The organism is Olivibacter domesticus, from assembly GCF_900109575.1.
GTDB lineage: Bacteria > Bacteroidota > Bacteroidia > Sphingobacteriales > Sphingobacteriaceae > Olivibacter > Olivibacter domesticus.
Map to the genome: position 1 here is coordinate 115,343 of NZ_FOAF01000007.1, position 115,343 is coordinate 230,685.

The 115,343-nt window shown below is 37.9% G+C and carries 107 protein-coding genes (2 of these 107 running past the window's edge); 24 read left to right on the forward strand and 83 right to left on the reverse strand.

The genetic code is table 11. The features are described 5' to 3' along the window. Together BMY50_RS20685 and BMY50_RS20690 are read right to left on the reverse strand one after the other, a co-directional pair. Positions 1–742, reverse strand: the 5' portion of a protein-coding gene (locus BMY50_RS20685; RefSeq protein ID WP_093328484.1) for a lactonase family protein. 392 nt of this gene lie to the left of the window's left edge; 742 of the gene's 1,134 nt are visible here — the first part of the coding sequence; it begins with the start codon at positions 740–742; its stop codon lies beyond the left edge, outside the window. A 50-nt stretch (positions 743–792) separates the two neighbouring features. Continuing rightward, positions 793–1,143 (reverse strand): phage holin family protein, encoded by a 351-nt coding sequence (locus BMY50_RS20690; RefSeq protein ID WP_093328486.1) that lies wholly within the window; start codon positions 1,141–1,143, stop codon positions 793–795. A gap of 304 nt (positions 1,144–1,447) precedes the next feature. Here BMY50_RS20690 and rimP point away from each other — a divergent pair, with 304 nt between their 5' ends. The 3 genes from rimP to infB all read left to right on the forward strand — a co-directional run bounded on the left by rimP (position 1,448) and on the right by infB (position 6,348). Continuing rightward, positions 1,448–1,912, forward strand: coding sequence for a ribosome assembly cofactor RimP (rimP, locus tag BMY50_RS20695; RefSeq protein ID WP_093328489.1), 465 nt, complete (start codon positions 1,448–1,450; stop codon positions 1,910–1,912). Positions 1,913–1,914: 2 nt separating this feature from the next. Next, positions 1,915–3,150 (forward strand): transcription termination factor NusA, encoded by a 1,236-nt coding sequence (gene nusA, locus BMY50_RS20700; protein ID WP_093328491.1) that lies wholly within the window; start codon positions 1,915–1,917, stop codon positions 3,148–3,150. Between the two features lie 114 nt (positions 3,151–3,264). Continuing rightward, positions 3,265–6,348, forward strand: coding sequence for a translation initiation factor IF-2 (infB, locus tag BMY50_RS20705; RefSeq protein ID WP_093328494.1), 3,084 nt, complete (start codon positions 3,265–3,267; stop codon positions 6,346–6,348). A 76-nt stretch (positions 6,349–6,424) separates the two neighbouring features. Here infB and BMY50_RS20710 read toward each other — a convergent pair whose 3' ends face one another. Beyond that, positions 6,425–8,248 carry an ABC transporter ATP-binding protein gene (locus BMY50_RS20710; protein WP_093328497.1) on the reverse strand — a complete coding sequence of 608 codons (1,824 nt, stop codon included), beginning with the start codon at positions 8,246–8,248 and terminating at the stop codon, positions 6,425–6,427. Positions 8,249–8,405: 157 nt separating this feature from the next. Here BMY50_RS20710 and BMY50_RS20715 point away from each other — a divergent pair, with 157 nt between their 5' ends. Then, positions 8,406–9,563 (forward strand): pyridoxal phosphate-dependent aminotransferase, encoded by a 1,158-nt coding sequence (locus tag BMY50_RS20715; RefSeq protein ID WP_093328500.1) that lies wholly within the window; start codon positions 8,406–8,408, stop codon positions 9,561–9,563. A gap of 21 nt (positions 9,564–9,584) precedes the next feature. Then, positions 9,585–10,427 (forward strand): prephenate dehydrogenase, encoded by an 843-nt coding sequence (locus BMY50_RS20720; protein ID WP_093328503.1) that lies wholly within the window; start codon positions 9,585–9,587, stop codon positions 10,425–10,427. Between the two features lie 75 nt (positions 10,428–10,502). On the opposite strand, the gene BMY50_RS20725 is transcribed toward BMY50_RS20720, so the two are convergent. The 26 genes from BMY50_RS20725 to BMY50_RS20855 form a co-directional block, all read right to left on the reverse strand. Next, the gene (locus BMY50_RS20725; RefSeq protein WP_093328506.1) at positions 10,503–11,213 is read right to left on the reverse strand and encodes a 16S rRNA (uracil(1498)-N(3))-methyltransferase; all 711 of its coding nucleotides are present in this window, start codon (positions 11,211–11,213) and stop codon (positions 10,503–10,505) included. A 12-nt stretch (positions 11,214–11,225) separates the two neighbouring features. Then, entirely contained in the window at positions 11,226–12,545 is a 1,320-nt protein-coding gene (locus BMY50_RS20730; RefSeq protein ID WP_093328509.1) for a hemolysin family protein, read from the reverse strand. A gap of 5 nt (positions 12,546–12,550) precedes the next feature. Continuing rightward, positions 12,551–13,093: an inorganic diphosphatase gene (locus BMY50_RS20735; RefSeq protein WP_093328512.1), complete on the reverse strand. Its 543-nt coding sequence runs from the start codon at positions 13,091–13,093 to the stop codon at positions 12,551–12,553. 30 nt (positions 13,094–13,123) lie between these two features. Then, a complete protein-coding gene (locus tag BMY50_RS20740) occupies positions 13,124–13,768 on the reverse strand; it encodes a DedA family protein (protein WP_093328515.1) in 645 nt (214 codons plus the stop codon). Between the two features lie 82 nt (positions 13,769–13,850). Next, positions 13,851–15,233 (reverse strand): NADH-quinone oxidoreductase subunit N, encoded by a 1,383-nt coding sequence (locus BMY50_RS20745; protein ID WP_093328518.1) that lies wholly within the window; start codon positions 15,231–15,233, stop codon positions 13,851–13,853. 45 nt (positions 15,234–15,278) lie between these two features. Further along, entirely contained in the window at positions 15,279–16,730 is a 1,452-nt protein-coding gene (locus BMY50_RS20750) for a complex I subunit 4 family protein (RefSeq protein ID WP_093328521.1), read from the reverse strand. Between the two features lie 24 nt (positions 16,731–16,754). Continuing rightward, a complete protein-coding gene (nuoL, locus tag BMY50_RS20755) occupies positions 16,755–18,671 on the reverse strand; it encodes an NADH-quinone oxidoreductase subunit L (protein ID WP_093328523.1) in 1,917 nt (638 codons plus the stop codon). A gap of 160 nt (positions 18,672–18,831) precedes the next feature. After that, the gene (gene nuoK, locus BMY50_RS20760) at positions 18,832–19,161 is read right to left on the reverse strand and encodes an NADH-quinone oxidoreductase subunit NuoK (RefSeq protein WP_093328526.1); all 330 of its coding nucleotides are present in this window, start codon (positions 19,159–19,161) and stop codon (positions 18,832–18,834) included. Further along, entirely contained in the window at positions 19,162–19,659 is a 498-nt protein-coding gene (locus BMY50_RS20765) for an NADH-quinone oxidoreductase subunit J family protein (protein WP_093328529.1), read from the reverse strand. A gap of 24 nt (positions 19,660–19,683) precedes the next feature. After that, positions 19,684–20,220: a NuoI/complex I 23 kDa subunit family protein gene (locus BMY50_RS20770; RefSeq protein ID WP_093328532.1), complete on the reverse strand. Its 537-nt coding sequence runs from the start codon at positions 20,218–20,220 to the stop codon at positions 19,684–19,686. Between the two features lie 67 nt (positions 20,221–20,287). Beyond that, on the reverse strand, positions 20,288–21,325 hold the full coding sequence (nuoH, locus tag BMY50_RS20775) for an NADH-quinone oxidoreductase subunit NuoH (protein WP_093328539.1): 1,038 nt from the start codon (positions 21,323–21,325) through the stop codon (positions 20,288–20,290). Positions 21,326–21,369: 44 nt separating this feature from the next. Beyond that, a complete protein-coding gene (locus BMY50_RS20780; protein ID WP_093328541.1) occupies positions 21,370–22,380 on the reverse strand; it encodes a 2Fe-2S iron-sulfur cluster-binding protein in 1,011 nt (336 codons plus the stop codon). A gap of 64 nt (positions 22,381–22,444) precedes the next feature. Beyond that, positions 22,445–23,797 carry an NADH-quinone oxidoreductase subunit NuoF gene (gene nuoF / locus BMY50_RS20785; protein WP_093328544.1) on the reverse strand — a complete coding sequence of 451 codons (1,353 nt, stop codon included), beginning with the start codon at positions 23,795–23,797 and terminating at the stop codon, positions 22,445–22,447. A 31-nt stretch (positions 23,798–23,828) separates the two neighbouring features. Beyond that, positions 23,829–24,344, reverse strand: coding sequence for an NADH-quinone oxidoreductase subunit NuoE family protein (locus BMY50_RS20790; protein ID WP_093328549.1), 516 nt, complete (start codon positions 24,342–24,344; stop codon positions 23,829–23,831). Continuing rightward, positions 24,337–25,572 (reverse strand): NADH-quinone oxidoreductase subunit D, encoded by a 1,236-nt coding sequence (locus tag BMY50_RS20795; RefSeq protein WP_093328553.1) that lies wholly within the window; start codon positions 25,570–25,572, stop codon positions 24,337–24,339. Before BMY50_RS20795 ends, BMY50_RS20790 begins: the two co-directional genes overlap by 8 nt. Before the next feature lie 9 nt (positions 25,573–25,581). Further along, positions 25,582–26,085, reverse strand: coding sequence for an NADH-quinone oxidoreductase subunit C (locus BMY50_RS20800; RefSeq protein ID WP_093328556.1), 504 nt, complete (start codon positions 26,083–26,085; stop codon positions 25,582–25,584). Next, the gene (locus tag BMY50_RS20805; RefSeq protein WP_093328559.1) at positions 26,078–26,626 is read right to left on the reverse strand and encodes an NADH-quinone oxidoreductase subunit B; all 549 of its coding nucleotides are present in this window, start codon (positions 26,624–26,626) and stop codon (positions 26,078–26,080) included. Before BMY50_RS20805 ends, BMY50_RS20800 begins: the two co-directional genes overlap by 8 nt. A gap of 155 nt (positions 26,627–26,781) precedes the next feature. Next, positions 26,782–27,159, reverse strand: a complete 378-nt coding sequence (locus BMY50_RS20810) for an NADH-quinone oxidoreductase subunit A (protein ID WP_093328561.1) — start codon at positions 27,157–27,159, stop codon at positions 26,782–26,784. A 141-nt stretch (positions 27,160–27,300) separates the two neighbouring features. After that, positions 27,301–29,061: a tetratricopeptide repeat protein gene (locus BMY50_RS20815; protein ID WP_093328564.1), complete on the reverse strand. Its 1,761-nt coding sequence runs from the start codon at positions 29,059–29,061 to the stop codon at positions 27,301–27,303. 30 nt (positions 29,062–29,091) lie between these two features. Beyond that, positions 29,092–29,949 carry a PstS family phosphate ABC transporter substrate-binding protein gene (locus BMY50_RS20820; RefSeq protein ID WP_162276646.1) on the reverse strand — a complete coding sequence of 286 codons (858 nt, stop codon included), beginning with the start codon at positions 29,947–29,949 and terminating at the stop codon, positions 29,092–29,094. Between the two features lie 411 nt (positions 29,950–30,360). Then, positions 30,361–31,188, reverse strand: a complete 828-nt coding sequence (locus tag BMY50_RS20830) for an energy transducer TonB (RefSeq protein WP_093328571.1) — start codon at positions 31,186–31,188, stop codon at positions 30,361–30,363. Positions 31,189–31,219: 31 nt separating this feature from the next. Then, the gene (locus tag BMY50_RS20835) at positions 31,220–31,726 is read right to left on the reverse strand and encodes an ExbD/TolR family protein (protein ID WP_093328574.1); all 507 of its coding nucleotides are present in this window, start codon (positions 31,724–31,726) and stop codon (positions 31,220–31,222) included. A gap of 33 nt (positions 31,727–31,759) precedes the next feature. Then, complete coding sequence (locus tag BMY50_RS20840) at positions 31,760–32,389, reverse strand: ExbD/TolR family protein (RefSeq protein ID WP_093328576.1); 630 nt, start codon at positions 32,387–32,389, stop codon at positions 31,760–31,762. A 98-nt stretch (positions 32,390–32,487) separates the two neighbouring features. Then, a complete protein-coding gene (locus tag BMY50_RS20845) occupies positions 32,488–33,318 on the reverse strand; it encodes a MotA/TolQ/ExbB proton channel family protein (RefSeq protein ID WP_093328578.1) in 831 nt (276 codons plus the stop codon). A 555-nt stretch (positions 33,319–33,873) separates the two neighbouring features. Then, positions 33,874–34,221 carry a translation initiation factor gene (locus tag BMY50_RS20850; protein WP_093328581.1) on the reverse strand — a complete coding sequence of 116 codons (348 nt, stop codon included), beginning with the start codon at positions 34,219–34,221 and terminating at the stop codon, positions 33,874–33,876. A gap of 38 nt (positions 34,222–34,259) precedes the next feature. After that, positions 34,260–35,135, reverse strand: coding sequence for a diacylglycerol/lipid kinase family protein (locus tag BMY50_RS20855; RefSeq protein ID WP_093328583.1), 876 nt, complete (start codon positions 35,133–35,135; stop codon positions 34,260–34,262). Between the two features lie 318 nt (positions 35,136–35,453). On the opposite strand from BMY50_RS20855, the gene metK reads away from it, so the two are divergent. Then, positions 35,454–36,707, forward strand: coding sequence for a methionine adenosyltransferase (gene metK / locus BMY50_RS20860; RefSeq protein WP_093328586.1), 1,254 nt, complete (start codon positions 35,454–35,456; stop codon positions 36,705–36,707). Positions 36,708–36,820: 113 nt separating this feature from the next. Further along, on the forward strand, positions 36,821–37,555 hold the full coding sequence (locus tag BMY50_RS20865; RefSeq protein ID WP_093328588.1) for a lysophospholipid acyltransferase family protein: 735 nt from the start codon (positions 36,821–36,823) through the stop codon (positions 37,553–37,555). An 8-nt stretch (positions 37,556–37,563) separates the two neighbouring features. Here BMY50_RS20865 and BMY50_RS20870 read toward each other — a convergent pair whose 3' ends face one another. Next, positions 37,564–38,700: a glycosyltransferase family 2 protein gene (locus BMY50_RS20870; RefSeq protein WP_238383838.1), complete on the reverse strand. Its 1,137-nt coding sequence runs from the start codon at positions 38,698–38,700 to the stop codon at positions 37,564–37,566. Then, on the reverse strand, positions 38,681–39,655 hold the full coding sequence (locus BMY50_RS20875; RefSeq protein WP_238383839.1) for a lysylphosphatidylglycerol synthase domain-containing protein: 975 nt from the start codon (positions 39,653–39,655) through the stop codon (positions 38,681–38,683). Before BMY50_RS20875 ends, BMY50_RS20870 begins: the two co-directional genes overlap by 20 nt. A 154-nt stretch (positions 39,656–39,809) precedes the next feature. Here BMY50_RS20875 and ruvC point away from each other — a divergent pair, with 154 nt between their 5' ends. Continuing rightward, entirely contained in the window at positions 39,810–40,373 is a 564-nt protein-coding gene (gene ruvC / locus BMY50_RS20880) for a crossover junction endodeoxyribonuclease RuvC (RefSeq protein WP_093328593.1), read from the forward strand. A 25-nt stretch (positions 40,374–40,398) separates the two neighbouring features. On the opposite strand, the gene BMY50_RS20885 is transcribed toward ruvC, so the two are convergent. The 5 genes from BMY50_RS20885 to BMY50_RS20905 all read right to left on the reverse strand — a co-directional run bounded on the left by BMY50_RS20885 (position 40,399) and on the right by BMY50_RS20905 (position 45,774). After that, on the reverse strand, positions 40,399–40,812 hold the full coding sequence (locus BMY50_RS20885; RefSeq protein ID WP_093328596.1) for an HIT family protein: 414 nt from the start codon (positions 40,810–40,812) through the stop codon (positions 40,399–40,401). A gap of 60 nt (positions 40,813–40,872) precedes the next feature. Beyond that, on the reverse strand, positions 40,873–41,346 hold the full coding sequence (greA, locus tag BMY50_RS20890; protein WP_093328599.1) for a transcription elongation factor GreA: 474 nt from the start codon (positions 41,344–41,346) through the stop codon (positions 40,873–40,875). A 156-nt stretch (positions 41,347–41,502) separates the two neighbouring features. Beyond that, positions 41,503–42,192, reverse strand: a complete 690-nt coding sequence (locus tag BMY50_RS20895) for a response regulator transcription factor (RefSeq protein WP_093328601.1) — start codon at positions 42,190–42,192, stop codon at positions 41,503–41,505. A 30-nt stretch (positions 42,193–42,222) separates the two neighbouring features. Beyond that, positions 42,223–43,761, reverse strand: a complete 1,539-nt coding sequence (locus tag BMY50_RS20900) for a sensor histidine kinase (RefSeq protein ID WP_238383840.1) — start codon at positions 43,759–43,761, stop codon at positions 42,223–42,225. Between the two features lie 123 nt (positions 43,762–43,884). After that, on the reverse strand, positions 43,885–45,774 hold the full coding sequence (locus tag BMY50_RS20905; RefSeq protein WP_093328607.1) for a S9 family peptidase: 1,890 nt from the start codon (positions 45,772–45,774) through the stop codon (positions 43,885–43,887). A 183-nt stretch (positions 45,775–45,957) separates the two neighbouring features. Between BMY50_RS20905 and BMY50_RS28745 the strand changes: the two genes are divergently transcribed. Continuing rightward, a complete protein-coding gene (locus BMY50_RS28745; protein WP_093328610.1) occupies positions 45,958–46,263 on the forward strand; it encodes a DUF4286 family protein in 306 nt (101 codons plus the stop codon). A gap of 3 nt (positions 46,264–46,266) precedes the next feature. After that, a complete protein-coding gene (rfbC, locus tag BMY50_RS20915; RefSeq protein WP_093328613.1) occupies positions 46,267–46,815 on the forward strand; it encodes a dTDP-4-dehydrorhamnose 3,5-epimerase in 549 nt (182 codons plus the stop codon). 46 nt (positions 46,816–46,861) lie between these two features. Here rfbC and BMY50_RS20920 read toward each other — a convergent pair whose 3' ends face one another. The 19 genes from BMY50_RS20920 to BMY50_RS21010 all read right to left on the reverse strand — a co-directional run bounded on the left by BMY50_RS20920 (position 46,862) and on the right by BMY50_RS21010 (position 66,357). Then, entirely contained in the window at positions 46,862–47,602 is a 741-nt protein-coding gene (locus tag BMY50_RS20920) for an OmpA/MotB family protein (RefSeq protein ID WP_238383841.1), read from the reverse strand. 90 nt (positions 47,603–47,692) lie between these two features. Further along, positions 47,693–48,088 (reverse strand): DUF983 domain-containing protein, encoded by a 396-nt coding sequence (locus tag BMY50_RS20925; RefSeq protein ID WP_093328619.1) that lies wholly within the window; start codon positions 48,086–48,088, stop codon positions 47,693–47,695. 15 nt (positions 48,089–48,103) lie between these two features. Continuing rightward, the gene (locus BMY50_RS20930; RefSeq protein WP_202907896.1) at positions 48,104–48,388 is read right to left on the reverse strand and encodes a hypothetical protein; all 285 of its coding nucleotides are present in this window, start codon (positions 48,386–48,388) and stop codon (positions 48,104–48,106) included. 101 nt (positions 48,389–48,489) lie between these two features. Continuing rightward, positions 48,490–49,011 carry a DUF420 domain-containing protein gene (locus BMY50_RS20935; RefSeq protein WP_093328622.1) on the reverse strand — a complete coding sequence of 174 codons (522 nt, stop codon included), beginning with the start codon at positions 49,009–49,011 and terminating at the stop codon, positions 48,490–48,492. After that, positions 49,004–49,723: an SCO family protein gene (locus BMY50_RS20940; RefSeq protein ID WP_093328624.1), complete on the reverse strand. Its 720-nt coding sequence runs from the start codon at positions 49,721–49,723 to the stop codon at positions 49,004–49,006. Before BMY50_RS20940 ends, BMY50_RS20935 begins: the two co-directional genes overlap by 8 nt. A 48-nt stretch (positions 49,724–49,771) precedes the next feature. Continuing rightward, positions 49,772–50,134: a cytochrome C oxidase subunit IV family protein gene (locus tag BMY50_RS20945; protein ID WP_093328627.1), complete on the reverse strand. Its 363-nt coding sequence runs from the start codon at positions 50,132–50,134 to the stop codon at positions 49,772–49,774. A gap of 25 nt (positions 50,135–50,159) precedes the next feature. Then, on the reverse strand, positions 50,160–50,849 hold the full coding sequence (locus BMY50_RS20950; protein WP_093328629.1) for a cytochrome c oxidase subunit 3: 690 nt from the start codon (positions 50,847–50,849) through the stop codon (positions 50,160–50,162). Positions 50,850–50,859: 10 nt separating this feature from the next. Then, entirely contained in the window at positions 50,860–51,441 is a 582-nt protein-coding gene (locus tag BMY50_RS20955; RefSeq protein WP_093328883.1) for a cytochrome c oxidase subunit 3, read from the reverse strand. 2 nt (positions 51,442–51,443) lie between these two features. Continuing rightward, a complete protein-coding gene (cyoE, locus tag BMY50_RS20960; RefSeq protein WP_093328885.1) occupies positions 51,444–52,313 on the reverse strand; it encodes a heme o synthase in 870 nt (289 codons plus the stop codon). Positions 52,314–52,323: 10 nt separating this feature from the next. After that, positions 52,324–53,385 (reverse strand): COX15/CtaA family protein, encoded by a 1,062-nt coding sequence (locus tag BMY50_RS20965; RefSeq protein WP_093328632.1) that lies wholly within the window; start codon positions 53,383–53,385, stop codon positions 52,324–52,326. Positions 53,386–53,463: 78 nt separating this feature from the next. After that, complete coding sequence (locus BMY50_RS20970; protein ID WP_202907897.1) at positions 53,464–55,353, reverse strand: cytochrome c oxidase subunit I; 1,890 nt, start codon at positions 55,351–55,353, stop codon at positions 53,464–53,466. A 20-nt stretch (positions 55,354–55,373) separates the two neighbouring features. Beyond that, a complete protein-coding gene (locus tag BMY50_RS20975) occupies positions 55,374–56,729 on the reverse strand; it encodes a cytochrome c oxidase subunit II (protein WP_093328635.1) in 1,356 nt (451 codons plus the stop codon). A gap of 57 nt (positions 56,730–56,786) precedes the next feature. Then, positions 56,787–58,010 (reverse strand): quinol:cytochrome C oxidoreductase, encoded by a 1,224-nt coding sequence (locus tag BMY50_RS20980; RefSeq protein WP_093328639.1) that lies wholly within the window; start codon positions 58,008–58,010, stop codon positions 56,787–56,789. A 23-nt stretch (positions 58,011–58,033) separates the two neighbouring features. Then, complete coding sequence (locus BMY50_RS20985; protein WP_093328641.1) at positions 58,034–58,642, reverse strand: c-type cytochrome; 609 nt, start codon at positions 58,640–58,642, stop codon at positions 58,034–58,036. After that, positions 58,614–59,150 (reverse strand): DUF3341 domain-containing protein, encoded by a 537-nt coding sequence (locus BMY50_RS20990; protein WP_093328643.1) that lies wholly within the window; start codon positions 59,148–59,150, stop codon positions 58,614–58,616. The genes BMY50_RS20985 and BMY50_RS20990 overlap by 29 nt, the downstream gene beginning before the upstream one ends. Positions 59,151–59,154: 4 nt before the next feature. Next, positions 59,155–60,633, reverse strand: coding sequence for an NrfD/PsrC family molybdoenzyme membrane anchor subunit (nrfD, locus tag BMY50_RS20995; RefSeq protein ID WP_093328645.1), 1,479 nt, complete (start codon positions 60,631–60,633; stop codon positions 59,155–59,157). A 30-nt stretch (positions 60,634–60,663) separates the two neighbouring features. Beyond that, on the reverse strand, positions 60,664–63,687 hold the full coding sequence (locus BMY50_RS21000) for a TAT-variant-translocated molybdopterin oxidoreductase (RefSeq protein ID WP_093328647.1): 3,024 nt from the start codon (positions 63,685–63,687) through the stop codon (positions 60,664–60,666). Positions 63,688–63,728: 41 nt separating this feature from the next. Next, a complete protein-coding gene (locus tag BMY50_RS21005) occupies positions 63,729–65,003 on the reverse strand; it encodes a cytochrome c3 family protein (protein WP_093328649.1) in 1,275 nt (424 codons plus the stop codon). Between the two features lie 373 nt (positions 65,004–65,376). Further along, positions 65,377–66,357: a deoxyhypusine synthase family protein gene (locus tag BMY50_RS21010; protein ID WP_093328651.1), complete on the reverse strand. Its 981-nt coding sequence runs from the start codon at positions 66,355–66,357 to the stop codon at positions 65,377–65,379. Positions 66,358–66,460: 103 nt separating this feature from the next. Here BMY50_RS21010 and BMY50_RS21015 point away from each other — a divergent pair, with 103 nt between their 5' ends. After that, on the forward strand, positions 66,461–67,258 hold the full coding sequence (locus BMY50_RS21015) for a S1/P1 nuclease (protein ID WP_093328653.1): 798 nt from the start codon (positions 66,461–66,463) through the stop codon (positions 67,256–67,258). A 26-nt stretch (positions 67,259–67,284) separates the two neighbouring features. On the opposite strand, the gene BMY50_RS21020 is transcribed toward BMY50_RS21015, so the two are convergent. The 7 genes from BMY50_RS21020 to BMY50_RS21050 all read right to left on the reverse strand — a co-directional run bounded on the left by BMY50_RS21020 (position 67,285) and on the right by BMY50_RS21050 (position 73,908). Next, positions 67,285–67,875: a 5-formyltetrahydrofolate cyclo-ligase gene (locus BMY50_RS21020; protein WP_093328655.1), complete on the reverse strand. Its 591-nt coding sequence runs from the start codon at positions 67,873–67,875 to the stop codon at positions 67,285–67,287. An 88-nt stretch (positions 67,876–67,963) separates the two neighbouring features. Further along, positions 67,964–68,524, reverse strand: a complete 561-nt coding sequence (efp, locus tag BMY50_RS21025) for an elongation factor P (RefSeq protein ID WP_093328658.1) — start codon at positions 68,522–68,524, stop codon at positions 67,964–67,966. A 102-nt stretch (positions 68,525–68,626) separates the two neighbouring features. Beyond that, on the reverse strand, positions 68,627–69,244 hold the full coding sequence (locus tag BMY50_RS21030; RefSeq protein WP_093328662.1) for an ABC transporter ATP-binding protein: 618 nt from the start codon (positions 69,242–69,244) through the stop codon (positions 68,627–68,629). Between the two features lie 55 nt (positions 69,245–69,299). Then, a complete protein-coding gene (gene lpxA, locus BMY50_RS21035; RefSeq protein ID WP_093328665.1) occupies positions 69,300–70,094 on the reverse strand; it encodes an acyl-ACP--UDP-N-acetylglucosamine O-acyltransferase in 795 nt (264 codons plus the stop codon). Between the two features lie 5 nt (positions 70,095–70,099). Continuing rightward, a complete protein-coding gene (locus BMY50_RS21040; RefSeq protein ID WP_093328667.1) occupies positions 70,100–71,521 on the reverse strand; it encodes a bifunctional UDP-3-O-[3-hydroxymyristoyl] N-acetylglucosamine deacetylase/3-hydroxyacyl-ACP dehydratase in 1,422 nt (473 codons plus the stop codon). A 51-nt stretch (positions 71,522–71,572) separates the two neighbouring features. Beyond that, positions 71,573–72,619, reverse strand: coding sequence for a UDP-3-O-(3-hydroxymyristoyl)glucosamine N-acyltransferase (lpxD, locus tag BMY50_RS21045; protein ID WP_093328670.1), 1,047 nt, complete (start codon positions 72,617–72,619; stop codon positions 71,573–71,575). Between the two features lie 62 nt (positions 72,620–72,681). After that, positions 72,682–73,908 carry an HD domain-containing protein gene (locus tag BMY50_RS21050; RefSeq protein WP_093328673.1) on the reverse strand — a complete coding sequence of 409 codons (1,227 nt, stop codon included), beginning with the start codon at positions 73,906–73,908 and terminating at the stop codon, positions 72,682–72,684. 261 nt (positions 73,909–74,169) lie between these two features. Here BMY50_RS21050 and porX point away from each other — a divergent pair, with 261 nt between their 5' ends. The 4 genes from porX to BMY50_RS21070 all read left to right on the forward strand — a co-directional run bounded on the left by porX (position 74,170) and on the right by BMY50_RS21070 (position 78,598). After that, positions 74,170–75,723: a T9SS response regulator signal transducer PorX gene (porX, locus tag BMY50_RS21055; protein WP_093328675.1), complete on the forward strand. Its 1,554-nt coding sequence runs from the start codon at positions 74,170–74,172 to the stop codon at positions 75,721–75,723. A 67-nt stretch (positions 75,724–75,790) separates the two neighbouring features. Beyond that, the gene (gene tsaE, locus BMY50_RS21060; protein WP_093328677.1) at positions 75,791–76,213 is read left to right on the forward strand and encodes a tRNA (adenosine(37)-N6)-threonylcarbamoyltransferase complex ATPase subunit type 1 TsaE; all 423 of its coding nucleotides are present in this window, start codon (positions 75,791–75,793) and stop codon (positions 76,211–76,213) included. Positions 76,214–76,386: 173 nt separating this feature from the next. After that, a complete protein-coding gene (locus BMY50_RS21065; RefSeq protein ID WP_093328680.1) occupies positions 76,387–77,598 on the forward strand; it encodes an alanine dehydrogenase in 1,212 nt (403 codons plus the stop codon). Between the two features lie 31 nt (positions 77,599–77,629). Then, positions 77,630–78,598 (forward strand): YihY/virulence factor BrkB family protein, encoded by a 969-nt coding sequence (locus BMY50_RS21070; RefSeq protein ID WP_093328682.1) that lies wholly within the window; start codon positions 77,630–77,632, stop codon positions 78,596–78,598. Positions 78,599–78,605: 7 nt separating this feature from the next. On the opposite strand, the gene BMY50_RS21075 is transcribed toward BMY50_RS21070, so the two are convergent. Further along, positions 78,606–79,544 carry a hydrogen peroxide-inducible genes activator gene (locus BMY50_RS21075; RefSeq protein ID WP_093328890.1) on the reverse strand — a complete coding sequence of 313 codons (939 nt, stop codon included), beginning with the start codon at positions 79,542–79,544 and terminating at the stop codon, positions 78,606–78,608. Positions 79,545–79,808: 264 nt separating this feature from the next. Between BMY50_RS21075 and BMY50_RS21080 the strand changes: the two genes are divergently transcribed. After that, the gene (locus BMY50_RS21080) at positions 79,809–80,912 is read left to right on the forward strand and encodes an NHL repeat-containing protein (protein ID WP_093328685.1); all 1,104 of its coding nucleotides are present in this window, start codon (positions 79,809–79,811) and stop codon (positions 80,910–80,912) included. Here the strand turns inward: BMY50_RS21080 and BMY50_RS21085 are convergent. Next, the gene (locus tag BMY50_RS21085) at positions 80,892–81,746 is read right to left on the reverse strand and encodes a transglutaminase-like domain-containing protein (protein WP_093328689.1); all 855 of its coding nucleotides are present in this window, start codon (positions 81,744–81,746) and stop codon (positions 80,892–80,894) included. The genes BMY50_RS21080 and BMY50_RS21085 overlap by 21 nt on opposite strands. 144 nt (positions 81,747–81,890) lie before the next feature. Between BMY50_RS21085 and BMY50_RS21090 the strand changes: the two genes are divergently transcribed. After that, entirely contained in the window at positions 81,891–82,676 is a 786-nt protein-coding gene (locus BMY50_RS21090; protein WP_093328692.1) for an O-methyltransferase, read from the forward strand. A gap of 158 nt (positions 82,677–82,834) precedes the next feature. Here the strand turns inward: BMY50_RS21090 and BMY50_RS21095 are convergent, their stop codons facing one another. The 3 genes from BMY50_RS21095 to fumC all read right to left on the reverse strand — a co-directional run bounded on the left by BMY50_RS21095 (position 82,835) and on the right by fumC (position 85,989). Next, entirely contained in the window at positions 82,835–83,917 is a 1,083-nt protein-coding gene (locus tag BMY50_RS21095) for a BamA/TamA family outer membrane protein (RefSeq protein ID WP_238383843.1), read from the reverse strand. Between the two features lie 133 nt (positions 83,918–84,050). Continuing rightward, positions 84,051–84,575, reverse strand: a complete 525-nt coding sequence (locus BMY50_RS21100) for a fumarate hydratase (RefSeq protein ID WP_093328698.1) — start codon at positions 84,573–84,575, stop codon at positions 84,051–84,053. A 16-nt stretch (positions 84,576–84,591) separates the two neighbouring features. Beyond that, positions 84,592–85,989 carry a class II fumarate hydratase gene (gene fumC, locus BMY50_RS21105; RefSeq protein ID WP_093328701.1) on the reverse strand — a complete coding sequence of 466 codons (1,398 nt, stop codon included), beginning with the start codon at positions 85,987–85,989 and terminating at the stop codon, positions 84,592–84,594. 184 nt (positions 85,990–86,173) lie between these two features. Here fumC and BMY50_RS21110 point away from each other — a divergent pair, with 184 nt between their 5' ends. The 3 genes from BMY50_RS21110 (at position 86,174) to BMY50_RS21120 (ending at position 88,629) form a co-directional block, all read left to right on the forward strand. Then, positions 86,174–87,358 carry a serine hydrolase domain-containing protein gene (locus BMY50_RS21110; protein ID WP_093328703.1) on the forward strand — a complete coding sequence of 395 codons (1,185 nt, stop codon included), beginning with the start codon at positions 86,174–86,176 and terminating at the stop codon, positions 87,356–87,358. A 137-nt stretch (positions 87,359–87,495) separates the two neighbouring features. Beyond that, entirely contained in the window at positions 87,496–87,801 is a 306-nt protein-coding gene (locus tag BMY50_RS21115; RefSeq protein WP_093328706.1) for a YbaB/EbfC family nucleoid-associated protein, read from the forward strand. Positions 87,802–87,945: 144 nt separating this feature from the next. Beyond that, positions 87,946–88,629 (forward strand): metal-dependent hydrolase, encoded by a 684-nt coding sequence (locus BMY50_RS21120; protein WP_093328708.1) that lies wholly within the window; start codon positions 87,946–87,948, stop codon positions 88,627–88,629. Positions 88,630–88,668: 39 nt separating this feature from the next. On the opposite strand, the gene BMY50_RS21125 is transcribed toward BMY50_RS21120, so the two are convergent. Together BMY50_RS21125 and polA are read right to left on the reverse strand one after the other, a co-directional pair. Then, positions 88,669–89,802 carry a toxin-antitoxin system YwqK family antitoxin gene (locus BMY50_RS21125; RefSeq protein WP_093328711.1) on the reverse strand — a complete coding sequence of 378 codons (1,134 nt, stop codon included), beginning with the start codon at positions 89,800–89,802 and terminating at the stop codon, positions 88,669–88,671. A gap of 1 nt (position 89,803) precedes the next feature. Then, entirely contained in the window at positions 89,804–92,590 is a 2,787-nt protein-coding gene (gene polA, locus BMY50_RS21130) for a DNA polymerase I (RefSeq protein WP_093328714.1), read from the reverse strand. Positions 92,591–92,824: 234 nt separating this feature from the next. Here polA and BMY50_RS21135 point away from each other — a divergent pair, with 234 nt between their 5' ends. Then, entirely contained in the window at positions 92,825–93,172 is a 348-nt protein-coding gene (locus tag BMY50_RS21135) for a hypothetical protein (protein ID WP_093328893.1), read from the forward strand. Between the two features lie 139 nt (positions 93,173–93,311). Here the strand turns inward: BMY50_RS21135 and nadD are convergent, their stop codons facing one another. Genes nadD through BMY50_RS21150 form a run of 3 tightly spaced genes read right to left on the reverse strand, consistent with a single transcriptional unit; the run spans position 93,312 to position 95,361 of the window. Next, positions 93,312–93,887 carry a nicotinate (nicotinamide) nucleotide adenylyltransferase gene (gene nadD, locus BMY50_RS21140; protein ID WP_093328716.1) on the reverse strand — a complete coding sequence of 192 codons (576 nt, stop codon included), beginning with the start codon at positions 93,885–93,887 and terminating at the stop codon, positions 93,312–93,314. Positions 93,888–93,891: 4 nt separating this feature from the next. Then, positions 93,892–94,458, reverse strand: coding sequence for a guanylate kinase (gene gmk / locus BMY50_RS21145; RefSeq protein WP_093328719.1), 567 nt, complete (start codon positions 94,456–94,458; stop codon positions 93,892–93,894). Positions 94,459–94,485: 27 nt separating this feature from the next. Beyond that, complete coding sequence (locus BMY50_RS21150; protein WP_093328721.1) at positions 94,486–95,361, reverse strand: YicC/YloC family endoribonuclease; 876 nt, start codon at positions 95,359–95,361, stop codon at positions 94,486–94,488. A gap of 233 nt (positions 95,362–95,594) precedes the next feature. On the opposite strand from BMY50_RS21150, the gene BMY50_RS21155 reads away from it, so the two are divergent. Then, a complete protein-coding gene (locus BMY50_RS21155) occupies positions 95,595–96,368 on the forward strand; it encodes a hypothetical protein (protein WP_093328724.1) in 774 nt (257 codons plus the stop codon). Between the two features lie 23 nt (positions 96,369–96,391). Here the strand turns inward: BMY50_RS21155 and BMY50_RS21160 are convergent, their stop codons facing one another. Continuing rightward, positions 96,392–99,322, reverse strand: a complete 2,931-nt coding sequence (locus BMY50_RS21160; protein WP_093328895.1) for a M16 family metallopeptidase — start codon at positions 99,320–99,322, stop codon at positions 96,392–96,394. A 98-nt stretch (positions 99,323–99,420) separates the two neighbouring features. On the opposite strand from BMY50_RS21160, the gene BMY50_RS21165 reads away from it, so the two are divergent. Next, entirely contained in the window at positions 99,421–100,110 is a 690-nt protein-coding gene (locus tag BMY50_RS21165; RefSeq protein ID WP_202907898.1) for an OmpA family protein, read from the forward strand. 153 nt (positions 100,111–100,263) lie between these two features. Then, positions 100,264–101,565: an FAD-dependent oxidoreductase gene (locus BMY50_RS21170; protein ID WP_093328729.1), complete on the forward strand. Its 1,302-nt coding sequence runs from the start codon at positions 100,264–100,266 to the stop codon at positions 101,563–101,565. Positions 101,566–101,645: 80 nt separating this feature from the next. On the opposite strand, the gene nagB is transcribed toward BMY50_RS21170, so the two are convergent. From nagB to BMY50_RS21220, 10 genes are all read right to left on the reverse strand, one after another. Then, positions 101,646–103,565, reverse strand: coding sequence for a glucosamine-6-phosphate deaminase (gene nagB / locus BMY50_RS21175; RefSeq protein WP_093328898.1), 1,920 nt, complete (start codon positions 103,563–103,565; stop codon positions 101,646–101,648). Positions 103,566–104,532: 967 nt separating this feature from the next. Beyond that, positions 104,533–105,333, reverse strand: a complete 801-nt coding sequence (gene trpC, locus BMY50_RS21180; RefSeq protein ID WP_093328734.1) for an indole-3-glycerol phosphate synthase TrpC — start codon at positions 105,331–105,333, stop codon at positions 104,533–104,535. A gap of 34 nt (positions 105,334–105,367) precedes the next feature. Beyond that, on the reverse strand, positions 105,368–105,961 hold the full coding sequence (locus tag BMY50_RS21185) for an anthranilate synthase component II (RefSeq protein ID WP_093328738.1): 594 nt from the start codon (positions 105,959–105,961) through the stop codon (positions 105,368–105,370). Positions 105,962–106,018: 57 nt separating this feature from the next. Next, positions 106,019–107,428 carry an anthranilate synthase component I family protein gene (locus BMY50_RS21190; RefSeq protein WP_093328742.1) on the reverse strand — a complete coding sequence of 470 codons (1,410 nt, stop codon included), beginning with the start codon at positions 107,426–107,428 and terminating at the stop codon, positions 106,019–106,021. 234 nt (positions 107,429–107,662) lie between these two features. Next, entirely contained in the window at positions 107,663–108,115 is a 453-nt protein-coding gene (locus BMY50_RS21195; RefSeq protein WP_093328744.1) for a cytochrome B, read from the reverse strand. 38 nt (positions 108,116–108,153) lie between these two features. After that, complete coding sequence (locus tag BMY50_RS21200) at positions 108,154–110,634, reverse strand: TonB-dependent receptor (RefSeq protein WP_093328747.1); 2,481 nt, start codon at positions 110,632–110,634, stop codon at positions 108,154–108,156. 563 nt (positions 110,635–111,197) lie between these two features. Beyond that, positions 111,198–111,488, reverse strand: coding sequence for an ATP-dependent Clp protease adaptor ClpS (locus BMY50_RS21205; RefSeq protein WP_093328752.1), 291 nt, complete (start codon positions 111,486–111,488; stop codon positions 111,198–111,200). 169 nt (positions 111,489–111,657) lie between these two features. Then, positions 111,658–112,530 carry an SDR family oxidoreductase gene (locus tag BMY50_RS21210; RefSeq protein ID WP_093328755.1) on the reverse strand — a complete coding sequence of 291 codons (873 nt, stop codon included), beginning with the start codon at positions 112,528–112,530 and terminating at the stop codon, positions 111,658–111,660. Then, complete coding sequence (locus BMY50_RS21215) at positions 112,523–113,302, reverse strand: enoyl-CoA hydratase/isomerase family protein (RefSeq protein WP_093328758.1); 780 nt, start codon at positions 113,300–113,302, stop codon at positions 112,523–112,525. The genes BMY50_RS21210 and BMY50_RS21215 overlap by 8 nt, the downstream gene beginning before the upstream one ends. An 18-nt stretch (positions 113,303–113,320) precedes the next feature. After that, a protein-coding gene (locus tag BMY50_RS21220) for a TonB-dependent receptor plug domain-containing protein (protein ID WP_093328761.1) crosses the window boundary here: on the reverse strand, positions 113,321–115,343 show its 3' portion. The gene runs 695 nt beyond the window's last position; only the last 2,023 of its 2,718 coding nucleotides appear in the window; the start codon falls outside the window, past its right edge; the stop codon is at positions 113,321–113,323.

The window sequence follows — 115,343 nt, forward strand, 5'->3', positions numbered from 1 at the left end:
TTACCGCGGCCTTCATTTCTTGTACTAAATAAACAAACCGCCCGTCTTTTGAAAAAGTAACATGCCGCGGACCACTACCTGGGGAAGCTTTAGCTATCTTAACTTCCGATACATTTACCGGATTGGTTAGTTTTTTAGGCTCGTACGGATAGCTGCTTATGCAATCGGTCCCTAAATCTTGCACTAATATAAATTTTTGATCTGGGGAAAAAGTAGCTGAGTGAACATGCGGTTTTTCCTGTCTACTTTTATCCGGACCCTTACCTGTATGCACATTGAGTTGCAATTTATCTGTTAGCTGTCCATTCTTTTCCGTTCCAAACACCGTAAAGCTTCCGCCTGAATAGTTTGAAACAACTACATGTCGATCGCTTTTATCTATAACCACATGACAAGGATCGTCTCCTGATGTTAACTGTTTATTAATAAGATATAAATTTCCATCCCTTCGATTATAAGAAAAGGCACTTATTGACCCTTTCCCGTCATGAAGTTCATTTACGGCATATACATATTTTTTGTTTGCACTTAACGCTAAATAAGAGGGATTCTCAGCGGTCACCTTATTTTTATAAGTTAAATTTCCCGACGCAGCATCAAAGGAATATACATATATACCGTCACTCTTACCAGTGTTTGTATAGGTACCGATTAACAGATTTATGGTATTATTTTGTGCGCTCAATAGCATAGGCAGATTCAACATACATAAGATTAAACGGAATGCTAATTTCAGTCTCATAAATTTTCCATTAGAAGACCAATATTACACAAAATATTACCCCCTTCAAATTATTCTTCGCGCTTGGTGCCGAATATCCCACCCAAAATCATCTGTATGACAGCTGTTAAAATAGCAAAGAACATAGCGGAAAAGAAACCGCTAACAGAAAAACCACTCATAATATTACTAACTAACATGACCATGAGCACTGTAATAACAAAAGATACAAGGCCTAAAGTCAGAATATTGAGCGGCAGGGTAAACAATCTTAAGATGGTCCCCACAGTGGCGTTGGCCAGTGCAATCAAAATCCCCGCTAATACGGCACTCCAAAAACCGGAAACTTCTACTCCCGGGATAATATAAGCGGCGAGCATAATAGCAATCCCCGTAACAACTAGTTCAATGATGAATCTCATATAATTTATTTTTTAATTACTCAAACGCAGTATTGGTAAAATTGTTTAGTAGCGACTGTTATTTCTTTAAGATAAACGAAGAAGGCTTCTAGCGAATAAACCATCAGGCCTTTTCACATCTTTTACTACCAAGTGAGGTCATCATATCTGCTTGCGAAAAGAGCTATCAGTATGATAATAAACTGTTTCTTAGCGAATGTCTTCTCTTTGAATAATAAATATTTTATTGTATATTTGCATCATCTTGAGAGAGAGGGGACAGAATGGTCCCCTCTTTTTATTACAAGTAATTTGTAAATTTACTATGAGTGTTGAGAATAGGGTTATTGAATTAGTTGAAGAGAAAATCTCGGATAGGCCAGATTTATTTCTGGTTGAGGTAAAAATGCACAGCAATGGTAAGCTCATTATATTGATGGATGGAGACCAAGGCATTAACATTCAAGATTGTGCTGCCATTAGTAGACATGTAGGCTATCATTTGGAAGAAGAAAATGTAGTAGAACATGCTTACAATCTAGAGGTTTCTTCTCCCGGGATAGACACGCCACTTACCTTACTAAGGCAATACCTCAAAAACATTGGTCGATCTATTTCTATTAAGACGATTGATGGAAGTAAAAGGGAGGGTCAACTATTAGCAGCTTCCGATACCAGTATACAGTTGGAAGAAATAAAAAAAGAAAAAGGAAAAAAAGCGGTTAAGATTGAAAACACGATCTCTCTTGACCAGATAAAGGAAACAAAGGTGTTAATTTCATTTAAATAAAAATGAGCAATATCAATTTAATAGACTCATTTCAGGAGTTTAAGGACTTCAAAAATATTGACCGTCCTACGGTTATTAGTGTACTTGAAGAAGTTTTCAGAAGTATGATCCGTAAACGTTTTGGGACGGATGAAAACTGCGACGTCATCGTTAACCCGGATAATGGTGACTTAGAGATATGGCGCACACGTGCGGTTGTTGAAGATGAATTTTCTGAGGACGACGATTTAGAGATAGAGCTTGCCGAAGCACGTAAGGTGGATCCCGATCTTGAAATTGGCGATGATTTTATTGAAGAAATCACCTTAGAGAGTTTTGGAAGAAGGGCTATCTTAGCTGCACGTCAAACATTAGTTTCTAAAGTACTTGAGCTTGAAAAAGATGAGATTTTCAAGAAGTATAAGGATCGTGTAGGAGAAATTGTTACGGGCGAGGTTTATCAGATATGGAAGAAGGAAACCTTAGTGTTAGACGATGAAGGTAACGAACTGATTTTACCGAAAACGGAACAAATTCCAGCTGATTATTTTAAGAAGGGTGACACTATCCGTGCAGTAGTTTATAAGGTAGACATGATGAATGCCACGCCTAAAATTATCATCTCTCGTACCGCTCCTGAGTTTTTACAACGTTTGTTTGAACTGGAAGTCCCTGAAATTTTTGATGGGCTCATAACCATTAAAAAAATTGTTCGTGAACCCGGTGAGCGCGCAAAAGTTGCTGTGGAATCTTATGATGATCGTATTGATCCTGTTGGCGCTTGCGTTGGTATGAAAGGATCTCGTATACATGGAATTGTACGCGAATTACGCAACGAAAATATTGATGTAATAAATTTCACCAATAATATTTCACTTTATATTCAGCGTGCTTTGAGTCCTGCAAGAATCAGTTCAATCAAATTGGATGATGAAGAAAAGAGAGCAGCGGTATACCTGCAATCAGACCAGGTATCTTTAGCGATTGGCCGTGGTGGACACAATATAAAGCTAGCGGGAAAACTGACAGGCTTTGAAATAGACGTATACCGTGAAAGTAGTGAAAATGATGAAGACGTTGATTTGGAAGAATTTGCAGATGAGATTGACGGTTGGATTTTGGATGAATTTAAACGTGTTGGGCTTGATACAGCAAGGTCTGTACTAGCACTATCAACAGATGAATTGATGCGTCGTACCGATTTAGAGGAGACAACCGTTTTAGAGGTTGTTCAGGTATTACGTGCTGAATTTGATTAAAATTAACGGGCTATAAGCCGAACAAAATAATGCTTTCTTGATTATTTTAGTAATAAACAACTAAAAAGCATACTTTTGTAAATAACACAATAAATTAAGAGGTAATTAGATTAAATGACAGAAGGTAAAAGTATAAACTTACTGAAAGCTGCGAAAGAACTGAATATCGGTATTGGTACTGCTGTGGAGTGTTTAGCCAAAAAAGGCTATGATATTGACGCAAAGCCAAACACGAAGTTAGACCGTGATATGTATGATGTTCTTTTAAGAGAGTTTCAAGGTGATAAAATTGTGAAGGAAGAAGCCAATCAGATTGTTATTGGAAAAATCCGTCGTGATGAAACACCGATAGAAACTACTGCATCAAAACCTACACAGGAGGTCGAAAATGATGAAATTTTAATTAAAAACAACAGCGCTTTCAACCCTTCTGTTGAGGAGACTAAAGCCCCTACAAACCAAGTACAACAAAAGGCTCCTTCTAATGACGAGAATGATTTGAAAGAGGAGGCCAGGGATGAAACGCCGGACAATCACGTTGGGGTCAAGGTTGTTGGCAAAATTGATCTTTCTAGCATCAATCAGCGTAGCCGTCCTGAAAAACGACCTTATGTAAAGGAAGAGCCAAAGCTGGAAAAACCAGTTGAGAAACCAGCTCCACCGACTGCTGAACCGGAAGAAAAAATAGAAGCTCCCCAGGTAACAACGCCACAGCCAGAAATACCGGCAGAAACAGTAACACCTGTTTCGAACGAGCAAGTGACTTCTGAAGAGTCATCAATCGAAAAGCAAATTCCTGAGAAAAAGGAAGAACCGAAAGCGGAGGCTAAACAAGAGGTTATACCCGAAGTGAAAAAAGAAGAAGAAAAGAAATCTTCTGTTGCTCCTTTAGATGAAGTTATCAGAGCAAAAGCAGAGCATTTAAGCGGACCAAAGGTAATTGGTAAAATAGAATTGCCAACACCGCATCAGAAACGTAAAGATCAGCCTATTGCTTCATCCTCTGGATCGAACGCAGCTGATCATAAACGTAAGCGTAAACGTAATAATAATGTGGGTGGTGGTAACCAACCCTATCAGAATCGCAACCAACAAGGAGGCGGAGACAATGCTCAAAAAGCACCTCAGACAGCGGGTGGGCAGAACAAGCCTCATCAGGGAGGGGCTGGAGGTCAGCAACGTCCCGACAATCCTAATAGAGGAGCAGGAGGCAATCATCCCAACAGAGGAAGAAATGACTTCAAAGGACGCGGCCGTCATCAAGAAACACCAAAGGAAGAACCTTCTGAAAAAGAAATACAAGATCAAATTAAGGCAACGCTTGCCCGTTTAAGCGGAGCAGGTAAATCTGGAAAATTTGCTCAAAGGGCTAAATTGCGTCGTCAAAAAAGGGACGATGTTGCCTTATCAGCTGAAGAAGCAGCTTTGGAACGCGAAATGCAATCTAAAGTACTTCGTGTGACTGAATTTGTAACTGCAAACGATTTAGCTAATATGATGGACGTATCTGTTACCCAGATTATATCCACCTGTATGAGTTTAGGGATATTCGCCTCTATTAATCAACGTTTAGATGCAGAAACCTTAACGATCGTTGCTGACGAATTCGGTTTTGAAGTAGAGTTTATTAAACCTGAAGATGAAGAAACGCATTCATTAGAAGAAGAGGATAATCCCGCAAATATGGTCCCAAGAGCGCCTATCGTTACTGTTATGGGGCATGTTGACCATGGTAAAACATCCTTGCTGGATTATGTTAGAAAAACAAACGTCATTGGTGGAGAGGCGGGAGGTATTACCCAACATATTGGGGCCTACGCCGTAAAACTAGATGATGGCAGAAGAATTACCTTTTTAGATACACCCGGCCACGAAGCCTTTACAGCGATGCGTGCACGTGGAGCTAAGATTACCGATATTGCTATTATCGTAATTGCTGCAGATGATAGTGTAATGCCTCAAACGAAAGAAGCTATTAACCATGCCCAAGCTGCTGGGGTTCCGATCGTATTTGCTTTCACTAAAATAGATAAACCGGGTGCCAATGCCGACAAGATTAAGGAACAACTTTCAGCCATGAATATTTTGGTTGAAGATTGGGGAGGTAAATATCAGGCACAAGAAATTTCCGGTAAAACAGGGCTAAATGTAGATGCCTTACTGGATAAAGTATTATTAGAAGCTGAATTGTTAGAGCTCAAAGCTGATCCAAAAAAACGAGCTGTAGGTTCAGTTGTTGAGGCAGCCTTGGATAAAGGTAGAGGAATTGTGACAACTGTATTGATACAAGGTGGTACACTTCGAGTTGGAGATGCAATACTGGCGGGTTCTCATAGTGGAAAAGTAAAAGCGTTGACTAATGAACGAGGACAAAAGGTAACAGAAGCGGGTCCAGCGACACCAGTCCAGATACTTGGTATGAACGGTGCCCCAACAGCGGGAGATAAATTTTATGTATTAGATAATGAGTCTGAAGCCCGTCAAATTGCCAATAAGCGTTTACAACTGCAACGTGAGCAAGGGCTTCGCACACAAAAACATATTACGCTGGATGAAATCGGACGCCGTCTTGCTATTGGCAACTTCAAAGAGTTGAATGTAATTGTGAAGGGAGATGTGGACGGTTCTATTGAAGCATTATCCGACTCATTATTAAAATTATCAACGGAGGAAATCCAGGTAAACATCATCCATAAGTCAGTAGGACAAATATCAGAATCAGACGTTTTATTAGCTTCTGCTTCAGACGCAATTATCATCGGTTTCCAAGTACGTCCTTCACAGAATGCTCGAAAACTAGCCGAACAGGAACAAATAGATATACGTCTTTACTCTATTATCTATGATGCTATTGAAGAGCTGAAAGCGGCAATGGAAGGTATGCTTGCTCCTAAGTTTGAAGAAAAAATTGTTTGTAATGTAGAAATTCGTGAAGTATTCAAGATTAGCAAAGTCGGTACTATTGCAGGTTGTATGGTATTAGACGGGAAAATTAACAGAAATCACGATGTCCGCTTAATTCGGGATGGTGTAGTGGTATACAGCGGTAAGTTAGCCTCTTTGAAACGTTATAAAGACGATGTTAAAGAAGTATCACAAGGATATGAATGTGGTTTGAGTATACACAACTTTAACGACATGAAAGTTGGAGACATTGTTGAAGCTTACGAACAAGTAGAAGTAAAACGGAAATTATAATATCAATAATAAAAAGAGAAGGGCCGGTTTCTATTAAGAAACCGGCCCTTCTCTTTTTATTATTCTCTTTTTTATTTTAGGCCTCTTCAAATTGCTGCATATCTACCAACCTTTTATAAAGTCCATTTTTACTTAGTAAATCCACATGGCTGCCTTGTTCTACAATCGTTCCATTATCTAATACAACAATAATATCTGCGGATTGTATAGTGCTTAATCGGTGCGCAATAACTAACGTGGTACGGCTCCTCATTAGTTTATTTAAAGCATCTTGTACAAGTTTTTCTGACTCGGTATCTAATGCTGAAGTTGCCTCATCCAAAAGCAATATGGGTGGGTTTTTCAAGACTGCGCGCGCAATACAAATACGTTGCCGCTGCCCACCGGATAATTTCACACCACGATCACCAATATTCGTGTAATAACCATTTTCCGTATCATCAATAAATTGATGCGCGTTGGCTATTTTTGCCGCAGCAACTACGTCCTCTAAAGTTGCGTTCTGCACGCCGAAAGCGATATTATTGAAAATGGTATCATTGAATAAAATAGACTCCTGATTAACCGTACCCATTAAAGCTCTCAATGAATCAGCCTTTATCTTTCGGATATCTGCACCATCGAAAGTAATACTCCCGGATTGTACCTCTAAAAATCGAGGTACCAGGTCCATAAGTGTTGACTTCCCTCCACCTGATGGCCCCACAAGTGCCACAGTTCTCCCTTTCGGAATATCGAAACTAATATCATTTAAAACCTTTTTATCTTGATAAGAAAAGCCTACTTCGTTAAAACAGATAGCTTTTTCGAATTTGTCAATAGAAATCGCGTCAATAGCATCTTTAATGGCAGGTTTCTCATCTATTAGTTCTAACACACGCTCTCCCGCAGCTATTCCCGAATGAATGTTACTAAACGAATCAGTAATTGCTTTTGCCGGGCGCATTACCTGAGAAAACATTGCTATATATGCAATAAATGAAGCTGCATCTAGCTCTTCACTACCGCTAAGCACTAAGTTTCCGCCATATAGAACTAATGCAGCAACCATTAAAATCCCTAATAATTCAGATACGGGAGAACCAAGTTGTTGTCGCCTAGCCATTCTTTTACCCAATTTAGAATAATAGGTGTTCTCCTCGTGAAATCGATCTTTCACATAACTTGTGGCATTAAATGCTTTAATAATTTTCACACCAGACAATGCTTCATCCAAATAGCTAATCATCTTACCATAAACTTGTTGGGCCTCGGTGGCCTGTTCCTTAAGCTTACGAACAATAAGAGAAATGATGAATGCTGAGATTGGGATAACCAATATAGCAAAAAATGTCAGCTTGTAACTAATTGCAAAAAGCCAAATAATGTAGAATATAAGCTGCAAAGGCTCCTTGAAAACGACCTGGAGTGTTGATGTTACAGAAAACTGCACCACTTGGACATCAGAAGCAATTTTAGAGATTATATCGCCCTTCCGTTGATTATTAAAATACCCAACATGCAGATCCATCACGTTGTTGAACACTGTTTTTCGAAGGTTAAGCAAGGTATGTATCCGCAAATTTTCCATTATCCTTTGTGCAAGATAGCGGAAGAGATTGCTTAAAAACACGGAACAGACAATTACGATTAATACACGTTGCAATGTACCGTAAGGTCCAAATTGATGACTTAGCTGTTGCGCATAATAATTAAACTGATCAATAAGGTTGTACCAACTTTCCGGTTTCGGAATAAGCTCCCCTTTACCTCCGTCAAGAAATAAAGTATTAAGCAATGGTATAAGTAGTGCAAGATTGAGCGTTCCAAAAAAAACGGTGATAAGCGTGCAAATGATATAGGGTATAGCGTATTTTTCTATCGGTTTTGCGAAAGATAATAATCTTAGATAGGTCTTCATTTAATATTTTTAACCAAAGTTACAAAGTTAACAAAAAGCTGGTACACTGGACGAACTGTTTGTAAAAACATGGTTATCACTCAATTTAAACTTAAGCCTATCAAAAATACTAAAATCGCAAGTTATTTAGTAAATTAGGCCGCTTAATTGGAACACCATGCGTATAGAAGTCGCTAAAAGATTACAACATACTGAAGAATATTATTTTTCTAAAAAATTAAGGGAAATTGATGAACTTAACAAACAGGGCTTCAATGTCATTAATTTAGGTATTGGGAGCCCTGATCTTCCTCCTCATCCTTCGGTTATTGAAGCGCTGAATTATTATGCTTCGCTCCCTAACACACATGCGTATCAAAACTACAAGGGTATTCCTGCATTGAGAAATGCAATCGCTGCCTGGTACAAAAAGTTTTATGATGCTGATATAAACCCTGAAACAGAGGTGCTCCCGTTAATCGGGTCTAAAGAGGGTATCATGCACGTATGTATGACTTACTTACAAGAAGGAGACGAAGTGCTTATTCCCAACCCAGGATATCCAACCTATAGCGCTGCTGTAAGGCTTACAGGTGCTGAAGGCGTATATTATAACTTAAAGGAAGAGAATAAATGGCTTCCAGATTTTGAGGAATTGGGGAAACAAGACCTAAGTAATGTTAAAATTATGTGGATAAACTATCCGCATATGCCCACTGGCGCACAAGCGAGTCAAACATTTTTCCAAGAATTGGTTTCTTTTGCCAGGAAGCATAACATTTTAATCTGTCATGATAATCCATACAGTTTTATACTGACTGATCAACCTAGTAGCCTTATGTCTGTTGATGGAGCGAAAGATGTCGCTATTGAATTAAATTCTTTCAGCAAATCCAGCAATATGGCCGGATGGCGGGTAGGCATGCTCATCGGTAATCAAGAGCGCGTTAATGAGATTTTAAGGTTTAAGAGCAACATGGACTCGGGCATGTTTTTACCACTTCAGATGGCCGCTGTAAAAGCACTAGCACTTGATAAAGACTGGTATGCTGATCTGAACAACATATACAGGGCCCGAAGAGCTAAAGTTTATGTTTTACTTGATCTGCTCAATTGTACTTATGACATCAACCACGTGGGCATGTTCGTTTGGGCTAAAATACCGCAACAATATGAGGACGGCTATCAACTCAGTGATAAAATACTAAGTGAATCGACCGTATTCATAACTCCTGGCGGAATCTTCGGAAGTGCTGGTAATTCTTACATACGTGTAAGCTTATGTACCTCTGAGGAAAAGCTTCAGGAAGCTATTGATAGAATAAAATTGATATAATTTATTTAAATCCAATAAAAAATGAATATTGCTATAGTAGGTGTTGGGCTTATAGGAGGTTCAATTGCGCTTGCTTTAAAAAATAAGGATTTCGTAACAAAGGTTATTGGCGTTGATAAGGACGAAACCAATCTTACAAAAGCGTTAAATATAGGTTTTATAGATGAGGTACAATCATTAAATGAAGCGATAAAACATACAGATGTACTCATCCTGTCTACTCCCGTTGATGTGATTTGTAATATACTTCCAGATATACTAGATAAGATTAATGATCAACAAGTGGTGATGGACATGGGATCTACTAAAGAGAAGTTGTTGGCAATTATTGATAAGCATCCTAAACGAGGACGGTTTGTGGCATGCCACCCCATGGCCGGTACAGAATATTCAGGGCCTGAGGCTGCCTTACCTAATCTATTTTCAGGAAAGACAATGATTTACTGCGACGCGACAAACAGTGACGAAGATGCATTCGATATTGCAGAAAGTATCATAGATCAGTTGGAAATGAATACAGTTTTTATGAATGCTAAAGAGCATGATATCCATACTGCCTATGTTTCTCACATATCGCACATCACCTCATTTGCTTTAGCACTGACAGTGTTGGAAAAAGAAAAATCACAAGGACGGATTTTCGAGCTGGCAAGCTCAGGTTTTGAGTCTACCGTACGTTTAGCAAAAAGCTCGGCAGACATGTGGATTCCTATTTTTAAGCAAAATCGTAAAAACGTTATGGATGTACTGGCGGAGCACATTAGACAACTCCAGAATATGCAAAATCTATTGGAAAAAGAAGACTATCAGTCCTTTTATAAACTTATAAAGAAATCAAATAAAATCAAGAGAATACTTAAATAAGAGAATTTAAATAACTGGCGGGTAAAATAGAGTGGCTAGCTATGAGCTAACCATTTATCATGAGCAAATGAAAAACTAATTTCTGTTTAAAACATTAATTTCAAAACAAGCATAAAGCGCTGCAGTTTCTGTTCGAAGGCGAGTATTTCCTAAACTTATGGGCCTAAACCCTTGGGCTAAAGACAGGTCGACTTCATTTAGACTGAAGTCACCTTCGGGACCTATGAGTATGCATACATTGCTATTTGGAACGACGACATCTGTGAGGTACTCTTTTTCCTGATCTAAACAATGTGCTATAAAGCCTTGGCCTAAATCCGTTCTTTTCAAAAACTCATTTAACTTTGTTGCTTCGTTAAGTTTCGGATGATAAGCTGTTAGTGATTGCTTTACCGCCGCGGTGATCACCTTCTGTAAACGTTCTGTTTTAACTTCTCTTCGTTCGGAGTGCTCACAAATTAAGAGAGAGATTTCGTCTATACCTATTTCTGTTGCCTTTTCAAGGAACCACTCTAAACGATCAATATTTTTTGTAGGTGCAATTGCTATATGCAAATAATGATTTCGTTTCCCAAATTCGGGTAAGATAGACAAAATCTTAATTCTTGCGCGTTTTGGATGAGCTTCTTGCAGCAGGCCCTTATATAAATGTCCTTTCCCGTCGATTAAGGAGACCTCATCGCCTTCTTTCAGTCGTAGGACTCGTGTACAATGTTTACTTTCCTCTTCGCTGAGCGTATATTCAGCTTTATTAGGTACGATATCTGGTGTGTAAAAAAAATGCACTGCAATGTATTATCAAGATTCTTCCTCTTCACTTCCATCCACACGAGGTAGTGATTCCAACTTGACATATTCAATGTTTTGTTGAGTCTTTTTTAGAATGGTAAAGACATATCCATGATATTCTTTCCGTTCTCCAACATCAGGGATTTTATCAAAAACTGTTATCACTAAACCGGAAATAGTATCATACTCAGGGCTCACAGGAAGCTCATATGGCAAGAACTCGTTCACATCATGTACACTAGCGGCCGCTTCAACTATGTATTCCGTATCTGAGGCTTTCTCAACGATTGGCTTTTCCTCATCATATTCATCTTGAATCTCTCCAACGAGTTCTTCCACAATATCTTCTAGTGTAACCATGCCGGCTGTTCCACCAAACTCATCCAATACGATTGCTATTTGAATGCGTTTCAACTGAAACTCACTCATTAAATCGTTTATTTTTTTATTCTCGGCAATGAAATATGGCTTGCGAATAATTGTTTTTAGCACAAACTCCTTCTTATTCACCATAAGTGGCAAAATATCCTTCGCATGAACAATACCTACAATTTTATCTATTGTTTCATCATAAACAGGAATCCTAGAGTACCCTTCGCTAATGATTGTCTCCAATAACTCTTCTCGAGGGCTGCTTAATTCAATCCCAACAATTTTAGTTCTCGGCACCATTATGTTCTTAACGACCCGTTCATTGAAATCAAAAACATTTTTTATAAGTTCATGTTCCACCATATTTAGCGCTCCGCTTTCTTTCCCCTGATCGAGTAAATACTGCAATTCCTCCGTAGAATGATGTGCTTCATGAACGGGCGAACCGAAACCTAATACTCTTAAAATAAAATTCGCAAAGCCGTTTAATATCCAGATAAAAGGACGGAAAATAATATAAAAAAACCGTAGGGGAACAGAGAGTGCCATCGTTGTTCCGATTGGACGTTGAATAGCTATTGACTTAGGTGCCAACTCTCCAAAAACAATGTGTAATACTGTGATGATGGAAAATGCCAGAACGTGGCCTAAATTAGTGGCAATAGAACCAGAAAGTTCCACATTGAAGAGCGCAAAAACCTTGTGGACGATTTCTGTCATTACCGACTCTCCCACCCAACCTAAACCCAAGGAAGCAAGCGTTATACCTAATTGAGTTGCGGCAAGATATCCATCTAAGTGTTGCGTTATATGCTTGGCTATTTTTGCCACGCTATTACCTGATTTAGCCTTTACTTCTATTTGTGAAATTCTAACTTTCACAATAGCAAATTCTGCTGCAACAAAGAAACCATTGAGCAGTACCAGAAATAACGTAACAAAAATTTGGAAGCCCATGGACCTTATTTGTTAATAAACGTATTCTGATAGAGTTCTAAACTCTCCTGTATACAGGTATAAGCAAACGATTTCCCCATCCATTTTTCAATTGTAACATTTTTCCCTTCCAGCGCTTTGTAATCCTGGAAAAACCTAACAATTTCTTTCATAGTGTGAGGAGGCAACTCCGATAAGTCATTTATATAATTTGCCGACATGTCATTTTTTGCCACCGCAATAATTTTATCATCCTGCTCACCTCCATCAACCATATGCATAACGCCAATCACCTTTGCTTCTATAATAGACATTGGAATTACATCTACAGAACAAATCACCAATATATCAAGCGGATCCTTATCATCACAATAGGTTTGCGGTATAAATCCATAATTTGCCGGATACATTACAGACGAAAACAGTACACGATCCAGCTTAAGCAGGCCGCTTTCTTTGTCTATTTCGTATTTCGCTTTTGATCCTTTAGGTATTTCAATAATTGCATTTACAGAAGAAGGGACGTCATCGCCAGGAGAAACGTCATGCCACGGATGTGCGTTGTTCATATAATTTATTCTTTCTAAATTTTACTGTGTTTAATCCTCTTTATTAGAAGTTTTACTTAATTTTCTTTTTATGATGGTAATAATAATCGGGGCTGTTGCTAATACAACAAAACCGATCACAATGTACTCTATGTACTCAACTATTTGAGGAAACTTCTTTCCTAAATAATATCCTGCCAATGTTAACACAAGGACCCATAAAAAACTTCCTATTATATTAAATAAAACGAATTTTTTGAAATCCAGACGCACTACACCAGCAAATATTGGAGCAAAGGTACGTATTATTGGCATAAATCTTCCCAAAATAAGGGCAGTACCTCCATATTTATTATAAAACTCCTCAGCCATTACAATATATTTTTGTTTAAACAGCCAGGTATCTTTTCTTTTAAAAAGCATTGGCCCCGTACGCCAGCCAAACCAGTACCCCACAAAATTACCTAAGATGCCAGCAATTATCATTCCTAAACATAAAGAAAAAATAGACACTTCTAGAAGGCCCGAAGCAGTAAACAATCCTGCCAGGAATAACAAATAATCTCCCGGTAAAAAGAAACCAAAAAAGAGACCAGTTTCAGCAAAAATAACGAACAATATGAGGTAGAAGCCTCCTGACCTGATCATGGTCTCAGCATCTAAATATTGAAAAATGGATAACCAGAATTCTTGCATATATAGCTACAAAGCTACTAATTATAAATCCAAACCAACGATAAATTTACTTCCTACCTACTTCGTTGGGTTTTTGATGTACTTAGATAAGATGAGTGAGAAAATCGGGGTATATTCCTAATATGAGCGTTAAAGCTGCCGCAATGAAGAGCACAGTTTTATAATTCATGTCTATGGAAATTTGATCATTAATTTCGGCTTCTCTAAAGTACATATTAATAATAACATGGAAATAATAGAAGATGCCAATCGCCGCATTTATTGCCGCTAAAACAACCAAAGCTATATGAAGATTACTCAAGGCTTCTGAAAACATCATAAATTTACCTATGAATCCGGCCGTCAGGGGAATACCGGCTAATGAAAGCATAGATAGTGTTAGTACAAGCGCCATCAGCGGATTGGATTTTCCTAATCCATTGAAAGCTTCAAAATGCTCGCTTCCTCTATTTCTCTTTACCACAATCAATACGGCGAATGCAAGAACGGAAGCGACAGAATAAGCGGCAGCATAAACTAACATTGCTCCACTTGCTTGAACACCCATGTTAAGTATTGCAAACAGCATATAGCCTGCATGTGAAATACTCGAATACGCTAACATTCTTTTAAAGCTAAGTTGTACCAATGCGCTAATATTTCCTATAAATAAGGTAATGATAATCATCACTAGTAGTATAGGTACCCAAAAACTTTGCAGCTGATCAAAGCAAGTTATAAAGAGGCGTAGGAACCCAGCGAATGCCGCTGTTTTTACTACTGTACTCATGAAAGTAGTAACTAAAATTGGCGATCCGTCGTAAACATCAGGTGTCCAAAAATGAAACGGCGCCGCCCCCACCTTAAATGCAAGTCCAACAATTAGAAACAATATTCCGGCATAAAACATAGCTGGTAATTGTCCGGAATTGGTAGTAACGTAATTCTTGATTTCCGTAAGGTCAAAAGAGGCACTTGCGCCATAAAGCAACGCAATACCAAATAGTAAGAAGCCAGTAGAGAAAGCTCCCATCAAGAAATATTTTAAAGATGCTTCGTTAGACGCCAAATCTTTTTTCCTTATACCAGCTAATATATATAAAGCAACAGACATGATTTCTATACCAATAAAAAGCATGGAAAGGTTATGAAAAGACACGACCAACAACGCACCCGTTAACGAAAAAATAATCAACGCGTAATATTCGGCAATATTAGCGCTAATTTTATCAAAGTATCCTTTAGATAGTAGGAGAATAAGGCCTGTTATGAAAATAATTAATATTGAAAAAGCCAAAGAAAACTTATCAAACAGCACCATACCGTTGAATATCGGTTCGGCCTCTTCGTTCCATAATCTCAATTCAAACACTAGGGCAGCCATCAATCCAATTAATGATACAGAAAGCAAGGCATTACGAAGTTTGAAAATCCCTAAGTATAAAACCAATATTGCTAATAAAGACAATGTAATAATTGCACTCATTTGTTTTCTTTTATTTCTTTACCAGATTAACAACCCAGTATTTAATTAATAACCAATTTTTACTTGTTCTACCAAATTTGACACGGCGGCCTCTGATAAATGCAATAGCGGTTTAGGATAAACGCCTATTCCTACTATCAAAGCGACAAGAATTGCAAACACCAACAGTTCACTTCCTGCTATATCTCGGAATATACCTGCTTTCTGATTCGTATCTCCCAACATTACACCTTGGTACATACGTAACATATATACAGCTCCAAGTATAATGGTTAAACCAGCAAATATGGCTGTCCAGATACCCGCCTGATAAACGCCCATTAACAATAAGAATTCTCCAATGAAACCATTTGTTAAAGGGAGTCCTATTGCGCCAAGTATAATGATCAGAAAGACAATTGCCAATCGAGGAGCCACTTTTGCAATTCCTCCCATATGCTGCATCTCCCTGCTTCCAAACTGCCGTGACACAATTTCTACTACAAAGAATAATCCTATCACACTAATACCGTGATTAACCATTTGAATCATAGCCCCTTGGAGCCCTTGAACATTCCAAACGAATACACCAGCAGCGATTAAACCAACGTGTGCGATAGAAGAGTAAGCAATTAATCGTTTTAAGTCTTGTTGCTGAAAAGCTATGATAGAAGCATAGACAATACCAATGATCGCCAATATCATTGCTAGATGTCCATACTGGCTTACACCTAGAGGAGCGATTGGTATTAACCAACGTATTAAGCCATAAACACCCATCTTTAACATGATTCCCGAGAGCAACATAGTACCGGCCATTGGCGCTTCAACATAAGTATCAGGTTGCCAGGTATGAAAAGGAAATAATGGCATTTTAATTGCAAAAGCCACAAAAAATGCCCAGAAGATATATCGCTGGGTTTTTTCATCTAAATCCAATTCGTAAAATGAAGTTAATTCATAATTAGCTGTTGGCACCTGTGTATATAGATAAATAATAGCTATTAACATGAGTAAACTGCCAGAAAAGGTATAAATGAAAAATTTCAATGTTACACGAATCCTATTCACTCCTCCCCAAAGACCGCATATAAAATAGATAGGAATAAGCGCTATTTCCCAGCCTACATAGAACAAAAAAGCATCTAGGGCTGTAAATACCAGCAGCAAACCCGTCTGCATAAACAGCATTAGTGCATAAAATCCACCTTTTTGTTGTTGACCGAATGTGCTTAAAATAATTAATGGGACAAGACCATTCGTTAAGATAACTAAAGGTAAACTAATACCATCCAAACCTATGTGAAAATGAATACCGAGACTTGGAATCCATGGTATATTCTGCTCAAATTGTTTACTTGCATCAGGTATAAAGGCGACCAGAAAAGGAACTGTCAAAGCAAGCGTAAGTACTGAGAAGATAAGAGCGATTGACTTTGCTGTGCCCGATTTTTTTACAAAGGCAAGCAAAAGGGCTCCAAAGACTGGTAATAAAAGAAGTAAAGCTAAGTTATTCATGAAAATTCAGTTACCTTAATCTAATTAAATTATAAATAGTCCGTAAGCGAGCAGCACTATAACACCTATAACCATAAAAAAAATGTAATAGCCAACATTCCCTTGCTGCAAAAGCCTTATTAACTTACCAGATTGAGAAGCTCCTTGCCCCAGCGCATTCACAAATCCGTCTATTGTCTTTTTGTCTATAATTTTGAAGAAAAAGCTCGATAAAATGTTCAATGGCTTTACAATGATCGCATCATAAAGCTCATCAATATACAATTTATGATAAGACAGCCTAGTCAAACCACCCCTATTTTCATGATCAGCAGCTGGAACTACACCTTTCGACACATAGGTTATATAGGCATATATAGCCATTCCTATTGCAGCAATAGCAGAAGCTCCCATTAAAATATATTCGGTAGAATGGGATAAGTGGGCAGCACTCAGCTTCGAAGCAGAGGCGTCAAACACGGGTTGAAGGAATGTGGCAAGCCCCATAGTTCCACCCAAAGCTTGAGGGACATTCAATATTCCTCCTATGATAGACAACGCTGCCAAAACCATAAGTGGGAGTGTCATAGATATTGGAGACTCATGCACGTGTTTTTCTTGTTCATATGTTCCTCTAAAGTTACCGTAAAAAGTAAGGAATAACATTCTGAACATATAAAAGGCAGTGAATAGTGCACCGATAAATCCTAGCATCCAATATAATTGATTGTGACCAAAGGCATGTGCTAAAATCTCATCCTTTGAGAAAAAGCCAGCTAAAGGAGGAATCCCAGCAATTGCTACGGTTCCAATGAACATTGTTGCAAAAGTAATGGGTAGCTTCTTTTTAAGATTACCCATCATCCGCATATCCTGTTCGTTACTCATAGCATGGATCACTGAACCAGCTCCCAAAAATAGGAGGGCCTTAAAAAACGCATGTGTAATAACATGAAAAAACGCACCAGTAAAAGCCCCTACTCCCAGACCGAGAAACATATATCCTAATTGAGATACCGTTGAATAAGCAAGTACTTTCTTAATATCATTTTGCGTCAGCGCAATAAAAGCTGCAAGAAGAGCCGTTGCCAGGCCTACAATAGCGATGATCTCCATCGTTACAGGGGAGAGCACGAACATAATATTAGAACGCACTATTAAGTAGATACCTGCAGTTACCATTGTTGCTGCGTGTATTAAAGCCGATACAGGTGTCGGCCCTGCCATCGCGTCAGGCAGCCATGTAAATAATGGAATCTGAGCCGATTTACCCGTTGCGGCGATAAACAATAACAACGTGATTAAGAACAGAGTAGCATTACCCACTTCTAACTGCGCCGCTTTTGGCAAAACAGCTGAGAATTCGAGTGAACCAAACGTGTTAAAAATAAGAAATATGGCAAGCAAGAAGCCTAAATCGCCTATTCTGTTCATTACGAACGCTTTTTTTGCGGCACTGGCATAATCCACTCGGTGGTACCAAAAGCCAATCAATAAATAGGAGCATAATCCCACGCCTTCCCAGCCAATAAACATCACTACATAATTAGATCCTAATACGAGTAGGAGCATAAAGAAAATGAACAGATTGAGGTAAGAAAAGAATTTACCAAAACCAGCGTCATGTTTCATATAAGCAGTTGAATACAAATGAATAAGGAATCCAATTCCCGTTACAATAAGTAACATGATAGCGCTTAGTGGATCTACAAGAAACGAAAGTGAGATATGCAGGTTTCCCACATTGATCCATTCAAAAACCGTCTGTGTAAAGGAAGCAATTTCTCCAGACTTTCTTGCAGCGTACACAGTACTAAAAGCTCCACAGCTCAATAGAAAAGATGCTAGAATAGTTCCACACCCTACAATAGAGATAATGGGTTTTGACAATACATTTCTACCTATTCCATTAATTGCGAAACCTATTAAGGGAAAAAGCACTATCCAAATTAAACTATTCATACTTATGTTCGTTATTCGTTACTGGTTATTCGTTATTGGTTGTGTTATTAGTTCTTGGTATCAAGATGTAAGACAAAAGTATCAAGACAAATTCATTACTCCTTAATTTACAAATATGTTTCATCGTCACGACTCATAACAGCTAACATACTTAACCTAATTACCATTTCAACTTATTTAGCAAGTTTATATCGATTGATTTTGTATTTCTATATACCATTACAATAATAGCTAAGCCCACAGCCACTTCTGCTGCTGCCAGTGCCATAATAAAAAAGACAAAAACCTGTCCTGAAGCATCTCCATGGTAGGCAGAGAAGGCCGCTAACAAGAGATTAACGGCATTTAACATGAGCTCGATAGACATCATGATAATAATGACATTTCTTCTTATTAAGACGCCTATTACGCCAATAGTAAAAATAATACTACTTAAAAGAATATAATGATTAAGGGGAATTCCCTGTATATCTTGTATAATAGCTTCCATTTAAATATCTTTAGGTTCTTTTTTTGCTAATAAAACAGCTCCTACCATTGCCGTTAACAATAAGATAGATGAAATTTCGAACGGTAATAAAAATTCCTTGAATAAAACCTTGCCTAAGTTATCCACCAAACCTATCTCCGGATTTTTAAGAACTACGGGGTTAGAAACTTCCAAGACCTTAACGGACCCCGCTATAGTAACTAATAAGCACATACCTGCGATGGTACCGATTGCCTTAACCAATACCGATTTCATAGGTTCCGTTTCTTTATTTAGATTGAGCAGCATGAGTACAAAAAGGAATAAAACCATTATTGCTCCCATATAAACAATGAAATTCACCACCGCTAGGAATTGCGCATTTAACAGAATATAGTGTACAGTAAATGTAAAGAAGGTAATCACCAAATAAAGCACGCTATGTACTGGATTTTTGGTTGTAATTACCATTACTGCAAAAAATATAGAAAGAAAGGCTATAAAATAAAATAAGCTCATTTTAAGTTCACGTTGTTAATTTGATTAGTTAATCTCTTGTTTAAGGTTTGCCATCTCTAACAAATTGACATCAAACCTTTCTTCCACTAATTTATTTTTCCCGTATATAAAATCCTTCCGTAAATAATCGGCCGGCACGTGCGGACCATCTAAGTAAATTGCTTCTTTAGGACAAGCTTCTTCACAAAGGCCACAAAAAATACAACGCAACATATTTATTTCGTATACAGCGGCATATTTTTCCTCCCTATAAAGATGTTCTTCACCTTTTTTACGTTCAGCCGAAATCATGCTAATTGCCTCAGCGGGACAAGAAAGCGCACATAAACCACAGGCAGTACACCGCTCCCTTCCTTCTTCATCTCGCTTCAGCGAGTGCATACCCCGATAATTCTTGGAATATGGTCGTTCTACTTCCGGATAAGACACTGTAGCTTTCTTTTTAAAGAAGTGCCGTATTGTAATGCGCATTCCTTTTATAATTGCCGGAAGATACATACGCTCCCAGAAATTCATAGGTTTCTGCTCCAATACCTTTTTTCTATTACTTAAAGATTCCATCTTTTATCCTTTCTCTTTATATTACGCTATACAAATGCATATACCTGATCGGTTACCCCTGTTAGCGTTACCAGTAAGTATCTTTTATTAACGTTATTATACCTGTAAGCACAATATTTGCTATAGCTAAAGGTATGAGAATTTTCCAGCCAAGATTCATCAACTGATCATACCTAAAGCGCGGTAGTGTCCATCGAATCCACATAAAAAAGAATATGAATGCAAAAATTTTCAGAAAAAATGCGAGCACACCGATAATGGTTATCCAATTTTGAGATAATCCGAGGTCATTCATAAACGGGAAGTTATACCCCCCAAAATACAAGGCTGACATAACAGCAGAGGATACAAACATGTTGATATATTCTGAAAACATGTAGAGTCCTAATTTCATGGACGAATACTCTGTATGATACCCTCCTACCAATTCTGTTTCGCATTCAGGTAAATCAAAAGGGACTCGATTACATTCGGCAAAAGCACACGTTACAAAGATGATAAAGCCAAGCGGTTGAACCCATATATTCCAATTTACAAAACCGCTCTGTTGTGCAACGATATCTTTAATAGACAAAGTTTGCGTAACCATCAGAAGTGCGATGATGGATAAGCCCATTGCAATTTCATAGCTAATACTCTGTGAAGCTGCACGAATAGCACCCATTAAAGAAAATTTATTATTTGAAGCCCATCCGCCCAACATAATACCATACACACCTAACGCAATCACGCCAAAAACATATAAGATCCCCACATTGATGTCTGCCACCTGTAAGTCAATCACCCGATCGCCAATTGTTAACTGCTGCCCCCAAGGAATGACCGCACTGCTAATACAAGCGGTAATAATGGCTATTGTTGGCCCCGCAATAAATAAGCTTTTATGCGCCCCTGCCGGAATAATTTCTTCTTTAAAGAAGAATTTACCACCATCCGCCAGCGGTTGTAAAATTCCGAATGGCCCCGCACGATCAGGACCATTTCTATCTTGCATAAACCCTGCTACCTTCCTCTCCGCAAGCGTAGAATACATGGCAATTACCAAAGTAAGCACGAAAACAATTGTAATTAATACGAATTTTTCTATAATAAATGCTGTTTCCATTGCACTGTTTTAATGATCAGTTTTTATTTAATTAGTCGGTTTATTTATAATCGCACTGAACGTTCAAACTGATACTTATTTGCTTCTTTTAATGTTGGATTTTCTTTAATAACCTGTAGCGGCTTTAAGTTCTCATAATGGTTCGATGAAATAACCGACGTATGTGCTACGGCTCTTGGCCCTTCAATAGCCCAATCAGCTGTATGTTTTTTCTCAAACCTACAGGTATTACAAATAAATTCTTCCACCTCACCATACTGGTCTTTACGCGCTGTTACCCGCAGAACCTCTTCTCCCTTATACCATAAGGTAACTTTACCAGAACAAGTTGGACAATCGCGATGTGCTTCTACCGGTTTTGTAAACCATACCCTGTTCTTAAAACGAAAGGTCCGATCGGTAAGTGCTCCTACCGGACATACGTCGATTACATTACCGGAAAAGTCATTATCAATCGCCTTTTCGATATAAGTTGAAATTTCAGCGGCATCCCCTCTGCCCAAAATACCATGTACCCGTTGATTCGTCAATTGATCAGCAGTAAATACGCATCGATAACAAAGAATACATCTTGTCATGTGTAGTTGTATTTTATCTCCTATATCAATTTTATCAAAAGTTCTTCTCTCGAACTCGTAACGAGTAGAAACGGCCCCATGTTCAAAACCTAAATCTTGCAAATGACATTCACCCGCCTGATCGCATATCGGGCAATCTAAAGGATGATTGATAAGTAACATCTCCACCACCCCCTTTCGAGCTTCTATCACTTCATTCGAAGTGATATTCTGAACTTCCATACCATCCATCACAGTTGTACGGCAAGAAGCAACTAACTTAGGCATGGGTCTCGGATCTTTTTCCGACCCCTTGCTTACCTTTACCAAACATGTACGGCATTTACCTCCACTACCCTCTAACTTCGAATAATAGCACATGGCTGGCGGGACAATGTCTCCACCAATCTTTCTTGCTGCATTTAGTATGGTTGTTCCTGGATCAACTTCAACAGGAATACCATCAATACTTACTTTTATCTTTTCGTTATCAGCCATAATTTTAGCTTTTAGCAAATAGCTATTTAACTTAATTTATCCAAACAAGGACCCCGTAGTACAATTAAATAACCGGTTCTAGAGGATCTGCATAATGTGCCAATCCGTAATTTCCGGTTTGGGATTCTTCGCCATGTGTAACATGCCATTCAAACTCATCTCTAAAATGTCTTATTGCACTTGCTACCGGCCATGCGGCGGCATCTCCAAGCGGACAAATTGTATTCCCTTCTATCTTCTTTGAAACATCCACCAATAAGTCCATATCACTCAAGTTACCATGACCATGCTCCAAGCGATGTAGGACTTTTTCCATCCAACCGGTCCCTTCCCTACACGGCGAACATTGTCCGCAACTTTCATGATGATAAAAACGTGTAAAATTCCAAGTATTCCGAACGATACATTGATCTTCATCAAATACTACAAACCCGCCAGAGCCAAGCATCGTTCCAGTGGCAAATCCACCATCTGCTAACGATTCATAGGTCATTAAGCGGTTATCTCCTTTTGCTGTTTTTAAAATAAGATTTGCTGGAAGTATGGGAACAGATGATCCACCTGCAACAACAGCTTTCAATCTCTTGCCGTTTGCTATTCCTCCACAGTATTCGTCTGAATAAATAAATTCTTCAACGGGTACTCCCAACTCAATTTCATAAACACCAGGCTTGTTAATATTGCCAGACGCTGAAATTAATTTCGTACCTGTACTCCTCTCAATACCAATTTTAGCATATTCTTCCGCGCCAATATTCAATATAGGTACAACGGCAGCAATAGATTCAACGTTATTAACTACCGTTGGACAGTTATATAATCCTGCAATAGCAGGAAAAGGCGGCTTTATGCGAGGGTTTCCCCGTTTCCCTTCTAATGATTCTAATAATGCGGTTTCTTCTCCGCAGATATAAGCACCGCCACCTGGCTGCACATACAATTCAAGATCATAACCAGAGCCGAGGATATTTTTACCCAAAAACCCAGCGGCTTTTGCTTCTTCAATTGCTCTTTCTAAAATTCTAATTTGAGGCATCATTTCACCGCGCACATAAATATAGGACGTTTTTGCACCAAGCGCATAGCTCGAAACGATCATTCCCTCTATCAATGCATGTGGAATGTGGGTCATTAAATAACGATCTTTAAATGTCCCAGGTTCCGATTCGTCCGCATTACAAACCAAATAACGCGGTACACCCTCTGGCTTAGCTAAAAAACTCCATTTCATGCCTGTGGGAAAGCCTGCTCCGCCTCTTCCACGCAAACCAGATTTTTTCACCTCCTCCACTACATCTTCCGGGCTCATGTTTTTTATTGCCTTTTCAACAGCACGATACCCCCCCTTCTCGCGATAAACGGCTAAAGTGTTTATCTGGGGTACATTTATATGTTCTAATAATAGTTTTCGAGCCATTTTATTAATTACTATTATGTTAAAGCCTTGCTTAACCTTTGTTTCTTAAACTTTCAACTAACTGATCAACACCTTCTTCTGTAAGATGTTCATGATAGGTGTACTCAGGTCCTATCTGGAGTACTGGTCCCATTCCACAAGCAGCAACGCATTCTATGCCACGCCAGCTAAACAAGCCATCGGGCGTTACTTCATTCTCCTTAACACCTAATCGGTTTTCGATATGTTTCATAATACGTTCTGCTCCAACTAGGCAACAAGGACCTGTCCTACAGACTTCTAAAACATACTTCCCCCTTGGTTGAAGAAAAAACATAGTATAAAAAGTAGCTACCTCATAAACTTCTATCGGTTCAATTTTGAGGTAACTGGCAACCTTATCCATTGCGGTAACGCTTAACCAGCCAAATTGAGCCTGTACTAAATGTAACATCGGCAACAAGGCAGATTTCTGTCTACCTTCCGGATATCGTTTTACCAACTCATCAAATTTGCTGATCAGATCTTCCTGAAATTCGACGGGTTCGTTTTTCTTTACACTAAGCATCTAATTCTCCTGCAATAACGTTTAAACTACTCATGTTAATTATAGCATCTGAAAGTAACATCCCACTACTCATAGGGGCATACATCTGATAATTAATAAAAGAAGGTCTTCTAAAATGCAATCTATAAGGAGACCTTCCTCCGTCACTAATAAGATAAAAACCTAACTCACCATTTCCACCCTCTACAGCATGGTAAACTTCCGTTTTAGGTGTATCTATTTCGCCCATTACAATTTTGAAGTGATAGATTAACGCTTCCATATTATTATAAACCTGTTCTTTTGGAGGTAAATAAAATGCTGGTACGTCTGCGTGGAATATACCTTTCGGCTCTTTTTCTATTTTTTCCAGGGCTTGTGCGATAATTCGAAGGCTCTGACGCATTTCTTCGTTCCGAACCATATATCGATCGTATACATCTCCGTTTTCTCCAACTGGAATATCAAAGTCAAATTCTTCATAAGAAGAATAAGGTTCATTTGCTCTAACATCGTAATCAACTCCCGTTGCTCTCAATATCGGTCCGCTCCAGCTATAACTTAATGCCGTTTCGGGACTAACGCTTGCTACTCCTGCCGTACGTTCTATGAAAATCCGGTTTCTATTAAACAAATCTTCAAATTCTGCCAATACAGGCGGATATCGTTTGATAAATTCCTTTATTTTCTGGAAGGCTACTTCATTAAAGTCACGTTCAAAACCTCCAATTCGACCAATGTTAGTTGTCAGCCTAGCGCCGCATATCTCTTCAAATATTTCGTAGATGAACTCCCTTTCTTGCATTACATAGAGAAAACCCGAAAAGGCGCCCGTATCCACTCCTAAAATTCCGTTGCAAATAATGTGATCGGCAATACGAGCAAGCTCCATAATGATAACACGCATATATTGAACACGCTTCGGAATCTCAATTCCCAGCAGTTTTTCCACGGTCATATGCCAACCCATATTATTGATCGGCGACGAACAGTAATTAAGTCTATCCGTTAACGGTGTTATCTGATAATAAGGCCTATGCTCCGCTATTTTTTCAAAAGCCCTATGTATATAACCGATAGTGGAAACCCCACTAACTATTCTTTCGCCATCTACCTGCAATACATTTTGAAACACACCATGTGTAGCAGGGTGCGTTGGTCCTAGATTAAGGGTAACCAATTCATCTTGCGGATCATTGTCTTCAAAAATCGGATGGTTTGGTTTAACAACAGGCTTAAACTCGCTCATAACATAAACTTATCTTCCAAAGAAAAAATCTTTCTTATCTACTCTATTAGGATCTTCCAGCGGATATTCTTTCCGCATAGGAAAGACTTCCATATCATCTACATTCAATATTCTCCTCAAATCGGGATGCCCTGTAAAGATTACACCGAAGAAATCATACGTTTCTCTTTCCATCCAATTTGCACCATTCCACAAAACGGTAGCAGACGGAATTTCGGGTTTGCCTCCATCCAAAAACACCTTTACTCGAATACGGACATTATGCTTTAAGCTATGTAAATGATAAACAACGGCAATACTCAATGATTGTGAAGGATAATGGACGGCCGTAATATCAGTTAGATAGATAAATTGAAGGTCCTTATGCGTTTTCAAAAACTCAAGTACTTCAATAATTTTTTCTTTAGCTGTTTCTACCGCCAATAATCCAAACGCCTCGTCAATACTTTTAACATCGCCTCCAAATTCTTGAGACATCAATTCTAAGAGTGTCTTATTATCTAATCTAGCCATTATGGATACCGTAACTTTCTAACAATGCTTTATATTCATCAGACTCCCTTCTTCTAACGGATTCAGTCCTTACAATGTCCTGTAACCGCATTACACCATCTAGAATGGCTTCGGGTCTTGGTGGACAACCAGGGACATATACGTCCACAGGAATTACTTCGTCAATCCCCTGTAGCACTGAATAAGTATCGAAGATACCTCCACTCGAGGCACATGCCCCTACGGCTATCACCCATCTAGGCTCTGCCATTTGTATATAGACCTGTTTAAGCACAGGGCCCATTTTTTTTGCAATTGTCCCCATGACTAACAACATGTCCGACTGACGAGGGGAGAAACTAGGTCTCTCTGCTCCAAATCTGGCCAGATCATACGTTGACCCCATAGTGGCCATAAACTCAATACCGCAGCAAGAGGTTGCAAAAGGTAAAGGCCATAAGGAGTTTGCTCGGGCTAGCCCAACAGCTTTATCAAGAGTAGTGGCAAAAAAACCTGCCCCTGATACTCCCGGAGGAGCGGGGGCTAATTTTATATCACTCATAATTCACGGTATTAAATGCCAACTGGTCATGGCATTGATATCACAAAAACAACCTACACTTCAAAGGCAGGTATGCTCTCAAATTTAATAATTTAGCACTCAGAAACGACAACTAATGGTTATTTAGAACTGTTCTACAGAAAAGAAAAAGGTTATTAATCCCACTCTAATGCCCGTTTTTTGATAACGTAAATAAAGCCCAGCAATAGAAGCCCCATGAAGATGAACATTTCTATTAGTCCGTCCATTCCAAAGGATCTAAAGTTCACAGCCCAAGGGTACATGAAGATCACTTCAATATCAAATATGACAAAAAGTATAGCTACCATGAAATATTTTATAGAAACAGCTTGCCTTGCATTTCCAATTACTTCTATACCGGATTCGAACGAGCTAAGCTTATTATCTGTACGAAGTTTGGGCCCTATTATATGGGTAACAATGATGGTACCAACGCCAAACCCAGCGGCAACTATCATTTGAAAGAGAATTGGTAAGTAATCTATTGGAGTACTGGTTGTAGCGGCGTCCATAATCTTGTCTTTTTTAATCTGATTACAAACATAAACGATACTTCTGAAAATCACAAGTCTCACTACTAAATACTATCAAATAGCAGTGCCCAGATCTAGCTAGATCTGGGCACTGCTATTAAATGATATGTTATATAATAACTATTTCTTTGGTGCTGCTGCATCTGCACCAGCAGCAGCTGGTTTTAATTGCTCTAACGTTTGTGTAGCATAGGCATTACCAGGCTCAGCCTCTAAAGCTTGCTGTAATTGTTGGCGAGCTTCTTCATATTTTTCCTGGTTTACTAAGTTTGCTGCAATCACGTTATGCGCTTCTGCTCTTGACCTGCCTGCCTTTTGAATAACATCTGGTTCTTTCGTTCCTATTACTTCTAGATATTTCTGATAATGAGGCACCGCCAATCCTTTAGGATTTTGAGGGTCATCATCCAACAATGAGTATGATTTGGCTTTAAACAAATAAGCTTCAGCCATATCAGGCGCTACTTCATTCACTTTATCAAAAGCAACGATGGCGTCATTCAAAATAGCTTTACTTGGTTTTGGTTCTTTACTCAGACCCAACGCATAGTTATAGTACTGCGAGAATCCCCAATAGAATAGGTCATAGTTGTACGTTTTTGATTTCGGCGCCTGAGCGGCAGCTTTAAATAAAGCGCCAGCAAGTGCGAAATTTTTTGCGTCAAACGTTTTCTTTGCTTCGCCGCTTAATTGTTCCGCTAGTTTCCAAGTAGTATCCTTTGCAACCGCTTTACTTAGATTCGCAACTCCTTGTGCCAGCAAAGTCGTATCGGTCGTACTTGAAGCAGAATCTGCAGCTACACGAATCTCCGATAAACCTAAGAAATAGTAGTCATCTGGAATAATTCTGGCTTCCTCTACTTTGGAAAGAAAATCTGTCAAGGCTTTCTGACTAGAAGGGTAGTTACCATTTTCGTAAGCAGCATAACCTAAATAGCGCAAAATACGCGGATTAACTTTATCTACCTTAGCCATCTCGTTCGCTTGTTCTTCCAGGTTCTTATAATCCTTTGCCTTAATCATGAAATCGGCGTAACGCATACGAGAATCTAATGAATAATCGGTCAGATCCATATATTGCTTATAGAACTTCATGCCTTCTTGAATACGGCTGTTATAATCTTCCGTTTTTGTAGCAAATTGTGCGTAAGCGTTATAAGTTTCTGCCAACTCACGATAAGCAGGTGCATATTCAGGATGTTCTTGTGTAATTTTAGTCAAATCTTGCACTGCTTCTGGAAAGGCTCTTGCTTGTTTGGAGATAATGGCCATTTGTACACGTGCACGTGTAAACGTATTATCCAAATCATAAGCATCCCGGAAATTTGTGTAAGCGTTACTTGCATCGCCTAGCCCGAAATAAGCATCCCCTAAAGAGGAAGGAATTAAGGCATCCTTTTGGTTAGCAGCTTTCGCTTTTTCCAAATACGTCAAGGCTTTCTTATAATCAGGCTTCTCCAAATTTGAATTCATGTAGGCCCTACCCACATATAAATTTTCTAAATAGTCTTTCTTTTTAGCTTTTTCTGTTGCTTCTGTAAACAACTTTTCTGCTTCGGCAGTATTATTTTGGGCAAGTGCCACTGCACCTAGGCCCACTTTATTTAGATTCAATTTTGGATCTGCCTCTAAGCCTTGTTGAAAAAAGGTTTTGGCAGAATCAGGATAATCAGTGACCAAATAGATGTCGCCTAGATAAAAATAGTTCTCCGCATCTTTTGGTTTATTCTGAACCAAATTCTTTAAAATGGATTTAGCTTTAGCATACTGCTCGGCGTCTATGGCAACTTGTGCATCTTTAAGACTTTGTGCATAAGAAGCCCCCGATGCTATAAAAGCAATCGCAAGACCTAAACCTGCTGCTCTTCTTATCATTTTCATTGTTCTTTTGTTTTTTAAAAGTCTAATTTACTATTTTCTAATAATTATTTCCCTTGGAGGAATGCTGTCTGGCAATAATCCGGATTTCAAAATCAATCGTTGCCCTCTTTCTCCATATAAAAAAGCTGAAAAGCCGATTCCAATCGCTTCTTTACCCTGCACATTAATGCTATACAACGCACGGGTAAAGGGATACAAATTTAAAGCCAAGTTTGATTGAGTAGGTTTATAGAAGCCATCATCACCAGGTTTTCCCTGCTGGTTTTTAACCCCTAGGGTCTTAATATTCTTGACATAGCCAAGCAAATTCATAGGTGGCCCGGCAATCCAACTAATCCCAACAACTCCCACGCTTTGTGGATTTTCATTCACATATTTTAAAATATCGGCATTGCTTTTTAGCGCGTATACACCCCTTTCAGGTAGCTTATCAACTTTGGCGAGTTTTCTAAAATAGGCAACCGTACTTGAGTTCGCATTATCAAATACCAGGGATTTAACCCCCTCCACGCTTTTACCTTGCATAATTTTAATAATATCATCCACTAAAATAGTAGAGTCACTATTGTTTTTATGTGTAATTACGGCGATCGCATCTGTAGCAAAACGTACAGTTCTCGGATAAATTGTTTTTGCTTTAAAAAAATTCACCTCCTTCTCAGTAAGCTCCCGTGTCATAACTGCTAGTTGCGCCGAGTCTTTTAATAAAGCATTGACCACTTCATTCTCAGATTTTGCAACCATTGTTAGCGCTGCATTTGTATAACTACTTTCAAATACACTTATCTGATCTTCAATCAGAGGAGCAATTGTTTCATCCACAAATATATTTGCTCTACCTGTAAGTATCCCTACGCTATCTTTTGATGGCGTATTATTACAAGACATCAGTAGGAAGCTTGTAACAGCTATACTTGTTAAAATAAGAGCACGTATATTGAACATTCTTAATTAGGCATGTAATGTAAAGCTAACAAAAAATTAAATATCTCCTGTAGTTATCGTGTAAAAAGCGTTCTACTTTTGTATAAAACTGTCGCTTATTACCTGTATCTCTTTCGTTCCAAGCGTTGATTTTGCCATAATCTAGCAAAGCGTAAAAAAGAATAAACGATTAGTAAGATTCCAAATAAAATACGGTATGTACGGTCTAAGCTTAAAGGAAAATCCTCCCAAAAGATGATGATTAATCCCAATACAAAATAAAAGCCGAACATGAAAAGGCCCAAAATGGACAGAAATCGCTTTGAGGGCGATTTCTGCTTATTCGTATTGTTATTTCTACTTTCAAGCATTTAATTACATTCCTTGAAGGTTCAATTTAATAGGAAGTGAATACGATACACGTACCGGACGTCCATTCTGTATTCCTGGTTTCCATTTAGGTGACGACTTTAGCATACGTACGGCTTCTTCACCTGTACCATACTTAAGATCACGTAAAACCTTGATATCTGTTAAAGAACCATCGCGTTCTACCACAAAGGAAACGTGTATTGAACCGTTCACACCTTGCTCTTTCGCCATTTGCGGATAGTTATAATTTTTACCTACCCATTTGTAGAACTCTTGCATACCACCAGGAAAGGTTGGCTGTACCTCCACAGCATTAAAATCCATCACACCTGAACCCTCCTCTGTTACCTGCGCATCTTTTGGTCCTTCACCTACAGGCATATCGATACGAATATCTGCTGTTGGATCACCTGCAATAGTTTTTGGACCTGGATCCGCTTTTTTCAACTGCTCAACAGTTGGCGGTTCTTCATCTCTCACCTGTTCAGCAGGAACCACCTTCGGTGGAGGCATACGCACCTGATCCACACGTGGAGGTGGAGGTTCCACTGGTGGAGGTGGGGGTGGAGCTTCCTCATTTACAGGAGGAGGCTCAGACAGCACCACTTCTGTTTCTATAACTTTTTCCGCCTCATCAACTTGATCGCCTCGAATCGCCTTTATAATCATAGGAGAGGTAATCAAGCCTACGAAAATTAATACACCTATAAGCAAAGCCCGTGCGGTATATTTAGGAGATATGATACGCAAGTCATAAGCACCGTAGGCCTTATTTCGCCCTGCGAAGACTACATCAAGCCACTGCCGTTTAAATATATCTAATTTAGACATTCTTATTTCAATTTTGGGATTTTAGCCCTTGTTAATAAATTCCCTCGCGCTTTAACAACTCAACTTCCGGATTACTAATATCGCCAATCATATATTGTGTTGCGTTAACAATCTTCATTTCGTCGAGAATATCGACCAAATTACGATAGTTGGAATGATCGCTTGGTCTAATAATAACAATTAGACCCTTTCCAGTAGCGGCCTGCACGTCCTTCATTTTCGTCAACAACACAGGTCTGATTCCATTCTTACCATGGTCTACTACCGTAGGGCCATCCAAGGGCTTTTCCAATTGCCCCATGTAATATTCTATTTTGTTATTAGCTCCTAATAGTATGGTCATACTCCTATTATCGGCAACTTCCAGGTTATCCTCTTTATTCTCTTTATCCTTATCAGGCATGTTGATATCCATTGCATGAGGTTTGTTTAAGGAAGTAGTGAGCATAAAGAAAGTAATCAAAAGGAAAGCCAAGTCTACCATCGCTGTTAAATCAACCCTAGGTTGCTGTTTACCACCGGTATTTAATTCTGCCATTTCTTAATTCTCTTTAATGATTAGTTATGATAATCAATTCTTCTCTTCTCCTTTAAGGTTAGTCACCAGACTAAACTTATTAACCTTTTGCCCCTGTAGAATGTCTATCACTTTTTTAATAGCAGGATATTGTTCTTTGGCATCTCCTTTTATAGCAACGCGCATTTCTGCGTTGTTTATTTCTTTGGTTGCATAGCGCGCCGCCAAAATCCACTCGTTCAACTCCGACGGGGTGTTCCCTACGGAATCAGCAGGGATACCTGGCTGTAAGCCTGTTTTGTTACGCTCAGCATTATCCATCGCGATAATTTGCTTCAAGTTTCCGAATGGTACACCAAAGCCTTCCATAAGAGAAAATCGCTCCTTTTCTTGTTGTGAGAACCCTACACTATATTTTTCCGACATCCTTTCGAGCATACGCATCCTTACATTTGGCCCAGTAACACCAAAAAACACTTTCCCATCTCCTCCCACTGTGATCGTACCTAAATTTGTATCAGGCACTTTAATTTGGACAGTTGAGGCAGGAGTATCTACCGGAAGAGGTTCTGGTTGACGAGCCGTTGCTGTAAGAATAAAGAACGTAAGCAATAGGAATGATACATCACACATCGCTGTCATATCGATGGTCGTGCTCGCTCTTTTAACTTTAATCTTTGGCATCTCTTTACGTTTATAAATAAATAAAAATCTTGTTTCTGATATAGTGATGCAAATTCCATTCTATTTCCATAAAGATTATGGAATTTTTTTCACCTTTTTTATTTATGCTTAGAAGCGTAAGTCTGAACAATTGAGAAACCAGCTTCATCAATAGAATAGGTCAACTTATCTATTTTAGAAGTAAATACATTATACATAATAATTGCTAAGGTAGAGGTAAAGATACCAGTAGCTGTATTGATAAGTGCTTCCGAGATACCGTTCGCTAACTGCGCTTGGTCAGGAGCACCACCAGTACCCAATGCGGAGAACGCCTTGATCATACCTGTTACTGTACCTAATAGACCTGTTAATGTACCAATAGAAACTAACGTAGCAATTACAGTTAAGTTCTTTTCTAACATAGGCATTTCAAGTGCCGTTGCCTCTTCGATTTCTTTCTGAATGGCCAATACCGAATGCTCCGTATCTAATGTACTATCAACCGACGCTTCTTTGTATTTGAAAAGGCCAGATTTAATTACGTTAGCTACAGATCCTTGTTGTTTATCACATTCACTAATAGCCGCATCAATGTTTCCAGAAGAAAGATATCCTTGTACTTTTGAAACAAAAGCATCAACATTACCTTTACCAGATGCTCTACTGATCACGAAGAAACGTTCGAACGAGAATACCACTACCATCAGAAGAAGGCCTAAGAGTACAGGAACGATGTACCCAGCTTTGTAAACCATTGCAAAATAGTTTCCCGGTATCGGTTCGCCTTCTGGGTCTCCTCCTTGGAAGTTCGCTGGATCACCCATAACGAATTTCCATACCAGTGCTCCAATAATGAAGCAAATAATAATTGCCAGACTTGCAAATACGTTTGAACCTTTTGAGCTGCTCTCTTTTTTAGCCGGGGTTGGTTTTGGTGCGTTTGCCATTTTTTTGATTTTTTAGTTTTTAGTTTTTATGGATTAATTTTAATTGTACAATAAATACTTTGCCTCAAGTGTTTATTTTTAAAAAGGCAAAAGCAAATTTATAATTTTAGATTTAAAAACAAATTTATGTAATATTAACTTTAAAATATGCTTTTCTTACAAACGTGCAACAGCGGCATCAACGCTAAAAAAAGCCTTTTTATTACAGCCATTCCCTATTTAATAGCCGCAATATTTTACAATAAAAACCATTTTTTTTTGCAATTGCAAATAAATGACACAAAAAAACAGTGATTTTACTATCTATTTCGTAAATAGACCGCGTTAAAAATGTCGTTTTAACATATTTAAAATTATTCATAATTTATTATTAGTCAACAAAGTACATATAGTGTAAAACAAACACTATGTATGCTCCAAAATTCACTATATCTTACTGCTCGAATACTTTTAGTTTAGCTTTTATCCGTCTTCGATGCATTTTTAACGGCTAGTCTTTATATATATTGTATGTATGTGAATTTAATTCATCAAATAGTGGCATAAAGCACATAATTACCCACCTATTTGCTTCACTTTATAGCCTTCTTTTAGGAGAAAATCAAAGATTTTCGCTCGAAAATCCCCCTGAATAAGGATTTCATTATCTTTTACAGTACCGCCACCCCCACAACGCTGTTTAAGCGTTTTACCCAACTTCTCTAAGTCGGCCGATCGGCCAATGAATCCGGAAACAAGTGTAACAGCCTTCCCTGCTCTCTGTCTTTTATCTAATGCTACACGCAACTGTTGTTTTTGAGGCACAAGTGTTTCCACATCGGTTTTTTCGGTTTCTTCGTACTCAAAATGCTGGTTTGTGGAATAAACTATTCCATCAAACTGATTTTTCTTTTGCTTAGACATGCCTAATACTTATTTCTTTCGCAAATGTTATTATAAGACTAACATACAACTTTTAAAGAAGAAGGCAAAACTTCAATGGTTAATTTTTGACTAAGTTCTACAGGTTCTCCATCGAGATGGATCGGTCCTTTTTCTGGTCTTTCTATCGTAATTTGTTTCCCTTTTATAATTTCCACATAATCTGATTGATGTGCGGTGCGACTAAATAAATGATAAATCATGACGGGGAATTGAATGAGTGGAAATGGTTTAATAATACATACGTCCAATATACCATCATCTGCTGAAGCACCCGGAGCAATATATGCATTGTTTCCATATTGAGGTGAATTAGCAATACTTATCATAAAGGCTTTTCGCTCCAGAGAATTTCCATCGATATTCAGTTTATAGGTTTGAGCTTTGTATTTACTAATTTCCCCCAACACTATTTTTAAATAACCGACAGGACCTCTTGTTATATTTTCCGCAAAACGATCGCTAATTAGGGCATCAAATCCCATTCCTGCAACGTTAAAAAAAGCGCGTCCGTTTATCAAGCCGCTATCAATCGTAATCGTCTTGAAAGTATTAATTTTCTTAATCGCCTGTGCAATATCAGTTGATATACCCAAGTAACGAGCCAAGCCATTACCAGAACCTTCAGGTACAATAGCAAGCGGAATAGTACTATTTAACAGTTCTTTTGCTATTTCGTTAATGGTACCATCTCCACCTACAGCTACTAATAAATCAATTTCATCTGCCAGTGCTCTCTTTGCGAGCTCCGATGCGTGATTAGCACGTTCGGTTACTATAAACTCGGCTTCAAACAAATTGAAGTCCAAATGTTTTCGCGCAAGCTTTTCGAACATTTTCTTATTTTTCCCACCAGAAATTGGATTAATTAGAAATTGTATACGCTTCTTTACCATGTTAATGTCCACTCCTTCGAGGAGCAAACTTAGATAAAATCCTTTATATACAATTCAGAATTAAGGAAAAAGCTTAACATTGAGAACCAATGCTCAAGTAAAATGAAAATTCTTGGCCCATAACATTCATTATTATCAAAATGAATTGTACTTTTGTAAGGTAAAATGTGGAATGATTTGCGTGCCAATTATATGGCTGGATTGCAACCACAGTAAAAAAGTGCTAAAAAGCTTCTATCTGTTTTAACACTCCTCCGCATTACCTATCACAACATTTTACGACTAATAACATAATATTTATACTGAAAAACTAGTTTTATGCCATATTTATTCACTTCAGAGTCAGTTTCAGAAGGACACCCAGACAAAATTGCTGATCAGATTTCCGATGCCCTAATCGATAATTTTCTTGCTTGGGATCCTGATTCCAGAGTAGCCATTGAAACGCTCGTTACAACTGGTCAAGTAGTACTAGCAGGCGAAGTTAAATCAAATACGTATTTAGATGTTCAGAAGATAACACGTTCCGTTATCGAAAGGATAGGATATACGAAGTCTGCCTATATGTTTGAAGCTAATTCATGTGGTATTTTATCAGCTATTCATGAGCAATCTGCAGATATAAACCAGGGAGTTGATCGTAAAGAAAAGCAAGATCAAGGGGCAGGAGATCAAGGTATAATGTTCGGCTATGCAAATAAAGAGACCGATAATTTAATGCCCCTTGCACTCGATCTTTCTCATAAATTGCTATATGAACTGGCATTACTAAGACGAGAAAATAAGGAAATCTCTTATCTTCGACCTGATGCTAAGGCGCAAGTTACCATTGCTTACAACGATGATCATACCCCGTTGCATATCGATACTATCGTTATTTCTACGCAGCATGATGATTTTGACACAGAGACGGCAATGTTAGCTCAAATAAAAAAGGATATTATAGAAATCCTAATACCGAGGATAAAGTCCCAATTGAAACCTGCCCTTCAGGATCTATTTAACAATGACATAACTTATCATATTAATCCCACGGGTAAGTTCGTAATCGGTGGCCCGCATGGAGATACCGGCTTGACCGGTCGCAAAATTATCGTAGATACCTATGGAGGTAAGGGGGGGCATGGCGGAGGTGCTTTTTCCGGCAAGGATCCTTCGAAGGTAGACCGATCAGCAGCGTACGCAGCACGTCATATTGCTAAAAACTTAGTGGCAGCAGGTGTAGCAGACGAAATTCTAGTACAATTATCATATGCCATTGGCGTAAAAGACCCCATGGGAATATATGTAAATACTTATGGTAAAAGCAATGTAGGTATTACGGATGGAGAAATAGCAAATAAGATCAAATCGCTATTTGATCTTACGCCCTACGGTATAGAGACAAGATTAAAACTCCGCAATCCTATATATACAGAAACAGCTGCTTATGGACATATGGGACGGGATCCAAGAATAGTAACCAAAACATTTGAAAATACTATTGGTGAGACAAAATCTATTGAAGTTGAACTCTTTACGTGGGAAAAGCTTGATTATATTGAGCAGGTACAAGAAGCCTTCGAGATTTAAGCGGATTTAAAATATATCAAGAGCTCATTTATACAAATGGGCTCTTTTTATGCTATTTATTTAGTAAAAACCTTATTTTTGACTGATCTATCGCGCATAAGTACAGGTATTCAATGAAGAAATTTTTTGGCTATATATTAACCCCCATACACTATCTTTATTTTGGATTAATCTTAGTGGTATTTCACCCCATCCAATGGCTTTCTTTAAAATGGGGAGGCTATACAAGCCACAAACGTTCAGTTGATATATTAAATTTGTTTCTTACGAGTAGTTGTTATATTCTAGGTAATACAGTCAAATTTATTAATAACCAACACCTCCCAGCCAATCGCTCTATTATATTTATAGCCAATCACCAAAGTATGTACGATATTCCACCGCTTATTTATTTCCTGCGAAAATATCATGCTAAATTCATTTCCAAAATAGAGCTTGCTAGCGGAATACCCAGCATATCCTTTAATTTAAAACATGGCGGCGCGGCGAATATAGACAGAAAAGATCCGAAACAGTCCGTTGCGGAAATTCTTAAACTAGCCAATAACATGAAGGAGAAAACATGGTCAACTATTATCTTCCCTGAAGGTACTCGCTCCAAAACGGGTATTATGAAGCCTTTCGCAGTAGGCGGAATCGCTACGATATTAAAGAAAGTTCCTGATGCATTAATTGTTCCCATCGTTATTAATAACTCGTGGAAAATGGTTCAATATGGTTTTTTCCCCTTGCATACTTTCTCTCCTATGAGCTGGGAAGTTTTAACACCAATAGAGCCCGAAGGATTAACGGCAGAAGAAGTGGTGAAATTAGCCGAAGAAGCAATCAAAGCAGGCATTAAGCAATAATGCTTCTCTTATTTGACCATCCGCCCCTTCCAATAATACTTACCAGTATTTCCAGCTATGCCAATATAGATAATATAGAGCACATGCAGCATACTTAATAAAGGCAAGTTGAAAAGCAATTTCTTTCTATTGACAAAACCCGTGAGTGGAAGTAGAAATAAAAGTTCTACGCCTATCTTGGCGAATAAAGAAAATAGCAAGATGTATCCAAATTCATGGAAAAAGAGACTCAAGATAGCATTCAGCAAAATCATTACATTAAAAAGCCAAATACTGACTCCCAGTACTACAATCGCTTTATTCTTATATCTAGTACTTTTTGAAGCCCATCTTTTACGCTGTCTGATAAATGCTCGCAAATTCTCTTTCGCTTCGGTAAATACAACCGCTTCTCTCGCTTTGCAAAAACCAATACCTGCCGGATATTTTTCGGCGACCTTGTGCAGAAACAATTCATCATCACCGCTGGCTAAGTCATCAATACCTTGAAACCCTCCTAGCTCATAAAACACATCTCTCCTATATGCCAGATTGGCACCATTACAGGTAGACGGTTTATTAATACCTATTGATGCAGCGCCGAGGCCAATTAAATAAAGAAACTCTAATGCCTGCAAACGTTCAAAGTAATTTTTTTCTTGATAGTATAATACCGGCGAAGAAATAAGCTTATACCCTTTTTGCTCGTATAGTGTTACGATTGATCGTAGCCAATTATCTCCCATGTAACAATCGGCATCTGTGGCTACCATAAGCTCCCCTTTAGCTACAGCAATTGCTTTGCTAATAGCTTTCTTCTTATAAGAATTTAATTTCTCACGTTCATTTAATTGAATAAGTCGAACTCCTCTATCTGCATAAGAAGCGATAATAAGGCTGGTATTATCCGTTGAGTGATCATCAACAACTATTAGTTCAAACAGCTCTTTTGGGTAATTTTGGGCTATAACGGCTTCAATGGTTTTGGAAATGTTATCCGCTTCATTTCTTGCAGCAATCAAGACGCTAACCTTTGTTTTAACATCTTTTGAAGTATAAGGGGTATGAATAGGAATCTTTTGCCACCCCTTACGTAAGTAAAGCAATATATATATATAATATATACTTAATACGGCTGTTATCCAGCTAATTATTTGAGCGACCAAAGAAGTTAATTTTAAAGACAAATACCGAACCGATTATGGCCGGAATTATTAGATTAATAAACCAAATAGATGCTGCAGAAGCCATCACAGCCAACTCTTGCTTTGTAATGAATGCAAAAAGATATCCAGCAGTAACACTGCGGACGCCAACATCAAGCAAATCTAAAGATGGGATTGCCGATTGGACGAAAAACAAAATAAAAACCATCATCACCATCGGAAATAACGGTAAATCAGCAATTAAAACTTGCATAACAAGACAATATTGCGAAGTAAACACTATAAATCGCGCAAGTGACAAAATAAAGACATATTGAAGCTGTTTTGTTTTATATCTAGCCAACAAAGAGAAAAAACGTTGTACCTTCGATAATATCTTTATTTTATTAATAACCTTGCTGAGTAAGCCCACTTTAAAATATAATACCAGCATTGTTCCACAAAAAGCAACTGCCAATATGCAGCACCCTATAAACACAAAAAAAGGCAGTTGTTGATAATTATATAAAAACCATATGATAGCGATTGCTCCTATTATATTAGTGATCACCATTTGGGCAAAAGCCCCAACGGCCATAGCCACCACTCCAAAAATGCGTTTTCTTGGTTTTAAAAAGAATACGCGCCCACCGTATTCGCCTATTCTATTGGGTGTAAAAATGGCCCAACTAAGGCCACAAAATACAGATTCAAAAGCCTTGGCAAAGCTTATTTGTTGAATAGGCCTACACAAGTATTTCCACTTTACACATTCTAGTAGCCAATTTGCCAACATCAGCGTAAACAAAGCAGCAATAGTAATACCTATTATAGATGGTTCGAGTTCCGCTATTAGAATGTTAAACTCCCGAAGATTTTGATTATCATTAAGTTTTTTATAAACAAACCAAGCGACCAATATCAGCACACTTATCTTTATACCAATGCTTATTATTTTCTTCAGTTGAGCGTTCAATGGCAATATAGTTTTTGCAATGTTACTAAAACTTAAAGGAATTACATTTACTGCCAATGCAAAAAAGACATTTTATTACAATCTCGACATTTGATCATGTTTTATTCTTTAGTTACTTCAACCAATTTTTTTAAAAACTTCGTAATATTGCAACATGCTGCAGCGAGATGTAAAAGAGCGAATCATTCTGGGGATAGATCCGGGGACAAAAGTGATGGGATATGGCCTTATAAAAGAAACAGGAAAGCAATTATCGCTAATAAGCTTAGGAATCATCAAGCTAGGCCATTTGGATAATCATGCCCTGAAATTAAAACAGATTTTCGATAAAACCAGTGCTTTGATAGCACAATATATGCCTGACTGTATGGCATTGGAAGACCCCTTTTACGGAAAAAATATACAAGTAATTCTAAAATTAGGAAGGGCGCAAGGAGTAGCGATGGCTGCAGCATTGTCGAAAAACATAGAAATAGCAGAATACTCACCAAGAAAAATAAAGCAAGCCGTTACCGGAAACGGTAATGCATCTAAAGAACAAGTTGCTTCTATGCTGAAGAGCCTCTTGAAATTTGAGGAAGGCCCGCAGTTTTTAGATGCCACTGATGGACTAGCTGTAGCTGTTTGCCATGCTTTTCAAGGAAATAACACAATACAGAAAAAAAACTATTCCGGTTGGGAATCTTTTGTTAAGGACAATTCGCATCGCCTAAAATAGCTTTGCACTAAAAAAATGTTAAGGCCTATTCAGCGTTCGTTAATTTAGCAAGTTCATGTCTAATTTTTTCCGCGTGAACACTTAACTGTTCATCACTCAATTTTAATTTTTCTTTCGAGAAATTAATATCGCCAATATGGTTAATAGGAACCAAATGAATATGTGCATGGGGAACTTCCAATCCAACTACTGCTATGCCGACCTTTTCACAGGGAAATGCTGTTTTGATACCCGCTGCTACAATCTTTGCAAACATCCATATTCCCATATAATCTGCGTCCCCAATATCAAAGATATAATCGGTTTCCTTTTTAGGAATTACTAATACGTGGCCTTCCGCTAATGGGCTGATATCAAGAAAAGCTAAATAGTCGTTAGATTCTGCCACCTTATGTGCTGGTATCTCTCCTGATACAATTTTTGAAAAAATAGTTGACATTTTAAATTGACATTTTATCTATATGCGGTTATGGCAGGAACCGCACATAACCGCATTAATTTATCGTGATATTTCTAATACTTCGAGCTCTATCTTACCCGCGGGGACCTCAATCTCCACCTTATCTCCCACAGATTTTCCTAAAAGCCCTTGTGCTATTGGTGACTTTACTGATATCTTACCAGATTTAAGATCGGCCTCCGTTTCTGAGACCAGTTGATAAGTCATAACTGCCCCGTTTTTGGTGTTTTTAAGTTTGACAATAGACAATGCTAACACTTTTGAACTGTCTAGTTTTGATTCATCAATTAAGCGTGCGTTGGATAATACTTCTTCAAGTTTAGCGATTTTTGCTTCATGCAATCCTTGCGCTTCTTTCGCCGCATCATATTCTGCATTCTCAGACAGATCGCCTTTATCTCTCGCTTCTGCTATCGCTCTAGCGATGGAAGCTCTTCCCTCCGTTTTCAGATATTGAAGTTCTTCTTTAAGCTTCTCCAGTCCTTCCTTACTATAATATGTTATATCTGCCATAAAAATAATATATTAAAAAGTTATAGTATAAAAAATAAGCAAGACCATACTTTTTCGCTTAGTATGGTCTTGCTGTTTATCTACGAAGATAAAGCTTTTTTCTTTAAAAATCAAATTTTGCTACGCCTTTAACAGACGTTAACATATATGCTTTTGTTACGTTTCTGCCACAAATTTATACCCCATTCCTCTAACTGTTTGAAGATGTAAAGGTTTATCTGGATTATGCTCAATTTTTTTCCGAAGCCTCACAATATGCATATCGAGTGTACGCGTGTTTACGTTTGAGCTGTAACCCCAAACCACTTGCATTAATTCATCTCTACTGATCACCCTATCAATATTTTGTAAAAAATAAAGTAGTATTCTGTTTTCAAGAATTGTAAGTTCAATTTTTTTGCCATCGCGAATAAGGGAGTGAGTATTTGGATGATGTTCCGTATTTCCAAAATGTAAGCTATCATTGGCATTATTTACAAAAAACTTCACCTTATTCTCGATCATGGCAATTAAAACGTCCATGTTGAATGGTTTAGTTATGTAATCTGAAACGCCAAAGCTATAAGCATCTATCTTATCGACATCTTGCGATTTGGCTGTCATCATAATAATTAGGTTATTAAAACCTGCTTTTCTCAAGTTGGCACAAACCTCTGACCCTTGCCGTTCAGGTAGCATCCAGTCTAACAAAACAATATCAGGCTTCTGTTCCAATATCAAGGTCTCAGCGTCTTTGCCGTTAGCAGCTTGAATTACCTGATAGTGTTCAGACTCTAAGCGGTGGACAACTAGAAAACGAAGATTCTCATCATCTTCAATTACAGCAATTTTCGTGTTTTTTTGCATGGTTTTACTCTGTGCTGTTATATCAAAAAATTATCCTAAATAAGGAAGTGTTACAATAAAAGTTGATCCTTTTCCTTCTGTACTCTTCACGTGGATATTACCGTCCATAAAATTTAATAATTCTTTACAAAAAGCCAAACCTAATCCAACGCTTCCTTGCTGGTTATATTGGCTCTGCACTCTGTAAAATTTCTTAAAAATATTTACCAGCTCCTTTTTTGGAATTCCTATTCCTTTATCAACAAACTTAAACATAATTTGCTTTTTTTGCTTGAAAATTGTAATTTTTAAAGATTTCTTTCCAATTTCAGAATATTTATATGCATTGTCAATCAAATTTTGAAAAACACTCCCGAGTAGCACCCTATCAGTAAAGAATACCGATACAGCTGTTATTTGATACTGTAAGTCAAAATCTGGGTATTTTAGCTTATAACTATTAATAATTTTATCGCAAAATTCATCTAGCTCCACTTCTTCGTATTTCAATTTAATGGACTTATTCTCAATTTGGGTGAACGACAATAATGTATTCAACAAATTGTTCAACTTATCAGCTTCCTCATCCAATATTTTGCCATAATGCTTTCTAGCATCCTCTTTTAGCTCTTTCGCGCTATAAATATTATTGCCTGCAATCTTGATAACACTCACAGGGGTTTTAAATTCATGCGTTAAATTATTTACAAAATCATATTGCAGCTTAAACATTCGATTATTAAAACTGATGTTTCTGTATATTAAATAACCAATTACAAACAAGGTAAGATAACCTAAAGAAATCATCAAAGCTATCGGTAAAAAGCGCTTGTTAACCTCTTTCGTTAAATAATTTCTATGCGAGCTAAAGTATATTTTATAAGTTGCCAAGGCTCCGGGAAGTGGACTCTCTGTAGTAAGTAAGTCGGGATCGGTATCCAAGGAAGCATAAAATAATGGCTTTATTTCAATATTCTCGTATAGTTCCGGACGACTATTTGTCAATTTTAGCTCATTCGCATCTATATGATAGGTAAAAATGTCGTGTTCATAAGTAGACGTATTATACATCTCTCCTTTCACGAATTTCTTGTATGCTTTAATATCCTCTTTACGAGGAATACTCATATACGTAATTTTTTCAGGAATAACGGTATAAAAGAATTTGTTAATCTCGTCGTTATTTATGCTTCGCGAGGTATCAGTAATATCCAAAAAATTAGCTAATTTACTGGCCATACCATTAAAATCGTCAGCTATACGTAGATTCAATTTTTTGTGTTTAGCATATCTATACAAGACCTCTCCCTTTAGATTTTGCTTATTAAATTGATACACAGTCTTTGGTATTACCTTTAAACCGGTTTCGGTTGATCCTACATAAATATCATAAAAAAGAATGCTCCTAACAAACTCAAATTTCGTTAGTATTGAATCTGCGTAAACAGCTGCGGCTGTTGAATCTAAATATCCTTGATAAAAGGAAACCTCAGGGATCTTATTAAAAAAAAGATCATTATACGCAGCGATATTTTGCTCTAAGACATCCACCTTCTTACCTACAAATTCATTCTCCACTATCTTTTGCATATACTTCTTTGTTAGCGCAAGCGCGATAATAAAGATAATTGAAGCAAGGACAACAAATGACATGATTAGCCAATAATTTTTCCGGTAGTAGTATGACCTCGCCATATTAAAATACTATAAAGGCTAATTATCGCTCAAATTATTTTCAAAAAATGCCTCCAGTTGACGGTATAATTCCAACCTTGATTGCTCATCTTTAAAGTAATGCCCTTCTTTTTCTTTTAAAAAGTAATTGATAGCAATATTTTTACTTTTTAACTCTCTTACCATCTGATTAGTTTCATTCACATTTCCTCTATCATCTTTTCCTCCCTGAGCGATAAAAATAGGGCCCTTGATCTTGTCTGTATGAAATACAGGGGATACTGCTCTAAAATACTCAGATCGTTTTTCAGGATTACCTATCATTTCATAATACATTTGCAGATGAGGTTTATAATAAGGGGGGACTTCCTTTAAATAAGTAAAGAGGTTCGTGATACCAGAATAAGATGCTGCACATTTGTAAATATCGCTATGGAAACAAGCGCCGTATAAGGCGCAATATCCGCCAAAACTATAACCAAAGATACCTACACGATTAGCGTTTACTATTCCTTTTTTTATGAGGTAATCAACACCATCTGTAATATCGTCTTGAATTTTTCCGCCCCATTCGCCAAACCCCGCAGACCAAAACTCTTTTCCATAACCTGTAGAGCCTCTATAATTTGGCTGTAGTACAGCATAACCTCGGTTTGCCAAAAACTGAACCTCACTGTTATACTCCCAAACATTACGCAGAGATGGCCCATTGTGAGGCATCACGATGAGTGGCAAATTTGTTTTCGACCTCCCTATTGGTAACGTTAAATACCCATTAATTGTCTTTCCATCATTTGCACGATAGCTAATTGCCTCCATTTTACTCAATTTTACACCATTTAAAGCGCTGTTTATATCGGCCAATTTGACAAGATTATCCTCTTTAAGGCTAAACCAATACACCTCGCCGGGACTATCATCTCTGTAGGTTCTAATGACAAATCGTGTCTCTTTTTCATCCTTATCAATAATCCTTATCCAATCTCCGTTTAACCTTTTCCTTAAATCGGCATGAACTTTTTCTATGTATCTGTTAAAGTAATGCCGCTCGGGCTTCCAGGTATCGTAATCGACATAAGCGATCTCGCCGGCAACTTCAGAAAACCTTATGTTATCTAAATCTACGTCAGGATGGACATAAATTGTTTTTACTTCTTCTCCCTTATCGAGATCCATCTCCACAAGTGCCAATTTATCACGGTTAATGTTAGATAGCGCATAGATATGACTTTTTTTCCCTTTAATAAATCGTAAAGGTTTCACGGTTGTTTTAAAATTATTGTACAAAACCCGTTTAAAAGGGTCTTCTTCATTAGCACGATATAAAAGTGTTTCATTGACTCCATCGCTAGCAATCGCCAGTCTTATTTTTCCGTCAAGGTCGGCGAACCAGTTACTGATATTGCCCGGGTTCTGTGCAACCATTCTTAAATTACAATCATGGATATTTAATCTATAAACATCAAAGACAGATGAGTCCCTTCTATTTAATGAAATTAAGATTTCATCATTATTGACCAGCTCCTGATTTATCCATCTAAAACGCATTTTTGCAGGAACAATCAGGTTGCGAACGGACTTTGAACTTTTATTCACGGCATAGATACCCAGATTTTCGTCCCATGTTTTTTCTTTCCAAAAAATCAGCTCATTATTATCTGCCCAAAAATAATTTATAATATTTCGATCAGTTTCGGTAGTAATACGAGTTGCTTCCTTACTGTTTATAGACGTTATATAAATATTTTGAACCCCTTTAAAAGATTGTAAGAAGGAGATATTTTGGCCATTTGGGGAAATTTGAAAGTTATTTTTAGCAGACTTACTAAAAAAACTCTCAACAGGAACCTTCTTATCTGATTCTATGTATCGACATCCCATAAAATTCAGAAGAGACCAAACTCCTATAACAAGGGTAAAAATTCTCATGTATTAATCTTATAATATAAATCTTTCAACACCATCCTCATCAATTCTTAAAAAAAAGAAGAAGGTTAAGTTAGCAAAAGAAGAAAATTTATTCAAACCTAGCTCGTAACATTTAAAGTACACTTTGCTTCTTCGCTCGTTTCAATCAATAGAGATATTCGACAAGATTCTTATCTTAGCCGAATGGTTTTATTGAATATTACAAATATAGTATCTGATCAAAGGGTAGATCAATATATGTCCTGGTTGCAAAGGGAATATATCCCACTTATCCAGGAAACAAAACATTTCAATGAAATAAAGCTACTCAAAATATTAGATTCACCAAACGAAGGGCATTCTTTTAGTCTGCAATTAGTTACTGCTGATTTAAAATATATAACAACATTTAAACAAACATTATACATCTTATTACAACAAAAAATGCAACAGGAGCTGCAAGGACATCTTTTCTTGTTTGACAGCACAATGCAATATCTTGATTATTAATTTATGGAATTTATAAAAACACCGATAGAAGGTCTTATTGTGATTGAACCGAAGATTTGGAAAGATAGTAGAGGACACTTCTTTGAAACTTATAATGAAGAAATATTCAAAAGAAATGGTATAAATGAACACTTCGTTCAAGACAATCAATCACTCTCCAGCAGGGGAAGTTTGCGTGGTTTACATGCACAGGGCGGACTAAATGCACAAGGCAAGCTTGTGAGAGTCATAAAAGGAAGTGTGTTAGATGTTGCGGTAGACATACGGACAAACTCTGCTACTTTCGGTCAGTCTTTTCAATTAGAGCTAAGCGAATCCAATGCCAAAATGCTTTGGATTCCTGTAGGCTTTTTACATGGCTTCGTTTCGCTCGAAAATGATACGATCTTCACCTATAAAGTAACTGGAAGATATGATAAAGATAATGAATACGGAGTACGTTATGACGATCCCACCTTTCGTATCACATGGCCTTTAGAGGGCAAAGAACTCATCGTATCAGAAAAAGACTTACAATTACCCTTGTTTCAAGATACGGAAAATCCATTTTAACTAAAGTAAGGCGACGCTACCTGCATTTTTCAAGCTCGGGTAGCGTTCACTTAATTAACTGATATAATTCGTCCAGTTTTGGAGATAGCACCACTTCGATTCGCCTGTTCATACTTCTGGCCTCAGGATTACCTGCTGTATCAATAGGTGTGAATTCACCTTTTCCAGTAGCTATTAATCTGGCAGGATCAATCTGTTGTTCTTGAGTTAGAAACCGGACTACTGAGGTAGAACGCAACACACTTAAATCCCAATTGTCTTTTATATGCCCGAGGCTTCTTACCTTCTGATCGTCAGTATGTCCCTCTACAGCTATATTTATTTCAGGTTGTGTGTTTAAAACCTTTGCAAGCTCAATAAGCGCTTGTTTACCTTTTTCATCAATAACTATGCTACCTGAAGGAAAAAGAAGTTTATCTGTTAATGAAACATACACCTTCCCGTCCCTCATATCTACACTTAGTCCACTTTCTTCAAAACCTAGCAAAGCCTTCTGTAATTTATTTTTTAAGGCATTACTTGCTTCTTCTCTTTTCTTTAAAATTTCTTCCACCTCTCTTAATCGCTCTTCCCTTTCAGCAAGATCAGAGGCCAATTGCTTGGCTTGACTGGCTCTTGATGTTAAATTTTCACTAAGCGCTGTTAACTTTCTGCCAAGTGAAGCTGTATCTGCTTTTAGTCTTGCCAGTTCATCCTCCAAATTAACATTTTTAATCTGCTCAGCTTTCCATCCCTGATTTAGAGAATCTTTTGTATTTATAAGCGTTTGATATGCCTTCGGAGACATTACTTTACAAGAACTTACTACTAAAACAAAAAATAAAATAGCATAGAAATTTCTGCTGACGAATATCATGGACTGTAATAATTAATAATTTTATAAGCGCTCATCTTCTTGGTACTTTGGATTATATTTAATCTTAGGTGTTAAGTAAAACAGCAAAATAAGTCTTGAGTACCTGTAATTAAACGGAGCTAAAAGAATAATAGCTAAAAATAAAATGCCAGAATAGACCCAAGGAGATTCGCTATTCGTTATGAAATAAGTTAAAAATCCAATTAACACAACCTCTACAACTGACATTGCATAACTTATATACATAGCAGCATAGAAATATCCAGGTTCAATTTCAAACTCTAATCCGCAGTATGGGCAGATTTCATTCGTACGTTGTCGTTTGAAACCATAAGTTCCTCCTAAGAACATCTTCCCTGTTCTACATTGAGGACAACGAGCCTCTATAAGGGCTTGTACCTTACTTTTACGGGCCATGGCATTATGAAAGCCCTAATTAAGATTGACAGGATCATGCGTAAGGCCAATATGAGCTTGTTTCTTCCGATATTTTTTATACCATAAATATCCGATAGTTCCAACTGCAATATAAGGCATTGCTAACAGAAACAAAATCCCTTTATTTAAGCCCTTTCCTTGTGTGTTACCATCTTTTACAGACTGCTCGGCATTTAATGTGCACATAGCACATTGCGCTTTACTGGTATTGACGTTAACAGTTAATATTGTCAAAGAAAGTAAAAATGCAAAGCCACATAATCTAATAACTCTATTCATAACATTCATCTAAACTCTCGTCTCTTAAATAAAACAAATTTAACTATTAAAAATTACAATCTGTATGTTGTTAATAAAAACATTCGGGTGGCTTCACAGAACTAATAATAAGGAGCCATCATTAAATACACAATTACACCCGTTATAGTAACATACAACCAAATCGGGAAGCTCCAGCGCACTAATTTTTTGTGTTTCTCCACTTGCATTTTCATCCCCCGATAAAAACTAAACAGCACAAGTGGTAAAACAACAGCCGCCAAAATAATATGTGTAATAAGAATAAAAAAGTAGATGGGTCGTATAAATCCTTGTCCGCCAAATTTAGCCTCGTTACCCGTAGAATGATAAATGATATAAGAAACTAAGAATAATGCAGACAGTATAAACGTCGCTATATTCAGCTTTTTATGCGTCTGGATATCTTTTCTTTTTATATAGTACAAAGAGGTTAATAGCAAAAATGTACAAGTTCCATTAATAATAGCATTCAACTTTGGAAGGAAGAAAACCCAATCCGGAATAACTTTCCAAGTAATTAATTTACTTTGCAGCAGCACCACCACCACAAAAACAAATATTGACACCCCCCAAACTAATCTGAATATGGCCTTATCACTCATTTTTATTTACACTTATATTTCTAAATTCTTCCGTTAGCAATAATTTAACTTCGTCTATAACCTTATCAACATCGTCTTTCATAAGCGCATCATAATATCCACGTATTCGTCTATGAGAATCAAGTAGAACGATGGAAGAACTATGGCTAAAAGATGTAGTATCTTTCGGATCATATATGACATCAAGTAAAAAATCTTGCTGCGCTATTTTGGCTATATTTTCCCTGTTATCACCGATAAGAAAATTCCAGTAGGCGTATTTACCAAATTTCTGCTCTTTATAATTAGAGAGCAGCTTAACAGCATCTCCCTTCGGGTTAACCGTTATGGAGTATAGTTTAACCATTCCGTTCTTCTTGAAACGTTCGGCGACACGATGCATAGATTGATTAATAGGGCCTTCCAAAAGTTTATTGTCTAAATAAAAAAAACTGACCAATGCCACTCCCGAATCAGGTTTAAAAGTAATGGAATCATGATCACTATTTAACATAGTGAAAGGTTTCACTGAATGGTAAGTGGTATCTGGAATCTTTTTTCCCCTCTTAGTATGATAGGTGCCCGACAATTGCTTATCACCATAAAAAGGCAGTGATTTATAACGGTTTTCACCTTTTTCCTGGAGTAGATAATAACAAAATCCTGGCAACGCTAATATGGTTACCAGGATCAGTATCTTCTTTACCGAGAATGATTTTGGTTGGTTTTTCATTCAACGATTGTAATTGCCAAAAACTGCACGTGTCTAAGACAACACATGTTAACCAAATACGTGGTTTAAATGTATGCCTAAATACGACCCCTCTGTCAACATAAGTATAATGAAATAAATAATAAAGACAAAAACGATAAGCGTCGATATTATAAAACCCATTTTTTCAAACTTCAAGTGCATAAAATATGCTACGATATAATAGGCTTTTACTAAAGTCAATGCAATATATACAAAGTTAACTAATGGCCCTTTCTCAAGAGGACCGTTATAAACCAATACTAAAGCAATAAAGAACTCTAAACAGGTGATAGCCAAAAGGTAAAAAAACACCTTCCAGATTTGCTTTTTGGTCATATCAGCATGGTGCTCTTCCTGTCCGTGCTCTATATGTGAATTTTCTGCGCTCATTATCTGTTATAATAAATATGAAAGATTAAACCAAATAGAAAAATGTAAAAACAAATACCCAAACTAAATCCACAAAGTGCCAGTAAAGCCCTACCTTTTCAATCATCAAATAGGTGCCGCGCTTTTCAAAAACATTGGCAAGTGTCATGAATAATATGATAATATTGATTATAACACCAGTAGTTACGTGAAATCCATGAAATCCTGTTATTGTAAAGAATAAATTCGCGAATTGCTGGGCGCCCAATTTATCTATACCTTCATAATGCGATGGGATACTTGCCCACCAATAACCTTCATGGTGTAAGTGAGACCATTCCAATCCCTGACATCCTAAGAACATTAATCCCCCAATAATGGTAGCAATCATCCATCCAACAACCTCCTTCTTTGAATTGCGATGACCAGCTTCAACCGCTAATACCATTGTTACCGAACTCATAATTAAAATGAAAGTCATTATTCCAACAAATACAAGCGGAAAACCATGATCGGCTATGAAAGGTATCGATTGGAAAACGTCATCCGGGTTTGGCCAAGTTACCTGCGCGAAACGTTGTGCTCCATAATAAATTAAAAATGCAGAAAAAGTAAAAGCGTCTGACACTAAGAAAAACCACATCATAATTTTGCCGTATTCCAAGGCAAAAGGAGATCTACCACCATTCCATGGTCCAGATTTCACTTGATCTAATTGCGATACAGTAGTACTCATTTAATTAGTTTTATTGATTCAAAAGTAAGAAAACATATATATATATCCATAGAATATCGAGAAAATGCCAAAAAACGCTAGCAAGTTCCATTCTAAAACGATTCTTTATTAATGGCTGTTTATTATTAGCTTTAAACAGCGCATTTAACAACACAATGACACCAGCAAATATATGCGCCTGGTGCGCCCACACGAAAACGTAGATAAAAGATTGCGACGCATTATTATTGATAAACATAACGCCGCTTCTTGCCAATTCCATCCAAGCATTGTATTGCAGGACGAAAAACAAAGCCCCTAATAAAATGGTCATAACTAACCATAATTTCTGCTTTGCCAAATTCCCGATTTTAGCTGCGCTATAGCTTAAGTGAATAGTGGCACTACTCAATAAAATACTAAGCGTACTAAATATAAACGTATGAGGAAGAAGTGTTTTCAACCCTTTATCCTCTCCACCAGCAGTATATACAATGAAACCGCTAGACCATGCTGCAAAAAGCATAAATGACACCACCAAAAAAACATATAAAGAAAATTTCTTCGCTTTCAAGGTTGCTAAATAGTCATAACTATCCTTTGGCTGAACCATTATCATATCTTAATAAAATCAAACAACAATATTAATTGCATCAAAGGCAATATAAAAAAAGACGTAAACATAACTTTCCTTGCAGAAGCAAGATCCCTTTTCAAAAATAGCTGCACTGCAAAATAGGTAAATAATAATCCCATAACGAGTGAAGCAGCCGCTAATGAATAACCGGCAAAACCATACCACGTAGGTAGCAGCGAAACAGGTATGAGCAACGCCGCAGAAAGTAGTACCATAAATGCGCTAATACCATCTTTCTTAGTTGTTGGTAATAGTCTGAAACCCGCTCGCTTATAATCCTCATCTAATACCCAAGCAATGCTCCAAAAATGAGGGAATTGCCATACAAATTGTATTCCAAACAATATTAAGGGAATTTCATCAATAAAAGGCTCCTTAAATGCTGCAAAATAACCGATGAGAGGAGGTAATGCTCCCGGAAATGCGCCCACAAAAACCGCTATCGGCGACTTTTGCTTTAACGGTGTATAGATAAAAGCGTATAGTAAAATAGAAAAGACCGAAAGTACACCCGTAAGAAAATTCAGCTGTACAAGAAGCAATGTACCAACCAATCCCATTAATAAACTTAACACTAATGCCTGTCCGGATGTCATCCGGCCTGCCGGTAGCGGTCTATCTGCTGTCCGTTTCATTAATTTATCGAGATCACGCTCAATAATTTCGTTGAAACCATTGGCCGACCCTGTAACCAACAAACCACCAATGGTTAATATTACCCAGTTGATCCAGTTAATGTCTCCCTGGGCCTTACTGCCAACTAAAAAAGCAATTGAAGCCGAAAAAACCACTGTAAACGACAGTCGAATCTTTACCAATTGCTTCAAATCATTTATAAAACCCTTCACTTTAATCAATTTACTGCCCTACGTATTCACTGGTTTTGCCCAGCAAAAGCATTAGATAAAATTGCGAACCAAAAACTAAACTAGCGAGTACTAAGTGGACTGTTTGCGCATAAGCAGGAAAACCCATATATGCAAGCACAAATCCCGAAGCTAGCTGTAGGAGCACCAAAAATAGCATAACATTAGCTAATCTACTCTGTTCGCTTCTGTGCGCATACCTCGCTCTAACTAGAAAAAATAAAATCAAACTCAGTATAACAACCCCAATAGCCAAATCTCTGTGCCAATTAAAATAAGCTGACAATTGATTTACCCAGCCGGTTCTATCTAAAGAGTTCCCTGCTATAAGATCAATTTCCTCTCTTACAGTCGTTCCCAATGTTACTTGTATAACCGTTAAAAGAAGAACGAGACAAGCGAGAATTTTGAACCATCGGCTTCCTCGGTTAATCAATAAATTGTTATCTCGCAAAACCTTTGCCTGGAAATAAGTATAAATACTAATTGCCAGGATTACGAGCGCCAGTAACATATGAACGGTAATGATCCAAGCGAGTAAGTTGGTAGAAACGACGATGGACCCGAGCCACGCCTGTATAAATACAACTACCAAATTAAGTAAGCTAAAAAAAAAGATTCTTTTCTTACTTTTCAAGAATGACGTAGAGTATATAACGCATAATAATAAGAATACGCCCGTAAGAGCTCCCACTAGTCTATTGATATACTCTGTCCATGTTTTTGCCGCATTAAACTCCTCATGCTGCAAAATACTTTTATCATTCCTTATGTCATTAGCTAATTTGCCAAAGCCAAACACATCTAATGTTTTTGCAAAGCGTTCATTCTTTTTTGCCCGATTGTCAATGTACTTTTGCTCATAGCCTTCAGGCAACTGAGACTTATTTGTTGGGGGAACATATTGATCAAAACATTTTGGCCAATCAGGACACCCCATCCCTGAGCCAGTGCTTCGTACGACACCACCGGCTAGTATCAACAAAAAGAGGGATAGGATAGTAACTCTATTTACTATAACAAATCTCTTTTCACCAGGTAGATAGACACTCAATTTATTTAGCAGAAAATGGGATACCTGTTAGCAAAAGCCTAGGCAGATACCCCAAGGTTATTTTATCAAAAAAATCTTTTAATGATGAACCACACGTTCAATTCCGTGCTCCTTATCCCATTCACGTTGAATCTGTTCAGCAACGGCATCTCCCTCAAAATCATGCGGTAAATTAGACGTCATTGTTTCTGAAAAAGGAGTCGTCTGAGGAATAAAATCTTCATCATGACCAGGTTTACTGTAATCATAAGGCCAACGATAAACCGTTGGTATCTCACCTGGCCAGTTTCCATGTAGATGCTCTACCGGTGTAGTCCATTCCAGTGTATTAGAGTTCCACGGATTCTGCGTTGCTTTTTTACCAAACCAAATAGAATAAAAGAAGTTAAACAGAAATGCTATTTGTCCGAATCCAGCTATGATAGCAGCCCAGGTAATAAATACGTTTACCGTTAACCATTCTTGCATAAAAGGGAAATTCGTGAAAGAATAGTAACGACGAGGCACGCCATCTATTCCCATAAAGTGCATCGGGAAGAATACTAAATAGGCACCAATAAATGTCATCCAAAAATGCAAATATCCTAATTTGTCATTCATCATTCTACCAAACATTTTAGGGTACCAATGGTATACACCACAAAGCATTCCGCAGATAGATGCAGAACCCATAACCAAATGGAAGTGAGCCACAACAAAATAGGTATCATGCAGGTTAATATCCAAAGCAGAATTTCCCAAAAATATACCGGTTAAACCGCCCGAAATAAAGAAGGACACAAGGCCGATAGCGAAAAGCATGGCCGGTGTAAATTTTAAATTACCGCGCCATAGTGTCGCCAGATAATTAAATGTTTTCACCGCAGAAGGCACAGCAATTATCAACGTAGTGATCATAAATACCCCACCTAAGAATGGGTTCATACCGGTGACAAACATGTGGTGTCCCCATACGATAAAGGACAATACCGTAATACCAATCAAGGAATATACCATCGCATGGTACCCAAATATCGGCTTACGAGAATTTGTTGCTATTACTTCTGAAGTCAGACCTAAAGCCGGCATTAATACAATGTAAACCTCAGGGTGACCTAGGAACCAGAATAAATGTTGGAATAGAATAGGACTTCCACCCTCATTAGGAAGAATTTTACCTCCAATAATAATGTCAGACAAGTAAAAACTTGTTCCCATGCTTCGATCGAAAATAAGCAATACTACCGCCGAAACTAATACTGGGAAGGACAATAGTCCTACGATCGCTGTTAAGAATACAGCCCAAATAGTAAGTGGCATTCTCCAAAGGCTCATTCCTTTTGTACGCATGTTTAATACCGTACTGATATAGTTAATACCGCCCATCACCTGTGAAGCAATAAATAATACCATACTGGCAAGCCAAAGAGACATACCCGTACCAGAACCTGGTATAGCTTGCGGCAGGGCAGACAAAGGAGGATAGATTGTCCAACCAGCACTAGCAGGACCACTCTCCACAAAGAAAGAACTGATCATTACTACGCAAGCAGAGAAGAAAAACCAGTAAGACAACATGTTCATAAAAGGCGAGGCCATATCTCTGGCGCCTAATTGCAATGGAATGAGCAAGTTACTGAATGTCCCGCTTAAGCCTGCTGTTAATACGAAGAACACCATAATGGTTCCGTGTATCGTTACCAAAGACAAAAAGAAATCAGGCCTTATTCTACCGCCTTCAGCCCATTTACCTAAGAAAACTTCCAAAATAGGAAAATCTTTTTCCGGCCATGCTAATTGAATCCGAAATAAAATGGATAAGAACATGGCGAAAAAAGCCATGATAATACCTGTAATTAAGAATTGCTTGGCAATCATCTTATGGTCCTGGCTAAAGATGTATTTAGTCAGAAACGTTTCATGATGATGTCCATGAGCATCATGACCGTGATCGCCTGCACCTGCATATGGAATTGCTGTACTTGACATAAGCTCTTGTTATATATATATTAATTATTTAACGCCAATTGTTTATTATCCTCTTTCTTCTCCACAGTTTTAGCCGCCTGATTAGCTTTAAACTCTTTCTTGGCCTCTTCATCAAAGAAATAAGTTTGAGTAGATAACCATTCTTTATATTCGGCTTCCGTCACAATTCTAACAGTTTTCTGCATGTTGTAATGTCCTTGCCCACATATTTTAGCGCAGAGCATAACAAAATCGAATTCCGGGTTATTCAATTTCTCACGCATTTCCTGCGTAGTAAACCGCGGAGTCATTTGAAAATGTGTAGCCATACCCGGAACAGCATTCATCTGTACCCTGAAGTCAGGCATGTAAAAACTATGCAAAATGTCTTTCGAATTGATGGTGAAACGAACAGGCTTTCCTACCGGAAGTACAATATCAGATCCTCTTACATCATCCCAAGCACTTTTATCGTTAAAATCGATTCCTAAGCCATTCATAGGAGTTGTAAGCTTGATACTGCGTTTACCAATTTTATTATCCCTTCCCGCATAACGAACGTTCCAAGCAAATTGTTCACCCGTTATTTCTACCTGTAGCGCATTTGCAGCAACATCATCTGGAACGTTTGTAATACTACGCCATGTAAAGAATCCAAAAAGCACTAAGATCGTTAGCACGATTGCCGGAACAATAGTCCAGATTTTCTCCACCAAATTATTGTGTGGATAAAAATACGCCTTTCTCTTACCTGTACTCTTATATACAAATGAAAAACCAAATAATAAGATGTGAGTAAGTACAAAAACGATCGTGGTGATGACGGTAGTAATTATAAACATGCTATCAATCTTTGCGCCATGCTCTGATGCCGCATCGCGCCACGCAATACTTCCGTGATGTACATAAGACCAATAAGAGCCGTATAGTCCAAGAAAGAGCATAATCAGGAAAAGAATACCATTAAACTTATTCCAGTTAACTCTCTTTCCCTTACCTTGCATCTCTTTAGTAAGTTCGTATACCTGTATAATTTTACCAATTATACCCACTACAATACAAACCAAAAAGAATAACAAGACATAGTAAAAGAAATTCTTGTATACCTGCGGATCTATACTTTTTTCCTCTTGTTGAGCAGCCTCTACGGCATTACTACTTGCACTTGTACCTGCCGGAGTTTGTGCGGCAACAGCATTTCCGGTAGTATCGGAAACAGTTTTTCCTGTAGAATCAGCTTTTGCTTGTAACTCCGAACTTGAGACAACCTGGCTTGTATCGTTAGTCGTAGCGGCACTATCTTCAGCTTGTGCAAAAGCAGGCGTTTGCAGCGACAACAAGGCACATATTACCAAGCTGAAAATCGTTTTAAAATTGATGTACTTTTTATATCTCATTTCAATATTAACGGTTATTCGTATTTATTCTACTGAATCATTCAACTTATAAGCAGATTATATCTGATGATGTAAGCTCTCTTCCAAAAATGGATGGTTCTTTGGTGCTAAAGAGTGTTTACTTAATTTATTAAGCATCAAGAAAGTAAATACCCCACCGAAACCCAATGCAGCGCCAATTTCACTTAATCCGAAGCCACGGTGTTCTTCTACGGTACCTGGCATAATCATGATATAATAGTCTAGCCAATGGCCCAACAATAATAGAATACATACAAAAAGCATGATATTTTCTTTACGCTTTGCATCTCTATCCATCAATATTAATACCGGTGCTACAAAGTTAATTATAATTGATAACCAAAACCAAGGTTTATACTCTGGCTCCCATCTTTTATAAAAATAAACAGTTTCCTCAGGTATGTTAGCATACCAGATGAGCATGAATTGAGCGAACCAAACATAGGTCCAGAAAATAGAGAAACCAAAAATTAGTTTTCCAAGGTCATGCAGGTGGTTTTCATTCACCCAAGATAGATGACCCGCGCGCTTCAATAAGATAATGGTTACTGTAATTACACATAGACCGCTTACCCACATCGCTGCGAAATTATACCATCCGAACATCGTTGAAAACCAATGCGCTTCCAATGACATAACCGTATCGAAAGACCAAATTGGCGTAGTAAAGCCAAAAATAACTAAAAAGATTGCCGAATATTTAAAGCTCTTTTTATAAGAATTTAAACTGCCTTCTAAGTCTTCCTTATAAGAAAGCTTAGCCAGTGCCATAGCAAATATGCTATAAGCACCAAGAAATATAATCTGTCTTGCGAAAAAACCCGGTACATTTAAGAAGGCGGATTTTCCTGCAACTAAAGCATCATAATGCGGGCTATTAGGATCAGTAATGCCCTCAGCGTGCCAATGATGATAAAGATTATGTGACGACAATCCCAAGCCGGTAATGATTATTAAAACTATGGAGGCGATAGGTAGCGCACTTGCCATGGCTTGCGGTATTCTCAAGAGCCCTGTTGGCCAGCCTGCCTGAGAAACATATTGCAAAGCAAGGAAACATGCCGCCGCTGCGCATACACAAGTAAAATAATACCCCATTAGTAGTAAATTGGCGAACATGCGATGACTACCTTCTACAAAAAAACCAGCAACAATGGCTATAATGCCAATCACTATAGCAGCTAAGCTCAAGGTTCTGGCCTTCCCGGCAAATTCAAAACGCTCGTCAAAATTATATGTAGTGTGACTATGAGTTCCCATTTGATCTTTAACTATTTATAATATTATTTTTTTTGCAATTCATGAACATACATCACCACTTTCCATCGTTCATCGGGTGACAACTGAGAAGCATGTGAACCCATTAAGTTCAATCCGTAAGTGATGGTATGATAAATTTTACCATCAGTAAGATCTTTCATTTGCCCTCCGCGCGATGAAGTTCCTGTAGAGTAAGATGGTGGTGGTGGAAATTTCTCCATATTAACAATTGTTCCATCACCTTTTCCTTCAGGGCCATGGCATGGTGAACAGAAAGAATGATACAGCATAGCGCCATCTTTAAGATTCTTTTCTGTCCGTTCCAAAGTACTATGGAAATTAAGGCTTGCTGCCTCATATCCTTCTAACGTATTTGGATAATCAAAACGCTCAAAGCCAACCGGCGTAGTACCCTCAGGTGGTGTTTGCGCTGTTTGCCCATTAGCAAAATTTGTGTTTGGCTGGTCTGGATTATTATTTCCTATCGGATCGTACATATTTCTTGAGAATTCCCAACCAGTGCTTCGTGTAGTGTTATCTCCACAAGAAGATACCAGTGCTGCGAAAGCAACTGCAAAACATGCGGTTCCGAACAGTTTAGTCTTATTCATAGCTAACATATTTCCTTTCATTGTACAGTACTTCCACTGCACCTGCATCTTTTAATAAGCTGTCAATTTTTTCGTGGTCTGTATTATTCTTTGCATCAATTGCAATAACAAAACGATCATCTGTTGCACGAAGGTCCATTACTCGTGGTGCTCTTCCAGGAAACAAATGGCTCCTGAAATAAAATGCAGCTACCATACCTAAAGCACAAAATAAAATGGTAAGCTCGAATGTTATAGGCACATAATTCGGCATTGGTATAGTAGGTTTTCCACCTATATTCATTGGCCAATCTTTATGCAATGTATAATACAATAAACTTATCCCCGCGAAGGTTCCGGTAATTCCACAAATAAATGCCACAATAGGTAAGCGTGACGGTGGTACTCCTAATTTGGCTTCAATTCCATGAATTGGCATTGGAGTATACACGTCATAGATAGAAATGTTACTCTTCTGTAACTTATCTATTCCATCCATCAAATCATCAGGATGATCAAAATGTCCTAAAATATATTTTGTGTCGCTCATCTTTTTATTTTGCTAATTCTTTAATTTCTTCCTCACTAACACTATCGTATTTGTCTAATGAATCTTTATAGAATTGAACTTGTTCCGGATCCAAATGTCCTTCTTTAATTAGTTTCAGTTTTTGCTGATGACTAGCAGTGTGTACTAATAATTTCACCTCCGCCATTGCAATACCTGGAAGAACCCGTAAGAATAGTAGAAATAAAGTAAAAAACAATCCGACAGAACCAACGAAAACACCCACATCTGTCCAAGTTGGATAGAACATGGCCCAGCTTGAAGGGAGATAATCACGGTGTAACGATGTTACAATGATTACAAAACGTTCAAACCACATTCCGATATTTACTACGATAGAGAGCACCCATGAAATAGGAATACTTGTACGAATTCGTTTAAACCAAAATAGCTGTGGCGAGATCACATTACAGGTCATCATCGTCCAATATGCCCACCAATAAGGCCCTGCTACACGATTTGCAAAAGCATACATCTCATATTCAGAACCTGAATACCAAGCAATAAATAATTCGGTTAAATAGGCTACCCCCACAATAGAGCCTGTCGTCATGATAATCTTATTCATAGACTCGATGTGGAACATCGTAATGTAATCTTCAAAATTCATTACTTTACGCGTTATCAATAGCAGTGTTTGCACCATTGCAAAGCCAGAGAAAATCGCTCCAGCCACAAAGTAAGGTGGAAATATAGTGGTGTGCCATCCCGGTATTACCGATGTAGCAAAGTCCATAGATACAATCGTGTGTACAGATAATACCAGCGGTGTTGATATACCTGCTAGGATTAGCGATACAATTTCAAAACGCTGCCAAGTCTTCACATTTCCCGTCCATCCAAAAGATAATATAGAGTATATTCTTTTCGTCAAGCCTGTTGCACGGTCACGAACTGTTGCGATGTCGGGCAAAAGACCTGTATACCAAAACACTAAGGATACTGTGAAATAAGTGGAGATTGCAAAGGCGTCCCAAACCAATGGTGAATTAAAGTTTACCCATAAGGAACCGAATTGATTTGGCAGTGGAAAAATCCAGTACGCTAGCCAAGGCCGACCCATGTGCGCTACAACATATGTTGCGGCACAGATCACGGCGAAAATTGTCATTGCTTCTGCCGATCGGTTAATGGAGTTACGCCAATTTTGACGGAAGATCAATAGTACAGCCGAAATTAGTGTTCCGGCGTGACCGATACCCACCCACCATACGAAGTCGGTAATATCCCAAGCCCAACCAACAGTCTTATTAAGACCCCAAGCCCCAATGCCCGTCCAAAAAGTATAGCTTACACTAAACACCCATAGCATTGCTCCCAAAGCAGCAACAGTGAAGCCCATCCACCAAGCTTTATTTGGTTTATTTTCTACGGGCACGAGAATATCATTCGTTACCTTTGCGTAGGTAATATTTTTACCCGTAACTAGTGGTTCTCTAAGTATTGATTCATTATGCGATGACATATTCTTATTTTTTCAGATCAATTAAACTGATTAAGCTCCAAAAGTATTTCTAACCTTAGTCATGTAACCAATGTTAGGTTGTACGTTAATTTCTTCCAGTACATAGTAAACACGCTCATTTTTCAAGGCCTTTGATACTTCTGAATTTGGATCATTAAGGTCTCCAAAAATTATAGCATTCGCAGAGCATGCAGCAGCACAAGCAACATTTACATCTCCATCCTTCAACTTACGCTTTTCAATTTTAGCCTTCAATTTACCTGCTTGGATACGTTGTATACACATAGAACATTTTTCCATTACACCGCGTGATCGCGAAGTAACATCTGGATTTAATACCAATTGTGTAAACTCGTTATTTAAGTAATTATCAAAACGAGAATCATTCCAATAGTTAAACCAATTGAAACGACGCACTTTATAAGGACAGTTATTTGCACAGTAACGTGTACCGAAGCATCTATTGTAAGCCATATGGTTTAACCCTTCGGAAGAGTGTACCGTGGCCAGTACCGGACATACTGTTTCACAAGGAGCATGGTCACAGTGTTGGCATAACATCGGTTGGAAAACAACTGATACATTATCCAAGTTAGCATCTTCCTTGCTTAGTCTAGCTAATTCTTTCTCCTCAGTAACCTGTTCACCATCGTGCTCGAAACTGTAATAACGATCAATGCGCAACCAATGCATCTCGCGACGACGGCGGACCTCATCACGACCTACTACAGGAACATTATTTTCAACATTACAAGCAACTATACAAGCACCACAACCTGTACAAGCATTCAAATCGATGGCCATTACCCATTTATGACCTGGCGACTCAAATTTATTCCAAAGATCGTAGGTTTTGTGTTTTTCTCCATGATTACCACTACCGTGAGCGGGATCATGTAAGTAATCTTTGAACGAAGTTTCACGTATTACGTTTCTTCCTTCAATGGTATGGTGTGTTTGTGTTTGTGCTAATTCGTAAATACCTGAAACTTTTTCAAGTTTAGCGGTGCTGCTAAATTGAAGTGTCCCATTTACCAGTTTGGCAAAAGGATAAGCATTTTTTCCAACTTCATTACCAGCCTTCCCTGCTTTCGTTCTACCATATCCAACAGCAATAGACGCGGTACCTTGCGCTTGCCCCGGTTGTAAAAGTACAGGCAGCTCAATTGTATAACCATTTTCACCAGTAACTTTTACCAAACTATTTTCACCAAGCCCTAAACTTTCTGCGAATTTAGGTGCGATGGCTACATAGTTATCCCAAGTGACTTTAGAAACAGGATCTGGCAATTCATGTAAGTAGGCGTTATTTCCTTGCTTTCCATCGCGTATTGCAACGCTTTGGTACAACTGCACCTCCACATCTTTCGCCAACGCTTTGTTAGTATTTACAATCGAGGTGGCCGCTGCATTCACATCACCTGTAAAAGTATATGCTTGCGCTGGTTTATCTCCTTTATATTCAAAACCAGCCTGTAAAACATCTTTCCATGTTTTAGCTGTTCCTGCTAATATATTCTTTTCCCAATTATCTTTTACAAAATCATGGTAGGCAACGGTATTACCTGACCAGATGAGCAAGCTTTGTTCTGCCTGACGTGTATTGAATACTGGATTTATAGTAGGCTGTACAATCGTATAATAACCGTCGCGAACACTACTATCACCCCATGATTCTAAATAATTATGATTAGGCGTTATTAAATCAACTAATTCCGCTGTTTCATCTTCACGATCTGCAAACGAAACTTTAAGTTTTATTTTACCGAGCGCTGCTTTTACTTTTTCAGTATCGAAGTAATCATAAACAGGGTTCACATTAAGGAAAAAAGCAACGTCAACTTGTCCCGCTGAAGCGTCATTTAAGAAAGCAGTAAAATCAGTATCATTTCCTTTATACTGATAGGAAACATTATCTAAGTCGATCGTACTTCCATAACTTCCTAATGCCGCATTGATTGCATTTGTAAGTGCCTGCATAGCCACATCATTGCTACCCGTTACTACCAATGCCCTTCCACGTGCATTTACAAGTTCCTTAGCAGCAAGTCCTATTACCTTTTGCGCTTTATCATTAGTAGACAAACCGCCAGCTAATGAAGCTCCGGTAACGGCATTATATAATGAAATCAATACAGCGCCTTCTTCAGAAGGTTTTACCGCTACACGCGCATCTGCATTGGCGCCCGTCATGCTTAAGCCAGTTTCAAACTGCACATGACGCGACATTTTTTTATTTTCTAAAGATTTATAGCCCCGATTGTCGGCATATTGTTGCGTATGCTCTTCCCCTGCTAGCCAAGTTCCCAAAAAGTCAGCACCTACACTTACAATCACATCAGCCTTATCAAAACGATAATGAGGAATAGCGGCTTTACCAAAACTTGCTTGGTTCGCTTTTATAATACCTGCATAAGAAACAGCATCTACTTCCACCAACTTCGCCGTTGGGTATTTTGCGATAAAACCCGCAATAACGGCTAGTGATGAAGGGCTATTGATGCTAGAAGCCACTAAGCGGATTTGCTTACCACTACTATTGGCAGCGTTCAATGCACTTATAATTTGTGCATCAGCAGTTTCCCAGTCAATGTCAGATCCTTTTGCCTTTGGCCCTTTTAATTTTGACATGTCATATAAATCGAGCACTGAGGCCTGCGTACCCGCGTCTGTTCCACGATTTATACCAATAGATTTTGGATTGGGTTCTATTAATATAGGTCTTCCTTCGCGCGTTTTAACCAATATACTCTGTCCATTATAACTAGAGGCATAATAGTTTGCAATACCCGGAGTTACTTCCTCTGGCTTTATTAAATAAGGTATCGATTTATGTACCGGTGTACTTTGACAGGCAGCTAACGAAACTGCACCTAAACCAAACCCCAATGCTTTTAAAAAGTCGCGACGAGGAGTTTTTGTACTTAAACCAGCTTCGGTTAATACGTTCTCTATAGGAAGGGATTCTGCAAACTCACTTTTGCTGTTTTTAACGAAAGCAGGTGTTTGTTCCAGTTCTTCTAAGCCTTTCCAATATTTCTTGTTGCTATCCATTTAAGCTATATATATTAAGATGCGTATCTCAAATTTTAATATTAATAATGACATTTACCACATTCCAAACCACCCAATGACGCTGCAGTGATTTTATCACCTTCTTTCAACTTCTCATGTGCAGCAATTAGCTGATCGTAATAAGCATTGTCTTTGTGATTTACTTCTGTTTCGCGGTGACAATTAACGCACCATTTCATCGTAAGTGGAGAGTATTGATAAACTTCGTCCATTGTTTCAATAGGTCCATGGCATTTCTGACATTCAACACCTGCTACCACCACGTGTTGTGAGTGATTGAAATAAGCGAAATCTGGCAAATTATGAATTCTAACCCACTGTATTGGCCGCTGGTTAGGACCATATTTCTGTCCATCCCAATCCAATGCATTATAAATTTTCTGAATTTCAGGGGATGTTTCACCATTGTACTTTTCACTGGCAGTAACGTATTTATGGCAATTCATACAAACGTTAGCCGAAGGGATAGAGGCATTTTTAGATTTAAATGCACCCGAATGGCAATATTGACATTCGATTTGGTTTACACCGGCATGTAGTTGGTGAGAGAATTTAATAGGTTGCACTGGTTTATATCCTTCATGCACACCAACGTTCCATAAAGTTTTCCAGCCTGCAGAACCTAAGAAAGCTACCAAGCCCAACACGAAGAAGAATACGAGTTTCTTATTTTTCGCTAGTTTCTTTATCGTTTCAAAATAGTTCTTTCCTTCACCTTCTTCTTCATCTTCTTCCTCAATTACAATATTCTTGTTAAGAATAATACGTTCTAAGGTTTTTATAACACGATTTAGAACAATGATAACAACAAAGGCAATTACAATAACCGCAAGCAGACCAAACAACATAAAATTGCTTACATTACCGCTGTCGGCAGCCGCAGCGCCTGGAGCACCTTGTTCAGTTCCTCCACCAGCTGGTGCTTGCGAAGACTCATCAATAAATGTAAGTATGTTTTTGATTTGATCATCAGACAAATCAGGAAAAGCAGTCATCACAAGATTGTTATGACCTTCAAAAAGCGCAACCGCTTGCTCATCGCCAGCTGCAACCATTGCTTGTGAATTGCGAATCCACTTAATCAACCACTCCTCTTCATGTCTTTTGCTAACGTCCTTCAATGCTGGACCAACAACCACTTTATCAATAGCGTGACACGAAGTACATTTCTGCTGAAAAAGAGTCTTCCCTTCTTTAGCGTCCTGTGCATGGGCAGACACAGCTGCCATACTTAGTACAGAGACTAAGATCAAGGACTTTACAACACTTCTAAAAAGTAACGAGATGTTTCTCATATTGAGAGCTTTATACTATTTTATTTGAATGTAACCTAACAGGCTTAAAGATGCACGGGGCATACCCCTTCAAAACCTGAGCACAAAAGTATAACTAATTAAGATATCAGTGACAATTTCGTGACTTTAATTATCAATTTATAATGATTCTAAATTGATAGAAAATCCCTTTATCTTTTTATAAAGGGGGTTTTTATCAAAAATCACCAGGAGTAGATTTCAGCAACTTTATGAAAAAATTTTGGAATATTTAAAATTATTTATATTATAAGTTTACGCTACTAGACGAGTGCTACCAAAATTTTAAAACGGGAACTAAAAGTGGAACAACCCTAGCCGTTTTATCCCGCCTTTAGTTAAAATGAGCCTGTTTTTACTGCTTTAATATCCAAGCGAAGATCAAAGGAGCAACTATTGTAGCATCCGATTCTACGATATATTTAGGCGTGTTAATATCTAGCTTTCCCCAAGTAATTTTTTCGTTTGGCACTGCCCCTGAATAGGAACCGTAAGATGTTGTGGAATCTGAAATCTGGCAGAAATAACTCCAGAATGGTATCTTTTCCATTTCCATATCCTGGTAAAGCATTGGAACAACGCATATCGGAAAATCTCCTGCAATTCCACCCCCAATTTGGAAGAACCCAATTCCTTTTCCCGCGCTATTTTTTACATACCAATCAGCCAAGTAAGCCATATATTCTATACCGCTTTTCATCGTCGATGCCTTCAACTCTTCTTTAATTACATAAGATGCGAAAATATTACCCATGGTGCTATCTTCCCATCCTGGTACAACAATCGGCAAATTTTTTTCTGCTGCCGCAAGCATCCATGAATTTTTGGGGTCAATTTCATAATACTGCTCCAGCACCTTGCTATTTAGCATCTTATACATAAATTCATGTGGAAAATAGCGTTCTCCTGCTTCTTCGGCATCTTTCCATATTTTATGAATATGCTGTTGAATTCTCCTAAAAGCTTCTTCTTCGGGGATACAAGTATCTGTTACCCGATTATAATGATTCTCGAGTAAGTCCCATTCATCCTGGGGGCTTAGGTCTCTGTAATTAGGCACCCTCTTATAATGAGAATGTGCCACCAAATTCATAATATCTTCCTCCAAATTGGCACCAGTACAGCTAATAATCGAAACTTTATCTTGACGGATCATCTCAGCTAAAGAGATACCGAGTTCTGCAGTACTCATCGCTCCTGCAAGGGTGATCATCATTTTTCCACCCTCGTCTAAATGTACTTCATAACCCTTTGCTGCATCTACTAAGGATGCAGCGTTGAAATGCAAATAATTTTTTTCAATAAATTGGGAGATCGGACCTCTTTCAACACTCATTATTTTAAAGTTTTAGTTTCAAAAAACAAAGATAGCTATAAAGTGTAAAGCGAAAAGAAATTAAAAAGATATATCGAAGAGTAAAATTGTCCTAACTTTGTATATGGGAAAAAAAGTATCTTTCGTCATCTTATATATCATTGTTTGTTCTTTCTCTTATTCACATAGCTACGCTTGGGGGTTAACCGGACACAGAGTGGTAGCAGAGATTGCAGATTCTTATTTAACAAAAAAAGCACGAAAAAATCTCAAGAAAATTTTGGGCAATGAATCTTTAGCCATGAGCGCAAATTGGCCAGACTTTATTAAATCAGATCCAAATTTCCGCTACTTAAATAGCTGGCATTATATAAATTTTAAGGGCGGACAAAAGATTGATGTGTTAAAGCAACAACTTACTACAGATACTACAGCCAACGCCTATAATAAATTACTTATGCTCATTAATGAGCTCAAGCACAATCCTTCTATAGATAAAGGAACCGCACTTATGTATGTAAGACTTCTAGTACATATTGTTGGCGACTTGCATCAGCCTATGCACACGGGTAGGTTAGAAGATCTTGGGGGGAATAAGATTAATCTATATTGGTTCGGGACACCGACTAATCTGCATAGAGTTTGGGACGAACAATTAATAGACTATCAACAACTCAGTTATACAGAGTATGCAAAAGCCATTAATTTCGTTGATAAACAGCAGCGCCAATTCTGGACGAGCAATCCAATTGAGCAATGGTTGTTTGAATCATATGCCCTAACAGAATCACTTTATGCAAAAGTTAAGGAGGGAGATAAACTTAGTTATCGCTATAATTTTGACAACGTAGAAATATTAAATAATCAACTTTTAAAGGGTGGTGTACGATTAGCGGGATTGCTAAATGATATTTTTGGCTAGCAATATTTCTCTAAACAAGAGCGTGCTTATTCTTTATAACCAAAATCCCATATCTTATTGGGTGTTATACAGAAATCTAGCGGTATGTCATGACTTTCACCATCTATAATCTTATCTACCGGATCGAATAATGACAAACCTATTTTTTGCACATCTGGCTTACAATTTACAAGAAATCTATCATAGTAGCCTTTTCCGTATCCAACTCTTGTCCCGCTCATATCAAATGCCAATAGAGGAAGCAACACCATATCGATAAGTTGTTCTTTAATTAATTTTCCTGCAACAGGCTCTCTAATTCCCCATTTATTATTAATAAGCTCTTGCTTGCTATCTAACAAATGGTGCGTCATCAGGTTGTTAGTTAAATCACTTTTGGGTACAACTATACCTACGTCGGGCCAATTCTCTTTTAAATATTCAATAATCAATAAGGTATTAGGTTCTTTATTTTTAACAATCGGCAAATAGGTATGTAAGTACCGAACATCTTTCAATATAAGTGATAGCTTTTTAAAATTTTCTAACAGCTGAAGGTTCAATCGAGCATATTCAACCTCTGCCAGTTGATCACGCATGAATTTAAACCTTACTCTACATTCCTGTTTAGTAAACATAACCTTAAACACTTACGAATATTTGCAAAAACGGCCTTAGAGTTTTCTCCAAGACCGTTTCATCAATCTAAAAACTTAATCAATAAAATTATTTAACCCGCTCGATATAATCTCCAGAGCGTGTGTCCACTTTTACTTTATCGCCTTGATTAATAAACAACGGAACACGAATTTCAACGCCAGTCTCTACCGTTGCACTTTTTAAGGCATTGGTTGAAGTGTCTCCCTTTACTGCCGGTTCACTATATGTAATTTCAAGTTCAACAGTTGCTGGTGCTTGCGCCATAATTGGTTCATCACTTTCAAAAGCAACCAAGACATTCATGCCCTCTTTTAGGAATCGTGCTGTACTGCCGAATAAGGATTTGGGAATATTAAACTGTTCGAAAGAAACATTATCCATTACGACAAAGAAATCACCTTCATCATACAAGTACTGATAATCGTTTGTTTCCACACGGGCAATCTCTACTTCCTCGTCTGTACGAAAACGGTATTCAACCAATTTCCCTGTTTTCACGTTACGCATTTTAGCCTGATAAAAAGCGCGTAAATTTCCAGGAGTACGATGGATATACTCATCAACAGATACCAATTCACCATTAAACCTCAAGATATTACCTGTTTTTACATCAGAAGCTTTTGCCATATGTTTATTATTTTTAAAAGAAAAAAAGACTCTTTATTTGGAGCAGCAAAGGTAGACTTAAATTTTGTATTCGCAAAACAGCGTATAGATTTACTATAAAGTTTATTTATAAGTCTCCATTTGCAAATGAAAATTGCAAAATTCGTATTCATGCAACTGATTGGAACAAATAACTAATAATCTATTCGCTCCAAAACGTTCAACAAGTTGATGGTACCAAGCAATTCCTTTTGTATCTAAATTGGAAGTTGGTTCATCTAAAAATAAAGTAGGAGTATCTGCACAACATGCAAGAGCCAACTTTGTCCTCTGTTTCATGCCTGAAGAAAAATAACGTATTTCTTTATTTGCAGCTTGTTGCAATTCCAACAAGTCAATTACTCCTTGCGTATCTAAGCCTGTTGCTAGCTTCTTAAATGAGAAATGAAAATCGATAAGTTCCGTTAAGGTGAATTCTTCAACTAACTCTACGTAGGGTGCAGCGAGGGAAACATAAGAAAAAAAGTGGTCTACGTCAATTTCTTTGTTTTCATTTTGATAAAGGATATGACCTCTGGAAGGGCTAAGGCTGGAAATAATAATCTGCAATAAGGTCGACTTACCGGAACCATTTGCGCCTAAAATAGCATAACTCTTATTACGAATAAATTGGTAATCTATCCCTTTAAAAATCCAGTCCTGATTAAACCGCCGACCTATATTTTCAAGTATTATTTCCAAGTATTGAAGCTAATGGTAAACACTAATAGTTGAGCGGCACAGAACGACATTAACATTACAGGCCTACTTTTCCCTGTCCAAATCCTTTCATAACGCCCCGGTTAGAATTTCGGACGAAGTCCAAAATCTCATCTCTTATTTCTGTTGGTTGACATTCGGTTTCAATGATGTCCAATGCTTTAGTTAAATTGTTGTTTTTAACAAACATAGTACGATAAATGTCTTGAATTTCATTTATCTGCTCTGACGAAAAACCTCTTCTTCTCAAACCAACAGAATTAATACCGACATAAGACAGCGGTTCCCTTGCCGCCTTTACAAAAGGAGGAACATCTTTTCTAACTAAGGAGCCGCCTGCCACAAACGCATGTGAACCGATATGGCAAAACTGATGTACTGCCACCATTCCGGCAAGCACCACATAATCGCCAACCGTTATATGCCCTGCCAGTGTGCTGCTATTTGAAAAAATACAATTATCTCCAACGAAACAATCATGTGCTATATGGCTATATGCCTGAATGAGACAGTTATTTCCTACTACCGTTCTCCAGCGATCTTTTGTCCCTCTGTTTATGGTTACACACTCCCTTATAGTAGTATTATTACCGATTTCAGCGGTTGTCTCCTCCCCCGCAAATTTTAAATCTTGCGGAATACCACTTATAACAGCCCCAGGAAATATACGGCAGTTTTTACCAATACGGGCTCCATCCATAATTACTACATTAGAGCCAATCCATGTACCTTCTCCAATCTCAACGTTCTTATGTATTGTTACAAACGGTTCAATGACTACATTTTCTGCTATCTTAGCCTGAGGATGTATATATGCTAATGGTTGAATCATTTTATCTAACCTTGTTTCGATTCCGTGTCTGTTTCTTTTACTTTAACTATTTGTGCCATTAATTCGGCCTCTACTACGGTCTTTTCACCTACCATCCCAACACCTTTCATTTGTGCAATGCCTCGTCTAATTGGCTGCAATAGACTACATTGGAAAATAATAGTATCACCTGGTTTCACCTGTGCTTTAAATCGAGCATTTTCAATCTTCAGAAAAAGTGTGATATAATTTTCAGGATCCGGCACCGTGTTTAAAACCAAAATACCTCCTGTTTGTGCCATTGCTTCAATTTGAAGCACACCGGGAAATAGAGGTTCATTAGGAAAATGTCCCATGAATAGATCTTCATTCATCGTTACATTTTTCAATCCAACAACATGTGTTTTTGTGAGCTCAAGAATCTTATCTATCATAAGCATTGGTTGCCTATGTGGTAAAATCTTCATTATTTGAGCCGTATCATACACAGGAGCTGTATTTGGATCATAGACCTTGATGTACTTCTTATTTTTTTCCCTGCTTATCTGCGCTTTTATCTTTTTTGCAAAGGCAACATTGGCAGCATGTCCGGGCCGAGCGGCCATGATATGTCCCTTTAAGGGTCTTCCAACCAAGGCTAAATCACCAATCATGTCAAGCAACTTATGACGAGCAGGTTCGTTTTGATGACGTAATTTGATATTATTTAAAATGCCTTCGCGCGCTACATCAATATCTTCTCTATTAAAAAGTTTCGCTAGGTGCTTCAATTCGTCCTTACTTACATCTTTATCTACTACCACAATTGCATTGTTCAGATCTCCACCTTTAATCAAATTATGTTCCAATAACATTTCAAGCTCATGTAGAAAACAAAATGTCCTTGAAGAAGCTACTTCCTTTTTAAATTCACTAATACTAGTGATTGCAGAGTGCTGGCTTCCCAAAACCGGAGAATTATAATCAATCATACAAGTAAATCGGTAACCATCTAAGGGCATAGCAACCATTTCGACTTTTCGTTCTGTTTCGGTATAATGTATATTGTGGGGTATTTCATAATATTCCCTATCGGCTTCTTGATCTTTATATCCTGCTTTCTCAATTGCTTCCACATAAACCAACGCACTTCCATCCATAATAGGCACTTCCGGCCCATCAATCTCCACCAATACATTGTCAATTTCCATGCCTACCAATGACGCTAGCAAATGCTCTACCGTGCTAACGCTAGCGCCATTTTGAGAGATGGTAGTCCCTCTAGAAGTATCCGTCACATTATCAACATCAGCATCAATGATAGGTTGCCCTTCCATATCAACCCGCTTGAATTTATATCCATGATTTACAGGGGCCGGTTTGAAAACCAATGTAGCTGGTTTACCTGTATGAAGCCCAACTCCTGAAATAGTAATTTCTGAATTTAATGTTCTTTGTTTAACATTCATTTTCTTGCATAATTTTTCACTGATGTCTCTTTTATTTCCATCATCAGCCTATTATTTATTTTTTTCTTCTTTAAATTCCTTTAAGATCTTTTCCAGCTGATCAATACGCCGTTCTAAATCGGGTAGCCTTTGCAATACAACCTGCGCACGCATCTGGGTTTGGAATTGGCTTGCCGGCGTACCTGCCCATTTTAATCCGGGATCCTCAATGGATCGGTTAATACCGGATTGCGCCTGCACCTGTGTTCCATCTGCTATAGTTATATGTCCTACTGCTCCTACCTGACCACCAAGGATGACCTGCTTACCTACCTTTGTACTGCCAGAAATACCCGTTTGAGCTGCTATTACTGAATTTTCACCGACTTCTACATTATGAGCCAATTGGATTAGATTATCTAATTTAACACCCTTCCGCACTATAGTGTGCCCCATTGTGGCTCGATCTATCGTCGTATTAGCACCTATCTCTACTTGGTCTTCAATCACAACATTTCCAATCTGACTAATCTTGCGATAAGTACCATCTTCTTGCGGAGCAAAACCAAATCCATCACTGCCAATGACAGCGCCTGAATGGATTGTTACTTGTTCACCAAGGACACAATCATGGTAAATTTTAACTCCAGGAAATAAGATCGCTCCATTCCCTATTTGTACATTATCTCCAATATAAACTTGTGGATAAACACTCACATTATCTCCCAGAACTACCTCAGCGCCGATATAGGAAAAAGCGCCGATATATACGTCGTTGCCAATCTTTGCTGTGGGGTGAATAAATGAAGGTTCTTCAATTCCAGTCTTATGGAATCGAATATTGTTATATTGATCTAATAATAATGTGATGGCCGTATAGGCATTTTTCACCCGGATTAAAGTAGCATTTATAGCTGCTTCAATTTCCAAATCATTATTCACTATAACAACTGATGCTCCAGTAGTATATAGATAGTTTTCATATTTAGGGTTTGCAAGAAAAGTGAGCCCTCCTTCAGTAGCTTCCTCAATTTTTTCCACCCGCGATACCACAACATCTCCATTTCCTTCAATAGAACCGTTAACGATTTCGCTAATTTGTTTCGCAGTAAATTGCATCGCGCAAATTTATATGTTAAATTATTATGAACAAATTTAAATTCCTTTGTCTATCAACTACATTAATGAATTTCTTTTGGATAGGCAATCATAAATTTCTGGACTTTTTTGGCAAGCACTTCTAAATTCGACAAGTCAGAAGCCGTCGTAATATCCTGAATAGTGCCATCCTTCATTAAAATATTTATATTCCCTTCACCCAAATCATAGGCACTATTCTCTACCAATTGAGTAAAAACAAAATAATGTACTTCTTCTTCTGATACATTAAACAATTTCATGGCAGCAACTCTCAGCTGTTCAATCTTCTCGGCCGAGGGAATATTATTGCTAAGTTCTACATGATAAAGTCTTCTATTCATAAATCGATCACAAAGCTTAGCTAGCACCTTGTCTTCACTCAATACACCCATTTTAACCGTCGCCAGCACATCGGTATCATCCAGCATTATAAAGTGCTGTAAGTGATTTTTATCGCTAATAAAATCATCCTTAGTAAGCCTATTTTTTATAAAATGTCTTAATGATGAAGTAGAAAAAACGTCTATGCCTTTATCTGTTAATTCTTTGGCTCGCTGCAAAATCTTTATTAACATCTGCTCTGCACTAAGAACAGTCTTATGCAAGTAAACCTGCCAGTACATCAATCTCCTGGCAATCAAAAATTTTTCTACTGAGTAGATCCCCTTTTGCTCCACCACCAATCCGTTATTTGCTACATTCAGCATTTTAATGATCCTATCAAAACTTATTACTCCTTCAGACACCCCTGTAAAAAAACTATCCCTATTTAAATAGTCCATACGATCGGTATCCAATTGGCTTGCTACTAATTGATGAAGGAAATGTTTAGGATATTTATCTTTAAAAATTTCAATAGCCATTGTGAGTTTTCCTTCAAACATTTGATTTAGCTCATTCATTATTAACGATGAAATGTGTTCATGTGATACACCCTGAACTAAGGTATGTTCTAAAGAATGAGAAAATGGCCCATGACCAATGTCGTGTAATAGTATAGCAATAGTAGCGGCTTCTTCTTCTTCTGGACTAATATCAATGTCTTTGCCTTTTAGCGTTTCGAGCGCCAAACCCATTAGGTGCATCGCTCCCAGTGCGTGTTGAAAACGCGTATGCAAGGCCCCTGGATAAACTAAATGGGTTAAGCTTACTTGTTTAATATAACGCAAACGCTGGAAGTATCGATGCTGAATTAAATCAAATACCAAATCAGACGGAATGGATACAAAACCGTAGACGGGGTCGTTGATAATTTTTTTCTTATTCAATAGTTAAAAAAATTTAAAGCACAAAGGTGCTATTTTTTAATGAAACCTTTATGCATAAACCTTTATTCTCCCTATATAATTAATCAAATCTAATCGGATTTAAAATATACCGCTGTTAATTTATGTTAAAAATAACATACGGGTACAAACATTTCAGTAAGTTCGTATCTATTATAATATAGCCATTCTTTATAACTTTGTAAAGTAAGCTTACTTTGATTTTTACATAGCTTCGGAAAAAGCTATTAATTTAATTGTAACATGCAAGAAACTAATATATTATGGGCGGACGATGAGATTGATTTACTCAAACCTCATATTATGCTTCTCAACGAAAAAGGGTACTTTGTCAAAACCGTCACTAACGGGCATGACGCAGTAGAAGCTTTTAAAAATTCATATTTTGACCTCGTCTTTTTAGACGAGAATATGCCCGGACTTACCGGACTAGAAACACTTGGCATCCTGAAAGGAATAAATCCTTCAGTACCAATGGTCATGGTAACAAAAAACGAAGAAGAATTTCTAATGGAAGATGCTATTGGCTCTCAAATAGATGACTATCTCATTAAACCCGTTAACCCCAAGCAGATTCTATTAACCATAAAAAAATTAACTGACAATAAACGTTTAGTTAGTGAAAAAACATCCATGGCTTATCAGCAAGAGTTCAGAACCTTAGGGATGACGCTCAATGATAACCTAGATTTCAATGAGTGGGTTGATGTATATAAAAAACTTGTTTATTGGGAGCTATCTTTAGAAAAGCTTGAAGACGAGGGGATGCATGAAATTCTTACCATGCAAAAAGCAGAAGCTAATGCTCAGTTTTCTAAGTTCGTTGAAAAAAATTACCCAAATTGGATAAAAAACCCTGAGAGCGGGCCTGTTACCTCGCATCAGCTGCTAAAGAAAAAAGTATTCCCCACCCTTGAAAGTGGAAAGCCTACGTTTTTCTTTTTGATAGATAACTTAAGATACGATCAGTGGAAAGTAATTAATGACATCATTGGCAATTATTATCGCTTAGATGAAGAAGAGACCTATTACAGCATCTTACCAACTGCTACCCAATATGCACGTAATGCGATCTTCAGTGGAATGATGCCCTTAGATATGGAAAAACATTTCCCAAATTTATGGCAAAACGATGAAGATGAGGGTGGAAAAAACCTCTATGAAGAAGATTTCCTTGCCGCTCAAATAAAAAATACGCTTAGAAAAGAGTGTAAATTTTCTTACAATAAGATTCTTACCTTGGAACAAGGGCGGGACATTACCGAAAATTTGCCTAATTTAATGGGTAATGACTTAAATGTGCTTGTGTATAATTTTGTCGATATGCTTTCTCATGCTAGAACAGACATGGCCATGATTAGAGAGCTGGCAAACGATGAAGCGGCCTATCGCTCACTTACCGTATCATGGTTTAAACATTCACCTTTACTAGATGCGTTGAAATGGTTATCACAAAAAAATGTAAGGGTTATTATAACCACTGATCATGGAACTATCCGAGTAAAGCATGCCAGCAAGGTAATTGGTGATCGTAACACGAACAGTAATTTAAGATATAAACAAGGAAAAAATCTTAATTTTATAGATAAGGATGTGCTGCATATTAAAAACCCGCATGATGCAAAACTTCCCAAGCTACATGTTAGCTCAAGTTTTATTTTTGCGAAGGAAGACACCTATTTTGTATATCCTAACAACTATAATCAGTTTGTGAATTACTTTAATGAAACTTTTCAGCATGGTGGGATTTCACTGGAAGAAATGATTATACCATACATTACTTACAGCACAAAATAAACAAGGAGCTTAATGGCGGCGCTTTCCATCATCAATAAATATGTGTAAGCGATCTTCAGTATTAAAAATGGATATTACTGTTAACAATATAAATGAATTACCCCTTATTTCTGCACAGATTTTAAACTATATAGCAGATTATCGGGTAATTCTTTTTTTTGCTCCGATGGGAGCCGGAAAAACAACACTCATAAATGAACTCTGTAAGCAATTAGGCGTGACAGACCAACCTTCTAGTCCAACCTTCTCTATCGTAAATGAATATCAAAGCGTTAACGGTGCTGTTTATCATTTCGATTTTTATCGGTTAAAAGATGAGCAGGAAGCCTATGATCTGGGATACGAAGATTATTTCTTTTCGGGTAATTACTGTTTTGTTGAGTGGCCGGAAAAAATAAGCAATTTACTTCCGTCAGTAGCCGTTTCAGTATTCATTTCAGTATTGGCGGATGGTACAAGAAAAATTGTCTTGCAGAAAGGCTTGAGCTAAATCTTAGACTACTCTTTGCTGCCGATTTTTTGTCCTAAATTTAACATATTATTGTTACTTAATCAAACCCAACGAGAACCTAACTGCATAGATTTAGGTTACAAAGCAATGATACCGATAAATCTTGATTGTTTTTTGTAAATTGACCCGATTTTTGTGTAATTGAGATCAATATGACCGAATTATCTAACTTGGCGCGACAAGCCATGATGCAGCCACAGGAGGCAATGCTAGAAACAGGCAAGAGAAAGAACAGCTTAGTCATTGGATTGCCAAAAGAACTAAGTTTTCAGGAAAACCGCATAGCCTTAACACCTTTATCCGTTGCGTTATTAGTAGAAAATGGCCACCAAATCATGTTGGAATCTGGCGCTGGTAACGGTGCCAACTTCTTGGATCACCATTACAGTGAGCAAGGTGCAATTATTGTACATGAAAGGGAACGCATTTACACTTGTGACATTATTATCAAGATTGGGGCCCCTTCACTCGAAGAAATCGCCATGATGAAAACTGGCCAGGTACTCTTTTCAAGTCAGCAACCCTCGTTACTTGGCTTTGAGCATCTCCAGGCAATGATGAAGAAAAAAATCACCGCTTTATCTTACGAATACCTTCGTGACGAAGACAATATATTAACAGTAGTGAGGGCCATGAGTGAAATCGTCGGAGCAACTTCTATTCTTGTTGCTGCCGAATATTTAAGTAATATATTTAATGGCAAAGGGCTCATGTTAGGGGGTGTGACAGGCGTACCACCTACCGAAATAGTTATTATTGGCGCGGGAACAGTTGGCGAATACGCTACGCGAACTGCGCTCGCACTGGGAGCTCAGGTAAAAGTTTTTGATAACTCCCTTTACAGGCTTAGAAGGCTTCAAAATAATTTAGGAAACAAAGTATTTACGTCCGTTATTCAACCGATCGTTTTGCAAAAAGCCGTATTATCATGCGATGTTGTGATTGGAGCCATGCGTGCAACAAATGGTAGGAGCCCTTGTATTATCACAGAAGAAACCGTATCGAGAATGAAACCCAATTCTGTATTGATAGATGTAAGCATTGATCAAGGAGGATGTTTTGAAACGTCGCATATTACTAATCATGCTGATCCTATTTTCAGAAAATACGATGTTATTCACTATTGTGTCCCAAATATTGCCTCTCGTGTAGCGAGAACCGCCACTTATGCCTTAACAAACATTTTCACCCCCATTTTGTTGGATATTGGGGAACAAGGTGGGCTCTTAAATGTGATATGGAATAAGCCGGGTGTAAGAAACGCCGTTTATCTCTATCAAGGGCAGTTAACTAATAAAGACATCGCCCATAAGTTTAATTTAACGCCAAAGGATCTTGAGTTATTAATCGTATCGCACAGATAATACCTTTGGGTTTACTTGTGTTAACGTATTCATGAAAATTTTAAAGAAACAGTTTTTTAAAGATTCTTTTACATTGCTCAAAGCAACAGTAGTAGGATTTGGAGATGATAAAGTTTCCAAAATGAGTGCGGCCCTTTCTTATTATACGATTTTCGCATTAGCACCTTTATTAATTATTGTATTAGCTGTAGTAAGTTTTGTATTAGGAGATGATGCACAACAAGGGAAAATTTTCCAGCAGATCAACGAATATGTAGGAGCGGACGCCGCAGCATTAATACAGTCACTTATACAGAACCTTTCAGTAGGAAAGGGCTCTTTAATAGCAACAATTATTGGCGTGGGAACATTAATTTTTGCTTCAACAAAAGTCTTTGTTGAAATGCAAGATTCCCTAAATATGATTTTCAATGTAAAGCCTAAACCTAAACGTGGATGGGTCAAGATATTGGTCGACCGTGCGTTGTCTTTTTCATTAGTGCTAATACTTGGATTTCTATTAGTTGTATCCTTACTACTTAATGTAATAATTTCTTTTATAAGCAGCTCGCTAATTAAATATTTGCCTGATTTAACAATTTTTGGTCTAAACTTATTCGATGAGACTACCAATGTGGTGCTTTACCTAACAAATACGGTTATCACATTTTTTGTGTTAGCGGTTCTTTTTGGATCCATTTTCAAATTTTTACCAGATGTTAAAATCAAATGGAAAGATGTCCGTGCTGGAGCTTTCTTTACCGCTATCCTGTTTATGATAGGCAAATGGGGTATTGGTTTATATATGCAGTATGCAGCCCCAGCCTCCGGATATGGTGCTGCAGGTTCAATAGTCATCATATTGCTATGGATTAATTATACCTCTTCCATTCTGTTTTTTGGCGCCGAATTTACAGAAAAGAACGCAGAAATGTTTGGCGACGGCATTCATCCTTCTTCCATTGCTGTTAGGATAAATCATAGTGAGGAAACTGGTAAAGCATCCTTTAAAGAGACCTAAACCATGCTTAACTTATACCCATAATTTCCTTTTTCTTTCTACTTTTAAATCGTTTTGGTAAAACTGCGAGAATCTCTTCCTTCAATGCCTCAATAGCCTTTTTCTTTAAGTAGTTTTCTTGCGTTACAAGACTTATTTCCCGAACAGGTTCAGGCGATTTAAAATACCGGACTTTATCCAGCTCTTTTACAGAAAATTCAGCAATGCTTAATTCAGGCATAATGGTTACACCGGCATTCATATCAACCATTCTTTTTAACGTTTCCACACTACCTGTATTATATTCAAAAGCCTCATCTGGGTGCATAGATTTTCTTCGATTACAAATGTTAAGCACCTGATTTCGCATGCAATGCCCTTCATTTAAGAGCCATAACTTTTCACTTAAAATATCATTCGCCGTAACAGCCTTTTTAGTGTTAAGCTCGCTCTCTTTCGAAATGTAGGCAACAAATGTTTCATAAAACAAGGGGTGCTCTTGTAAATTGCTTTCGTGAACAGGGGTTGACAAAATACCACAATCTAACAATCCTACCTTTAGCTCCCGAATAATTTTTTCTGTGGTATATTCCCAAACATGCAAATGGAGCTTTGGGTAATTCCCCATAAAATTACCTAATACCTTTGGCAGCAAATAGGGAGCAATAGTAGGGATAACCCCGATTCTAAGCTCACCTTCTAATTCTCTATTTTTATAAGCGACAATTTCTTTTATTTTCTGGCTTTCCAAAACAGCAGCTCGCGCCTGTTTAATGATCTCTTCCCCTATTTCAGTAGGAACCACAGGCTGTCGTGTCCGATCAAAAATCCGTGCACCTAAAGATTCTTCTAATTTTTGAATTTGCATACTCAATGTGGGTTGCGTAACAAAACACCTTTCGGCGGCGGCAACAAAACTTCTATATGTATCTACAGCTATAATATATTCTAATTGGACCAGGGTCATACTATCAATTTTATTTATACAAACATAAGAATTATTGATGTAAATCATGAACCCCTGAGCGTTATCTTTGGTTTCAACAAGCATCGTGTTAAACCTATCATGCAGGCCATCTTGTGCTTGCCTGGTAGATTTAACATTATTTCACTAAAACTAAGCTGTAGGGGTTAAGAACATTTTTGTACTTTTGTTTGGACGACTTGGAGAAGTTTGTAGCATTTAAGTGCTTAACATAGTTTAATTTCCAGTTGATAAGCAAAAATCCGAATGAAACGCATTTTATTATATAGCCTTCTTATATTATCCATCGCCGGTATTTGGTATGCCTGTAAAAAAGCTGATGACGAGCCCATTTATCCAACGGCTCCTATCTCGCGGTTGTATATATCTCTTTCGGATCTTGAAAGTTCGGAAACGGCACAATTTAGGAACGTAATGGTTATTGATCCAGCCGACAGCACTGTTGGAACGGATGAATTACCTGTCGCCGATTCTTACGATACAGATCCTAAAAGGGGTATGGGAATTACATTTGACCCAACGATAAAAAGAGTCTTTCAGGTTAGCAGAAACGACTCTACTGTAAGACTATTCACGGTGAGTGAAGCGGGTGCTTTAACTGCGTCAACTTCCTTTAAAGATACCATTAATCTTCGCGAAGGACGCGCAATTGCCTATCACCGTGCATCAGATCAGCTGATCGTCACGGACAATGCGCTGAACGCATCGAGCATACACATTTTCAGCAACCCGCTAAGGCTTACCGGCCAAAGAAAAGCGCGCAAACGCCTTTTACTAAAATCTCAACCCTATGGGATAGCATTAAGTGAAAAAACCGATTCAAGTATGATGGTGAGTATGCAGGGAGATAAAAGAGAAATATTACAATATGATTTAGAAGCAATATCCGGTCTTCCTGATAGTACGGTAGCCGATACCCTCAAACCAAAAGCAAGCATTGGCATTGCCACGGCGACCGACTTAAGAGGTATTTCCTATTCCTCTGCGCTTGATGTTTTAGTGATTGCTGATATTGGTGTCGTAGATCAGTCTTCTCCAGATGGCAGTATTTATATCATTGAAAATGCGCTCAGTAAATTTGCTACAGGCGGTACAATTACACCCGATAGAGTCATTTCAGGAAGTAATGCAAATCTAATGGATCCTATAGACGTTGCTATTGATGATCGGGATGATAAAGAACACTATATTTATGTTACTGATCGTTATGGAAGAAGGATTTCCCGATTTTTGCTATCTGCAAATGGAAACACAGCACCAAATGCGACAAGATCAGTCGGCCAGATGACTCCAGAGTTTATCTACCTTGATGCTAGGCCACGACCGAGCTTAACCGAAAATAGCCAATAAGCGTTCGATTTCGGTTGCCTTTTCCACGGTTCCTGCTTGATTATAAGATGCCTGTAAATTTCGTAGCACCCTACTAATAATGGCAAAGTTATCACAGGGCAAAAAGAACTGTTTGTCATTTGGAAGATTCAACTGTTTTAAAAAAGATAAAACATCGTGCTTTCCAAAAATCTGTCCCCTATTAAAGGCATTGATGTAAAACAGCACACCCCCATTTTCGTCTTTGAGATGCTCATCCATATAGGCTAAGATAAAGTGCCGTGGCAGATTAACACCATATATAGGTATATCCAAACGCTGTGCTATAATGGCGTATATCGCTGCCAGTAAAATTGGATTACCCTTACGTGTCTCCAACACTTTTCCAACAAATGAATTTTGGGGATCATGGTAATTTTTTGTGTTCCCTTTAAACCCGTGTACATTATAAAAAACATTATTCAACAAGCGCACCTTTTCAACCGCATTCATATTGTACATCATTTCCAGCCAAGCATCGCGCTTTATCTCGTCCATCGTTCGGATAATAGCTTGTTCATCTAAATCCGGATATTGGTACTTATTTACAATTATCAATCCTTGTAATAAATCAAACCCTCCCCCTAAACGCCACAGATCTAACTCATTCACAATATGCTCGAATTGTATTTTATGAATGAGATTTTCTATTCTACCCTGCAAAAACGGATCAAAAGATTTTTCCCAGGCAGCTTCCAAAGGAGGAATCACAGGCGCTCCTAAAGTCATTAATTTTTCCTCTACATGAAGGTATATCCCTTCATCTGGATCGTCCAGGAGATGTATCAATGAACTTATTTCTTTATCATTAAGCATACACAAAATTAGATAAATTGCCTTTTAAATGCAATAATTAACCAGTATGTGAAAAGCACGACCATCCATATCGGCCACCGAATAAGACAAGGGCAATTTGCCTACTTTACTTTAATTCAATTGAACTTATATTATCTTTGTCTCATGGCAAATTATCGCTTTTTTCTTGACTATCTTAAACATTATCTGACTGCCAAAACAAGACATGGTGTACATTCTCCTTTTGTTTATAAATTAATAGATGAGGTGATCTACGATTTCAGGGAGAAATCATATGAAAAATCGATAGAACAGGAAAGAACCAAACTTAAAAACAATGACCATAGTATTGTGGTAACGGATCTCGGTGCAGGTTCCATGATGAATAATGGTAGAAAAAAAATGATAAAGACCATTGCTAAGAATGCTTTAAAACCTAAAAAAGTAGCGCAATTATTAGCACGATTAGCCTACAACTTTCAACCAGCTTCCATCATTGAATTAGGAACATGTTTAGCAATTACCAGCTCCTACCTCGCAAAGGCAGTACCCACTGCGCATGTTGTGAGTGTAGAAGGATGCCCTGAAACAGCCAAAGTAGCACGTACAACACTTAGCAACTTAGCGATAGATAACGTTGAAATTAAAGTGGGCAATTTCGATGTTTTACTCGCGCCAATAATTGATAATCTAGAGAAACTGGACTTCTTATTTGTTGATGGAAATCATCGTAAAGAGGCAACATTAACTTATTTTAAAACGTGTTTGCCGAAGGTTAGCAGTCGGTCCGTTTTAATATTTGATGATATTTATTGGAGTACAGGAATGAAGGAAGCCTGGCAGGAAATCAAGAATCATCCCGATGTCACGCTTACCATAGACCTATTTTATATCGGCTTAGTTTTTTTCAAACAAGACCAAGTAAAAGAACATTTTAAGATTAGGTTTTAGTCGTGAATAGTAGCAAGATATGAGTATCAAGTATCAAGACTTTATTAGTCAACGGCTGTGAGTATCGAGCAGTCTGACACCCGCTTTACCGCTTACCTATTTAACGGTCAACTCATTAACCACCCAACTACTTAACGACTCAACTACTTCCCCTCTTTCTAGAAAGCTTCGCCTAAAGACAAATAAAAGGCTGTTTGTCGAGGTTCTCCAGGTCTTTTCTCACCAATACCATAATCTATTCTTATACTAGAGTTGTGCTCAAGATCAAAGAAATAGCGTAAACCTCCTCCATAAGAAGGTTTAAGTGCCGAAAAATCAAATTTCTTTGAATATGCGGTTCCGGCTCCTACAAAAGCGGCAAAGCCAATTCTTGGATGTATGCGATACCTTAATTCTGCCTGAGAAGTAACCGCCGTTTTATCACGATATCTTCCGGGATAATAGCCGCGCATTGTTTCATCACTTCCTAATTGGGGGTATAAGTAAAAGGGAACATTGCCAAAATACTCATCATAGGTTGCGTTCAATCCCAACGTAAGCTTAGGCGTTAACGGGTAGAAGGCCCTTAGGTCGACATTAATCCGGCTCCCCTCAAAATTATCCTTTCCCCAAAAATCCGGTGCATAATTATAAACTAACCGTGCAAAATATCCCTTAGTAGTATAGATATTTGTATTCCTGTTATCGTACAACTGTGAAATGCCAAAAGCAAGGTACTTTCCTCCCTCTTTTCCATATAATGAAGATTGATCATAAATACCTCCCGGCCCTTCATCTGTGTATGCATAGTTCTCATAAACCAACCCCAGTCCAGCATAATAATTTTTAACAATCTTTTTTTCTCCTTCAAGCTTAAATCTAAAAAGGCGTTGTGTAAGCGAGTCCTTATCCTTTTTCAACGTCTGATCGCCAATGCCATAAAAATTAAATGGAAAATCACGATACCGAATCTCTGTAATGTAATGATAATTGTTTCCCTTCGTCCAAATATCTGTTGTAAGCTTTAAATTGGATTGCTTTTTTGTGGTTAACGATCCTTGTAAAACAATACTTGACGTTCTTATTAACGTATCATGTTTATCAAGATAGAAATTGTAGAGTCCCGAAATACCATATTCAAGCCCTGTCTCGGGAGCATAGCCTAATAAAGGCAAAACCATAAAGCCAGCAGATCTACTAGAATCTTTTTCGGATGAAATAAACTTTTGCGCCAGTTTACTTTGCATCAATTTACCATTCATAAAACGCTTATATAAGCTTGGTTTCTCTTGTGCCAGCAAAATAGTAGGTAAGAGCAAAAAACAAAAAAAACTTAATCGGCTTAACTTAAAGCTCATAAAAACAAATATATACTTAATGAATAGAAAATTCTTATTATATAGGTTTTGGAATACAATCAATGTTTCCAACTTTCTTTAATTTAACTTCTGTTTGATAGTATTGGCTCTCGAGCTGTAGGGAATCTGATCCATGTTGAATTATTTTAAAGCGAGGTAAAAATTGCCCTATACGATGGCATCCAGATAACTTTTGTCGCCAATTTTCCCTTGTAAAGGTTGATTCTATTAATAAACTATCATTCCTTACTAGGTAAACTCCTCTTGCATATTCTGCCCAATGACCGTTACCGAAGCAAGAGTCAACAACTGTCCGAACCTTACTATGTGTATTAAGGGTAATATACACCGAATCACAGGTAAATTTAAATTTATACAAGCTATAAGTTAATCGTTTATCTTGATTAGCAATAGAATCTTGCTCCCACACTCCTTGGAGATAAGGTTCTCCCTCATCCTGTACATTCGGATTAAATTTGCAACTTGTATATAGTCCACATATACCTACCAATATTGGTAGGTATATGTGGAAACGATTAAAGTAGTGATAGATGCTTCTCATGCCGACGCCATCGCCTCTACTTTAATCCTCCTATCATATCCTCAGGACGAACCCATTGATCAAATTGTTCATTAGTAAGTAAGCCCAACTCTAGTGCAGCTGCGCGCAGAGAAGTATTTTCTTTATGTGCTTTTTTAGCAATTTTTGCAGCATTTTCGTAACCAATATGAGGGTTAAGTGCGGTCACCAACATTAAAGAATTTTCTACATGTTTCTTTATGCCTTCATAATTTGGCTCAATACCAATGGCGCAATGATCATTAAAAGACACGCAAGCCTCCCCTAGCAGGCGGGCCGACTGTAAAAAATTGGCAGCCATTAATGGCTTAAAGACATTGAGCTCATAATGCCCATTGGCTCCTCCAATACTAATCGCAACATCGTTACCCATCACCTGCGCTGCCACCATCGTTAAGGCCTCACATTGTGTTGGATTAACTTTTCCCGGCATAATGGATGAACCCGGTTCATTTTCAGGAATAAATATCTCTCCGATACCAGATCTCGGGCCTGATGCGAGCATACGAACATCATTTGCAATTTTCATTAATGAAACGGCCAATTGCTTTAATGCACCATGGCTCTCCACAATAGCATCATGAGCCGCCAGTGCTTCAAACTTATTCTCTGCGGTTTGAAAAGGCAATCCCGTAAATTCTGCTATATACTTCGCCACATTCACGTCATAGTTTTTTGGCGTATTAATACCAGTCCCAACGGCAGTACCTCCTAATGCCAGTTCTGACAAATGTGCCAAGGTGTTGTTCAATGCCTTTAAACCATAAGTTAATTGGGCAACATATCCAGAAAATTCTTGTCCCAATGTCAGCGGTGTCGCATCCATTAAGTGAGTTCTCCCGATTTTCACAACATCTTTAAACTGCTCTGACTTCTCTTTCAATGTATTACGCAATTTCTCAACCCCGGGAATAGTTGTTTCTATCAACATTTTATAAGCTGCTATATGCATAGCAGTCGGGTAAGTATCGTTGGAAGATTGTGACTTATTCACATCATCATTAGGATGTATAAACGTCTTTCCTTCACCTAATTTATTACCTTGCATAACATGGGCACGGTTCGCTATCACCTCATTTACATTCATATTAGATTGCGTGCCTGAACCTGTTTGCCAGATTACGAGTGGGAATTCTGTACTGAGCTCTCCAGCTAAAATTTCATCGCAAACTTGTGCGATTAAATCGCGTTTTTCTTCTGGCAAAATGCCTGCATCTTTATTTGTGAAGGCTGCAGCTTTCTTTAAATAAGCAAATGCCTGGATAATTTCTCTTGGCATAGATCCTTCAGGACCGATCTTAAAATTCTCATGGGATCTTTCTGTTTGTGCACCCCAATACTTATCGGCAGGAACTTTTACCTCGCCCATTGTATCGTGTTCTATTCTATATGACATGTTAGCGATATTTTATTTTATCCTACAAAGTTAAAAAACTTATACACTTCGCCATGCGACGAAGCTTTAAAATGACCCATCTTCCATACATATCAGTAAAATTTTTATTAAATTGGTTTTTAACACAATATTTTACCAAATTCGCCATTCCTATTAGTATAGATTAACAAACAAACAGTATACGTTGAAACAATTACCAAAATTATTATTTTGTGCCATTATTGCATTGGCTTCATGCAGCTCCGCGGAACAAAAAAAAGAACAACAAGCTAAAGAACAAGCAATTACCGACAGCATTAAGCTCATTTATGACCCCCACAAAGCCAATCGGGAAATTGATGCCTTTATGCAGAAGTTACATAAAAAGTCTGCGTTTAATGGAAATGTGCTCATTGCTAAAAAAGGTAAAATTATTTACGAAAACGCATTTGGCTGGGCCGATTATCTACGAAAAGACAGTTTAAATATAAATTCCAAGTTTGAATTAGCTTCTGTATCTAAACCATTAACCGGAACAGGAATATTACTTTTAGTTCAGGAAGGAAAGATAAAACTTGACCAACAGGTGAAAGAATTCTTCCCCGATTTCCCTTATGAAGGAATAACCATACGTATGTTATTAACCCATCGTTCGGGACTTATAAATTATGTTTATTTTACAGATGATATTTGGAAAGACAAGAAAAAGGGAATGACAAATATGGATGTCATGAAAATTTTTGCAGAACATAAACCTAGCCCTTATAGTAAGCCTGATATGCGTTTTCACTATAATAACTCCAATTTCATGATATTAGGAGCCATTATTGAGAAGGTCAGTGGCCAATCGTTTACTGTATTCATGCAAGAAAATATCTTTATGCCTCTAGGCATGAAACATACGGCAGTATATTCCAAAGCAGATTATGAAAAAATCCCAACAAATGTAGTAGGACACGACCGTGTTTGGCGTAGATCGGTAGTACAGAATTTTCATGATGGCCCTGTTGGCGACAAAGGAATTTATAGTACTGTTGAGGATTTATTTTTGTTTGATAGAGCATTGAGAGAAGGACGTTTATTAAGTGCGGCACTTCAAGATTCTGCCTATGCCCCGCATAATCAAAAATCAATGAAAGGTGTTTTTAATTATGGTTATGGTTGGCGTACCTTTGAGCAGGGGAATGAACATGTGGTATATCATACCGGATGGTGGCATGGGTTTAAAAACTTATATGTGCGTGATCTCAAAAATGACGTAACCATTGTTCTTTTAAGTAATATGGCCAATGGCAGTTTAATGCATTTAGATGATTTATATAAAATACTCGAAATGCCTGTGATTAGACAAGGGGCATATAATGGGAGTGGGGATTATGTAGGGGAGTAGGTAAAATAGTTGAGTAAGTTGAATAGGAATTAGTTAAGTCGTGATAGAATATGAGAAGGCTCATACTTACTTAACGTTTCAACAATTTAACGTTTCTACGACTTAACAAATAACGGAAAACCAATAACAAATAAAATATGTTTGATAAATTAGTCCAGGCCCAGCAGAAGGCCGAAGAAATAAAAAAACGCCTAGATACAATCAGCGTTTCAGGCGAAGCAGAAGGTGGACTTATAAAAGTCATTGCTACCGCGAATAAGGAAATAAAGTCTATAAGTATAGACCCTACTTTTCACACGGTGGCAGCGTTAGAAGAATTGGAAGAGTTGTTAGCTGTTGCTATTAATAAAGCTTTACAGCAAGCTGAAAATATTAGCCAAACAGAGATGCAAGCCGCTACTAAAGATATGTTAGGTGGTCTTGGCGGAATGTTTGGAAGCTAAAAAAGGAAGTAATGAACGATGAGTTATAAATGATGAATTTTTAGCGATAACTGATAACTCACAACAATTTACGTCTTGAGACTTGGTACTTATGTCTTGATACTAATAACTAATAACCAGTAACGAACAAAAACAAGCAATAACATGAAAGCAACATTTTATGGACACGCATCTATTGCGCTGGATTTAGAAGGAGCAAATGTACTGTTTGATCCTTTTATAACGCCGAATGAACTGGCGAAAGAGATTGACATTAACACGTTAAAACCAGACTATATTATGCTCAGTCACGCTCATAGCGATCACGTGGCTGATGTAGCGGCTATACAAAAAAACGCAGATGCGACGGTTATAGCGGTGGTAGAAACCGCTGCTTGGGTTAGTAGGCAAGGAATTAGTCAGGACAAAATAATCGAAATGAATTTTGGGGGGACGGTAAAAACCAATTTCGGCACAGCCAAAATGGTATATGCCCTACACACAAATAGTACTCCCGACTTACAATACGGCGGTGTTCCTGCGGGTTATATCATTACTAGTGGCAATAAAAAAATATATTTTGCTGGCGATACGGCGCTAACGCTCGAAATGAAACTGTTAGCAGATGAGGCACTGGACTGGGCAATTTTGCCCATCGGAGATCATTACACGATGGGAGTAGACGATGCTATTAAAGCTGCGGGTTTTATTAATTGTAAAAATATAATTGGTATCCATTATAACACTTTCCCTCCCATAGCAATTGATGAAGCAGAGGCAAAGAAAAAGTTTGCCGATGCCGGACTACATTTACATTTATTACCAATAGGGGGTTCTCTAACACTTTAATTAGACAAGAAAAGAACCACGGGGCGGTTCTTTTCTTGTTTATATCCCATTTTCTCTACTTATACGCAAATTATAAAACCGAAGCTGTTTTGTTTCTTGATCTACAAGAACTCCGGCATTTATCGTTAAAACATCATCAATATAAGCGTCATTGGCGTACGAAGGAATCCAATAACTGATATCTTTAAGTGTATTAACTAAAATTTTATTAACGTCTTTTTCTTCGAAGCCCTTAACAACCTCTATTTTCGAAAGACTTCCCGACTTATCAACCTCTGCTTGTACTTCAATAGGGCTTGCAACGATTTCTGATGCATCATATGGCGAAAACGCGAGGTCCAATTTATTCGTGATGAACAGTGAAAAATCTTGGTTTTCATCTATCGTACAGTTCTTGCTGATCATGTTCTCCGCTTGGATGAAAAATAGCGAAGGTCCTATTTGTAAACGCGAGGTTTTCGTATATGGCGCTCCTTTAAGTTCATCGTAACCCATTGTGAATGCCCCTTCCTTAAATCGCTCATATCCAGCATAACCACGCTCATTCTTTGGATATACCAAGAAAATATCCCATTGACCATCAGGTTTCCCGTCTTTAATATACCCCTGATAATCTGTAAATTCATAGCCAAACTCATTATATCCTTCAGCTTTCACCGCAAACTCAAATTTCCCTTTTCCATCTATGACCCGTTGGCGTCTACGCGTATCCCAAAAGTTTTGAACATAAGCCTGCCCCTCTTTATATAAAATCTCCATCATCGGTAAACCATCCGGATAATTATAGGTAGATACCCCCTCTGCGCTTCCATTTTTAAAGGTTGTTATCCAATTAACTTTACCGTTCGGAAAATAAGCAGTAAAGACACCATCCTTTTTGCCGTTACTGTAATTACCCGTTAGGATCACATTCCCATCATTATTATAATCAGTAAAGGAGCCATCGTAGCTTTTAAGTTCAAGATTATATTTACCTACTCGTTCAATAGATTTATATTGACAAAATTTATCCACTAAAAAGTAATGTTCGTCAAAATAGAACTGTGTTCTTCCATCGGTTGTCTGTTCAAAATAAACAGGTTTTTCATCTGTAGTTGTCTGTGCTGCAATTCTATCTGCCTTTATCCAACAAAGCAAAATAACCAAAAAAACTGTTATATATCTCTTAATCATTTTAATGTGCTTCTAGCCAGTTTCTACCTTCACCAATTTCGACAACAATGGGAACTTCCATTTTGATTGCCTCTTTCATACGAGAGGCTATTATTTCCTTGAACACTTTCACCTCCTCTTTTGGAACATCAAATACCAATTCATCATGTACCTGCATGGTCATCTTACCCTTTAACCCTGCTTTTACAATATCATCATGAATATTAATCATCGCAATCTTAATAAGATCTGCGGCTGATCCTTGTATGGGTGCATTAATTGCATTTCGTTCTGCAAATCCTCTTATTGTTGCGTTCGCAGAATTAATATCTCTTAAATAACGTCTTCTTTTTAAAAGAGTTTCAACATATCCGTGCTCTTTTGCAAAGGTAATGGTGTTATTCATATAATCCTTAATTCCAGGATATTGTATGAAGTACTGTTCAATCATGTCTGCAGCCTCTCTTCTTGGAATGCCTAAACTTTGTGAAAGTCCAAATGCGGACTGACCATATATAATTCCAAAATTCACCGCCTTAGCGTTACGTCGTTGATTAGCGCTTACTTCCTCCAGCGTTACACCGTAAACTTTCGCTGCAGTAGCCGTGTGAATATCCAACCCTTTTGCGAAAGCATCTAGCATATTAACATCCTTACTGATTTCTGCAATTAACCTAAGCTCAATCTGCGAATAATCTGCAGATAAGATCACGTGATTTTCATCTCTGGCAATAAACGCTTTTCTCACCTCCCTACCTCTTTCAGTTCTAATTGGAATATTTTGGAGGTTAGGGTTATTTGAGCTAAGGCGACCTGTAGCCGCCACTGCTTGATTATAGGAAGTGTGTACACGTCCAGTTTTAGGATTAATTAATTGGGGTAATGCATCAACATAGGTCGACCTCAGCTTCTGCAACTGTCTATAATCTAATATGTCTTGTACAATATCACTTTTGCTAGCCAATGTTAAAAGCACATCCTCTCCAGTTTGGTATTGTCCGGTTTTAGTTTTTTTGGCTTTCGGGTCTAGCTGCAATTTGTCGAACAAAACTTCGCCCAATTGTTTAGGAGAAGCAATATTAAATGGTACGCCGGCTTTTTCATAAATTCGTTCCTCCAATACCAACACCTCGTTCTGAATAGAAATTGAGAACTCTTTGAGCGCTTCAACGTCAATTCTAACACCCTCTTTTTCCATATCCACTAATACATAAACAAGTGGGAATTCTACCTCGTTAGCAAGTTTATCCGCTTCAACTTTTTGGAGCAATGGATCAAAAACTTCTTTAAGCTGTAGTGTTATATCGGCGTCCTCTGCAGCGTAATCACTTACTACTTGAGGATCGATGTCTCGCATGTTCAATTGTTTCTTTCCTTTCGGTCCAATCAACGTAGTGATAGACACAGGAGTGTACCCAAGATAATTTTCTGCCAGTACATCCATGCCATGCCTCGTTTCAGGATCAATTAGATAATGTGCTAACATTGTATCGAACAAAACGCCCTTTACATTAATGCCGTACCAGCTAAGTACCAATATGTCAAATTTCAAATTTTGACCGATTTTTAGAATATTTTCATTTTCGAATATAGATTGAAACTTAGTCACTAATTGCATACATGCGCTTTGATCTGCTGGGGCAGGGATGTACCAGGCGCTACCTTTTTCGAAAGAAAAGCTAAGCCCTACGAGCTCACAGTTATTAGCATCTGTACCGGTAGTTTCCGTATCAAAGCAAATTACCTTTTGCCTTTCAAGCATTGCAATAAGTTCAGTCTGCTTCTGTTCTGTATCGGCGTAAGTATAAGTATGGTCGGTATTCTCAATATGTTTTCCTAATGTTGGGGCGGTATATATCGCCTCTTCAGTTACAATAGAAGGTGCAGAGCCAAAAAGATCCATTTGGCCACCACCGGAAGTTTTACTATCTACCACGTTAAATTCTTCCCCAAACACCCGTTTCCCTATTGTTCTAAATTCTAGCTCCGCAAAAAGAGGTTCCAATAACTCTTTACTTGGATCTTGTATCGTTAAGCTTTCCTGATCAAATTCAACGGGCACATCCAAAATGATAGTCGCCAATTTCTTTGAGATCAGGCCTTGCTTAGCATATATTTCTACGTTTTCCCGTAATTTGCCTTTCAATTTATCGGCATTCGTTATAATCTCCTCTACTGAACCAAAATCCTGTATCAGCTTTTTAGCTGTCTTCTCACCAATTCCCGGGATACCCGGAATATTGTCGACGGCATCCCCCCAAAGGCCTAATATATCAATCACCTGATCTACCCGCGCAATCTCCCACTTTTCCAGCACTTCTTTTACACCTAATACCTCGTGTCCATTTCCCATTCGAGCTGGTTTGTATATTTTTATCCGTTCACTAACCAATTGCGCAAAGTCCTTATCAGGCGTCATGCAAAAAACGTCAAAACCTTCCTGCTCCGCTTTCTTGGCTAAGGTTCCAATAATATCATCGGCTTCATACCCATCCTTTACGATAACAGGAATGTTAAATCCTTCAATTAAACGATAAATATAGGGAATGGCTGTTGCTAAATCTTCTGGCATAGCTTCTCGATGCGCCTTGTAGGCTTCAAATGAAGTATGTCGTTCTGTAGGAGCATCTGTATCAAAAACCACTGCCATATGAGTAGGGCTTTCCTTTTTCAACACCTCTAATAACGTGTTAGTAAAACCCATGATGGCCGAGGTGTTCAGTCCAGTCGATGTAAAACGAGGCGCCTTACTCAAAGCAAAATGAGCCCGGTATATCAGGGCCATACCATCTAACAAAAAGAGTTTCATCTGTAAAATATTTTCCGAATAGCTTATCGTTATTCCATCTCATCTGCTTTTCCAAAAAAATAACCGTTGGCGCTATCAGTATATGGTTGGATACAAAGTTAACAGAATCATGCAATAATAGCACATCATAGTCGGCTAACTAATAACCTAAATCAGGTTAATAAATAAAATAGATCTAAAAACTTTTATTACGAGCATATGTTATACCTCTAGTTGAATGGTAATTTAGATTATATGAGTACTTCTGCATCAATGACCACGCTATCCCAAGTAATGACAAAATTAGCAGATAGGGGATATAGCGAAGAAATAAAAATTAAAAAAAATGGCGCAACATTAGGTTCTGAAGATTCAACGATCTATCAACCAAATGAACTGACCATCGTACGCACTTATCGTTTTGAAGGCGAAAGCGATCCAGCGGATATGTCTGTGCTCTACGTTATAGAAACGAAAGACGGAAAAAAAGGAATTTTCTTAAATGCGTATGGAACTTATTCAGATCAGGATAGTGAATATTATGATACGTTTATTTTAGGCGTTCCAATAGATGAGAAAGCAGAACTGGAAGAATTGAGGTGACCTGATATAATGATGAGTGATCGTTAAGTAGTAAAGTGTCAAGTGGTTCTGGGTCGCGCGATCATTAATAAATCTATTTCATACGCACAACGGGCAACTCGCAACGCACAACTCACATGGTCTTGATACTAAATATAATCTACAGGTATATTCCCTTTTTATCTATAAAATCAAGCACTTTATTCGGAAGAAAATAACGGACGTTCTTGCGCTCTTTAATAGCATTTCTAATAAAAGTAGAAGAAATCTCCATTAAAGGCATATTCGTAATGGTTATTTTGGAATGATTAGCCCATTCGCTGCTATCAAAGCCAGGCCTTGGATAAACGTAAATTGCAAAATCACGTAAAATTATCTCATAATTTTTCCATTTTTTTAGTGTTATTAAATTATCGGCTCCCATTATCAGAACAAAACTTTTATCTGGATAGCGTTCTCGTAAATAAATGAGGGTATCTATGGTATAAGAAGGTTTTGGAAGTCTAAATTCAATGTCGTTAGAGCGTATATTTTCAGCATCCTCCAAGGCTAAATTAACCATTTCAAGCCTATCGTACATATTTAATAAGTTGTCTTTCTTTTTTAGGGGATTCTGCGGAGAAACAACCAGCCAAACTTCTGACAAATCGGTGTGATTTGCCATATAGTTCGCGATGATAAGATGGCCAGTATGTATCGGGTTAAAAGAGCCGAAGAAAAGTCCAATCTTCTGCATAAAATTATTTTACAAAATTTACAAGTAAGTCAGACGCTTCGTTACAAGCATCTTCCAAATTATCGTTCTTAAGAATTGTATCAAATTGATCTGCATATGCCAGTTCCTTATCTGCCTTTTCTATACGTTCTTTCAGCTTTTCTTCGCTATCGGTACCTCTACCCCTTAAGCGGTCTATTAATACATCCAAGGTAGGAGGTTGAACAAATATAGCCAACGCATTATCGCCAAACTTTCGCTTTAAGTGCAAGCCTCCAATAACATCGATATCGAAAATAACGGCTTTGCCCTTCTCCCAAATCCGCTCTATCTCAGAACGTAGGGTCCCATAGAAAGTTCCCGAATAAACCTCTTCAAATTCGACAAATTCTTTCTTAGCGATACGGTGTAAAAACTCTTCTTTACTTATAAAATAATAGTCTTTGCCATCTACTTCACCTGCTCTAGGCTCTCTCGTACTTGCTGAAATAGAAAAAGCAATTTTATCTCCATACTTTTCTAATAATCGTTTTACTATAGTTGTTTTCCCAGCACCTGAGGGTGCAGAAAATATGATGAGTTTCCCTTCCATTCAATTTTTAATATAATGCAGCAGCGTTTATAAAATATTCAACAATTGCTCTTTAATTTTTTCAAGCTCTTCTTTCATTCCTACTACAATTTGCTGAATTTGGGCATTATTAGCTTTTGAGCCAAGTGTATTGATTTCTCTACCCATTTCCTGGGAAATAAAACCTAGTTTTTTTCCATTAGCATCACTGCTGTTTAAAGCCTTGGCAAAATATTCACAATGGCTTCTCAGCCGCACCTTTTCTTCTGTTATATCTAATTTATCTATATAATAAATCAGTTCTTGTTCAAAACGGTTTCGATCAACATTTTCTTTACCAACAGTTTCTTCCAGATAGTGATTAATCCGTTCCCGAATCATCGGAATTCGTGACGTCTCAAATTTTTCTACCTCTTCTAGAGAATCCAATATAGACTGGTTGCGTTTTACTAAATCAGTTTTTAAGACAGCCCCTTCATCATCCCTAAATTGTTGAAATTTCTCGAGCGCTGAATAAAAGGTAGACAAGAGATCCTTCCACTCATCTTCATCGGCAGCATCTTCATCATAATTAATGACATCTGGTAAATTAAGTGCTAATGCCAACGCATTTTGTACATCCTCCCCCAATTCTACCGCAACATTTTTTATCTGTATGTAATAATTTTTTAAGAGCTGGGTATCTATCTTTGCAGCATTGACAGTAGTATCTGTATATTCTATGTTTAGTAACATGTTAACTTTACCACGTTCTATTAGCTTCGTACATTCATTTCTTAGAAATAATTCTTTTTCGGAGAATACTTTAGGTAATTTTAAATTGAGCTCCAGATATTTTGAATTTAGAGACTTAATTTCTACGGTATACTTCGCTTTGGCACTTTCTTTGGTTCCAATACCAAATCCGGTCATTGATTTTATCATATGCAAAGGTAGTGAAAATGGTTAATAATTTTGGTTATGTGTTGTTAGTTCTGCATGGAGCGTGAATGGAAGATCATTCTTCAATATTTTGCCAAGCTAAATATGGGCATTTGCAAAACGCGCAAAGATTAAAAACGATTAATTATGCTTTAAGCTAGAGAAGGCCGATAGCTAATTTAACATTTTTTAGCATCAAAAATGTCAATGATTTATTATGTTTACCGAGTATAAGAATGAAGAATAGAAAATATAACTATGCGTTGCCATTTTTTCTGGCGTTAATTTCCTTTATATTGCCCCATCCATTAAAGGCGCAAGAAAAATTACAGGGGATTGTCCTGGAAAAAGGGACCACAAAAAGGGTTGACGAAGCAACTATTACAAATAGAAGAACGCTGGAAAAAGCTATTTCTAACAGCGAAGGGGGTTTTGTTATTCCGGCGAAAGTTGGAGATACACTTATTGTTACTAAATATGCTTATTCTTCTGATTATTACCGTATAGTAGATCCTAAAAATATAACAGTGAGCCTTAACCCAACTATAGAGCTCCAAACGGTTACGGTAACGGGAAAAACACGCAAGGAAGAGTTACAAGACGTTTTGGAGGATTATAAAAAGCAAGGTATATACAGCATTGGTAAACCAAAAGCGCTTTCTTATATATTTAATCCATTGAGCGCTTTATACGGAGCATTTGGTAAAACAGCAAAGAATGCACGACGATTTAACAATTATGCACAGCACGAAATTGAAGAAACTGAAGTGGATAAAAAGTTCAACAAATATAATGTGTCCGAAATAACTGGTTTAGAGGGCAATGATCTACTTAACTTCATGTCCCTTTATCGCCCAAGTTACGAAGAGTGTAAATATTGGAATGAATATGATGTCCGTAATTATCTTAAAACGTCTTTAGAGAGATTTGAGAAAGATGGTAGACCAACAGCTGATACACTCCCCAAAATCCCTATTCCAACACAAAAATTAAATGAAAAAGAACAATAAAGGAGAGGTATAACCCCTCTCCTTTAATATCCAAAAAGCGTTTTTAAATCAAGCTCTTCTACTTGTCCATACTTAGCTAAGTCGGCAACCTTTACACGATTTTTGTTGGCTACGATGCAATAAGCATACGTTTTATCTTTGAATTCCTGATCATGGAAATTCTTTAAGTCATCGAATGTAAGCTTTTTAGCATCCTCGTACACCTTCTTGCGCATATCATAATCAATCCCCAAGCGTTTAGCTCCTAAATAAGAAAAGATGATACCGTCTTCTGTTATTCTGCTGGTAATTAAAGACTTTAACAAACTTTCTTTACTGGTAATAAAAACCTTCTCAGAAGCGGGCAATTCCTGCAATAACTCACTCATTCCGGCAACGGCATCATCTAGTTTGTCTGCCTGCGTGCCTACATAAGCAAGAATACTATAAGAATCTTCTTTCTTTGTGGGAGATGAATATACCGCGTATGTAGAATAAGCTAAAGCCTTAGATTCTCTAATGGTCTGGAAAACAATACCACTCATACCTCCTCCAAAGTAATTGTTAAACAGTTGAATAATCGCGGTTTTGTTGGGATCGTACTTGTTTGAATTTCTAAACCAATCAATTTCCGCCTGTACCATATCATAATCAGCAAAATAAACAAGCGGCTTCTCTTGTACCGTTTTTTCGAATTTTATAGCTGCTGGATAGGGAAGGTACGACGTTGGTATGTAGTGTAAGGAAGCCAATTCTTTCGTTATGTCTGTATTGGACTTAGGTCCGTAGTAAATAATGTTATGTTGATAGCTAATAAGATCATGCAAAATATCCGTTAGTTGCTTACCTGTGATCGAATCAAGGTCAGCATCTGAAAGCGTATAATTAAAAGGATTTTTTTCACCATATTGCGCATAGCTAACCAAACCTCGTAATATTGTTCCTTTATCTAATTTTGCGTCTTCCCTTGATTTTTTCACACGTACCTTCAAACGTTGCCACGCTTCTTCATCCGCCTTACAATTTTTTATTAAATCTTCTAACAAAACGACTGCCTGCCCAAAATTTTCCTGCAAACCATCTAAACTTATGGAACTGATTTCCGAAGATACATTCACATCAAAAGAAGAGGCTATTTGATAAAAAGCTTTACTAATCTCCTCTGCGGTTTTCGTATCCGTACCGATGTACTGTAAATATTCAGCAGCCAATGGAAGCAATTTATTGTTATAGCTACCCATCTCGAAACGATAATTCAGGCGAAAAATCTCATTATTTTTGTTTTCAACGGTTAACAGTTCCAGCCCTTTTAGCTTATTTTTAGTGATGTCTTTCTTGAAATCTAACCAAACGGGCGACACAGCGGTTTCGCTCATTTCATTAACTTGTTTTAAAAATACCGACTGCGCGTCCCTGTTTACCTCCACTGGTGTAATGCTGGGTTTCTCTACTTTTTGTATATTTTTATCTTCCCCTTTTCGCTTATATACAGCAACATAATTATCATTAAGGTATTTATTGGCAAAGGCAATGATATCTTTCTTTGTAATATTGGCTAGTGTAGTATTATAAGAAACAATTCTTTTCCAGTCAATATCCGAAGTAAAAGCATCCATTAAGCTACCAGCCCTTGATTCATAACTTTCATTTGATTCGATCGTATTCTTTTTTGCATTATTCACTATAGCGGTTAGTAGATCGTCAGAAAAATCACCTTTTTTTAGTTTTTCAATCTCTCCTAGCATTAGATTTTTGACTTCATCGAGGGATTGATCTTTCATGGGTCTTCCTTGTAATAATAAGGTGCTGTAGTCTTTGAGAACATACGAAAATGCCGCTGCCGAAAGCAGACGCTGTTTTTTAACAAGGTTCAGATCAAACATGCCTGCATTACCATTTGTTAAAATGTTTCCAACTAACTCTAATAGCTGAGTATCTTTACTTTGAGAACCTGGAAACCGAAATCCGATCATAATGCTTTCCGGTGTAGGGCCTTTAACTTCTTTAATAACCGGAGTTGTTATTGCTCTTTCTGCATCAAAATGATACGAAGGCACCTCTTTTCTTTTCATATAAGAGAAATTGGCATCTATTTTTTTTATCATTTCGTTTGGATCAAAGTCTCCCGACATGATTATTGCCATGTTGTTTGGAACATAAAATTTATTATAGTAATCGCGAATAGCAATGAGCGATGGATTTTTTAAATGTTCGACCGTACCAATAGTGGTTTGCTTACCGTAGCTATTAGGAAATAAATTGGCAAACATGGCTTCAAAAGATTTAGTGCCGTCATTATCTAAACCTCGGTTTTTTTCTTCGTAAACGGCTTCCAATTCTGTATGAAAAATACGGAAAATAGGATTACGAAATCGCTCAGCTTGCACCCTCAAAAATTTATCAACGGAGGTAGAAGGTATGTTTTCGATGTAAACAGTTTGCTCAAATGAAGTGAAGGCATTGCTACCTTGCGTGCCCATGTTTGCCATTACTTTATCATATTCGTTAGCGATTGCAAACTTGGCGGCTTCACCCGAAACCTTGTCTATTTGTGCATAAATGGCTTTTCGTTTAGCGGAATCAACGCTAGCGTTATATTCTTCATATAGATTATCGATACTATCTAGTAATGGTTTTTCTTTTTTCCAATCGAGTGAGCCATATTTATCTGTACCTTTAAATAGTAGGTGTTCTAGGTAATGGGCTAACCCTGTATGGTTGGCAGGGTCTGTTTTACTTCCGGCTTTGATAGCTATATACGTTTGAATGCGTGGTTCTTTAATAGTGGGACTTAATATAACGGTTAGTCCGTTATCCAGGGTATAAAAGCGGGAGGTGGTTGGGTCATCTGAGACATACTTATAAGTATATCCATCGTGAGTTGCAGTTTTCCATTCGGCAGCTTCTTGTGCTAGTAGGTTTCCAAAGCTTATAAAAAGAAAAATACAAGAAAAAAAGTTTCGTTTAAGGTTCATATTTTTGTGAATATTAATAATGTTTAAAGTTAATGTTTGAAATCGAAACTTTTTGGCACTTCGTTTGTATAATTTAAACATCATCAATAAATATTAAAATGAGAGTAAACAAAAACATAGCGATCTTTGGCGTTGCGTTGGCAACCTCATGTATGTTATTTACCAGCTGTAATACAGTTAAATCAATGAACAACACGCAAAAAGGTGCTGGCATTGGTGCTGTTGGCGGTGCAGGCTTGGGAGCTTTAATAGGTAAAAAAGCAGGTAATACTGCGGTCGGAGCTATTATCGGCGGTGCCTTAGGTGGTGTTGCCGGAGGCCTGATTGGAAAAAAAATGGATAAGCAAGCAGCAGAAATAGAGCGGACCGTAGATGGGGCGGAAGTTGTAAAAGCTGGTGAAGGTATTATCGTTAAATTTGACTCGGGCATTCTTTTTGGCTTTGATCAGACAGCCCTTCGCCCTGAAGCACAAACAAATATTAAGAATTTAGTTAATTCGCTAAATTCAAATCCTGACACAGATATTCTAGTTATTGGTCACACGGATAACAAGGGTACTGAACAATACAATCAAGGGTTATCGGAACGTAGAGCAAATGCCGTTAAAACCTATGCTGTATCTCAAGGATTGGCCGGTGGCAGAGTTAAAACCGAAGGAAAAAGCTTTAGCGAACCAATTGGAGACAATAGTACCGAGGCTGGTCGCGCGCAGAACCGTCGTGTAGAAATCGTTATTGTGGCAAATGATAAAATGAAAGCAGACGCCAAACAAGAAACGTCTATGTAATTTTTATTTACAAACATAAAAAAAGGCAGATATGATTTATCTGCCTTTTTTATACAACCTAACAGCGCAATTTAATTGTTAAAAAAGCTTAATCCGGAAGCCTAATCCCTAAAATTACTTAAATTCACGCTTTCAATTTTAATCGCATTTAATATGGTGAGGGTCTTGCTAATAGTTATTTTTTCTTTTCTCTATGTAAACACCTATGCACAAAAAAAGACTAAAAAAGCAGCGAAGCCTCAAGTACTTGTATACGGTCACGACGCGGGCGCATTTTCAGCGGCCATTCAATCGGCCCAGTCAGGAGTGGAGACGCTGCTTATCATAGATTCAACACACATCGGAGGAACACTCATCAGTGGAAAAAATAAACAAATAAGCACCAACCATCATTTAGATATAGGAACTTGGGCTTTTTTCTTAAGGGGAATTGCAAATGTTAAAACTATATCTGACTCTGCCTCTAGGGCTGCCAAAAACAATATATCGCCTCGCATCGCTCAAAATGTATTTGAAGGAACACTAGATACAGTTCAAAGGCTTAGCTTTCGAAAAAATTTAAAAATTAGCGCCCTAGAGAAATCGGGCAAAAACTGGCAGGTTACACTCAGCAGTAAAGAGAAAATAAAAGTGAAAGCAATAGTAGACGCCTCTTTAAATGCCTCATTATCTGCATTAATAACTAAAAATGAAGAGCCTGCTCCTAAGGCTCAACTGAAGACAATTCAGTATAATGACCCACTCTATAGAACAGGAATAGCTGTTGGAGCTATTGAAGACAAAATTTTTAATATCCCTTTAAAAAGTATCCTGCCTGACAGCAACCGTGCTAATTATTTCGTTGTAAACACGCTAAATGATACTCACTTGTTGAATGGCAACGATGTGCCAATAACAATGCTCCTGGCCCAAGCGTGTGGCGCTGCTGCAGCCTATTGCGCATTTTTTGATGTTTCGTCTGATAAAATTAACGCAAGAACGCTTCAAGGTGAATTATTAGCCTATAAAAGTTTTATTATGCCCTTTCAAGACGTATCGTTAGACGATCCACATGCGACCCAGATTCAACATGTTGGAGCAACTGGTATATTGCAAGGAGTATATAAGAAAGAAGGCAATAGTAAAAAGTTTTTATTCCTGCCCGACAGCCTTGTCTCTTCAAAACAGATTGAACCTGTTATCAAGCAATTATTTACGAGAAGCCAAATTTGGTTTAAAGATAAAAACATTTCCACCTTGAAATCAAGTGATGTACTTAGTTTAATAAAATATGTTGCCAATAGAGGTGATGAATTAGATGCGGAGGTAGAAAAGGGTTGGAAAAAACGATTTAGGTTCAAAGGGGAGTTTAAGCAAAGTAATCTGCTCACCAGAAGGCAACTAGCAGTTCTGCTTGATACTTATTTGCAACCCTTTAACGTCCGAATCACATCTGACGGAAATTTTCAATATTAAAAAAGCACATTAAAATAAGGGTGTATAAAAGCCTGTAAACAGCTTTTTATACACCCTTATCCAAAAAATTATTTTAGCGATTAGAACTTCCAGCGCACAAATGCTTCTATCGCTTCGTAATCGGCCAGTCCTAATTCATCGTATTTTCGAGCCGTTTCACTTGTCCGGTCTTCAGCCCGCACCCAAAATTCTCTAGCATCATCTCCTGGAAATACCGGTAAATCCTTTTGCGATTGATGTTTAAATATGGCGAGTCGTTTACGAATTACCTCTTGAGGGGAAAGTGGCACTGCCATCTCTATTTCATGCACCTCAAACTCATGCCAAGCTCCACGATATAGCCATAACCAACAATCCTTAGTCCACTCTTCTGTTTTATCGAGTCGTTTCAGTGCTTCTAAAATAATGTCGAAGCACACTTTATGTGTTCCATGGGGGTCTGCAAAATCACCAGCAGCAAATACCTGATGCGGTTTCACCTGCTGTAATAACGCCATCGTTTGAACAATATCATCCTCATGGGAGACATCTTTCGAAAACTTACTCCTATCATAGAACGGCAAGTTCTGGAAATGGATGTTTTCATCAGGTAGCCCTGCAAAACGAGCCCCGGCGATCGCCTCTCCTTTCCTTATAAGTCCTTTTATTGTTCTAATCTCTTCTGTGTCAATCTGGTTAGGTTTCTTCGCAGCGATGAATTTCCTAGCATCTGTATAAAGACTTTCTAATGTTGTCGTGTCTGCACCCGTCGATTTAGCAAAATCCTTCGCAAATTCAATGTATCTAAGTGCATCATCATCCCAGACTGCGGTATTACCCGAGGTTTGATAGGCAACATGTACGTTATGTCCTTGATCAGCCAACCGAATAAATGTACCGCCCATTGAGATTACATCGTCATCAGGATGCGGTGAGAAAATAATAGCATTTTTCTTTGCTGGTACAGCCCTTTCCGGCCGTTGACTATCATCTGCATTGGGTTTACCTCCCGGCCATCCCGTTATAGTATGCTGCAATTGATTGAAGATATCAATATTTATGTTATATACAGGGCCTTTCTCTGTGGCCAACTGCGCCATACCATGATTGTTATAGTCTTCTTCTGTTAATTTCAGTATCGGTTTCCTTAAGGTCTGCGCTAGCCATATAACTGCCTTTTTAATGGTCTTAGAATCCCATACACAATCTTTTACCAACCATGGAGTATTAAAGCGAGTAAGTTCACTAGCCGCACCTTCATCAAGAATAAATTCTACACTATCAGATAATTGCAAATAAGTAGCTGGCACTTCTGAAGACATTTCTCCTTCTACTGCCTTCTTCACAATTTCCGCCTTTACAGGGCTCCATGCCATCAATATAATCTCGCGTGCTTTAAAAATAGTACCAATTCCCATCGTAATCGCCTTGGTTGGCACATTTTCTTTTCCCCCGAAATCACGCGAGGCATCACGTCTTGTTAAATCATCTAAGGTAACTAATCGTGTACCTGAATTGGGTGCGGAGCCCGGCTCATTAAATCCAATGTGCCCAGTCCTACCAATTCCCAACAATTGAAAATCCAATCCTCCAAATTCCGTGATTTTTCGCTCATACTCCATACAATAATCAGCAATTGAAGATTGGTCTAGCCGACCATCAGGTATATGAACATTTTCTCTGTTAATGTCAATATGGTCAAACAAATGTTTGTTCATAAACGTAACATAACTTTGAACGGAATCCGGTTGCATCGGGAAATACTCATCCAGATTAAATGTAATTACATTTTTAAAGCTTAATCCTTCTTCACGATGAAGGCGTACAAGCTCTGCATAAACTTGAACAGGAGTTGCACCTGTAGCGAGACCAAGTATGGCCTGCTCACCTTTTTGTTGCTTTTCTTTAATTAAAGTTGCGATGCGTGCAGCTACGGATAAAGAAGCTGCTTTTGAATTTTTATAAACGCTTACGGGAAGTTTCTCGAAACGCGTTTCTTCCAATAGATTTAATCTAGCCATTTTGAGGATAGTTACATTTAAGGTGAGAAGCAAAAATAATGAAATATTACGTTTAGCATAATAAAATAATGCGCTTTTTAAGTTAAATTTCGCACTAGGCACTAAGCAATCGAGTGCGTAATCTATCTTTTTCTCACCTTATGTGCTAATTTGTTCTTTATTTGTAAAGAAATTCTCATCAAAAAAAGGAAAACTTTCTTCTATCAAATGCTTTATTAACGCTTTGAAGATTTTTTTATTAATACATAGTATTGAAAGTGAAACGAATAATTATTTCACTTTGTTATTTGGTCAAACGAACTTTTTGGGAATCCCCATAGAATAGACATCTTTATCTATTTCTTATTGTTGAATGAAAAGGAACCTTTAATTTATGCGCTGATCGCGCAGATCTTTTCCCACTTGCCGCGCCCATTGGCAAGGTGCTTTGGCTGGCTTGCTCCGTTGCAATCCGTGGCTGTCATGCCGGACACAAAAGAAGCACTCTCCCCACAAGGCTAGGGCTTCGTTCGTCTTTTGTTCTGTTTCCGTAGCTGCGCTTTAAAATGAATTACAGGCATGTCAGCTGCCGATTGCTGCCTACACAAGCTCATGCCATTTCCGTTCTTCGGAACGTCTATGCTTACTCGCAACGACTCTCCGTTCTAATTAATCCAATTAATCCGCCTTGACCGTTAATACCAGTTTTTGGGGATCGTGAGCAGGGTCGAATGGCCTTGGAGGATAAGGCAGCAGTGAGCAGCAAAGCATTGGCAGCACCGTTGATTTACAACCTACCAAGCGGATTGAGGAAGCGTAGCGGCTGCAATACGTGTTATAGATGCTTTGCAATCAGATGCAACGTAGCATCCATAGCCTTGATTTTTGCTCAACTTTTGATCAAGCAAAAGTTGATATAAAAAAGGTTCCCTTATTATCATCAAACAAGACGAATTTACGCTCAAAAGAGTTCTACAATTTCTTAAATTTATGACTGATTCTCTTTATTTAACACTGCAACAAAGTCCTTTATAGAAGAGGTCGGGTTAGCAGATTTCATAAAATTTTCGCCAATTAAAAACCCCTGAAAACCTGTGGTTTTTAGTGCTTTTATAGATTCCGGATTACTTATACCACTTTCGGAAACTTTTATATATTGACGAGGAATCAGGTCCACCAAATCCAATGAATGTTGAATAGAAACTGAAAAATCCTTTAAATTTCTATTATTCACTCCTATGGCATCAATTTCCGCAATGGTATTCCCAATAAGCTCCTGCTCATTATGAATTTCTAAAAGCACATTTAATCCCAGTGACTTAGCATATTTAGCCAATCGTGCTACTTCTTCATTTGATAATACCGCAGCTATTAACAGAATGATGTCTGCACCATATGCTTTTGCTTCTGCTATCTGATACTCATCTACGATAAAATCTTTCCTCAATAAAGGAATATTAACTGCTTTTCTTGCTTCCAGCAAATCAGTTAGCGATCCCTGAAAAAAATCATGGTCAGTTAAAACGGAAATAGCAGAGGCCCCTGCCTCGGCATAACCGGTTACCACTTCGGTAACAGAAACCGCATTGTTTATTATTCCTTTTGAAGGCGATGCTCTTTTGAATTCAGCTATTATACCTGTTCTTTCCTTATCAAGTATAAAATCTCTTAAATTATGACAGGGTCGATCGTAGAATATTCCATGTTTTAATTCTTCTTCACTTACTTTCCTTTTTGCCTGTGCTACCTCTATTCTTTTTCTTTCGATTATTTTATCTAATATAGTCATTTTCTTAAGTAGCTATTTTGCTCGATCTTTTCAATTAATTATTCAACCAATTTTCAATAAGTTTCTTTCCATGTTCACTCAATACTGATTCGGGATGAAACTGCAAACCCTTAACATCATACTCTTTATGAGATAAAGCCATAATTACGCCATCATCATCTACTGCTGTTATTTCCAGCACGTCTGGAAAATCCAATTTATCTACCGCCCAAGAATGGTAACGCCCAATCATGAATCTCTCGGGCAACCCCTTGAATAATGGTTCGTCTCTAGTTAAAATCTTCAGTGGTGTAGCGGTTCCATGGACGGGTTTTTTCAAATTAAACAATTTGCCTCCATAAACTTCTGCAATTGCTTGTTGCCCCAAACATATTCCCAGAATGCTTTTTGAATTCCCGTAGGCTCGAATAACATCTAATAACAAACCAGCCTCCTCTGGAATTCCAGGTCCCGGAGATAAAAGAATTTTATCGTACGCTGCCACATCTTGCAACAAAAATTTATCGTTTCTCAGGACAGTACAATCCATTCCGCATTCCTGCAGAAGGTGTACTAAATTGAAAGTAAAAGAATCATAATTATCTACTACCAATATTTTGGATTCAGTAGCAAGTTCCTTTTGTGCCATTTCTTAATAATTGAAAACAGGCATTTTATGCCTTATTATAAGTAATTTAATAATTTATCAGATATTTACAGCGAGTTCTACGGCTTTCCTTAATGCTGCAATCTTGTTATTGACTTCATTTAACTCTCCTTCAGCAGAAGAATCAGCTACTACTCCTCCTCCAGCTTGATAATGTAATCTGTTATTTTTACTCAGAAAAGTTCTTATCATGATAGCATGATTAAAATCACCATTAAAACCCATATAACCAATAGCACCGCTGTAAAAACCTCTTTGTTGTTTTTCGTAACGGTCTATGAGCTGCATGGCCATATGTTTAGGAGCCCCGCTTAACGTTCCAGCAGGAAAAGTATCTCCAACAACGTCGAATGGATTTGCCCCTTGCTGCAGCTTCCCACTTACTTTAGACACCAAATGTATTACATGTGAATAAAATTGCGCCTCTTTGAAAGACTTAACTTCCACATCTACACAATGCCTGCTCAAGTCGTTTCGTGCCAGATCAACTAGCATGACATGCTCTGCACTTTCTTTAGGATCAGCCTTTAGTTGCTCTGCCACACGTAGATCCTCAACCATATTTCCAGTCCGTTTAAATGTTCCAGCAATTGGATAGATACTTGCTTCTTCATCTTTTATAGTAAGTTGCGCCTCTGGAGAAGAGCCGAACAACTTAAAATCGCCATAGTCAAAGTAAAACAAATAAGGTGAGGGATTTACAGACCGTAAACATCTGTAAACGTTAAATTCATCTCCTAAAAATGGTCTACTAAAAGCTCGTGATGGAACGATTTGAAAAACGTCTCCTCTAAAAATATGTCCCTTCGTTTTTTCAACCAAGGCTTTATACTCATCATCGGTTTTATTTGAGCTTTCTTCGCCATTAAGTTCAAATCGATATTCGGGGAAATTTTTATTTTGTATTATGTATTGAACTCTATTTAACCCATCCTCTTTTGGGTCTTGATAATAATGTTCAAAAATATACAGTTCATTCCGAAAATGGTCGATAGCGATCACATAACGATAAACATGATATTGAAGATAAGGAATATTTCTGGCTTCATCGATCGTTGTATTCAAGGTTATATCTTCAAAATGCGCCACCGTATCAAAGGTAAAATAACCAAACAAACCGTTGGAGATAAATTTAAAATCTGAAGGCTGTTCTTCACTGAAAGACTGTCGAAATAATGATACTTCCTTTCGTAAATTTAGCCCACTGACAGATTTAGTTTGTTTTTCCCCATCCGGATAATAAACATTTAGCTCCTCGTGATCCAATACTATTCCAGCAATAGGATCACAGCATACATAGCTCATATTGTTTTCTCTGCTGTGGTAGTCGGAGCTTTCTAGTAAAATGCTATTAGGAAATACATCTCGTAGACGTAAATAAATACTAACTGGTGTTGTGGTATCTGCCAGTAATTTTTTAAATCTTGTTTTTAGCTGATAGTTGCTCATTTATATATTTTTTCACTTTTTAACATCTTTTTAAACACAAAAAAACCCGACGTTTTGTGTCGGGTTAATTTTTTAAGGCTTTGGTTGATCAATCTATGCCATAAATACGTGTTCCCGGCGTTGCTCTTTATTAGGCCACCACCAGTTACGTAATGAAGTTTCGATTGTCATCATAAAGCAAACGTAATATAAAATTTCAATATATCAAATTTTTTTATTGAGAGAGGGCGAAATTTAAACGCCCCAAAAAGTTATAAACCCTTTGTTCACCGCCATCATTATCGCCCCTATAATAATAACTAGCGCGATGGTATAAAAAACCGCAATCGGTTTATGTTTAGCGGCAGAATTTATTGCCTTTTTTGATTTAGAATGGCCTACCGTAATTAATACAATTGCAAGTACCATCATGATAACATGCTCTACCGTCCAATACCTTAGATTAGCAGTTTTCATAACAGTTCCCATATCACTAAATGATACCATCGTACTCATTGTATATAAAACGATCCCCACAACTAACTGGATATGAGCAGCTATTAATGTAAATAAATTTAGTTTACGATTACCTTCCGTATAAGTTTTCTTCCCAATAACACCGCTAATTGCTGTGATGATAGCCAGTATTAATAATAAAAGTACTACGTAGCGCAGACCCGAATGTAAGTGTTTAAAAGCTGTATACATGTTGTTTAGTTTTGTCCTATCAGCAAAAATACATCTTTTTATTGCATTTCTCCGCCACCTTGAAAATCCTCTGAATTTTCTTCTCTTTTTCGTTGGCGGTCTTGATCAGGAGGTCGCTTACCAAAACGATAAGAGAGCGTCAACATAGCCCTTGGACCTTTCATGAAATTTCGCTGAAATTCACTATTGAACTGTGCGGTAGAACGAGTTCCCCCAAACCTCGCCTTGTTAAAAATATTCTGTACATTAAACATGATACTTCCTTTGTCTTCCAATACGGAAAGCTTCAGTCCAGCATCTGCAAAGAACATACTCGTAGACGTTCCTTGTGCCATTACACGCGGCGCCATATAATTTCCTCTGAGCTGTGCCGTCAATCCTTTGGCAATCCTTCCGTTTGCCGTAAGGTTTGCATCCCAGTTGAAACCGCTATTCGCGTCAACACCATATTCTTCACTACCACTAAAAGACTGATAGTTGCCATTGAAATTGGCCATGAAGTCAAAATTTTTGTTCAGTGTAAATTGCGAAATGAGCTCAACACCTGTAGCACGGTTCTGACTGATATTACGGAATGTTGAATAGGTAACATTGGTACCGGCTGCTGCCGAATCGACTATCATCTCTACCACATCATTGGTTATTCGATGGTATACGGAGGATGTTAAATTCACTTTTCCGAAGCGCTTACTATAAGCCAACTCTAAGGAGTGAATATCCTCTGGTTTAAGGTTTGGGTTACCTTGACGATAATTGACAGGATCAGAAATATCTAAGAACGGGTTTACCTGCCAGCCCCGAGGCCGATTGACGCGACGGGTATAACTTAGCTGCAAAGATGAACCTTCGGATAATTCCTGTGTCAAATAGATGCTGGGATAAACACGGAAATAATCCAATCGCCCTTTCGTAGACCGATTTTCGGGCGCAAGACTCGGATCATAAGATACATACTCCGTATTTAAATATGCTTGTTCTGCCCGCAAACCTACCTGATAACCAAATTTATCGCTCAGCTTATTCTGATAATTGGCATAAAGTGCGTGCACCACATCATCCAAATTAAAATCATTTGTCAAGTTGTAATCCGGTTCGTACAGTCCGCTAGAAGAAGACAGTGTATTAGATAGTTGTTGCTCGTCACTGTAACGTAACGTTGTTCTATACCCGGTTTCAAGCTTTTGCTCTTTGCTGAAGGGGAGGACATAGTCCACCTGTATATTAACATTTTTACCGTCTTCGTAAGTATCATTAATCCGGTTAGGGTCTATCACAATGGAAGGATCTGTAGCCGTTTGTTCAAACGTTTGGATACCGTCTTCCTTACTACGACCATAAGAGACATTAGCGGTCAATTCCTCTCCTTCTCTTTCAAACTCTCGCTTGAAGTCGAAGTTAAACTCATATCCGGTATCATCCTCATTTTGATTGGTGTAGCGCGGACTAGTCCCAATTATAGCCCCTGTAGGATCATAATACGTGTAAAATAGATCTTCTCTCCGAATATTATCTCTTAAGTTCATATTGGCCGAAAGGCCCAACGTCGTTTTCTCGGTTGCAAAAAAATCAGCCCCTAAGCGAACAGTGTGGCTGTTGCCTTTTCTTCCGTTATCACTGGTGTTGTAAACCCTGCTTCCGTCATTGTACCTATTATCATTAAAACCACTTCCAGGATTATTCCTTTTTCTGAAGTCATAGCCACCAAAATAATTGAACTTTGTATCTCGGTAATTAAGATCTATCCCTCCGTTATAGTTATTATATGAGCCTCCGCCGACGCGAGCCATACCATTAAATCCCGTCCGAATATTTTTTTTTAGGATGATATTTACAATACCCCCCTGTCCTTCCGGATCATACTTAGCGGAAGGGTTTGTCATCACCTCAATTCTTTGAATGGAATTGGCTGGTAGAGATTCTAATAAAGTGTTAATGTTGCTTCCCGCCAAAGCAGATTGCTTCCCATCGATTAAGATCTTAACATTGGTAGATCCTCTTAACCCTACATTTCCATCCATATCTACCGATAGAGAAGGAACATTAGCCAGCAGTTCCGAAGCATTTCCCCCTGCACTGACAATACTTTGTTCTGGATTGAAAATCTTTCGGTCAATACCCATCTGCATGGCTGGTGGTGTACCCTCAATTACAACCTCCTTTAACAAGGTGCTAGAGGAAGAACTTAGTTTGATATTACCAACTGCAAGCGTTTGCCCACTATTTATTTTGATTGCTCTTTGCTCGTACCCGTTATATCCCACAAAACTAGCTTTAAGCGTATAAGTACCAGGTGAAATATCTCCAAAGGAAAATCTACCCTGTTCGTCGGTCTGCCCTCCTTTAACAACTTTATTATTTTGTTGATTCAAAAGGGTAACACTAGCGAAATCGATTGGTTCATTACTTAACGAATCAACTACTGCACCACTAATATTCGCTAGATCTTGCCCAAGCGCTATGTTGTAGCAAAAAAAACCAATTAAGAATACGGTAACATTTCTCAAAACGGGTAACTTCATTATGTATATATTTGTTTTAGTTTTCTGACGGTGTCAAAAATAATATAATCAATTAGTGTATGACTGGCTTTTTGGTAACAAGATTAACCGGTAACACCAATATTACAGTACTTTTATTATATGGTGCTACCTAAATATGCTAAACACCCCCGTTAATCAGAATGAATATATAGCTTTGATAAAAAAATTTATTCAAAAATCAACAAAAGCCAGCAGGTTTCGGAAGAGAGATATCTAATTAGTATCTGCTCTTCAAAACTATTGAATAGAATGTACAGTTAGGCTTTTAAAGCTGAATACAAATTATTGGAAAGCATTAGCATGCTTAAAAAAGACATGTATTTGCGGTCATTACCGAAAGCGTTCCAACAAACATTGATTTGCTTATCGTTCTTCAAGAGAGGATAACTTACTTGGGTAATTATAAACGAACAGCATTAAGACTATTTCAAAAACAATAATATGCGATAAGCAACACCAGCGAAAGGCATGCCATATTTCAAAGCATTCAGAGCCGAGAATAATAATCGAATTCAGGTTTCAAGGATATATCGAAAGAAATACTATTCAATGCTAACCGTTAACCCCTCTTCTTTCAGTATCTTTCTATACACATCCACTTCGGTAAAAGTCCCTTCTAACACTGCGCATTTCCCTTCCGTATGAACTTTCCATGCTATTTTTTCCGCCTGACCTTCACTATAATCAAGGTATTTCATGAGGCAATGAATCACATGGTCAAAAGTATTAACTTCATCGTTCCATAGTATTAAACGATGAAAGCTTTTTGTTCCTGCTAAAATCTCTTCTAGCGTAAAAGTTTCTTCTTGTGTCTGTGTACCGGCTATTATCATTTTTAACCCTCTATCCAATCTGTTAAGCAAACTTAAGCACCCACCCCATTACACAGCAGAGTGTCAAGTATTTATAGTTTATGTTTTAAAGTTTAGACAAAAATACACAAAGCTTGCAAAAATTAGAAATTTGAAGCTATTATAAAGTACCTTCATTTATGTTCCTTTGCTATTTGGCTTTTTTCGTTTGTTCAGCAAGTACATCCCACATTTCGGCAGGAATAGCTTCCAAGGCACTAAATTGGCCTGCCCCTTGAAGCCATTCACCTCCATCAATCGTAATGATTTCTCCATTTATAAAACCAGCATAATCAGACATTAAGAAGGCGGCGAGATTTGCAAGCTCTTGATGTTCTCCAACTCTTTTTAAAGGTACCCTTTTCTTAAAATCAAATTTCTCGGCTAGATCGCCCGGTAACAATCTGTCCCACGCGCCCTTTGTGGGAAAAGGCCCGGGGGCAATGGCATTATTCCTGATCCCATATTTACCCCATTCAACAGCCAAAGAACGTGTTAAGGCTAATACGCCACCTTTAGCCGCTGCAGAAGGAACAACGTAAGCAGAGCCAGTAAAAGCATACGTGGTAACTATGTTCAATATGGATGCAGGCATTTTTTCTTTTATCCAATATTTTCCAAAAGTTAATGTACTATTGACCGTTCCCTTTAAAACGATATCTATTACAGCGGCAAATGCGTTAGCTGATAATCTTTCTGTCGGCGAGATAAAATTTCCTGCAGCATTATTCACCAAGCCGTTAACACTTCCAAATGTTTCGATCGTTTTCGTTAGCAAGTGTTCTATATCCGTAACTTCACGAACATCACACGCGACAGCCAATACTTGTCCGCCAGTTTTTTCCATTAGCTCTTTTGCAGTTTGATCAAGCACATCCTGCTTTCTGCTGGCAATTACAACCTTCGCTCCAAGTTCCAAAAAGTAGGTACTCATGGCCTTCCCTAGCCCTGTTCCTCCTCCAGTTACCACAATTGTTTTATCAATCAACGCATTATCCTGTAGTGCACCCATTTTATTATTCATTTTTACTTGGTTGTTTACTTTTGAGATTATCAATAATTGTTTTTACAACTGATCGCGTAGAAGGTTCCCACCATTGTTTTAAAACCATATCAATGGCTTCCGCTGGATCTTGACTAAAATGAGCGATGAGTTCTTTCCGCATGTTCAGTTTACTTAATTGCCATGTTTTCCAATTCAAATTAATATATTTCTTCATTTGCTTGTCGGCTTGTGTGTGCAATTGATTAGGCAACACCATTTCGTCAATTAAGCCAACCTTTAGGGCGCGTTGCGGGTGAAGCAAGGTTCCTTCTAATAAAAAACGATAGGCTCTTGCCCTTCCAAGCCAGAAGCTGTATAAATCGAAAATGCTGTCGGGAACAATAATTCCAACTGGAACTTCATTTAATCCAATAATATACTCACCTTCTGTCATAATTCTATAGTCACAACACAAAGCAAGTACACACCCGCCGGCTGGACTATGGCCTCCAATGGCGGCAATGGCCGGTTTACGAAAGGCGACGAAGGTTTTTATAAGGTCTAAAAATTCAAACCAAAAATCCTTCATCTGCTTTTCATCAAAATCATAAAGCGTGATTAAATCTAAGCCCGAACTGAAAAAACCTTGTTTACCATATAGTATGAGCCCCCCAATACTTTCATCATTTTCGATTTCAATAAGCACCTTTTTAAGTTCTATTACCATCTTATCATTCAACGCATTAGAGGTTCCTCTATCTAACATCAAATGCGCTATCCGCTCCTTTACTTCTAATTTTAAATAATCCATATATGTTTTTTCAGTAATTTATTTTACCGTTATGTAGGTAATCGATCTACCTAGATGGCCTTCTGTATCCAATCCTTCCACTACAATTTGATAAACACCCGGTTCATCAGCGGTGTAAAAAGATACATCGGCAAGCCCCTTATCATTAGTAACGACATCAGGCTTCCAATAGATAGTAGACCGTAGGTCTTTCATCTCTGATTTGATCTCTTTAACACTATAATCGGGTGCCGGGAAAGCGCGTATTTCATAAAATCCCTGCGGGCTAAACGTAGTAATTCCAGGTGTATATAAATCTCTACTATAATTTCTTGGCTGATCTCCACGCCTCGTGGTAATTATCAAAACGCCACCACCTCCATAACTTCCATAGATGGCTGTATTACCAATTGTGCGCAACACTTCAACCGAAGCTACATCTGTAGGTGGTATAATATTTAATGCGGATGCATCCATATACATACCGTCTAGTATAATCTGCATAGGCTGATTTTGCGAGCGCGTACTATAAGGTACACCATTCCTAAAAATCACCCCGACTAGCCGTCCATTTAAACACATATCCAGTGTTGGACATCCATTAAAAAAAACCTCATCTCCACTAATCACTTGATCGGCTCTTCCAGGTCCATTTAAATTTGCCGAATATTTTGCTGGGTCTTTCTTTTTATCTTTTATTTCCACCTCTTCCAATAAAATACTTCGTTCTAGGAAACCATATTTTTGAAGCTCCGAAAAATTCTTTTCTGCATTGTCCAAATAATTCCCTAAGGATCGATTAGCATCAATGGTGATATCCGGAGAGTTCTTATTTTGAGATACCTGCTGCCTCGGCACTTCATCTAGTTTAATTTCTACATTCTTTTTCCCGCGTGCATCTCGCGCCTGTACAACAAAATTTGTACTATCATAAAATAGTATTTTGTCAAAATTAAATCGTCCATCCGGTCCGGTAACAGTATCCAATACAGTAGAAATGTTTTGCGGTGATATTACCATCACTTTTGCCTTATCAACCGGCTCCCCATTCGGTTTCGTAACCGTCCCACTAATGCGAATCTCCTTTTCAGATTGATAAGACTTCTCTGGGAATTCTCCTTTCTTCATATCTTCCCAAAAAGAACGGTCTGCCGTTTGCGTGAGCATCAAATTATCCAGCTGTCTCCTAATAGTTGGATTATCATCCTTAAAGTAGTATCCAGGTTTTTCAATATATCCTTTAGCTTCTGCACTTAATAGCAAGGACGAAAAAATATTGGCTTCTGTTTTGGCGCTATCCACCACCTTGTCCATGTTAGTAACTGCTATGGAGAAGCTTCCAATTCGAGAAGAATCATTGATCCCCAAGTTCTTTATTGCTAAAGCTACTTGCTCTCTTCGCGTATAAATATTTTTGTTAGCCTTTACTTCAATGGGTAGAACATCCGTCTCATTTAAATTAAAAACTACGCGCTCCGCCAGCAAGTCCATCTTTTCATCAAACAAAGAGAAATGTATAACACCAGAAGGAATATTTTTCTTTGGAATATTAATAGCTATCTCCGCTTTGTTCAATTTACTTTTAGCCGCAAAAAACACCTGCCCGTTGTTCTGAGCCATAACAGATAATGATTGTCCGTTCACTAAGTTGGGTGAAGCGGATATTTGCAACCAAACAGCGTCTTTGAGACTATTATTAACGGCTATTGTAAGTCCCTCAGTGGAGGACGCAGGCAGATTTGTTTTTACCGTCTTCCCATTTTCAAAATTCACAATCGCTTGATATGTTTTTCCTTGTTCTGGAGTAAAAGATAAATTACCTATCCCATTATGATCGCTAGCAAAAGTTGTTACCTGCTGCCCTGCATGCTCAATGACACCTTTAACTATTGCTCCCTTACCTTCTTCATTTAACGCCTTGAAGCCTATTTTATTGATTATATTAGCTAGCAATACACCCCCTTCAGGATAAAATTGTATGGAAGCACCTAGTTGTTGCTTTTGAATAGGAATGTACTTGACTATTGGAGGTTTATCGGCATTGTCAATATTCAACACAATA

Bases quoted from the DNA above. Each gene is read 5' to 3' on its own strand.
- BMY50_RS20690 (WP_093328486.1), bottom strand. From the start codon at position 1,143: ATGAGATTCATCATTGAACTAGTTGTTACGGGGATTGCTATTATGCTC.
- rimP (WP_093328489.1), top strand. From the start codon at position 1,448: ATGAGTGTTGAGAATAGGGTTATTGAATTAGTTGAAGAGAAAATCTCG.
- nusA (WP_093328491.1), top strand. From the start codon at position 1,915: ATGAGCAATATCAATTTAATAGACTCATTTCAGGAGTTTAAGGACTTC.
- infB (WP_093328494.1), top strand. From the start codon at position 3,265: ATGACAGAAGGTAAAAGTATAAACTTACTGAAAGCTGCGAAAGAACTG.
- BMY50_RS20710 (WP_093328497.1), bottom strand. From the start codon at position 8,248: ATGAAGACCTATCTAAGATTATTATCTTTCGCAAAACCGATAGAAAAA.
- BMY50_RS20715 (WP_093328500.1), top strand. From the start codon at position 8,406: ATGCGTATAGAAGTCGCTAAAAGATTACAACATACTGAAGAATATTAT.
- BMY50_RS20720 (WP_093328503.1), top strand. From the start codon at position 9,585: ATGAATATTGCTATAGTAGGTGTTGGGCTTATAGGAGGTTCAATTGCG.
- BMY50_RS20730 (WP_093328509.1), bottom strand. From the start codon at position 12,545: ATGGGCTTCCAAATTTTTGTTACGTTATTTCTGGTACTGCTCAATGGT.
- BMY50_RS20735 (WP_093328512.1), bottom strand. From the start codon at position 13,093: ATGAACAACGCACATCCGTGGCATGACGTTTCTCCTGGCGATGACGTC.
- BMY50_RS20740 (WP_093328515.1), bottom strand. From the start codon at position 13,768: ATGCAAGAATTCTGGTTATCCATTTTTCAATATTTAGATGCTGAGACC.
- BMY50_RS20745 (WP_093328518.1), bottom strand. From the start codon at position 15,233: ATGAGTGCAATTATTACATTGTCTTTATTAGCAATATTGGTTTTATAC.
- BMY50_RS20750 (WP_093328521.1), bottom strand. From the start codon at position 16,730: ATGAATAACTTAGCTTTACTTCTTTTATTACCAGTCTTTGGAGCCCTT.
- nuoL (WP_093328523.1), bottom strand. From the start codon at position 18,671: ATGAATAGTTTAATTTGGATAGTGCTTTTTCCCTTAATAGGTTTCGCA.
- nuoK (WP_093328526.1), bottom strand. From the start codon at position 19,161: ATGGAAGCTATTATACAAGATATACAGGGAATTCCCCTTAATCATTAT.
- BMY50_RS20765 (WP_093328529.1), bottom strand. From the start codon at position 19,659: ATGAGCTTATTTTATTTTATAGCCTTTCTTTCTATATTTTTTGCAGTA.
- BMY50_RS20770 (WP_093328532.1), bottom strand. From the start codon at position 20,220: ATGGAATCTTTAAGTAATAGAAAAAAGGTATTGGAGCAGAAACCTATG.
- nuoH (WP_093328539.1), bottom strand. From the start codon at position 21,325: ATGGAAACAGCATTTATTATAGAAAAATTCGTATTAATTACAATTGTT.
- BMY50_RS20780 (WP_093328541.1), bottom strand. From the start codon at position 22,380: ATGGCTGATAACGAAAAGATAAAAGTAAGTATTGATGGTATTCCTGTT.
- nuoF (WP_093328544.1), bottom strand. From the start codon at position 23,797: ATGGCTCGAAAACTATTATTAGAACATATAAATGTACCCCAGATAAAC.
- BMY50_RS20790 (WP_093328549.1), bottom strand. From the start codon at position 24,344: ATGCTTAGTGTAAAGAAAAACGAACCCGTCGAATTTCAGGAAGATCTG.
- BMY50_RS20795 (WP_093328553.1), bottom strand. From the start codon at position 25,572: ATGAGCGAGTTTAAGCCTGTTGTTAAACCAAACCATCCGATTTTTGAA.
- BMY50_RS20800 (WP_093328556.1), bottom strand. From the start codon at position 26,085: ATGGCTAGATTAGATAATAAGACACTCTTAGAATTGATGTCTCAAGAA.
- BMY50_RS20805 (WP_093328559.1), bottom strand. From the start codon at position 26,626: ATGAGTGATATAAAATTAGCCCCCGCTCCTCCGGGAGTATCAGGGGCA.
- BMY50_RS20810 (WP_093328561.1), bottom strand. From the start codon at position 27,159: ATGGACGCCGCTACAACCAGTACTCCAATAGATTACTTACCAATTCTC.
- BMY50_RS20815 (WP_093328564.1), bottom strand. From the start codon at position 29,061: ATGAAAATGATAAGAAGAGCAGCAGGTTTAGGTCTTGCGATTGCTTTT.
- BMY50_RS20820 (WP_162276646.1), bottom strand. From the start codon at position 29,949: ATGTCTTGTAATAATACGCCATCAAAAGATAGCGTAGGGATACTTACA.
- BMY50_RS20830 (WP_093328571.1), bottom strand. From the start codon at position 31,188: ATGTCTAAATTAGATATATTTAAACGGCAGTGGCTTGATGTAGTCTTC.
- BMY50_RS20835 (WP_093328574.1), bottom strand. From the start codon at position 31,726: ATGGCAGAATTAAATACCGGTGGTAAACAGCAACCTAGGGTTGATTTA.
- BMY50_RS20840 (WP_093328576.1), bottom strand. From the start codon at position 32,389: ATGCCAAAGATTAAAGTTAAAAGAGCGAGCACGACCATCGATATGACA.
- BMY50_RS20845 (WP_093328578.1), bottom strand. From the start codon at position 33,318: ATGGCAAACGCACCAAAACCAACCCCGGCTAAAAAAGAGAGCAGCTCA.
- BMY50_RS20850 (WP_093328581.1), bottom strand. From the start codon at position 34,221: ATGTCTAAGCAAAAGAAAAATCAGTTTGATGGAATAGTTTATTCCACA.
- BMY50_RS20855 (WP_093328583.1), bottom strand. From the start codon at position 35,135: ATGGTAAAGAAGCGTATACAATTTCTAATTAATCCAATTTCTGGTGGG.
- metK (WP_093328586.1), top strand. From the start codon at position 35,454: ATGCCATATTTATTCACTTCAGAGTCAGTTTCAGAAGGACACCCAGAC.
- BMY50_RS20865 (WP_093328588.1), top strand. From the start codon at position 36,821: ATGAAGAAATTTTTTGGCTATATATTAACCCCCATACACTATCTTTAT.
- ruvC (WP_093328593.1), top strand. From the start codon at position 39,810: ATGCTGCAGCGAGATGTAAAAGAGCGAATCATTCTGGGGATAGATCCG.
- BMY50_RS20885 (WP_093328596.1), bottom strand. From the start codon at position 40,812: ATGTCAACTATTTTTTCAAAAATTGTATCAGGAGAGATACCAGCACAT.
- greA (WP_093328599.1), bottom strand. From the start codon at position 41,346: ATGGCAGATATAACATATTATAGTAAGGAAGGACTGGAGAAGCTTAAA.
- BMY50_RS20895 (WP_093328601.1), bottom strand. From the start codon at position 42,192: ATGCAAAAAAACACGAAAATTGCTGTAATTGAAGATGATGAGAATCTT.
- BMY50_RS20900 (WP_238383840.1), bottom strand. From the start codon at position 43,761: ATGCAAAAGATAGTGGAGAATGAATTTGTAGGTAAGAAGGTGGATGTC.
- BMY50_RS20905 (WP_093328607.1), bottom strand. From the start codon at position 45,774: ATGAGAATTTTTACCCTTGTTATAGGAGTTTGGTCTCTTCTGAATTTT.
- BMY50_RS28745 (WP_093328610.1), top strand. From the start codon at position 45,958: ATGGTTTTATTGAATATTACAAATATAGTATCTGATCAAAGGGTAGAT.
- rfbC (WP_093328613.1), top strand. From the start codon at position 46,267: ATGGAATTTATAAAAACACCGATAGAAGGTCTTATTGTGATTGAACCG.
- BMY50_RS20920 (WP_238383841.1), bottom strand. From the start codon at position 47,602: ATGTCTCCGAAGGCATATCAAACGCTTATAAATACAAAAGATTCTCTA.
- BMY50_RS20925 (WP_093328619.1), bottom strand. From the start codon at position 48,088: ATGGCCCGTAAAAGTAAGGTACAAGCCCTTATAGAGGCTCGTTGTCCT.
- BMY50_RS20930 (WP_202907896.1), bottom strand. From the start codon at position 48,388: ATGAATAGAGTTATTAGATTATGTGGCTTTGCATTTTTACTTTCTTTG.
- BMY50_RS20935 (WP_093328622.1), bottom strand. From the start codon at position 49,011: ATGAGTGATAAGGCCATATTCAGATTAGTTTGGGGGGTGTCAATATTT.
- BMY50_RS20940 (WP_093328624.1), bottom strand. From the start codon at position 49,723: ATGAAAAACCAACCAAAATCATTCTCGGTAAAGAAGATACTGATCCTG.
- BMY50_RS20945 (WP_093328627.1), bottom strand. From the start codon at position 50,134: ATGAGCGCAGAAAATTCACATATAGAGCACGGACAGGAAGAGCACCAT.
- BMY50_RS20950 (WP_093328629.1), bottom strand. From the start codon at position 50,849: ATGAGTACTACTGTATCGCAATTAGATCAAGTGAAATCTGGACCATGG.
- BMY50_RS20955 (WP_093328883.1), bottom strand. From the start codon at position 51,441: ATGGTTCAGCCAAAGGATAGTTATGACTATTTAGCAACCTTGAAAGCG.
- BMY50_RS20970 (WP_202907897.1), bottom strand. From the start codon at position 55,353: ATGTCAAGTACAGCAATTCCATATGCAGGTGCAGGCGATCACGGTCAT.
- BMY50_RS20975 (WP_093328635.1), bottom strand. From the start codon at position 56,729: ATGAGATATAAAAAGTACATCAATTTTAAAACGATTTTCAGCTTGGTA.
- BMY50_RS20980 (WP_093328639.1), bottom strand. From the start codon at position 58,010: ATGGGAACTCATAGTCACACTACATATAATTTTGACGAGCGTTTTGAA.
- BMY50_RS20985 (WP_093328641.1), bottom strand. From the start codon at position 58,642: ATGAAAGGAAATATGTTAGCTATGAATAAGACTAAACTGTTCGGAACC.
- BMY50_RS20990 (WP_093328643.1), bottom strand. From the start codon at position 59,150: ATGAGCGACACAAAATATATTTTAGGACATTTTGATCATCCTGATGAT.
- nrfD (WP_093328645.1), bottom strand. From the start codon at position 60,633: ATGTCATCGCATAATGAATCAATACTTAGAGAACCACTAGTTACGGGT.
- BMY50_RS21000 (WP_093328647.1), bottom strand. From the start codon at position 63,687: ATGGATAGCAACAAGAAATATTGGAAAGGCTTAGAAGAACTGGAACAA.
- BMY50_RS21005 (WP_093328649.1), bottom strand. From the start codon at position 65,003: ATGAGAAACATCTCGTTACTTTTTAGAAGTGTTGTAAAGTCCTTGATC.
- BMY50_RS21010 (WP_093328651.1), bottom strand. From the start codon at position 66,357: ATGAGTGTTGAAAGAGGTCCGATCTCCCAATTTATTGAAAAAAATTAT.
- BMY50_RS21015 (WP_093328653.1), top strand. From the start codon at position 66,461: ATGGGAAAAAAAGTATCTTTCGTCATCTTATATATCATTGTTTGTTCT.
- BMY50_RS21020 (WP_093328655.1), bottom strand. From the start codon at position 67,875: ATGTTTACTAAACAGGAATGTAGAGTAAGGTTTAAATTCATGCGTGAT.
- efp (WP_093328658.1), bottom strand. From the start codon at position 68,524: ATGGCAAAAGCTTCTGATGTAAAAACAGGTAATATCTTGAGGTTTAAT.
- lpxA (WP_093328665.1), bottom strand. From the start codon at position 70,094: ATGATTCAACCATTAGCATATATACATCCTCAGGCTAAGATAGCAGAA.
- BMY50_RS21040 (WP_093328667.1), bottom strand. From the start codon at position 71,521: ATGAATGTTAAACAAAGAACATTAAATTCAGAAATTACTATTTCAGGA.
- lpxD (WP_093328670.1), bottom strand. From the start codon at position 72,619: ATGCAATTTACTGCGAAACAAATTAGCGAAATCGTTAACGGTTCTATT.
- porX (WP_093328675.1), top strand. From the start codon at position 74,170: ATGCAAGAAACTAATATATTATGGGCGGACGATGAGATTGATTTACTC.
- tsaE (WP_093328677.1), top strand. From the start codon at position 75,791: ATGGATATTACTGTTAACAATATAAATGAATTACCCCTTATTTCTGCA.
- BMY50_RS21065 (WP_093328680.1), top strand. From the start codon at position 76,387: ATGACCGAATTATCTAACTTGGCGCGACAAGCCATGATGCAGCCACAG.
- BMY50_RS21070 (WP_093328682.1), top strand. From the start codon at position 77,630: ATGAAAATTTTAAAGAAACAGTTTTTTAAAGATTCTTTTACATTGCTC.
- BMY50_RS21075 (WP_093328890.1), bottom strand. From the start codon at position 79,544: ATGACCCTGGTCCAATTAGAATATATTATAGCTGTAGATACATATAGA.
- BMY50_RS21080 (WP_093328685.1), top strand. From the start codon at position 79,809: ATGAAACGCATTTTATTATATAGCCTTCTTATATTATCCATCGCCGGT.
- BMY50_RS21085 (WP_093328689.1), bottom strand. From the start codon at position 81,746: ATGCTTAATGATAAAGAAATAAGTTCATTGATACATCTCCTGGACGAT.
- BMY50_RS21090 (WP_093328692.1), top strand. From the start codon at position 81,891: ATGGCAAATTATCGCTTTTTTCTTGACTATCTTAAACATTATCTGACT.
- BMY50_RS21095 (WP_238383843.1), bottom strand. From the start codon at position 83,917: ATGAATGGTAAATTGATGCAAAGTAAACTGGCGCAAAAGTTTATTTCA.
- BMY50_RS21100 (WP_093328698.1), bottom strand. From the start codon at position 84,575: ATGAGAAGCATCTATCACTACTTTAATCGTTTCCACATATACCTACCA.
- fumC (WP_093328701.1), bottom strand. From the start codon at position 85,989: ATGTCATATAGAATAGAACACGATACAATGGGCGAGGTAAAAGTTCCT.
- BMY50_RS21115 (WP_093328706.1), top strand. From the start codon at position 87,496: ATGTTTGATAAATTAGTCCAGGCCCAGCAGAAGGCCGAAGAAATAAAA.
- BMY50_RS21120 (WP_093328708.1), top strand. From the start codon at position 87,946: ATGAAAGCAACATTTTATGGACACGCATCTATTGCGCTGGATTTAGAA.
- BMY50_RS21125 (WP_093328711.1), bottom strand. From the start codon at position 89,802: ATGATTAAGAGATATATAACAGTTTTTTTGGTTATTTTGCTTTGTTGG.
- polA (WP_093328714.1), bottom strand. From the start codon at position 92,590: ATGAAACTCTTTTTGTTAGATGGTATGGCCCTGATATACCGGGCTCAT.
- BMY50_RS21135 (WP_093328893.1), top strand. From the start codon at position 92,825: ATGAGTACTTCTGCATCAATGACCACGCTATCCCAAGTAATGACAAAA.
- nadD (WP_093328716.1), bottom strand. From the start codon at position 93,887: ATGCAGAAGATTGGACTTTTCTTCGGCTCTTTTAACCCGATACATACT.
- gmk (WP_093328719.1), bottom strand. From the start codon at position 94,458: ATGGAAGGGAAACTCATCATATTTTCTGCACCCTCAGGTGCTGGGAAA.
- BMY50_RS21150 (WP_093328721.1), bottom strand. From the start codon at position 95,361: ATGATAAAATCAATGACCGGATTTGGTATTGGAACCAAAGAAAGTGCC.
- BMY50_RS21155 (WP_093328724.1), top strand. From the start codon at position 95,595: ATGAAGAATAGAAAATATAACTATGCGTTGCCATTTTTTCTGGCGTTA.
- BMY50_RS21160 (WP_093328895.1), bottom strand. From the start codon at position 99,322: ATGAACCTTAAACGAAACTTTTTTTCTTGTATTTTTCTTTTTATAAGC.
- BMY50_RS21165 (WP_202907898.1), top strand. From the start codon at position 99,421: ATGAGAGTAAACAAAAACATAGCGATCTTTGGCGTTGCGTTGGCAACC.
- BMY50_RS21170 (WP_093328729.1), top strand. From the start codon at position 100,264: ATGGTGAGGGTCTTGCTAATAGTTATTTTTTCTTTTCTCTATGTAAAC.
- nagB (WP_093328898.1), bottom strand. From the start codon at position 103,565: ATGGCTAGATTAAATCTATTGGAAGAAACGCGTTTCGAGAAACTTCCC.
- trpC (WP_093328734.1), bottom strand. From the start codon at position 105,333: ATGACTATATTAGATAAAATAATCGAAAGAAAAAGAATAGAGGTAGCA.
- BMY50_RS21185 (WP_093328738.1), bottom strand. From the start codon at position 105,961: ATGGCACAAAAGGAACTTGCTACTGAATCCAAAATATTGGTAGTAGAT.
- BMY50_RS21190 (WP_093328742.1), bottom strand. From the start codon at position 107,428: ATGAGCAACTATCAGCTAAAAACAAGATTTAAAAAATTACTGGCAGAT.
- BMY50_RS21195 (WP_093328744.1), bottom strand. From the start codon at position 108,115: ATGTATACAGCTTTTAAACACTTACATTCGGGTCTGCGCTACGTAGTA.
- BMY50_RS21200 (WP_093328747.1), bottom strand. From the start codon at position 110,634: ATGAAGTTACCCGTTTTGAGAAATGTTACCGTATTCTTAATTGGTTTT.
- BMY50_RS21205 (WP_093328752.1), bottom strand. From the start codon at position 111,488: ATGATAATAGCCGGTACACAGACACAAGAAGAAACTTTTACGCTAGAA.
- BMY50_RS21210 (WP_093328755.1), bottom strand. From the start codon at position 112,530: ATGAATAATAAAATGGGTGCACTACAGGATAATGCGTTGATTGATAAA.
- BMY50_RS21215 (WP_093328758.1), bottom strand. From the start codon at position 113,302: ATGGATTATTTAAAATTAGAAGTAAAGGAGCGGATAGCGCATTTGATG.